The following is a 115,343-nucleotide window of genomic DNA, read 5'->3' on the forward strand; positions in this document are numbered from 1 at the left end:
TCTGCGACTCAAATTCGCAAGGATCCTATCAAAAATTGGCACTTCATCCCGACAATTATCCGCCCCTATTTTACAAAGAAGGTTTTAATAGATCATTCATTGATACAAAAAAAATCAGTAGTTTCAGCACTCTGCCGACTCTTCGAAGTCGTAGAAGTGGAGAGTATTGCTAAAATCTCTTTTGAAATAATTGACTTTCAAATGTATGTACCTTCAAAACCAGAGTCAACGCGTATTAGTGCAATCATTGCTCCGCAAGATGCACTAGAGGCTTTCAATAAAAAGCAGGATATACTCAATATTCAAGAGCGATCGAGACAAGCAGAGATTGCAACATTTATCTATCATAAATGCTCCTCAAAAGATGACTCCGAATTGCTCAGTGAATTGGTCAATTTCATACATACTCTACTACAATAAGTAAACAGTTTCTTACTGAAAATTTCTTAAGAATTATCATGACAAATACTTGATAACTCATAGCACCTGAGGCATTCTGTTTATTTCAGTTATTTATCGTTACAACAATAAAAAGGTTAACCCCATATGAACGCGTTAATTCGGGAAATTTTATCTGCCCGCGTCTATGATGTCGCTAAAAATACACAACTCGACTATCTCTCGCTTCTCAGCCAGCAACTCAAGTGTAATGTTTGGTTAAAGAGGGAAGACTTACAACCGATTTTTTCATTTAAAATTCGTGGGGCTTTTAACAGAATTTTCCAATTAAGCAATATAGAAAAAGAAAAAGGCGTGATTTGCGCATCAGCGGGGAATCATGCGCAAGGCGTTGCTCTAAGTGGTCGTCATTTGGGAATCGATACCACCATTGTTATGCCGATTTCAGCACCAGAACTTAAAGTCAATGCCTGCAAAGCAATGGGTGCAAATGTCATTCTATTTGGTAATAACTTTGATGAAGCATCTGAGCATGCACGAGAACTTTGTGAACGAGAAGGAAAAACATTTATTCACCCTTTCGATGATCTTGCTGTTATCGCGGGGCAAGGGACTATTGGTAAAGAGCTACTTGATCAAAAACCTGATCTCGATGTTATTTTTATCCCTGTGGGCGGCGGTGGCCTTATCGCCGGTATTGCCGCCTACGTTAAATTTATCGCACCTAATTGTAAAATCATTGGAGTTGAGCCCGAAGAATCAGCTTCGATGTTAGCATCAATGCAAGCACATGAGCGGGTAAAACTCTCACAAGTTGGGACTTTTGCGGATGGTACGGCGGTAAAACTTGTTGGTAAGCGTACATTTGAAATATGCGAACAATATGTCGATGATATTGTTACTGTATCCACCGATGAACTCTGTGCTGCAATGAAAGATATCTTCAATAATACTCGAGCACTTAGTGAGCCATCGGGAGCCTTAAGTGTTGCCGGGATAAAAAAATATATCCATGCTCATCCCGATCATGACTTTAAAAATATTGCCGGCATTTTAAGTGGCGCAAATATCAATTTTGATCGACTTCGGCATGTTGCTGAACGCGCTGAACTTGGTGAACGAAATGAAGCGCTTATTGCGGTAAAAATTCCCGAAACACCTGGAAGTTTCCATCACTTTATTACCATCATCGGTAAGCGGAGTATTACGGAATTTAACTACCGTTATTCCAATCCGAAAGAGGCCGTCATCTTTGTTGGACTCCAATTATCTCAGGGTGATCAAGAAAAAGAAGAGATTCTCAACAAACTTCGACAACACCAACTCGAGGTTATTGACCTTAGCGAAAATGAGATGGCAAAATTACATATCCGCCATATGGTCGGCGGCAAAGGAGATGTCAAAGATGAACGTCTATTCCGCTTTGAATTTCCAGAAAGGCCAGGTGCTCTCATGCAGTTCTTAGCAACCCTAGCAGGCCGTTGGAATATTAGCCTCTTCCATTATCGCAATCATGGTTCTGATTATGGTCGAGTATTGATCGGAATGCAGGTTCCTGAGAGAGATCTTCAAGATGGTTCTTTTCAATCATTTTTAGATGATATTGGTTATGAGTTTGAAGATGAAAATGATAATCCTGCATTTTCACTTTTTCTATAAGATTTTAAATATGTTTGCAAAAAGGCACTTCTAATAAGTGCCTTTTCTTTATCCATTAAAATATCGTTAGCGTAAATTACTCATCACTCTGAGATTCTGATGGGCGTAATAATTTCGGTAATGGGAAAACAATGTCTTCTTCGCACCCTGGCATATCGCCTTCTAATTGAAATCCCTGATCTTGCAGATAAGCAATCACTTCACGAACAAGAATATCAGGCGCTGAAGCCCCGGCTGTTACACCGATATTGATATATCCCTCTAACCATTTTGGATCAATATTTGCAGCTCGATCAATAAGATAACTCTCAGCACCCTCCTTCTCCGCAAGTTCACGAAGACGATTAGAATTAGAGCTATTTTTTGAACCAACAACCAAAATTAAATCACACTGCTCTGCCAATGTTTTCACCGCATCTTGACGATTTTGAGTCGCATAACAGATATCACTTTTCTTAGGCCCTTGTATCTCCGGAAAGCGCGCCCGTAAACGATCAATGATTTGCGAAGTATCATCTAAGGACAATGTTGTCTGGGTTACATAGGCAACTTTAGCAGGGTCTTTCACCTCTAAATTATCAACGTCGTCAGTATTTTCAATAAGATGAATTTTACCACCAAACTTCTCATCAAATTGACCCATTGTTCCGATCACCTCAGGATGCCCTGCATGCCCTATTAGGATCGTATCCATTGCATCTTTTGCAAAACGGAAAACCTCTAAATGAACTTTGGTCACTAACGGACAAGTTGCATCAAAAACCTCAAGATTTCGCCGTTTCGCATCTTCTTGAACCTCTTTAGAAACACCATGTGCGGAGAAAATCACAATTTTCCCATCCGGCACTTCATTCAATTCATCTACAAAGATTGCGCCGCCATCTTTAAGTGTATCAACTACATATTTATTATGAACAACTTCATGCCGAACATAGATCGGAGCACCAAAAAGCTCAAGCGCTCGCTCGACAATAGTAATCGCCCGATCAACACCAGCACAAAAACCGCGAGGATTTGCTAAAAAGATTTTTTTCACAATAATTATTTCTCTTGAGAAATCTCCATACGAGATTCTTCTAATAAGTTAATATTCTCCACATAGCCGTTCACAACCGTATGTAACTTGCCCGTTGTTGGGTGAATCACTAACCCATGCACAACAACGCGTCCCGGCATGAGTGGATGATTACGAATTTTATCTACCGTATACCGAACACTGTCAGCAACGTTATCAAATCCACGCAACCAACCATCTAAATCAATACCGGCATTCCGAAGCGTTGTAATTGTTGCATCTGTGATTCCAAATTTACGTGCTTTGTCAAGAAGGTGCTCCGGATCAAATCCACGCATACCACAATCAGTATGCCCAACTACCATAATCTCTTTGACATTAAATTCTAATGCGGCAACTAGTAAACTACGCATAACCGCTCCCCAAGGATGTGTTATTAATGCTCCTGCGTTTTTAATCACTTTTGCATCACCATTACGGAGTCCCATTGCCTTTGGCAATAATTCAACGATCCGAGCATCCATACAGGTTAAAATTGCGAGCTCTTTGTTCGGGTACTTATCCGTACATAGATTGTCATATTCTTTAGAATCCACAAACTCACGATTGTGATCTAAAATTGTCTCAAGCATCGATTTCTCTTCTGCCATCGTATTTATCCTTTGATATATTTAATCAGACTGTCCATCATTCGTTAAAATGATTACTGATTGGTTATTTTCCGTTTTTTTTCAGTAAGTGAAGATAAGATAATAAATACAACCCCTGTGGTTACAAAGATATCTGCAACATTAAAAACCGGAAAATGATAATCACGATAATACACATGAATAAAGTCAATTACATGACCGAGCAATACTCGATCAATTAAATTTCCAATCGCACCGACAAGCACACAAGCCAATCCAAAGCGAAGCATCTTTTCCACAGTCGCTGTACGGCGAATCCAGAAAAAAAGAATAATGCCAATGACCAACGTGATACCAATAAAAAACCAGCGTTGCCAACCTGCCTCATCAGCGAGAAAACTAAAAGCCGCTCCCTCGTTGTAGGCAAGCGTCCAACTCAATCCTTTAAACACAGGAATACTCATCCAATCCCAACGCTGACAATATTCAAAGTAGCCTGCATTGGCAACATTGCGACAAAGGGTATTTGCCGCAATGTTTTTGGTGATTACATCAAGAATCACACCACAGATTACAAAAATAGACCAAAACATCATACTGATGGAGTGATTTGCTGAATAATCATTTCTATGCATAGTGACGCTCTTCACCTTCTGGAGTCAGATTTTCAATACATCGATTACATAACTCTGGATGGGCAGGATGTGTGCCAACTTCTTCACGATGGTGCCAACAACGAACACATTTTTTATAGTCGTCACCAAGAACCTCTACCGCAACGGCAAATTGCTCATCGCCTAAATCATGAACATCAAGATCAGCTGTTTTTTCAGATAGTAGTTTAAGATCTGCATATGAAGAGAGTAGAACAAAACGTAATTCATCATCTAAACGCTCAATCTCTTTGTGGAGATTAGTACTTGCAAAAACCGTAATACGTGTTTGCAATGATGAACCTACTTTTCCTTCTATACGTAACTGCTCAATTTGTTTAGATGCAGCACTACGGATCTCTAATAATTGATTCCAATAATTTGTATCAAAAGGACTATTAGCATCTAAAGGTACTAAACCATCATAGAACTCTGAAAGATAAATAGATTCTAAACGCTCATTACCGCGTTCTCTCATTGCTAACCAAACCTCTTCAGCGGTAAAGGTCAAAATTGGTGCCATCCAGCGAATAAGCGCTTCTAGCACATGATAGAGCGCTGTTTGCGCTGAACGCCGTGCCAACGATTCTTTTGCCGCCGTATATTGACGATCTTTAATAATATCAAGATAGAAGCTGCCTAAATCGATTGAACAGAAGTATTGAAGTTTTTGATAAACATTGTGGAATGAATATTCCAAATAGGCTTCTTTAATTTCTTCCTGAAGTTCTAACGCACGAGCAACAATCCAACGATCCAGTGGTAACATTTCATCAAATGAAACGCCATTTTTTTCAAGATCAAACTCATTTGTATTTGCTAACAAGAAGCGTACTGTGTTACGTATACGACGATACGTTTCAGATGTACGTTTTAAAATTTCATCCGATACAGGGATATCACCACGATAATCGGTTGATGAAACCCATAAACGAAGGACATCTGCTCCCATTTTATCAATAACATCAGCAGGCTCAATACCATTACCAAGTGATTTAGACATCTTACGACCATTAGCATCAACCGTAAAACCATGAGTCAATAATGCTTTATAAGGTGCAACACCATTAATTGCCACAGACGTGATAATTGAAGAGTTAAACCAACCACGATGTTGGTCAGATCCTTCAAGATAAAGATCCGCTGGATATGCTAATTCAGGACGACGAGCAAGGACGCTAAAATGAGTAGTACCTGAATCGAACCAAACATCCAACGTATCCGTATTTTTCTGATAATTGGCGGCTTCAGATGCTGGAAGATAATCTTCAACCGTAGCACCAAACCATGCTTCTAAACCATCTTTACGAATACGATTTGATACTTCCTCCATTAGTTTATCTGTCTCTGGATGAAGTTCTCCACTCTCCTTATGTAAGAAGAATGGAATTGGAACCCCCCAATAACGTTGTCGAGAAATACACCAATCACCTCGCCCCTCAATCATTCCATAGAGACGCTCTCTACCCCATGTTGGAATAAACTGCACTTTATCAATCTGATCTAGTACCTCTTTACGAAGTCCTTGTTTATCCATACTGATAAACCACTGCGGCGTTGCACGATAAATAGTTGGTGTTTTATGTCTCCAACAATGAGCGTAGCTGTGACTAATTTTACCACTATGAATTAAAATGCCTTTGTCCGATAAGAACTCAATCATCTCTGGCTCAATTCCACGAATATTTTTACCACCAAAGAATGGCACTGATTGAATATAGCTACCATCCCCTAAAACGGGATTCTCAAATTCAATACCATATTTAAGAGCCACAGCATAATCCTCTTCCCCATGTGCCGGTGCTGTATGTACAAATCCAGTACCCGCATCTAAAGTTACATGATCTCCGAGAATTAATGGAACATTTTTATCCTCAATAGGATGACGGAGTTGTACACCTTCTAGTGCGCTCCCTTCAAACTCAGCAATAAGCTTTAACTTGGTTCCCCAATTTTTATCGAGCTCCTCAATAAGATCTTTAGCCACTAAATATTGCTTATTATCTTTTTCTACAAGTGCATAAATAAAATCGGCATTCGCCGAAACAGCCGCATTACCTGGTAATGTCCAAGGAGTTGTTGTCCAAATAACAACAGCGGTATCCGCCGCGACCTCGTGATCTATGCGGTTAGCCAGATCAACACTATCAACGATAGGAAAAGCAACATCAATACTATAAGAAACTTTATCGGCATATTCCACTTCAGCTTCAGCAAGGGAAGAACCACAATCTAAGCACCAATGAACAGGTCTTGCCCCTTTCTCTAAATGCCCTTTAGCAACAATCTCTTTAAGCGCCAACACAATATCGGCTTCTGTATCTTGATTCATCGTTAAATAAGGTTTTTCTTCATATGAAAGAACCCCTAAACGTTTAAATCCCGCGGCCTGAATCGCCACTTGCGATCCTGCAAATTCACGACATTTTTCACGGAATTGAGCTGGTGAAAGTTTTTCACCTACTTTCCCAAACTTTTTCTCGACAACGAGCTCAATGGGAAGACCATGACAGTCCCAACCCGCCACATATGGCGAATCAAAACCTAACTGACTACGAGATTTGATAATAATATCTTTTAAAATCTTATTAACAGCATGTCCTAAATGGATAGCTCCGTTAGCGTATGGAGGACCATCATGGAGAATGAACTTTGGCTTCCCTTTAAAAATCTCACGCTGCTTCGCATAAAGATCGATATTATCCCAATATTGAATAAAATCAGGTTCTCTTTTGGGCAAGTTCCCGCGCATCGGGAAATCTGTTTCAGGTAAATTTAATGAATCACGATATACATGATCATTCTTATCTTCATTTTTATTCATTTTATTCACGTTTATATCCTACTTGAGAAGATTGAAATAATCTTTTGAAGCAATTGTATCTGATTGAATCTGTGCTTTAAGAGCATCAAGGCTATCAAAGCGTTTTTCATCCCTTAATTTCGATAAAAATTGTACATTGAAAAACTCGCCGTACAAATTCTGATCGACATCATGTAAGTGTACTTCTAAATTCGGCTTTATGCCATTCACTGTTGGTCGATAACCAATATTCGCGACACCACAAAAGCATTCACCGCTACTACAAAGACTAGCATATACATTATAAACACCTGTAAAAAGAGGCTTGGATCGTCTGAGAGGTAAATTAATCGTTGCGGTACCCAAAGTACGCGCTAACTGATTGCCATAAACGACACGACTTAACATCGTGTATGGGCGTCCAAGATAGAGTTCTGCTTGATTAAAATCAGAATCTGTAAGCGCCTCGCGAACTCTTGTTGAAGAGACCCGAACATCACCAATATAATAATAGTCCTCTTTATGAACTGAGAAATCATATTTCATTGCAGCCGTCTTGAGATCAACATAAGACCCCTTTGCTTTAGCGCCAAAACGAAAATCATCACCAACAACAATCGCTTGAATATCTAAAGTATCTACTAAAAATTCTTGTATAAAGCGCTCAGGCGTCAACTCACGTAGATGATGAGTAAAAGGCAGAATTATTACCTCATCGACCAAATTATGCTTTTTTAAAAAAGTAATTTTCTCTCGCAAAGACATTACTCTACCTGGTGCTGCAGTTCCTAAAAAAAATTCGTGTGGAAGAGGTTCAAAGGTAACTAGTGTACGAATCGCATCATTAAATTCATCACTTAATTCATTGACCTTTGCTAAAAGCTTTTGATGACCAAGGTGTATACCATCAAATGCACCAATCGTTACAATGCGTCGTTTTCGTGGAAGGACAACTGAATCGCGATAGAAATAGAATTGCATATATTCACCGTAAATAAAAAAGCCGGCTATAAAAATAACCGGCTAATTAATGAGTTATGGTTTAGCTGGCATCAGCTTCAGTTTGTTTAGCTGGTCGCTCTACAAACTCAATATATGCCATTGGAGCATTGTCCCCAGGACGGAAACCACATTTCATAATACGAAGATAACCACCTTTACGATCTTTAAATAATGGTCCATAAACTTCGAAAAGTTTTTGAACCATCTCACGAGATCTCAACTCTGCAAAAGCTTTACGACGATTCGCAACGGTATCAACTTTTGCAAGAGTAATTAATGGTTCAACCACACCGCGGAGCTCTTTTGCTTTTGGTAAGGTTGTTTTGATAATTTCATGTTCAAGAATAGATACTGACATATTTTTGAACATAGCTTTTCTATGTGCTGACGTGCGGCTAAATGCACGACCTGCTTTACGATGACGCATTTTAATACTTCCTATTCAATTAATTAAAATTATGCTGGTGGCTTAGTTGTATCTAGATTAGGTGGTGGCCAATTATCTAAGGTCATACCTAATGAAAGACCATATTGCGCCAACACATCTTTAATCTCTGTTAATGATTTTTTACCTAGATTAGGTGTTTTAAGCAATTCTGTTTCTGTTTTTTGAATCAGATCACCGATATAGTACACGCTTTCTGCTTTTAGACAGTTAGCTGAACGAACAGTCAATTCTAGATCATCAACAGGTCTTAACAGCGTAGGATCGATTTCAAATTCTGGTTCTTCCTCTACTGGCTCTTCTTCCGGCATAGCTTTAAGATCAACGAATACACTCAATTGCTCATGAAGAATCGTTGCCGCGTTCCGAATAGCTTGTTCAGGCTCTAATGTACCATTAGTTTCCAATGCAATAACAAGTTTATCTAAGTCAGTCCGTTGCTCAACACGTGCTGTTTCAACACGATAGCTAACACGATTAACTGGGCTAAACGTTGTATCTAATTTAAACAAGCCAAGTGCCATTGAAGAATTTTCTCCTGCTTCAATCTCACGATTTGCAGCAGTGCTATAACCTCTTCCGCTTTCAACTTTTAAACGCATTTTTAGCGAACCGCTTGAAGTAAGGTGTGCAATTACATGCTCAGGATTAACAATTTCAACATTGTGAGGTAACTCTAAATCCCCTGCTACAACTGGGCCTTTACTCTTCTTCTCAAGAGTAATGTAAGCCTCAGGTGCATCATGAAGAATAATCGCAATACCTTTTAAATTTTGAAGAAGATCAATAACATCTTCATGCATTCCTGGAATTGCTGAGTATTCTTTCGAAACCCCTTCAATTTCACATTCCGTAATCGCTGCACCTGGCATCGAAGATAGCAGAATACGACGTAAAGCATTTCCTAAAGTATGCGCAAAGCCCCTTTCAAGAGGCTCTAGCGAAATTTCAGAGAAGTGATTTTCGTCGGTTTTTATTTCCACAATACGTGGAGTTAACAACTCATATAAAGCCATATGTATTTACCCGATTGATCTAAAATAATAAGAAAGAACGAAATAAAACCAATATGCTTATTATTTTGAGTACAACTCTACAACTAATGACTCGTTAATATCTGCTGGTAAATCCGAACGTTCTGGAATTCGTTTAAACTCGCCTTCCATTTTAGTTTTATCAACTGAAACCCAGTCAACTAAACCATTGGCTTCTGCAAGCTCCATCGCGTATGCGATTCTTGCTTGTTTCTTAGAGCGTTCTCTAATAGAAACTGTATCAGCCACTTTTAACTGGTAAGAAGGAATATTCACTTTCTCACCATTTACTAAAATAGAGTTATGGCTTACTAATTGACGTGCTTCCGCACGAGTAGCTGCAAACCCCATACGATAAACGACATTATCCAAACGACATTCAAGGATTTCTAAAAGGTTTTCACCCGTAGAACCTTTGCGTCTATCTGCTTCTTTATAGTAAAGATGAAATTGTTTTTCTAACAATCCATAAATTCTTTTTAATTTTTGCTTTTCACGAAGCTGTAAACCATAATCAGATGTACGACCTGGTTTTGAACCATGCTGTCCAGGTGCTTTATCGTGTTTGCATTTTGATTCAAATGAACGAGCGCCAGATTTAAGTTGAAGATCAACACCTTCGCGTCTCGCTAATTTACATTTTGGGCCAATATAACGTGCCATGACTTTTGCTACTCCTTAAAAATTTAATTACACTCTACGCTTTTTAGGCGGACGACAACCATTGTGAGGAATGGGTGTAACATCAGAGATACTAGTGATTTTATAGCCAATAGCGTTTAAAGCTCTCACAGCAGAATCACGACCTGGACCTGGACCACTAACATTTACATCTAAATTTTTAAGTCCATATTCTTGTGCAACTGTACCCGCTCTTTCTGCTGCAACTTGTGCTGCAAAAGGAGTTGATTTTCTTGACCCACGAAAACCTGAACCACCTGCTGTGGCCCAAGATAAAACGTTGCCTTGACGATCTGAGATAGTCACAATAGTGTTATTGAAAGAGGCTTGAACATGAGCAATGCCATCAACAACACTTCTTCTAACACGCTTACGCGTTTTTACTGAAGGTTTTGCCATTTTTAAATTTCCTTAACCAGTGAATTATTTAACAAGTCTTCTCGGACCCTTACGAGTACGTGCATTTGTTTTTGTACGTTGCCCTCTTAAAGGCAAACTTCTACGATGACGAATTCCTCGATAGCAACCGAGATCCATCAAACGTTTAATGCTCAAAGAAACTTCACGGCGTAAATCACCTTCAACAACATATTCACCCACTTGTGCACGGAGTGCATCAATTTGAGCATCTGTTAATTCTTTAACTTTAGTTGTTGGCTCTACACCCGCCGCTTCACAAATTGCTTTAGCGCGAGTTGGACCAACACCATAAATAGATTGCAGTGAAATAATCACATGCTTTTGTACTGGTATATTAATACCTGCTATACGTGCCATATAAACCCTATCCTAAAAATCTATCAAGCAGAATATTCTACATGATAATTAAAATTTACACAAATAATTAGCCTTGACGTTGCTTGTGACGACCATCTTCACAGATAACTCTCACTACACCATTACGCTTAACAATTTTACATTTGCGACATATTTTTTTGACTGACGCTCTTACTTTCATAACTTACTCCAAAAAATTTTATCAAAAGTTCGGTGGGGTACCATTTAACGCAGAACTAATATTTGCTTTTTTCATTAAAGACTCATATTGCTGTGACATTAATAATGCTTGAATTTGGGTTACTAAATCCATCACAACAACCACCGCGATAAGAATTGAAGTACCACCAAAATACATCTGAACTGGGCTAATACCATTAAACAACTCAGGCAATAAACAGATAATTGTAATATACAACGAACCCCATAAAGTGATTCTTGTTAATACACGATCTAAATATTGCGAAGTATGAATACCAGGACGTATACCTGGAATAAAACCTCCATTTTTCTTTAAATTTTCAGCAGTCTCTTTAGAGTTAAACTGAAGTGCTGTATAGAAGAAACAGAAGAAGATAATCAACGCAGCAAATAGAATCATATATGCTGGTTGCCCAATCGAGAAGTATTTAACTCCGTAAAATCCGAGCTTATTAAGTGTCAAGGATACATAATAGCTAAAGCTCCCCCAAAGCCCTGTATCCGCATCAGTCAGTTCTGGCACATTGATTTTGCTTAAACCTGTACTAATTGTATAAACAAAAGATAGGAAGGCCGAACCGAATATTGCCGGTATAACTCCCGACATATTGAGTTTTAATGGCAAATGATTAGTCTGATTTCCTACAGACATCATTCTACCTTGCTGTCTTCTTGCGTACTGAATAGTAATACGACGTTGACCTCTTTCTATAAAGACAATCACAAATATTACCGCTAATACTAAAAGCAACAAAACAACAAGCAATAACCACATTGCACCACCTTGAGTGGTCGCTGTTTCAAATAGGAACGCAAGCGAAGAAGGAATCCCCATTAAGATACTCGCAAAAATGATCATCGAGATACCATTACCTATTCCACGCTCAGTAATCTGTTCGCCCAACCAAACCAAAAACATTGTGCCTGTGACTAAGGTTAAGGTTGACAGACTCACAAATAAAACAGGTGGTATAACAACAAGCTCAGCATTTACAAAACCGCCATTCATAATAGCGATCGAATACACAACACCTTGGACTACACCAAAAATAATGGTTAGATAACGTGTATACTGAGTCATTTTTCGGCGACCAGCTTCTCCCTCTTTTTTAAGCTGCTCGAGAGGAGCGTAGACAACCGAAAGCATCTGTATCACAATCGATGCTGTTATATAAGGCATCACACCCAACATAAATACAGACATCTTCTCAAAAGCACCACCAGAGAAAAGATTGATCATTGCAGAAATACCACCCTGTTGGCCTTGTTGTTCCATCACTTGAGATAATGTCACCGCATCAATGCCAGGAAGAGTGATATAAACACCGATTCTATAAACAACTAAAGCCAAGACTAAAAACCATAGTCTTGACAAAAGTCCTGAGAATCGACCTATATTTGTCGAACCTATTTGATTTTTTTGCATAATTACTCTTCTACAGAGCCACCAGCTGCCTCAATGGCCGCTTTAGCCCCCTTAGTCGCACGAATCCCTTTCAAGGTAATTGCTTTATCAATTGTACCCGAAAGCATAACTTTAGCACGATTATACTTGGCAGGAATTAAATTGCTGTCAATAAGTGACGCAAATGTAATTTCATTCCCTTCCACCTTATTAAGTGCCGATAAAGGAACTTCAACTGTAACAAGACCTATTCTTGAATTGAACCCTACTTTAGGCAGTCTTCTTTGTAATGGTTGTTGTCCACCTTCAAAACCTACTTTATGGTATCCACCAGATCTTGAATGTTGACCTTTATGACCACGACCAGCTGTCTTTCCTAAACCGGACCCACAACCGCGACCTACACGTCTTTTATTCGACTTACTACCGAATGCAGGTTTTAATGTATTTAATTTCATCATTATACCTTATTCCTACTGCTCAACTTTTAGTAAGTAAGCTACTTTGTTAATCATCCCCATATTTTCTGGGGTATTTAAGACTTCAACCGTGTGATGTAAACGTCTTAATCCAAGACCTTTAACGCAATCACGATGAGACTGTAAACGACTATTAGTACTTTTTACTAATGTAACTTTTAAAGTTTTCTGTGACATCACATTACCCTCTAATTTGTTCTAGAGATTTGCCTCGTTTAGCTGCAATCTCTTCAGGAGTTTGCATAGAAGCTAAGCCTTTGATTGTTGCCTGCACAACATTCACAGGATTACGAGAGTTTTGGCACTTAGCAAGTACATCCTTAACTCCAGCAACTTCGAAAACAGCACGCATTGCACCACCTGCAATTACGCCAGTACCTTCGGACGCTGGTTGCATATAAACACGAGCTGCGTTATGAGTACCTGTCACAGAGTACTGCAAAGTACCACCATTCAAAGATACACTTTTAATATTTCTTTTTGCTTGTTCAATTGATTTTTTAATTGCGGCAGGCACCTCTTTGGCCTTTGCATAACCGTAACCAATTTTACCATTACCATCGCCAACAACAGTCAACGCTGCAAATGCGAATTGTCTACCACCTTTTACAGTTTTAGAAACACGATTCACTGTCACTAACTTTTCTTGGTAACCATCATTCGCAGCAGCGACATTTTGATTTTCAACTTTTGTAGTCATCTCAATTCCTTCCTAATTAAAACTCTAATCCAGCTTCTCTAGCTGCATCGGCTAGAGCTTTAACACGGCCATGATATTTAAATCCAGAACGGTCAAAAGCAACATTTTTAATACCCGCCGCTTGAGCTTTAGCTGCGATATCTTTACCAACTGCTACCGCCGCATCGACATTACCTGTTCCTTTCAACTGCGACTTAACATCTGACAACAAGGTTGAGCTTACCGCTAATACTTTATTATCTGAACCACTAATAATTTGCGCATAGATATGTCTTGGAGTTCTATGAACGGTTAAACGATCCACTTTCAACTCTCTCATTTTGATACGAGCTTTTAAGCTTCTTCTGTATCTTGCATCTCTTTTTTTCATCGTTTTCACCTATTTCTTCTTAACTTCTTTCAATGAAATAACTTCATCTGAATAGCGAACACCCTTACCTTTATAAGGCTCTGGTGGTCTATATGCTCTAATTTTAGCAGCAACTTGACCAACAACTTGCTTATCAACACCTTTAATTACAACTTCTGTTTGCGTAGGTGTCTCACAAGTAACGCCTTCTGGCATTGCATGAACAATAGGATGAGAAAAACCAAGAGTAAGATTCAGTGATGAACCTTGAGCTTGTGCTCTATAACCAACACCATTGAGGATCAATTTTCTCTCAAAACCCTGAGAAACTCCCACAATAAGATTATTCAGCAATGAACGCATTGTCCCAGCAATAGCATAGCTACCTTTGCTTTGAACTAAATCAGGTACAATTTCTAGCTCACTACCATCTTGTTTCACGGCCACTGATGAATGTAACTGTAAGTTATGTTCACCTTTAGGACCTTTTGCTTTTACATTATTTCCAGAAATGGTAACTTCCACACCAGCAGGAATAGTAATAAGCTGTTTTGCTACACGTGACATACTAGCCCCCTTATTAAGCTACAACACAGACAACTTCACCACCAAGAGATAAAGATCTCGCTTTATGGTCAGTCATCATGCCTTGTGAAGTGGAAATAATTGCAATACCAAGACCACCGAGAATTTGAGGTAAGCTATGTTTATCTTTATAAACACGCAAACTTGGCTTACTTACGCGCTCAATGCGAGCGATTACAGGCTTACCTTGAAAATATTTCAAAGTCAAAATAAGTTTCTTATTTGAAACTTTGTCACCTGAAGTATCAATCCCTGCAATATAACCTTCTTCAAGAAGTACATCAGCAATAGATTTTTTTACATTTGAGAAAGGAATCTCAACGTTTACTTTTTCAGATACTTGCGCATTACGAATGCGTGTAAGCATATCTGAAATCGGATCATGCATACTCATTTATTATTCTCCTACCAACTAGATTTTCTTAGACCTGGAATATCACCACGCATAGTGATTTCTCTTAGCTTGTTACGACCAAGACCGAATTTACGATAAACTCCGTGAGGTCTACCTGTAATACTACAACGTCTACGACGTCTAGATGGAGAAGAATCTCTTGGAAGCTTCTGAAGAGCTACAACTGCAGCTTCTTTTTCTTCAGCAGATGCCTCTAAACTTACGATTACTTTTTTTAATTCTTCGCGTTTTGCAGCATACTTTTCAACTAATTTAGCACGCTTTTTTTCGCGATTAACCATTGATACTTTAGCCATAATTTCCTGCTTTATAATTAATTACGAAATGGGAAGTTGAAAGCACTTAAAAGAGCCTTAGCCTCTTTATCAGTTCTAGCGGTAGTGGCGATACTAATATCCATACCACGGACAGCATCAACTTTTTCATACTCGATTTCAGGGAAAACGATCTGTTCTTTAATACCAAAGTTATAGTTACCACGACCATCAAATGAACGCGCACTAACACCGCGAAAATCTCTTACACGCGGCAATGAGATATTAATTAAACGATCTAAAAACTCATACATCGTTGTACGACGAAGTGTGACACGACAACCTACTGGCCAGCCATCACGAATCTTGAAGCCCGCTACTGATTTACGTGATAGTGTAACTTGCGCTTTTTGACCTGAAACAGCAGTCATTTCGGCGACAGCGTTGTCCATCACTTTCTTATCCAATACAGCCTCACCAACTCCCATATTTAATGAAATTTTCGTGATTCTTGGAACTTCCATAGGATTCGTATACCCAAACTCTTCAATAAGTTTAGGTACTACGACTTCATCATAATACTGTTTTAATCTTGCTTTCATGATATTCCTCAATGCCAAACGGATATGTCTTTTATTGCGATACATCCTATTTGGCACAGTAATTATTTATAAAATGAGCTGGCTATAATAGCAGAACTACTAAAACTAGCCAACTTTTTTATTTGTGGATTTAAAGACTCTTTCTCTAACAACTTTCGTTTTGCCATCTTCGATGGTTTTTTCTGAAAGTTCGATTTTGATTTTGTCTTGCTTTCCGCTTTTTGGATTGTAAATCATCACATTCGAAAGATCGATAAAAGACTCTTGCTCAACCTTACCACCCTCAACACCTAATTGAGGATTAGGTTTGACATGCTTAGTAACTTTGTTTGCACCAGCAACCTTTACACGACCATCTTTAACTTCTAGAACGGTACCACGATGCCCTTTACTTGTTCCTGTGATAACTACAACTTCATCACCTTTACGGATTTTAGTCATTTTCATACCCTCTCTTTAGATAACTTCAGGTGCAAGCGAAATAATTCTCATAAATTTATCACCACGTAACTCACGAGTTACAGGGCCAAAGATACGAGTTCCGATTGGATCCAAGTTATTATTAAGAAGAACAGCAGCATTACCATCAAATTTGATTAAAGAACCATCTTGACGTCTTACACCCTTGCGAGTTCTGACTACTACTGCATTATACACATCACCTTTTTTAGCACGTCCACGTGGAATTGCTTCTTTTACAGAAACTTTTATTACATCTCCAACGGTTGCATATCGACGATGTGAGCCACCAAGAACTTTGATACACATAACCTTACGTGCACCAGAGTTATCAGCTACGTCTAAAACTGTTTGTGTCTGAATCATATTAACCTCTCGACTCTTCAACTACACGAACCAAATCCCAAGTTTTTTTCTTAGAAATTGGACGTACTTGTTTTATTTCAACGATATCACCGATGTTACATGTATTAGCTTCATCATGTGCATAGAATTTAGTAGAGCGCTTAACATATTTTTGATATTTAGGATGCTTTACTAATCTTTCTACATAAACAGTAATGGTTTTATCACTTTTATTAGAAAGTACTGTACCGATTACAGTACGAGCATGTTGTTGTTCACTAGCAGTAGTCATTATTTACCACCCTCTTCTTTTTCACCAAGTACTGTGTTAATTCTCGCAATCTGTTTACGAGACTCATTAAACTGGTGGGACTTAGCAAGTTGACCAGTTGCTTTCTGCATGCGCAAGTTAAATAAACCACGCTGCAATTGAAGCTTTTCTTCTTTTAACTCATTAACAGATTTGTCTCTTAATTGAGTTGCTTTAGATACTTTACTCATGAATACCTCACCCTATTAAAGAACTGTACGTTCAGCAAATGCTGTTTTAACAGATAGCTTTGCAGAAGCAAGCCTAAATGCTTCACGAGCAACAGTTTCCGTGACACCCTCGATTTCGAATAGTACACGACCTGGTTGAACTTTTGCTACCCAGTACTCTACATTACCTTTACCGCTACCCATACGAACTTCTAATGGTTTACCAGTAATTGGCACATCAGGAAACACACGAATGTAAACTTTACCACCACGACGAATGTAACGAGTAATCGCACGACGCGCCGCTTCGATTTCACGAGCATTGATGCGTCCATTTTCTGTTGATTTTAATCCAAACTCACCGAAATCAACCTTATTGCCTGCTGCCGCAACCCCACGGTTACGACCTTTACGCATTTTTCTAAATTTAGTACGTTTTGGTTGTAACATGATTACTCACCTTTCCTTCTTCTATTTCTCTTTTTAGGCGCAGCTTGGTCTTCTTCGACAGCTAAGTAATCAAATACTTCACCTTTATAGATCCAAACTTTAACACCTAAAATCCCATAAGTTGTTAATGCTTCTGCGATACCGTAGTCGATATCTGCACGGAATGTATGTAAAGGTACTCGACCTTCTCTATACCACTCTGCACGTGCAATTTCTGCACCATTTAAACGACCTGAAACATTGACTCGGATACCTTCTGCACCTAAACGCATAGTATTAGTTACAGCACGACGCATCGCTCTTCGGAACATCACGCGACGCTCTAATTGCTGCGCAATACCTTCAGCAACAAGATATGCATCTAATTCAGGCTTTCTGATTTCTTGAATAGAAACATGAACTGGGCAGCCCATGATTGCAGAAAGCTCTTTACGCAATACTTCGATATCTTCGCCTTTTTTCCCTATAACAACACCAGGACGAGCTGTATGAATAACAACTTGCGCTGACTTTGAAGGACGACTAATATGAATTTTAGAAACAGCAGCTCCTGCTAATTTCTTTCTTAAAAACTCTCGTACACGAAAGTCTGATTCAATGAACTCAGGGAAAGTCTTAGAATCCGCGTACCAACGTGAATTCCAGTCTTTAGAGATCCCCAAGCGTATACCGGTTGGATTTACTTTTTGACCCATTTTGACTTACTCCTATTATGCTTCAGCAACAATGACTGTGATATGGCTGGTCTTTTTAAGGATACGGTCTCCACGGCCTTTAGCTCGCGCACGCATTCTCTTTAAAATTGGACCTTCATCAACCATAATTGTTTTCACAAATAGGTTGTCGATATCTGCACCGAAATTATTCTCTGCATTTTCCATTGAAGAAACTAATACTTTAAGAATAAGATCCGCTGCTTTTTTGTCACTAAATTGCAATAAGGTAAGTGCCTTATCAACAGGTAATCCACGTACCTGATCTGCTACTAAGCGCGCTTTCTGAGGAGAAATTCGCGCATGGCGATGTACTGCTCTACTTTCCATGTTTTATCTCCTTATTAACGTGCTTTTTTATCTGCAGCATGACCGCGGTATGTACGAGTTAATGCAAACTCACCCAATTTGTGACCAATCATGTTTTCAGTGATTAAAATCGGCACATGAATTTTTCCGTTATGAACGGCAATTGTCAGTCCAATCATTTCTGGTAAGATCATCGAGCGACGTGACCAAGTCTTAATTGGACGACGATTATTATTCGCTACTGCTTCATCTACTTTCTTTTGTAGATGATGATCGATAAATGGACCTTTCTTTATAGAACGTGGCATATTTTACCCTTTATTCGATTTAATTATTTAGTACGGCGACGAACAATGTACTTGCTAGTACGCTTGTTAGTACGTGTTTTGTAACCCTTAGTAGGCTGACCCCAAGGTGTAACTGGATGTCTACCACCTGATGTACGGCCTTCACCACCACCATGTGGATGGTCAACCGGGTTCATCGCTGCACCACGAGTTTGCGGACGAATTCCTGCCCAACGTTTTGCACCAGCTTTACCGAGTACACGTAGGCTGTGTTCACCATTACTTACCGTTCCAATCGTTGCTTTACAATCCGAAAGAACTTTACGAATTTCTCCAGAACGTAAACGTAATGTAGAGTACTCACCCTCTTTAGCGATAAGTTGCACTGAAGCACCTGCAGAACGCGCTAATTGAGCACCTTTACCTGGCTTCATCTCTACACAGTGAACTGTTGTACCGATAGGAATATTACGAAGTGGAAGTGCGTTACCCGCTTTAATAGGCGCACTAGAGCCTGCAAATAATACATCACCAACCTCAATTTTTTGAGGAGCGATAATATAACGACGCTCACCATCTACATAGCAAAGAAGAGCAATATGCGCTGTACGATTTGGATCGTATTCAATACGCTCAACTTTAGCCGGGATATTCTCTTTATTACGTTTAAAGTCAATTAAACGATAGTGTTGTTTATGACCACCACCACGGTGACGAGATGTGATTCTCCCGTCGTTATTACGACCACCCGTTGAATGTTGTCCTTCAACTAAAGGTGCGTATGGCTTACCTTTATGAAGACCAGGAGTTACAACTTGAATTAATGAACGGCGACCTGGTGAAGTGGGTTTAGCTTTTTTTATACTCATTACATATCACCTAAAAAATCAATTTCATCTTCCCCGTCAGCAAGAGTTACATAAGCTTTTTTCCAATCTTGCTTAACACCCATATGACGCCCAAAAGACTTGCGCTTACCTTTCTGATTGAGCACAGTCACTTTTTCTACTTTACGACCGAATAAAAGCTCTACTGCATCTGCAATCTCTTTTTTATTCGCATCTCTTAAAACACGAAAAGTAACTTCTCTATTAAGCTCTTCTTGACGTGCAGTTTTTTCAGATGCATGAGGAGCAATAATTACTTTCATTAATCTTTCTTTTACACTTAGATTCATGCTAACCACTCCTTAACTGACATAAGCGCTTGTTTTGTCATAATCACTTTTTTGAAATGAACAAGGCTAACCGGATCAATTGCTTCAACATCAAGTAAAAGCACATTTGGTACGTTACGAGCACTTAAATATAATGGAAAATCAACTGCTTCAGTTACTAGCAATACACTTTCATTTTTAATATTTAAGTCCGCAAGCTTCGCAATAAAATCTTTAGTTTTAGGTTGAGCAATTGTGAACTCTTCTACAACCACTAATCTTTCACTTCTAATTAATTCTGAAAGAATGTTAAGCATTGCTGCTTTATACATTTTTTTATTTACTTTTTGTGACCAGTTTTGCGGCTTAGCTGCAAATGTCACACCACCACCACGCCAGATTGGATTACGTTTACTTCCAACACGAGCGCGACCAGTTCCTTTTTGTCTCCATGGCTTAGCTGTACTACCTGAAACTTCCGCACGAGTTTTTTGTGCGCGAGTTCCTGCACGACCACCTGCTTGGTATGCAGTAACAACTTGATGCACTAATGCTTGATTAAAATCACGTGCAAAAAGCTCCTCATTTAATTCAACTGGAGATCCGCCAATTACTTGAATTTCCATTACGCCTTACCTCTTTTCACTTTAATTGCAGGAGATACAACAACATCTGACCCCTTAGATCCTGGGACAGCTCCTTTAATAAGAAGTAAGTTGCGCTCTGTATCTACGCCAACAATCTCAAGGTTTTGTGCAGTTCTACGAACAGCCCCCATGTGCCCTGACATTTTCTTGCCTTTGAAAACACGACCTGGATCTTGACATTGACCAATTGACCCAGGAACACGATGTGATAACGAGTTACCATGTGTATTACGTTGACCAGCAAAGTTGTGACGTTTGATTGTTCCAGCAAAACCTTTACCTTGCGTAGTACCTGAAACATCGACTTTTTGTCCTGCTTCAAATAGTTCTACAGTTAACTTTTGTGCTACCTCAAACTCAGCAATTTGCGCTGAATCTACACGAAATTCCCACAATGCACGTGCTGAAGCAATTTCAGCTTTTGCAAAATGACCATCGAGTGATTTTTTCTTTTTACTTGAATATTGTGGACCATGAGCTACCTGAATAGCGCTATAACCATCAATATTATCTGTTTTGATTTGGGCAATTTCATTGTTTTCGATTTGCACAACAGTCACTGCTAATGAGCGACCATCTTCACCAAAAACTCTACTCATCCCGAGTTTCTTTCCGATTAATCCTACTGCCATTTTAATAACCTCAATTAATTAATATAAAAAACGAGAGGAAGGTTGGCGACCTTCATCGCGGACAAACTCATTAGTCTAAACGAATTTGTACATCCACACCAGCAGCTAAGTCTAATTTCATTAGAGCATCAACCGTTTTGTCGGTAGGGTTTACAATATCCATCAATCTTTTATGAGTTCTAAGCTCATACTGATCACGAGCATCTTTATTTACATGCGGTGAAGTAAGAACTGTAAAAATTTCACGTTTAATTGGTAAAGGAATTGGTCCTTTAACTTGCGCGCCAGTACGCTTTGCAGTTTCAACGATTTCTTTAGCTGACTGATCGATCAAACGATAGTCAAATGCTTTAAGGCGAATTCTGATTCTTTGATTATCCATACTACTCTCATTTAAAAATCCTAGACCCCATCAGGGCCTAGGAGAAAAAATTAATTATGCAATAACTTTTGCCACGACGCCCGCACCAACTGTACGACCACCTTCACGGATAGCAAAGCGTAAACCTTCATCCATCGCGATTGGGTTGATTAACTCAACAACCATTTTCACGTTATCACCAGGCATAACCATTTCTACACCCTCAGGAAGCTCACAAGCACCTGTTACGTCTGTAGTACGGAAATAGAACTGTGGACGATAGCCTTTAAAGAATGGAGTATGACGACCACCCTCTTCTTTTGAAAGTACGTATACTTCTGCTTCGAATTTTGTATGTGGCTTGATTGAACCTGGTTTTGCTAATACTTGACCACGTTCAACATCTTCACGTTTTGTACCACGAAGAAGAACACCAACGTTATCACCAGCTTGACCTTGATCGAGAAGTTTACGGAACATTTCTACACCAGTACAAGTTGTTTTTTGAGTTGGGCGGATACCAACGATTTCTAATTCTTCACCAGTTTTAACGATTCCCGACTCAACACGACCAGTTACTACTGTACCGCGACCTGAGATTGAGAATACATCTTCAATAGGCATCAAGAATGGTTTATCAATATCACGCTCTGGTAATGGAATCCAGCTATCAAGTGCTTCAAGAAGCTTTTTAATCGCAGGAACACCAATCTCAGACTCATCACCTTCGATCGCTTTAAGAGCTGAACCAACGATTACTGGGGTATCATCTCCTGGGAAATCGTAAGCATCAAGAAGTTCACGAACTTCCATTTCAACTAATTCGATTAATTCTGCATCATCAACCATATCTGCCTTGTTTAAGAAAACAAGGATATATGGAACACCTACTTGGCGTGAAAGCAGGATGTGTTCACGAGTTTGCGGCATAGGACCATCTGCTGCAGAACAAACTAAGATTGCTCCGTCCATTTGCGCAGCACCTGTGATCATGTTTTTAACATAGTCAGCATGCCCTGGACAGTCAACGTGTGCATAATGGCGAGTTGGTGATTCATACTCAACATGCGAAGTAGAAATGGTGATACCACGCTCTCTCTCTTCTGGCGCATTATCAATTTGATCGTATGCACGAACGTTTGCACCACTTGATTCATTACCAACTTTTGTCAATGCAGCTGTTAATGTTGTTTTACCATGGTCTACGTGACCAATTGTACCGACGTTTACGTGCGGTTTATTACGACTAAAAGTTTCCTTTGACATATTTTAATACCCCAATTTTTTAAAGAGCTAAAAACAAGCTCTACATTATAGAGCTTGTTCATTAGATTGCAAACTATTATTTCAATAACTAGTTAAACTTAATCTTTTTTACTCGCATTAATAATACTTTCTGCGACGTTGTTAGGAGTTTGTTGATATTTCAAGAACTCCATCGAATACGTTGCACGACCTTGTGTTGATGAACGTAACGCAGTTGCATATCCAAACATCTCAGACAATGGAACTTCCGCACGAATCAATTTTGAACCATAAGCGTCATCGATACCTTGAAGATTACCGCGACGACGGTTAAGGTCACCCATAACATCACCCATATACTCTTCAGGCGTTTCAACTTCAACCTTCATTACAGGCTCAAGTAAAACTGGGCCTGCTTTTTGGACACCATTCTTGAACCCCATTGAGCCAGCAATTTTAAACGCCATTTCACTTGAGTCAACATCATGATATGAACCGTCATAGAGCGTCACTTTAACGTCTTCAATTGGGTAACCAGCGATTACACCGTTAGCCATCTGCTCTTGGATACCTTTGTCTACCGCAGGGATATATTCACGAGGAACAACACCACCAACGATCTCATCCACAAACTCATAACCTTTTCCAAGCTCTTGCGGCTCAATACGTAACCACACATGACCGAACTGACCACGACCACCTGATTGGCGAACGAACTTACCTTCCGCTTCAACTGGTTTAGTAATAGTTTCACGATATGCCACCTGAGGCGCACCAACACCACACTCAACTTTAAATTCACGTTTCATACGGTCAACAATGATATCTAAGTGAAGCTCACCCATACCACCAATAATTGTTTGACCCGACTCTTCATCTGTTCTTACACGGAAAGATGGATCTTCTTGCGCCAAACGAGAAAGCGCCATACCCATTTTTTCTTGGTCAGCTTTAGTTTTTGGCTCAATTGCAACAAAGATTACAGGCTCTGGGAATTCCATACGCTCGAGTGTGATTTGATCTTTTTGATCACAAAGCGTATCACCTGTCGTTACATCCTTAAGACCAACCATCGCAATAATATCACCTGCTCTCGCCTCATCAATCTCTTCACGAGAGTTAGAATGCATTGCAAGTAGACGCCCAACACGCTCACGCTTACCTTTTACAGGATTATAAACATGATCGCCTGATTTAATCACACCAGAGTAAACACGAACAAATGTTAAGTTTCCAACAAACGGGTCATTCGCTAATTTAAATGCAAGTGCAGAGAAAGGCTCATCATCTGATGACACACGAACTCCTGGTTCACCATCAGGAAGAACACCCGCAATATCTTTTACTTCTGTTGGCGAAGGAAGATAGTAAACAACATCATCTAGAAGTGCTTGCACCCCTTTATTTTTAAATGCCGTACCACAGCAAACCGGTACCAACTCTGAAGCCAATGTACGAGCTCGAAGACCTTGACGAATCTCTTCTTCAGATAACTCACCATCTTCTAAATATTTATCCATTAACTCTTCACTTGATTCAGCAGCAGCCTCAACCATTTGTGAACGATAATTTTCTGCATCAGCCTGAAGTTCCGCAGGGATATCACGCTCTTCAAACGTCATCCCCATATCTTCTTCATTCCAATAGATAGCCTTCATTGTTACCAAATCGATAACACCTTCAAAATTATCTTCAGCGCCGATTGGAATTTGAATTGGAACAGCATTTGCACGTAAACGCTCTTTCATCTGACCAACTACACGGTAGAAATCCGCACCAGTACGGTCCATTTTATTTACAAAAGCAATACGTGGAACAGCGTATTTGTTTGCTTGACGCCATACAGTTTCTGACTGTGGCTGTACACCACCCACTGAACAGTAAACCATTACCGCCCCATCAAGAACACGCATAGAGCGTTCAACCTCAATCGTGAAGTCAACGTGCCCAGGAGTATCGATAAGGTTGATACGATGTTCAGGGAATTGTTGTTTCATTCCTTTCCAAGAACACGTTGTCGCAGCAGAAGTGATCGTAATACCACGCTCTTGTTCTTGCGCCATCCAGTCCATTGTTGCTGTACCATCATGCGTTTCACCAATACGGTGATTTTTACCTGTATAGAAGAGGATACGCTCAGAGGTAGTAGTTTTTCCTGCATCGATATGAGCACTGATCCCAATATTACGGTATCGGTCAATAGGCATAGTTCGAGCCATAATAAATCCTTTTTGTTAATTGAGTTTTTTCTTTAAACAACAAATGCGGTGTCTCATAAACAATGAGCACCGCGATTGCATGAACAAATTCTGTAAATTTCTTACCAGCGGAAATGTGAGAACGCTTTGTTCGCTTCTGCCATGCGGTGCATGTCTTCTCTTTTTCTTACTGCTGCACCACGATTCTCAAGCGCATCCAAAATTTCTGCACCCATACGACGAACCATAGATTTTTCAGAGCGTTTTCTAGCTGCATCAACCATCCAGCGCATTGCTAATGCATCACGTCGTGTCGCACGAACTTCAACAGGAACCTGATAAGTTGCACCACCAACACGTCTTGATTTTACCTCAACCTTTGGTCGAACATTCTCTAAAGCCTGTTCCAACGCTTCTACAGGATTTTCGTGGCCTTTTTCTTTAACGATATCTAATGCGCCATACATGATACGCTCAGCAATCGATTTCTTTCCAGAAACCATTACCATATTAATAAATTTCGCAAGCATTACATCGCCATACATCGCGTCTGGCAAAATCTCGCGTTTTGGGACTTCTCTTCTTCTAGACATGAGATACTCTCAACAAATACTAAATCCAACAATTACTAATTAGCTAAGCGACTAAGCTTTAGGCTTTTTAGCACCATATTTCGAACGACCTTTACGGCGTTTATCAACACCTTGTGAGTCCAATGCTCCACGAACAACGTGATAACGAACCCCTGGAAGGTCTTTTACTCTTCCACCACGAACTAAAACAACACTATGCTCTTGTAAGTTATGACCTTCACCACCAATGTAGCTAGATACCTCATATCCGTTAGTTAAACGAACACGGCATACTTTACGCATAGCAGAGTTAGGTTTTTTAGGCGTTGCTGTATAAACCCTTGTACACACTCCACGACGTTGAGGTGAACCCTCAAGTGCAGGAACGTCAGATTTATCAGCTTTTGTTCCGCGCGGACGGCGGATTAACTGATTAACTGTTACCATTAAATCTAAATCCTTGCTTAAAACATGAGTTATAAAAAATAACGTAATTCCCCCCTAGACTCTTTCTAGAGGATACGAAATAGTATAATCTCTACCCACAACTGTCAACCTTAATAAAGATTAATTTTGCCAGGCCTAGCAAATGCAACAAGTTGTAAATTCATTTTTTTTGCAAGATCAATAGCCATAGAGGTCGGCGCCGACATCGTTACTAAAAGCCCCACTCTCGCAGCAACTGCTTTTTGAACCATTTCAAAGCTCGCCCGAGATGTAGTCAATATAAATCCATCCCTAGGATTGATCTTCTTTCGAAGCATAACACCAATTAGTTTATCTAATGCCACATGCCTACCGACATCTTCCCTTACGACACTGATATCCCCTTTTAAACCCACCCAAAAAGCTGCATGAGCGCCACCTGTTCTTTGATTGACAAACTGCAACTCATTAGTCAAAGAAAGCGCATAACTTATGGCCTTATCATTAATTTGAAATATCCCACTAATCGCTTGCTGCTCTCTAACAACATCCGATAAAGAATCAAGCCCACAGATCCCACATCCTGTTCGGGCACTCATTTGGCGTTTTCGACCTTCAATACGCACCGCACACATTGGTTTAACTTCCACCCGAACCTCAATACCAAACTCTTTGTGAGTTACATCAATACTTCGAATATCATCTAAATGGTTTACTATTCCTTCCGTTAAAGAAAAACCATAAATAAAATCCTCAATATCTTGAGGCGAGCACATAACGACTACGTGAGGAATATCGTTATAAATAATAGAGACCGGCACTTCAACAACCACAAAATCAACATTTTCTTCCCAAACATCATCTCTATATCGACATACACTCACTTTTGTAAAAGCCTCTCTTGAAGAGCGATCTTCCATAATTAACCTCACGATAATTTTTTATCACATCATCTCGCAATTTAATTTATTTTAAGAATTATAAATCTCGCGACAGGATCCATACTTTGTTTGCTGCTTCACAACCTATTCGCCATCCAATATATGGTTCAAACACCTTTTCCCCCTCGCCACAACCGCCAACTAAATCTTTTTTACTCCAAACAACCTTATCCCCCCAAATAGGGAGCCCATCCCAAGTTGCTGTTACGAGTTTCGATTTTTCAAAGTCTTCATAATCGATCATCATCGCAATACCATCAAAATTTACATCAAGCAACTCATAGCGCCCAAAGATATTCTTTACAACCGTCTGCGTGTCAATTTTCAGCAATCGTAAAGCTTCTGTATCAATCTTATACCGATCAAGTTTCACAGACCCCTTATGTTCTGAAAAAATTGAAAGATCAAAATTATCTAAATACGATGCGATATACTTGTGAAAATCAACAGCCTGCCCCATTCGATACGGGGCAACGAATGGCGATAACATCCAAAAATATCCAGCAACCATGGCTAAATAACCAACGTTAGTAACCCGACCAACCAATAACGGCTCGCGATCTCCCCGACAAACACCTTCACAAGGCACATTAAACGTATACACATCTAGCCCATCAAAAATCTTAATTATCTGAAGAGAATCCATCAAGCTAGACTCAATTAGTAAATCATCTACGGTGTGTACTTTTCTCTTGAAAGAAAAACCATGCAGACTAATCATAAGCTCTTTACCTTGAATCTCTGCACTTTCATATACGTTTTCATAATTTCTACTGCCATAGGGCAACACCCATTCACTATTACTTTTCAAATTTTTATCGAAGCTGCCTTGCGAATTCAACACCCTCAGTGCATCCAATAGCTTTTCCTTCTCGTTAGCATACCGATTCACCGCTTCTTCTCGATAAGAAGATAAAAGAATCTGCTGCGTCATAGTCAGTTTGAAACCCAACACCAAAAAGCTCAGCACAAGCAATACAGACAAAACACCCAAAAGAGACATTCCTGATTCTCTCATCATAAACTATTCCACAATAGAAAAAGAAAATGAATCCGCATATAGAACATTTACTAACTCCCTTTGATATTCTCCAGCTTTGTAATTTACTTTTGGTTGTTGATATAAAGCAGGAATACCTACAACCAACAAAATATAGAATTTTTTATCCTGTCGCTGTTCCACTCGAAAATCATAAATATTGTTAATACGAACAAAAGCCTGACCATCTAAATAATCAATAACTAACACAGGTTTATTGCCATTTTTTTGTAAGTAGATTAGCTGTTCTCGAAATAGATAAATTTGCACTCCATTTTTAAAAATAGAAGCTATCTTTTGCCGATCACTATCTTCAATAATCACCCCTTCCTCTTTAAATTTCCCCTTTATAAAGAGACTACGTTTACAATCAGTTAAGTAAAATCCTAACTCCTTAAGACCTCTATATCTCTCTGGAATATGCACTGTTATTGAAGCACCATGAATTTTAGCTTCAAGCAACTGAAGTCCACGAACAAGCATTATGTGACTCCCCTCAATAAGACCTGAAAGATTTTTAACAGGCTTCGGCGAATAATGCATTATCCCTCTACCTTGAGGAGAAATAAAATTCAGAAGCGATTGCTGCTGTTCCAGAGATGGTTTAGAGATAATCACTTTATGAGCGAACTTTGCACGAATAGACTCATTCACACCTTCTCCTAACACCATAACGCGCTCACTTGGAAGCATTTCTGGACATATTGGCGTAAAAAAAAGCTCCGATAAATCGCGTTTAATAAGACTCTTTGCTTGAATAACTGAATTTAGAACTTCGATTTTTTTCTCCATACTATGAACTTTAAACGTTATATGCTTTAGAGCAGGCAATAAAATCACAAAAAGTAACGATAAGAGCGCTAATCCGGCTACAAGCTCTAAAAGAGAATGACCATGATCATTACTTAAAATCTTACAATCCTCTCCCCTATGCAAATATCTACAATCAAACACGCCCCTTAATCTCTCTTTTGTAAAATTTTTTCGCGTTCGATTAGTCGCTCAAGCAGAATATCACTATTTTTAATGAAGAACGTCATCGACCACAATACGATTGAAATTATTAATAACGCAACTAATAGCTCCACAAATGTCACACCTCTCTCCATCTCACCCCCTACTTAGCTTATATAAAGATAGTGCGATTAAATGTAAGCGGTTAAACAAAAACACTTCAGTTAACTATCAACAAGTTACACAAGCCCCCTGTAACACGACCGACAAGGCAGAACAGCCTATATCTTTCTTACAGGCCATTAACTCGCTTTTTTTCCAACATTCTACTAATGTCCTCTTGACTATTTTTTAGTTAGGCTTTAATATTACCCCTCTTAAACCCGACCGTTTTGTAGTCCCCTCTCAAATGGCTGGTTTGAACGAATATTTTATGTGAATTAATTTATGCGGAGCATTCAGCAATTATGTATGCAGTAATTAGAACGGGCGGTAAACAGTATCGCGTTGCGGAAGGTCAAATCCTCCGCATTGAAAAAATCGAAGGCGCAGAAGAAGGTTCAAACATCGAATTAAATGATGTTCTTCTTGTTAGTGCAAATGGTAATGTAACTGTAGGTACTCCTGTGGTGGCAGGTGCTAAAGTGACAGCGGAAGTTAAAAAACAAGGTCGTACTCGTAAGATCGACATTATTAAATTCCGTCGTCGTAAGCATTATCGTCATCATGCAGGACATCGCCAGCATTTTACAGAAATCAAAATCACTGGCATTAACGCTTAATTAACTAGATAGAGGTACTTAAACTATGGCACAGAAGAAAGGTGTTGGTTCGAGCCGTAACGGTCGTGACTCAGAAAGTAAACGTCTTGGAGTAAAGCGTTTTGGTGGTGAGCTTGTATCAGCTGGTTCAATCATTGTTCGTCAACGTGGAACACGTTTTCATGCAGGATTAAACGTAGGTATTGGTAAAGATCACACACTTTTTGCTAAAACTGATGGTCATGTAACATTCGAAACCAAAGGTTTAGGCAAACGTAAATATGTAAGCATCGATCCTGTTGCTTAATATTTCGTACTAAACAGTTATGAAAGCTCCATGATATTTGTGGAGCTTTTTTTATTTCCTCACATTTATTCTGAGGTAAGTATATGAAATTTATAGATGAAGCTAAAATTGTTGTTGTAGCAGGTAATGGTGGCAATGGCTGCGTAAGCTTCCGCAGAGAAAAATTTATTCCTTTTGGTGGGCCTGATGGCGGTGATGGCGGTGATGGCGGCAGCATCTTTCTGAGAGCAACTAAAAAACTCAATACACTGATGACCTATCGTTATACACGTACTTATCGCGCTGAACGCGGAGAAGATGGTGCTGGTGCAAATCGAACAGGGAAAGATGGTGACGATCTCTACCTTGACGTACCATTAGGTACACAGGTATTTGATGATGTCACCAATGAACTTATTGCCGACTTAACGGGAGAAGGTCAATCTGTCAAAGTTGCACAAGGTGGGTTTCATGGGCTAGGAAATACTCGCTACAAGACATCAACTAACCGAGCACCGCGTCAATCAAAGCCTGGCACAGAAGGCGATGAACGCGAATTGCGCTTAGAGCTAAAAGTAATGGCAGATGTTGGACTTTTAGGACTTCCTAATGCTGGAAAATCAACATTAATTCGCGCAATATCCGGCGCTCGCCCTAAAGTCGCAGATTATCCATTTACAACATTAGTTCCAAGTTTAGGCGTTGTTGATATTGATGAGTTACGCAGCTTTGTTGTTGCTGATATCCCGGGATTAATTGAAGGCGCTTCTGATGGCGTTGGTCTTGGTCACCAGTTTTTAAAACATCTGAGCCGTACATCTATTCTGCTTCATCTTGTCGATATATCACCCTCAAGTGATTCTCAAGATCCTGTTGAAGATTACTTCACGATTCTGGAAGAGCTTAAAAAGTATAGTACCGAGCTGCACGAAAAACCTCGCTGGTTAGTGATGAATAAAATTGATCTTATTCCTGAAGGTGATCGCCAAGAAAAGATTGAAGAATTTCTCACTGCTATAAAATGGGATCGTTCAATGCCCCATTTCGCAATTTCTGCAATTGCAAAAATGGAAACTCGTGAAATGTGTTATCAAATCATGGATGAAATCGACAAAGAACGTGCAGATGAAGTCAATGACTATGATGAAGCGGCACAAAAAGCAATCTTAAAAGAACGCGATAAACTTTTAAGTGAAGAAGAATATTACGCAATGATGAATTCAGATAAATAATCTTTATTCATTCTTCTTTTCAGATAAAAAATAAAAAAATCCCGCGGTATTTAGTAACCACGGGACTTTTTATTATTTAAAATAATTACTGAGCTATTTCTTACGAATAGGCGGAAGATCTGTACATGCTCCCATAATATTTTCAGCCGCCATTCCAACAGATTCGATTAGCGTTGGATGAGGATGAATAGTATGACCGATATCTAAATTATCTGCCCCCATCTCCACAGCAAGACAAATTTCTCCGATTAAGTCACCTGCATGAATACCGACTACTGCACCACCAAGAATAACTTTACTTTTTGGATCATATAAAAGCTTCGTAAAACCTTCATCACGACCATTCGCAATCGCTTTACCACTCGCTGCCCATGGAAAAATAGAAACCTCATACGGAATACCTTTCGCTTTCGCTTCTGTTTCTGTCAAGCCTGCCCAAGCTATTTCTGGATCGGTATAAGCAACAGATGGCACAAATTTTGCATCAAAGAAACGTTTTTCACCAACGCACACCTCTGCTGCAATATGACCTTCATGCACAGCTTTATGAGCAAGCATAGGCTGACCTACAATATCGCCAATAGCAAAAATATGCGGCACATTAGTGCGCATTTGTTTATCAACAGAGATAAATCCGCGCGCATCAACATTCACGCCAGCTTTCTCTGCATGTAGAGTTAATCCATTAGGGCGACGTCCAACAGCCACAAGCACCTTATCAAAGACTAATGGATCATCTGGTGCATTCTCACCGTCAAATGTCACCTCAATACCGGCTTTTGTTGCTTTTGCACCCGTAACACCTGTTTTAAGCATTACTTGATGGAAACGCTCTTTATTATATTTTTCAAAAACTTTTACTAAATCACGATCAGCACCTGGGACAAGCCCATCTGCAAATTCTGCAATTGTGATTTCACTACCCAATGTAGAGTAAACAGTCGCCATCTCAAGACCAATGATACCGCCACCAATCACAAGTAACTTTTTAGGAATATCTTGTAATTCAAGCGCACCGGTAGAGTCGATAATACGAGGATCTTCTGGCAAAAATGGTAATTTAACTGCTGAGGAACCTGCTGCAATAATTGCCTTATTAAAGCTGATTTCTCGCTCACCACCAGCAGCTAGCTCAACAGTTAAGTGATGATCGTTTTTAAATGTTGCAAAACCTTGAACAACCTCCACTTTCCGCATTTTAGCCATACTTTCTAAGCCACTGGTCAGACGACTAACGACCGATTCTTTAAAACCACGTAGTTTATCTAAATCGACTTTCGGCTTGCTAAACGTTACACCGATATCAGCAAATGATTTTGCAGCTTCCATTACATCCACAACATGGAGTAATGCCTTTGATGGAATACATCCCACATTCAAACAAACGCCACCAATTGTCGAATAACGCTCCACTAAAATTACTTTTAAACCAAGATCAGCTGCTCTAAAAGCGGCTGAATAACCGCCAGGTCCACCACCAATCACCACAAGATCACAATCAGCATCAACAATAGAAGTTGTAGCGGAGTCAGTGGCTTTGGCATAATTTTCCGCAATCTTCGGAGTTGGTTGATTAGCTGTTTCTTTTTTAGACATATCAGCTTTTGGGGAGATATCCTGCTTAGCCAAGGATTCCGAAGCATCTGCGACTTCTAGCTTTGCAAAAAGCGTTCCTTCGCTAACAGCATCACCCACTTTGACTAAAATCTCTGTGATTTTACCCGCTTTTTCAGCCGGCACATCCATTGAAGCCTTATCCGACTCTAACGTTAAGAGCGTATCATCTAGCGCCACGATATCGCCCTCTTTTACATGCATTTCGATGACGTCAACACTATCAAAATTTCCAATATCTGGAAGTTTCAAATCAATAATCATTGTGACCTCCTAAATAACCATACGGCGCATATCTGTTAACAACTCATTGAGATATACGATAAAACGAGCACCCAGCGCACCATCAATAACACGGTGATCGTATGAGAGTGATAACGGAATCATTAAACGAGGTTCAAATTCTTGCCCATTCCATACAGGTTTAATTTGATTTTTCGCCACACCAAGAATCGCAACTTCCGGTGCATTAATAATTGGAATAAAGTTAGTACCACCAATTCCACCAAGTGAGGAAATTGTAAAACAACCTCCTGTCATTTGATCAGGTTTCAATTTACCTTCACGGGCAAGGCCTGCAAGCTCCCGCATCTCTGCGGCGATCTCTAAAACACCCTTCTTATCACAATCACGAATAACTGGTACAACTAGACCATTTGGTGTATCTGCCGCAAAACCAATGTGGTAGTATTTTTTAAGAATTAATTTATCGCCTTCAAGAGAGCTATTGAACTCAGGGAATTTTTGAAGTGCTTTCACCACTGCTTTAAAAAGGAACGCTAAAATAGTTACACGCGCACCTTGCTTTTCATACTCTTTATTAAGCTGCTTTCGAAGCGCTTCGAGATCAGTAATATCAGCTTCATCAAATTGTGCAACATGTGGAATCATTGCCCAATTTCGCGCGAGATTTGCACCAGAAATTTTCTGAATACGACTCAACGGCTTCTCTTCGACTTCCCCAAATTTAGTAAAATCAACTTTTGGCCAAGGAAGTAGATCTAACCCACCACCATTGACATTAGCAACTCGACCAACGGAAGATGATGTCGCCCCAGAAAGAATACCTTTTACATAACTTAGAACATCTTCTCTTAAAATACGATTATTACGACCAGATCCCGTAACTTCATTGAGGTTTGCACCCAACTCACGAGCAAAAGCGCGTACAGAAGGTGATGCATGGACTCCACTGAAATCCAACGATGCTTGATTAGAAGTCGGAGCTACGGGAATCTGATTAGCATCATGAGGTGCCTTTAAAGTAGATTCTTCGCTTTCATTTCTCACAACTATTTCAGTCGTTTTAGCTGCCACAGGAACTGATTTTTCTGATTTAGAGGGTTGCACACTTACTGAAGCACTAGAGGTCGTTGCAATCGTAACAACTAAATCCCCTTCCTTAACTTTATCACCGACTGCTATCGCAATTTTTGTGATTTTGCCCGCTTTATCAGCCGGCACATCCATCGATGCTTTATCTGACTCTAGCGTTGCAATAGTATCATCAATATTAACCAGATCTCCAACTTTGACAGGAATATCGATCACATCCAGCTCATCATTATTCCCCACTGCTGGGATACGTATTTCAGCACTTCCATCTGTTGTTGCTACTTGCGGTACGGCTGATTCTGTTTTAGCTGCTTGTAGCTTATCATCAACAGTTTTTATCATGTCTACTTTTACATCTTCTGTTTCAGTAGTTTCCGATACAGCAGAGTCATCTGCGGCTTCAATGCGCGCAATAATATCGCCTGTTTTAACTTGATCGCCTACTTTTACCAAAATCTCTACAATTTTTCCCGCTTTTTCTGCTGGAACATCCATTGATGCTTTGTCAGATTCTAATGTCATCAACGTATCATCGATAGAAACAACATCACCGACTTTTACGTTTATTTCAATCACATCAACTGCGTCGAAATTCCCAATATCTGGCACTCGTAATTCTATATTTGCCATAAGTTTTATCCTTTATATATCTGTTAAATCACCAGCTCAGGTAGAAGAAAATGCCCCTTACCTAGGAAAGGAGCATTTCATTTCAATTTAAACCCAAAGTGGATTTGGTTTCTTAACATCAATGTTGTATTTCTTAATTGCATCTGCAACAACTGATTTTTCAATTGTTCCAGCATCTGCAAGCTCTTTCAATGCAGCAACTGTAACGTAGTAACGATTAACCTCAAAGAACTTACGAAGCTGGGCGCGTGTATCTGAACGCCCAAAACCATCTGTACCCAGTACACGATATGGGGCTTTAATTGCTGAACGAATTTGCTCCGCATACATACGAACATAATCTGTTGAAACGATAATAGGCGAATCTTCACCATTAAGCTTCTTAGATACAAACGACTCTGGTGCCGTTTTATCTGGATGGAACAATGCTTGGCGCTCACATTCATGAACATCACGTGCCAGTTCTGTAAAACTCGGGCAGCTGTAAATATCACTCTCTACGTTCCACTCATTTTTTAGAAGTTCTGCCGCATGCATCACCTCTTGTAAAATCGTACCAGCACCTAAAAGTCGAACTTTTGGATGTTTATTTTTCGTGGCAGCTTTTAAAAGATACATTCCTTTAAGAATATCCTTTTCAACTCCTTTTGGCATTTCTGGATGAGCGTAATTCTCATTCATAATCGTGATGTAATAGAAAACATCCTCTTGATCCTCAACCATGCGACGTAGACCATCTTGCATAATAACTGCAAGCTCAAACTGTAAAGCTGGATCGTAAGATTTACAATTTGGAATTAAGCTTGCCAACACATGACTATGGCCATCTTCATGTTGTAGACCTTCCCCATTTAACGTCGTACGACCTGCTGTCCCCCCCATTAAGAACCCACGGGTGCGTTGATCAGCTGCTGCCCAAATAAGATCTAACGTACGTTGCATTTGGAACATTGAGTAACAAACAAAAAATGGAATCATCTCAACATTTGAGTTTGAGTATGCTGTACCAGCAGCGATCCACGAACTTACTCCACCCGCTTCATTAATTCCTTCTTGAAGAATTTGTCCGTCTTTTGTTTCTTTATAGAACATCAGTTGTCCAGCATCTTGCGGTGTATATTGTTGCCCTGCCTGTGACCAAATACCTAATTGACGAAACATTCCTTCCATACCGAAGGTGCGTGATTCATCCACTAAAATTGGTACAACGCGTTTGCCAATTTCTTTATCTTTCACAATAGTGTTAAGAATACGAACAAAGCTCATTGTTGTAGAAATTTCACGCCCCTCTGCCGTTGCTTCTAATTGTGCTTTAAAGGCATCTAGTTTCGGGACTGTAAGCTTTTCTTTTGCTTGAACCCGACGCGACGGTACATACCCACCTAATGCACGGCGACGTTCATGAAGATATTCAAGCTCAGGACTCCCTTCTGGAGGACGAATAAAGTTTACTTCTTCCAAATCCTCATCCGAAATTGGTACTTCGAAACGATCACGAAAACGACGAAGAGATTCTAGGCTAATAGATTTTTGTTGGTGAGCAACATTTTGTGCTTCACCATCTTGACCCATTCCGTAACCTTTAATTGTTTTCACTAAAATGACAGTTGGCTGTCCCTCTGTTTTCACTGCCGCATCATACGCTGCATAAACTTTATTTTCATCATGACCACCACGATTTAAACGCCATACGTCGTTATCTGACATATGAGCAACCATTGCTTTAAGCTCCGGTGTATTAAAGAAATGCTCGCGCACATATGCACCATCACGAGATTTATAAGTTTGGTAATCTCCATCAACACATTCCATCATGCGCTTACGCAGTAAACCATCATGATCTTGAGCTAAGAGCGAGTCCCAACCATTCCCCCAAATAAGTTTAATCACATTCCAGTTATTACCACGAAAACCTGACTCTAACTCTTGAATAATTTTACCGTTACCACGAACAGGCCCATCTAGACGCTGTAAGTTACAGTTGATCACAAAAATAAGGTTGTCGAGTTTTTCACGACCTGCAAGTGAGATTGCACCTAATGATTCTGGCTCATCCATCTCACCATCGCCACAGAAGCACCAAACCTTGCGCCCTTCTGTATTTGCAAGTCCTCTTGAGTGAAGATATTTCAAGAAGCGCGCTTGATAGATCGCTTGAATTGGACCTAATCCCATCGATACTGTTGGGAATTGCCAAAAATCTTTCATGAGCCAAGGATGTGGATAAGAGGAAAGCCCTTTGCCGTCTACTTCACGGCGGAAATTATCCATCTGCTCTTCCGTAATACGTCCTTCAATAAAAGCACGTGCGTAGATACCGGGGCTTGAATGACCTTGGAAGAAGATCAAATCACCATCTTGAGTGTCTGTATTTCCTTTCCAGAAATGATTAAATCCGACTTCCCACATGGTTGCTAACGATGCATAACTTGCAATATGACCACCAAGACTTGAATCTTCGGCATTTGTTCGAACAATCATCGCCATCGCGTTCCAACGAATATAAGAACGGATTTTATGCTCTAATTCAGAGTTACCAGGGTAGCGTGGTTGCTTATCTGCGGGGATTGTATTGATATACTCAGTAGTACCAATAAATGGAATTTGAACGCCATCACGATGTGCACGTTCAATCACTTTTTCAATTAAAAAGTGTGCACGTTCTTCACCTTCAACTTCAAGGACACTCTCAATTGAATTGACCCAATCTTGGGTCTCTAACGGATCAATGTCATTCAATAACTTTTGGTCTGCCATAAAATCATCCTCTTTACTTTTAATAAGCCTTGTTATTTTGTGACAGGCTTATTGATGGGAATAGGCTCGGTAACATTAGCCTATCTTTGCAACAACAATTGGCTCTTTAAAGTCCCTATATTGTTATTTTCACAATAATTATTAAACTCAAAGTGACATTATCTATCACTTTGCAACTACTTAAAATAATACAAATAAAATCTTTAACAGTATAACGGATATTCCATCAAATTTACGCTTATTTTTACAGCTCTAATCATAATATCCTCCCAATTTTTTTATTATGCTTACGCTCTTTGACAACAGTTTGTTCTTATCATTACTCTATTTTGAGATAAAAAAAAGAGTGGCCAATATAGCCACTCTTGCTATTCACAAAAAACTAAATATTCTTCACGATCATTATTTCATACCATCTAAATAACCGCTATACATGTCTATACGCATCTGCGCTTCTTTAATTTTATATTCAGCTTCATACTGATCTTCAATATCACCTTTTAACTTTGCCTTTTGAAGTTTGTATTCCGCTTTAGCTTTATCTTTTTCTGCATCTGCTACTTTCTCAAGAAGTTCTAAGCGTTGTTCTGCCTCATAATACGATTTTGCTTGAGGTGAATCGATAGAATAACCACCGCCACAGTATGTTTTTATATTAGAAATTGCTGTTTCTAATCCACGGATACGATATTTATTATCATATTTTTTTGCATAGTCTAACTGTTTTTCTAAAGCTTCAAGCTTTCGTTGACAACCATAATCAGCCATCGTTACCGTTGGAATCATAAGACCTGAGAGTACAAGCGCAATCACACTGAACTTTTTCATTTTCTAATATCTCCATTTTTAAGTACAAAAAAACGCTTATAAAACGTTGTTTATATAAGCGTCAAGAAATATGCTTCTAATCAGAACAATTTCTACCATTTTAGGAGAATAACAAATCATAAGTATAAAATTGTCAATAACTTTTCAACCATTATTATGGATCACTATTTAATCTTCTAGTAATTTATGACGAGATATGTCATTACAAGCGCTCTCCATTTTCAGAACTCCGATAATACAATATAAACAATTGAAAACTTTAAATAAACCATATAAATACTCAATCTAATACGCTATTTTGGTAGAATATAGAGTTTAAAACTTTCATTGTTAACAAAGAAAATAATCACATGATTAAAATTAAACAATTGCAAAAGTCTTACCCCACAGATAAGGGCGTAAAAAAAGTAGCCCTTCAAGGAATTAACCTCTCCATTGATAATGGCATGATATTTGGTGTAATAGGACATTCAGGCGCGGGGAAAAGCACATTAATTCGTTGTCTAAATTTACTAGAACGCCCAGATAGCGGGCAAATTATCATCGATGATGTTGATTTAACCGCCCTTTCAAATCGCGAGCTAATGTATGCTCGACGCAAAATAGGCATGATTTTTCAACACTTTAATTTGCTTTCAAGCCAAACAGTTTACGATAATATTGCTTTTCCACTTCGCCTAGAGAAAATGAGCGAATCCAATATTAAGAAACGTGTATTGGAATTACTGACATTAGTCGGTATCGAAGAGCATCAAGATAAGTATCCTGCCCAACTCTCAGGCGGACAAAAACAACGCGTTGGAATCGCCCGATCAATAGCTAATAATCCTAAAGTTCTTCTGTGTGATGAAGCAACTTCAGCACTTGATCCGCAAACGACACAATCCATCTTAGAATTATTGGTTGATATTAATAAAAAGCTTGGGCTGACTATCGTGCTTATCACACATGAAATGGAAGTTATTCGCTCCATTTGTCATCGTGTCGCGGTTATTCATGACAGTCAAATTATTGAAGAAGGCCCAGTAGAAGAGGTGTTTTTGTATCCTAAATCTGGTGTGACCCAAGAATTTATTCTTGATAAAGCTGAGCGCGATAAACTACAGAAATACCTCGAACATCATCCCACACAAGCCGATAATCTCTATCAAATTTCCTATGTAGGCTCAGAAACATTTGAGCCGCGCCTCAGTCAAATCATCAAAAAAAGCAATATTGATCTTTCAATCCTTTCGGGATCTATCAGTTATATTCGCGATATCCCTTTCGGGCAATTGATTGTCGCACTACAAGGTGCTACTTCCGAAAAGACAGAGGCACTCAAACTCTTCGAAAATAATGATATTGCCATCATGCCCCTAAATTCACAACAGACCTTAAAACAATTAAATATAAATGAGGGCTCACACCATGAATAGCATTATTGATGCACTCTCTAATACACAATATTGGACAATTATTTGGGATAACACATTATTTACACTACTCATGCTTGGATTTACGTGGTTATTTACAATTATTATTGGTTTACCTTGGGGGGTTGCACTCTTTTTAACATCACCATCGCAACTGCTCTCTGCACCTATTTTTTACCGTCTCTTCTCCTTTTTCACCAATATTTTACGGTCTATTCCCTTTTTAATCTTAATTGTGGTACTTCTTCCACTAACATTTAAATTAATGGGAACAAAAATGGGAGTTAAAGGCGCGATATTCCCACTCGTGATTGGCTCTGCACCATTTTTTGCGAGATTGGCTGAAACAGCTTTCCGAGAAATTGATCGTGGCGTTATAGAGGCAGCCCAAAGTATGGGAACTCCCCTTCGCACTATTATTTGGAAAATTTTATTACCGGAAGCAAGACCGAGCATTATTGCTGGTATTACAGTGACAGGGATTTTAATTCTCTCTTACACAGCGATGGCAGGTTCCGTTGGTGCAGGAGGGCTTGGAGATGTAGCAGTACGTTTTGGTTACCACCGAAATATGGCTGAATTGATGTATCTTATTGTCCTCGTACTAATCATAATCGTTCAAGTTATTCAATGGATTGGTGATGCATTAGTTCGCCATTACACACGAAAATAATTCTTTATCAATGACCCGATATCGAGGTATTTTATAACGTGGGTTTTACTTAACCTACCATTCTTAATTCACAACAGGAGATATATACCTATGAGCAAAATAAATGCTGCAATTATTGGCTACGGCAATATAGGCCGCTATGTACTTGATGCGTTAGAAGCTGCACCAGATTTTTCAATAGCTGGTATTGTGCGTCGTAAAGCGACCCCAATTCCAGGCGTTAAATATCCTGTTGTTGAAAATATTGATGAATTAAAAGATATCGATATTGCTATTTTATGCGTACCCAGCCGCGAAATTAAAAAATATGCTATCCAAATGCTTGAAAAAGGTATTAATACGGTCGATAGTTTCGATATCCATACGGATATCGTCGATCTTCGTAGAGCACTAGATAAGGTTGCAAAAGCTCATGGTAAAGTAGCACTACTATCTGCTGGCTGGGATCCCGGCTCTGATTCAATGATTCGTGCATTACTTCTTGCTGCGGCACCTAAAGGAATCACGTATACAAACTTTGGTCCTGGTATGAGTATGGGGCATTCCGTTGCAGTAAAAGCAATTAAAGGTGTCAAAGATGCTCTGTCAATGACTATTCCTATCGGCACAGGTCAGCATCGACGCATGGTCTATGTAGAGATCGAAGATGGTATTTCATTTGATGAAGTTAAAAATACGATCTTAAATGATGACTATTTCAAGAATGACGATACCGTTGTACAACAAGTGGAATCTATTGATCTTCTTAAAGACGCAGGCCATGGCGTTAATATGACTCGTAAAGGTGTTTCTGGAAAAACAGACAACCAAATTTTTGAGTTTGATATGCGCATAAACAACCCCGCCTTGACAGCTCAGATCCTAGTCTCTTCAGCAAGAGCAGCAATAAAACAAGTTCCTGGCGCTTATACGATGATCGAAATTCCATTAATTGATCTACTCCCTGGAGATCGTGAAGAACTTATCCATCAACTCGTTTAATATTCTTTAACAACAAAAAAAGCATCCCCTGGGTGCTTTTTTTTGATAAAAATTTCTAATAAAAAGCGGCCCCATTATTTTATCGTCAGTAGCAAATGGCTTGATTTTAACAAAATTTTTACATACGTTCATTTGATAACAAGCGTTATTGCTCGCTATGATATTCATTAATCTTCGCAGATTAATCAATTTATAGTAATTTAATTTCAAAACCCATCTAATTCATAGCAATCACGATAATCATTCAAATGCTTTTGCTGTAAAATAATAACTTAAGAAAAAATATCCCTCTTCCTCAAGTTACTTTTTATTCCAAATAATGATTGCTTTCATTAAAAAAGCTCGCTATAACTAATGATGTCGGGGCTCGATTCCCTGTTTTTAAATAAAAGGATATTCAATTATGCGTAAATTACTATTAGCAGCGACATTAACATCCCTGCCATTTATTTCACTTGCTGCTGAAAAACTCACTATTGCGGCAACACCTGTGCCACAGGCAGAAATTTTAGAGTTCATTAAACCCCAACTAGCAGAAAAAGATATTGATCTGAATATTGTTGTTGTCACAGATTATGTCCTCCCTAACCTAAGTTTAGATGAAAAAGAAGTCGATATTAACTATTTTCAACATATCCCTTACTTAGATGAATTCAATAAAAACCACAATCTCAACATATTGGCTTTAGAACCAGCGATTCACGTTGAACCTATTGCTGCATACTCACAAAAGTTCAAAACAAAAAGTGAAATTGCCAATGATATAAAAGTCAGTATTCCAAACGATCCTGCAAATGGTGGACGAGCCCTTATACTGCTTCACAACGAAGGATTAATTACCTTAAAAGATCCATCAAATATTCTTTCAACTGTATTTGATATTAAAGAAAATCCTCACAATATTAGTTTTGTTGAACTTGAAGCACCAATGCTTGCACGCACACTTGATGAAGTGGATCTTGCATTAATTAATACTAATTTTGCGTTAGATGCAGGCCTGAATCCTATTAAAGACTCCCTCTTTATTGAAGGGAAAGAGTCACCATATGCAAATGTGATTGCTGTACTTCCAGAAAATAAGGATGATGCTCGCATTCAAACCTTTATGGAAGTAATTACCTCTGATGATGTTCGTCAATTTATTGATGAGAAATATCAAGGAAGTATCGTTCCTGTCTTTTAAATCAATCGTTGAAGTTGTAAAACTTTCCGTGGAATTACATTGACAAAAGACTGAAAAAAGTTAATCATATGTGATTATTACAAATTTAATTGCGCCGATCTCGGCGCAATACTGTGTTATAAATTCTAACATTTCAAACTGGAGTAAAACCTTGGCAAATACAGCACAAGCAAGAAAACGCGTTCGTCAAGCTGAGAAACACAATGCAGCTAACGCTTCTTACCGTTCTATGACTAGAACTTACGTTAAAAAAACTATCAATGCTATCAAAAGCAATAATCGCGATGAAGCAGTTAAAGCTTATGGCAAAGCGCAGAGCTATTTAGATCGCTCAGTTAAACGTGGTCTTATTCATAAGAACAAAGTTGCACGTCTTCTTAGCCGTTTAAACACACAAATTAAAGCAATCGCTTAATTTACAATAGCAAATTTCACAAGAAGTTCGTTATAAAAACAAAAAACCTCGCATAGCGAGGTTTTTTATTATCTTTCTAAAATTTACCAATATCGATTTATATCGCGTTCGACACACAACGCGATAATATCTCAACTTTAAGGACGAACAATAGTCTTCGATTGTAAATCCATAATTCGCGTTGGGCTCGATAAACCACCCACGTTTCCTTCCATTACTCCAGCTATTTGATCATTAAATACATCTATAATGGCTTCAGGAGACATTAATGGTTCTGACTGATGAAGGTTTGCACTTGTTGACACCACTCCTACCGGCAATAACTCACATAGCGAAAATGCGTCAGGATGATTCGTTACTCGTATAGCAAGCGTTGTGAATCTACCTCGTAAATATTCAGGACAACTAGCTCTTGCAGGTACTATCCATGTATATCGAAACCCCCCACGAAGACTTCCCAAAACTATTTGGGCATCTTCTGTTGATAGTGGTTCGATCAATGACTCTTCTAATTGATTTAATGAAGCACTCATCACAATAAAGCCTTTCGATGAGGAACGCTGTTTCATTGATAATAATTTTGCAACAGCCAAAGGGTTCATAGCATCTGCCGCAAAACCATAAACCCCTTCTGTTGGATATGCAATAATTTCTCCATTTTTTAAAGCTGAAGCCGCTTCTTCATATGAAAGTAATGTCATTTTTAATTCACAAAGAGATAAGTCCCAGCAACATACAATCCAAAAGCAAGTGCCGTAGAAACAGGTAGCGTTAAGATCCACGCAATAACAATATTCTTCACTGTCGATTTCTGTAACCCAGATTTATTCGCAATCATAGTACCCGCAACAGAACTCGATAGAATATGTGTGGTAGAAACCGGAAATCCTAAATGGCTTGCTGAAGCAATAGCAATTCCCGAAACAATCTGTGCACTCATACCCTGAGCATAAGTCATATCTTTTTTACCAATTTTTCCACCAACAGTATCAACAACGCGTTTCCAACCAATCATGGTTCCCATTCCTAATGCTAACGCGACCGCTACAATTACCCAAAACGGAGCATATTGTGTCGTCTTTGTTAAATCCTTGCCTATCGCTTTATACGATTTACGGTATCCTTCAGGAAGTGTCTCTACTGTTTCTAATGTTTTCGCAATATTCGCAAGACACATTACCTCATTGCGAACACCCCAACGTTGATCAGTAGTTAATTGATCATAGTTATCAACCCCATTTAAGAGTGAAATAAGCTTTTGTGAGTGCGCTTTCATCTCACTATATTCACAAGTAAATCCAACATCGTCCGGTACTTTTTCAACTTGCTTGACTGGATAAAGTTTATCAAGTACTTTCTGATTACTTTCATAGTAAGAAACCATCTGTTGCGCCGCAACCCTAGTCTGTTCAATCTCAAAAACACTTGAATTAAGATTCAATACAAATTGAGCAGGTACAACACTAAAAAGCACTAGCATCACCAAACCAATACCTTTTTGCCCATCATTTTGTCCATGCGCATAACTCATCCCCATCGCTGATGTGACAAGCCAAAAACGTGGCCAAAATGGCGGTTTTTTCTTTTTATCAAGAACATGTCGTTGATAAGGTGTTTTATGAATATAACTATTAGGCATAAAACGTAGTAATCCTAAAAGCAATAATCCTGCAAGCCCGGCGCCTATAAAAGGTGAAAAAAGCAGTGATTCAAAAACACCTACCGCTTTACCCCAGTTAACTCCATCCACCAAAGAGTGATCGTGCAGTAATGCATTTGCAAGGCCAACGCCCAAAATAGAGCCTATCAATGTATGTGAACTTGATGCAGGAATTCCAAAATACCAAGTACCTAGATTCCAAATAAGCGCTGCCACTAACAATGAAACTACCATAACCAATCCTTTTGTAGAATCAGCACTAGCCAGTAAGTCCATAGGTAGAAGATTGACAATGGCATATGCAACACCAAGTCCTCCTAGTAGCACTCCCAGAAAGTTAAAGATTCCTGACAAAAAAACGGCCAAACGAGGTTTTAGTGATTTAGTATAAATCACTGTTGCAACCGCATTTGCAGTATCATGAAACCCATTGACAAACTCAAATGCCAATACAAGACCGATGGATAAGACCAGCGTTAAAAAAACAACAAGATCAATACTATGAAAAAATTCTAACATTACGGTTTACTCTAAATTTATGCCTATATATCGGTTAACGCATGGTTACTAGTTCTTCCGCTGCCGTCGGATGAAGCGCAACAGTATCATCAAAATCTCTTTTACGCGCGCCCATTTTTACCGCAACAGCAAAGCCTTGCAGCATTTCATCAACCGTAGGCCCAATAAGATGAATGCCAACAATCTTTTCATCTTCACCCACACAGACCATTTTCATAGCAGTTTTGACAGGCTTCTCACTAAAATTTGAGTACATTGCCGTAAATGAAGCGGTATAACATTTAATTGCAGATTCCCCATATTGGTCTATGGCTTCTTTTTCAGTCAATCCGGTGGTACCAATAGGAGGGTGTGAGAAAACAACACTTGGAATATTATGATATTCAAGATGACGATCTTTCATACCATTATGAAGACGATCCGCTAAACGACGCCCTGCCGCAATCGCAACCGGTGTTAACTGAAATTTACCACCAATAATATCCCCAAGAACATATACGCCAGAAATATTTGTTTCTTGATACTTGTTAACCGTAATTGTGCCATCCGGATTTGGTTTGATATCGGTATTTTCAAGACCAATATTATGAGTATTATAGCCTCGACCAATTGCCCAAATTAAAAGATCTGTTTCAATAGATTCTTTTTCAATATTCACAGTGAGTGAACCATCATTATTTTTATTTACTTCCTGCACATTAGAAAGCGTATGAAGTGTTAAGTTCTCATCACCTTCTAATACTTCAGCTAAGTGCTTTGTAATATATCCATCAAAATGACGGAGAACCATCTCCCCACGACAAATCAGATCTACCTTACTACCTAGCGCAGAGAGAAGCTGTGCAAGCTCAACGGCAATATATCCTGCACCAACAACCACAACTCGCTTAGGCGCGACCTCAAGATCAAAAAACTCATCTGAGGTAATTCCGAATTCAGCGCCTTTAGTATTCGGTATTAATGGATAACCACCTGTTGATACCACAATACTATCAGCTGTAAAACGTTCACCATTTACTTCAATAGTATGATTGTCGATAAATTTAGCTTCACCATAAATCACATCAACACCAGCATCAGGCATATAACTAGTATCGTACCAATTTACGATATTCTTAATATATTGATCCCGCTTCTCTTTTAATGTTTTCCATGCAAATGTTGGCTCACTAAAGCTAAAACCATATCCCTTGGCATCATCAAACATATGGGCAATAGAAGCTGCATTCCACATAACTTTTTTCGGCACACATCCAACATTTACACATGTTCCACCGAGTTTATCTTTCTCGATCAACAAACATTTTACACCGTAACTTGCAGCTCTTTCTGCATAAGAAAGCCCACCAGAACCTCCACCAATCACAATTGCATCATATCTTGTACTCATTATTTATCCTTTTGTAACATTCTTTTTACCAATCTTTTTTATTGGCTGCGCGATAGAGCATTATTACTCAATAGACTTTAATTGATGTTATAAAACTGACGATTCACAATATCAAAAAATGGCACAACTTCTTCTACTCCTGAAACATGCCGCGCGATCTCAATCGCTTCTTGCGCCTCTGCTTGATTTACAATTCCCATCAAATAAACTTTTCGTTGACTTGTTTCTACCTTGACATTCCCGGCATTAAAACCTTTTATCTTAATGCCCGTTGTTAATGCTGCTTTAACTTTCGCTGTTATCATAGAATCAGCAGTGATACTTGCAAATGATGCTTCAGGAGCAATAATTAGCTCGTTATGTACTGTTTTCACATGCTCTGTTTTTCGAACTGCTTCTTCGATCTGTAAACCTAATTCACGAGTCGGCACCTCACCTAAAATAAGGACTGTCCCGTTATAACTCAAAATGCTTACATGTGCATTCGTACGCCCTTGTAGATCGCTAATTTTATTTTGAACTTTTACCGTGATCGCATTATCTTCCACAATTTGTCCTGCGGTGCGCCGATCATTTACGCCAGCAGCTGCTGCGCCTGCACCACCAATAATAAATGCTGGAACACATGCTGAAAGCATCAACATAAAACTTCCTAACAACATTACTCGTTTTAACATTCAATCTCTCCTACAAAGGCTTTTACTCTAACAAACGAATTAATAAATTCTTGATTAACGAAACGCTGAATCAATCATTGCACACCAGATATGAATAACTAAAATGTGAATTTCTTGAATACGCGCTGTTCTTTTATGTGGGACTTTTACCAAATGTAAATTAGCAGATTTCATTTCCGCCATTTTTCCACCTGTTTCGCCTGTTAATGCTAACACAATCATCCCTTTCTTCAGCGCTTCTTCAATGGCTCGATTAATACTTTTAGAATTACCACTCGTGCTAATTGCAACAAGCACATCTCCCTGCTGCCCTAAAGCCATCACTTGTTTAGAAAACACTTCTTCATAACTATAATCATTTGCGATAGAGGTCAGATTGGAACTATCTGTTGTCAAAGCAATCGCAGGCAATGGAGTGCGTTCTAATTCAAAACGATTAATAAGCTCAGCTGCAAAATGTTGTGCATCAGCGGCTGAACCACCATTTCCACAAGCGAGAACTTTATGTCCACTTTTAAGCGCCGCAACCATTAGCGCACCTGTTTCTTCAATGATCTCTGGCATAACTTGTAAAACTTTTTCTTTAAGTGCCAAACTTTCTTTAATATGAGTAATTGCTGTCATTTCAAGATTCTCCAATAATAGAAAAGACCCAGAAGATAACTTTCTGAGTCTTATGGTTATTTACGATATCAGACTGTTAGTAAATCCTTAATTTTACTCATTGCTTGATTTTCAATCTGTCTAATACGTTCTGCTGAAACAGAATATTTATCAGCCAATTCAGTCAATGTAGGTCGCTCCTCATCTTCATCACGCATCCAACGTTGCATAATAATATCCTTACTACGAGGATCAAGCTCTGCTAAGGCATTATTTAGTTTTTCATTACTTTGGGTAACATAATCTTCCCGCTCAAGCGCTTGTGATGGATCTAAAGCATTACTCGATAGCCAATCGGATGGACTAAAATCACCATCTTCGGCACTACTATTGACAGGAAGATCAAACGCCAAGTCATTTGAAAAAAGGCGCATCTCCATCTGTTTTACTTCAGCCTTAGAAACATTAAGTTCTTTGGCAATATCTGCCGCTTCTTTGTCGGTTAACCACTCAAGCCCTTCCTTCGCAGAACGAAGATTAAAAAATAATTTCCGTTGAGCTTTTGTAGTAGCAACTTTGACAATGCGCCAATTACGAATCACAAACTCATGAATTTCAGATTTAATCCAATAAACTGCAAATGATATCAAACGAACATTATAAGATGGATCAAATCGCTTTACTGCTTTCATCAACCCCACATTGCCTTCTTGAATAAGATCAACTAAAGGTAATCCGTAGCCGGTATAATTTTTAGCAATATGCACAACAAACTTTAGATGTGATAAAACCAAAGCTTGAGCGGCATTGAGATCTTGATGCTCTAATAATCGGTAGGCCAAGGCCTGCTCTTCTTCCGCGGTTAGTGTAGGTATATCGCCAATAGCGCTAATATAAGCATCTAATCCCTCAGCGACAGAGGGGAATGTGTTGGCACGAAGCACTATCTGTTTATCTTTATCGAGCATTCAATGAACCTCCAAACTTAATTAAAAACAGACGTCATATCACTAAAATTAGTGCATAAAACGCATCCGCTTTTATATTTTTATAGCTTTTTATTATACCAAATATGCCTCGATTAATCCGCATAAAATGCTTATTTAATATTCTTATAAAAGCGATAGAGTCCCGAACATTTTACAGTGAATAAAGATCATTTTTCTTGTAAAATCAAAGTAATTATCACAATTGTGATGTTCTGAGTCTTTGTTATAATCGTAGAGCTAGATTCACAACAAAAACCTTGTTAGTATCTAATATTTACTCCAAATTCAGTATAAAGGATAGATCTCAAATGGATTCTCCAAATAATAAAACTGAAGATCTTCGAATTGAAGCGCTTCGCTATCACGCTCAACCAAAACCCGGTAAAATTTCGGTAGAAGCAACTAAACCGCTTGTTAACTCAAAAGACCTTTCTCTCGCTTACTCCCCAGGCGTTGCATATGCTTGCGAAGAAATTCAAAAAGATCCCTTAACCGCTCTTGATTACACATCGAAAGGTAATCTTGTTGCCGTCATTAGCAATGGAACCGCTGTATTAGGCCTAGGCAATATCGGACCTCTCGCAGGGAAACCCGTCATGGAAGGTAAAGGGGTTCTTTTCAAAAAATTCTCAGATATTGATGTTTTCGATATTGAAGTTGATGAGTTAGATCCTGATAAATTCATTAATATTGTTGCAAGCCTAGAACCAACTTTTGGAGGCATTAATCTTGAAGATATTAAAGCTCCCGAATGTTTCTACATCGAAAAAGAACTCAAAAAACGGATGAACATACCTGTTTTCCATGATGATCAGCATGGTACCGCAATTATCACTGCAGCAGGTGTTCTCAACGCACTAAAACTTACCGACAAGAAAATTGAAAATATTAAACTTGTGTGTAGCGGCGCCGGCGCTGCTGCAATCTCATGCCTAAATCTTTTAATGCAATTTGGTCTTAAGAAAGAAAATATTACCGTTGCAGATCGTGAAGGGGTTGTAAATCATCATCGCAAGCAAGACTCTCTTGATCAATATAAATCCTTCTTTTTACAACAGACCGATAAAATGACATTAGGCGAAATTATTGAAGGCGCCGATGTCTTTTTAGGTCTCTCTGCACCAGGTGTTTTAACCGCAGAAATGGTTACTAAAATGGCACCAAATCCATTAATTTTTGCTCTTGCTAACCCAGAACCAGAAATCCGCCCTGAGCTCGCTCACTCCGTGAGAGAAGACGCAATTTTAGCAACAGGCCGTTCAGATTATCCAAACCAAATCAATAATGTACTCTGCTTCCCATATCTTTTCCGTGGCGCACTCGATTGTGGCGCAACGGAAATCAATGAAGCAATGAAAATGGCATGTGTTAAAGCGATTGCTGATTTAACTCACAAAGAGCCTACTGATGAAGTATTACACGCTTATCCTGGAGAAAGCTTACGATTCTCACGTAATTATATTATTCCCAAACCATTCGATCCACGTTTAATTGTGGAATTGCCTATCGCCGTAGCAAGAGCCGCGATGGATTCAGGCGTTGCGCAACGTCCTATCGTTGATTTTGAAGAATATCGGCAACGTTTAAGTGAGCATTTTAATAAAACCAATATGGCAATGCGCCCTATTTTCAATCAAGCAAAGGAAAATGCACGTACAATTGCCTATTGCGAAGGGGAAGATGAACGCGTTCTGCGAGCCGTCTACCTTGTAAAACAAGATCGCTTGGCCAACCCTATTTTGATTGGGCAACCCAAAGTTATAAAACAACGCATTGAAGAGTTAGGGATTAATCTCGAAACACGTGTATTACAACCGCACGAAGAGATTAGCCGCGATATTGATGCTGATTACGTTCAAATTATCGATTATCGCAATCCTCCAATGCTTGATCTTCTGGCAGACAAGTATTATAGCGTAATGAAACGGAAAGGTATTACTCCAGAACTTGCACGCCAACGCATGCAAACGCGAGGCAATCTTCTGGCCGCAATGCTCTTGGAATTAGGACTTATCGATGGGCAAATTAGTGGTATTTTAGGTCAATACCATCGTCATGTGCATCATATTGTTGACTCCATTGGCCTGCGCAAAGGCACATCACAACCTGCCGCCATTAGTTTATTACTATCACCCAAAGGCCCATTATTCTTCTGCGACACGCATGTTAACGAGAACCCAACAGCCGAAGAGCTTGCAGATATCACAAAAATGGCGGCAACCGTTGTTGAGCGTTTTGGAATGACCCCTAAGGTCGCTCTCCTATCCCACTCGAACTTTGGTTCACGTGATTCAAAATTTTCTAAAAAAATGCAAGAAACATTGCAGATCCTAAAAGAGAGCGCCCCTAACCTTGAAGTTGAAGGAGAAATGCAACCCGACCTCGCACTGTGGGAGCGTTATCGTAATGCATACTTCCCCAATTCTGAATTTGAAGGCATGGCAAATCTCTTTATCTTCTCTAATATCGACACTGCAAACGTGACCTACAATTTTGTAAGAACAATTAGCGACAGTATTGTTGTCGGCCCAATTTTAACTGGGATCTCAAAACCTGCTCACGTAGTCACTAATATCGCGACGGCTAGACGCATTATTAATATCACTGCGATCTGTGCTACCGATCCAATTGAGTAAGATTCAGAGATGAAATTAGAGTAAAATCATTGGTATATCCCTAGAAGGCGAAAAAGTGCTAAAATACTTCAGCTTTTTAGGGATTTTTTTAACGAACCAAGAAAGTAGCGATTATGAATTTTAAACGATTTGCATTTTTCTTAGCAGCAATCCTCCTCGTTCAAGCCTGTAGCTCGAATGGAAGTTATACCGTACGCAAAGGTGATACCTTAAGCCGTATTGCCCAGCAACACAAAATGTCAATGCGAGAGTTGCAACGTTTAAACAACATCTCTAACCCTAACCACATCAAAATAGGTCAAGTACTCATCGTAAAAGGCGCCGCATCAAGAGTACGAGATAATAACACCAAAGCCACAAATAGTTCAGCTAACAATGCAGGACAAATTAAACGTCGAAATAATACTGTCGTAACGCCCAAAGTCCCGGCAGCTCCAAAAGACAAGGTTTCTACAGGAATTTCAGGTTGGCTCAAACCAACTGATGGCACAATCGTTCGTAATTATAATCCGAATATCCCAGGACAAAAAGGGATACAGATTGCGGGCACGCTTAATCAGCCGATTAGAGCTGCACATGATGGCGAAGTAGTATTTGCCGGTTCAGGAAACTCAGGTTATGGCCAACTCATTATTATCCGCCATAATGCCAACACTTACTCAGCTTACGGCTATCTCTCTTCCATTAGCGTTCGCGAAGGAACAAAGGTGAAGAAAGGCCAACAAATTGCGACAATGGGCAAAAGCTCCGATGGTCGCACTGTTCTTTACTTTGAAATCCGTACCAAAGGGCAAACAGTTAATCCAATTAATTATATTTAAACATTTTCCAGACATAAAAAAATCACCTTTACAGTGATTTTTTATGAGGAATTTTGACTAATTAAAAGGAAAATTTTTATTGTTTATATTATTTAAGCTTCATCATTAGTAGTTTTTAGCTTACGACGTTTAGGTCGGCGACGACGCTTAGAAGAAGATTTTGTATCCGATTCAGACTTTATAGCAGAATTATGATTAGTAACAGCTTCTTGAATCACTTTTCTAGCATCCCGACGATTCGTTCTCTTCTCGATTCTTTCTATTTCGTGCTGTGTGTTTTCGAAATTTTTAAACTGCTCTTGCCAGTATGCCGCCTTCTCTAATACTTCGCTACTCTCATTCGCATCGGCACGCAATAAAAGAAAGTCATATGCTGCCTTAAAACGAGGATGATTCATCAATCGCTGAGGATTACGAATCACTTTAGCCTCTAGCTTAAACTGAAAAATCCAAAGATCTTCAATGAATTCGCGCACGTAACGCGGAATAACAGTAATCTGATGCTGGACTTTAAAGACTTCATCAATCGCTTGCCCCGACGCTTCACTATATTTCGAGCCTTTTGCAATATAACGATTAAAACTCTCCATAAAAGGCGCCCAAAGTAGCGAGCCGTAAACAAAATATGGGGAACTCGATAACCCCTGCTTCGCCCTACTATCTGAATTTCGTAATGATTGTCGAAGCAGATGTTCTTGAGGAAACCCCTGTCCCTCAAGCGCCCGATAGGTTAACGGAAAAAGTATTTCAAAAAGCTGATGTTTAATCAACTGCTCATAAGATGATTCGCCATGCCCAGTTAAAAATAGCTTCAACACTTCGTCATACATTCGCGCAGGAGATACATTTGATAATAAACCACGATGCTTTGCCATCGGTGTTATCAACTCAGGATCAATCGTAAATCCTAACTTTGCTTCAAACCGAATCGCTCGTAATATACGCACAGGATCTTCCAAGAAACGATCCTCGGGATCACCAATAAGTTTTAACTGTTTTTTCTGAAGATCACGATATCCATCACAATAATCAATAATGGTTTGATTTCGCACATCATAAAAAAGCGCATTGATCGTAAAATCACGACGAACGGCATCTTCATCAATAGAGCCATAGATATTATCGCGAGTCACAAAACCTTCTTGATTTGTCTGATAATGTTGAGATCGATCTTCCACCTCATTAGAACGAAAGGTCGCAACCTCGACAATTTCACGCCCAAATAAAACATGAACCAAGCGGAAACGCCGACCAATAATTCTGCTATTACGAAATAGACGACGAATCTCATTGGGATGCGCATCGGTAACAATATCAAAATCTTTTGGCGAGTATCCTAACAGCAGATCACGAACACCTCCTCCTACTAAATAGGCATTAAACCCCGCACTATTAAGGCGATTAATAACCGTTAGTGAGTTTTTAGAGATCTGGCGATTACGAATCGAATGATCTTTGGAATAATAGATAATTGGATCCATAGATCGATCCTTCCAAAAAGAAAAGCCTTTCGAAAGAAAGGCTTTGATATTTTTTATCATACTCAAAATATCGATATAAATTAACGTTTTGAGAACTGAGTTGCACGACGCGCACCGCGAAGACCGATTTTCTTACGCTCAACGCTACGTGGGTCACGTGTAACAAATCCTGCTTTACGAAGCGGCGCACGATTTGCTTCATCATATTCGATAAGCGCACGAGTCAAACCATGGCGTATAGCGCCTGCTTGACCACTCATACCACCACCTTTAACAGTTACGATCACATCAAATTGACCTGTAACTTCTAAAAGTTCTAATGGTTGACGAACGATCATACGAGTAACTTCACGTGGGAAATACTCATCAATCACTTTATCGTTAACAATAATGCTGCCTGTACCTTTACGTAAGAACACTCTAGCTTGTGATCTTTTACGTCTTCCAGTACCGTAGTTTTGGTTAGCTGCCATAATAATTCTCTCTTCCTAATTAGATGTCTAAAACTTTTGGTTGCTGTGCTGCATGAGCATGCTCAGGACCTGCGTATACTTTAAGCTTGCGAAGCATATCTCTTCCTAAAGCATTTTTAGGGAGCATACCTTTAACAGCAAACTCAATGACATTCTCAGGTTTAGTTTGCAACATCTTCTCAAGAGTAGTTTCTCTTAAATGACCAACATAACCAGTATGCTTATAATAAATCTTTTGTTGAAGCTTGTTACCACTTACACGGATTTTTTCCGCATTGACGATAACGATATAATCACCTGTATCAACATGAGGTGTGAACTCAGGCTTATGCTTACCACGTAAGCGTCTTGCAACTTCGCTCGCTAAACGTCCGAGGGTTTTTCCTTCTGCATCAATTAAAAACCATTCACGGGTTACTTCAGCAGGCTTTGCACTAAATGTTTTCATCGAAAACTCCAAAATAAATAATCACTAACAAAAAAATTCAAACCCAATACTTTAAACTCCGGTAACGTGAATACCGGCGAGAGTTTATCTCAAATATTGGCTTCAAATCAACGTTAGGGGTCGCTGGTAAACGATCAGGGCATTTTACTGAATCTATGAACAAAGATCAAGCGAAATAGAATCTCTTTCATCCCCCTATACTTCAGCTCAAAATCTATTTTAGTTCTTTGGTATCCCATATTTTGTATTTTTTTCATAACGGCTCTCAAAAGTTTCAAAGCACACAATCTAAATGGTAATCTGTTGCATTTGAAAACAATACCCATAAAATAGGCAAGAAAGACTTACTATAACGCCCGAAAAAGGATTTTAGCTATGCAAGTACATCGAACAACTGTAAAGGTTATCAATAAGAAATTCATTACACCGAACTATTTACGGATTAACCTTTTATGCGAAGAGATAGAAGTTTTTAAAGATGTCCCTATTGGCGTCAACAATAAACTTTTTATTCCACCGCCAGGTCAAACCAATGTTGAAATGCCAATTTTTAATCCTGACACCAAAACATGGGTTGTTGATAATGAAGCCAAACGACCGACTATACGCACTTATACACACCGCGCTATCGATCTTGAGTCTAAAACATTAACTGTTGACTTCGCCATTCATGAAGGAGAATCGATCGCTTGTAATTGGGCATTAACTGCTGAACCACAGCACTCGATTGGTCTGGCAATGAAGCTTTCTCACCGCGATGTTCTCCCGGTTGTCAAAGAATATCTATTTATTACAGATATGACAGGAATCCCTGTTGTTGCCTCACTCATATCTTCACTTACTGAAGATACCAAAGTGACTATTTTAACTGAAGTAACGACTCAAGAAGATATTTTTCCAGCCCATTACCAAACGAATGCAGAACTAACATTGCATTGGTTGATCAATACAAATCCAGAAAATGGCAGTCATCTTGCACAGGCCGGGAAAAAACTTTGGGAGCAACTAAACCCCTCTAGCTTTTCACACATTACCGCAGAATATAGTACCGTGAAGCAGCTTCGAGATTTTCTCCGCTACGAAAAAAATCTTACCAAAAATAATTTCTTTGCTTGTGCTTATTGGCAAATTGCAAAACGTGAAGATGAGGAACGTGAAAAACGCCTCGATTAATTCTCAACGGTATCACTTTACATTATGCAGTCACTTTTACAGACTCAACAACCACTTTTTTCTTGAAGGTGCAAAGCAAGAATGTCGAAACCACCGTTCCCGTAACTATCGCGGTAATATAACCTAAAAGATGAGTAATTGCTCCAGGAATAAAGAGCACAAATATTCCACCATGTGGTGCCTTAAGTTCACAACCAAGCATCATGGAAATACCACCTGCAACAGCTGCACCCACAACAAACGATGGAATGACACGTAAAGGATCACGTGCTGCAAATGGAATGGCTCCTTCACTGATAAACGATAATCCTAAAACTGCTGTCGCAACACCTGATTGATACTCATCTTTCGTAAATTTACTTCGGTATATACGCGTTGCCAACGCAGCTGCAAGCGGTGGTACCATACCGGCTGCCATAACAGCTCCCATCGGACCATAAATACCCTGCCCAATTAATGCTACTGACGTTGCATAAGCAGCCTTATTCAAAGGACCGCCCATATCAAGAGCCATCATTCCACCAAGCAATGCCCCAACGAGTAAACCACTAGTACCTTGCATACCTTTGAGCCAACCTTCTAGTGCATGAAGAACATACGCAACAGGCTCCCCTACAATATAGACCATTACCAGCCCCACAAAAGTAGTTCCTAATAATGGTAAAATCAGTATTGGCTTGAGCCCCTCCAATGTTTTTGGAAGTTTGAGGTTTCGCACAAGAAAACGGACAAAATAACCGGCAAGGAATCCGGCAACAATCCCCCCTAAGAACCCTGAACCCGTCCAAGTTGCTAACATTCCACCAATCATCCCCGGCGCTAAGCCAGGTCTATCAGCAATTGAGAAGGCAATATAACCGGCCAAAATAGGAACCATTAACCCTAAACCGTATTGACTTCCAATCATGAAAAGGTAATAGCCTAACGTCCCTTCTGCATTACCGACATCAATTCCTCCAACAGCAAATGCAATTGCCATTAAAAGACCACCGGCAACAACAAATGGCAACATAAATGAAACACCGTTCATTAAATGTTTATAAACACCGGTAGATTTCACTTTTTCCCCTGTATCTTCCGTCACATCATCAGAAGCACTTCCCGATTGAACACGAGCTTCCTTAATCGCTTGTTCAATCAATTCAGGACCATTACTGATGGCTTTTTTAGTACCGGTCGCATAAACACGTTTCCCTGTAAAACGCGTACGATCAACTTCTCGATCCGCTGCAATGATCACTAAATCAGCATCTTGAATCTCTTGTGGCGTTAAAACATCTTGTGCTCCCACTGAACCTTGTGTCTCAATACGGACATTCAAACCGAGAGTTTTACCCGCATTGACTAAACCCTCTGCTGCCATAAAGGTATGAGCAATCCCTGTTGGGCAGGATGTGATCCCCACAATATTTTTCACTTCGCCACTTGGCTTAGGTTCCACTGACGCTGTTTGCGTAGATGCACAAGAGTTTGCTGCCCCTCCTAAAACCTTACTATTTGCTAAAACGGTGCTCGGTGATTCAAGGAGCGCATCAACAGATACATACTCAACATTACCGGCAATGTCAGGAAGATATTCTTCTTGAACCCCTACCAGTAATACCCCACTATCTGCTTTTGGATTTTTAGAGAATGTTGGGAGTTTCCCTTCCTCTATTATTTCGCCAACATCAAGAGCTATATTCTGTTCTTCAGCGGCGTTTTTTAGAGCTTCTAAGAGAATGATTCGTTTGACTTCTGATGGTTGCGGTCCAATAACAACCCATAATTTCCGATTCATAATAAACCCTCCACTTGTTCAATCTGAACACTTTTGGCAAAAGACTCCACAACGTCACTACTTGGCAGATGCGGTCCAATAAATGCTAATGTTGATACTGCAAAAGCAGTCGCTAACCGAGCGATACGCTCTAGATTTCCTTTTTCAGATATTGCTGCTGCAATCCCTGCAACCATCGCATCACCGGCACCCACTGTTGTTACTACTTTTGGCGCTTTTAATATTGCTCGAATAATACCTTCCTTAGAAAGGAAATATGCACCATCCGATCCCATTGAAATCACCACTAATTTAATACCTAATAACACCAATCGCTTTGCTTCCATTAAGATGTCATCAGTTGATATCAGTTTCCGGCCCGCCCATTGTGATAACTCTAACTCATTAGGCTTCACACAGATCGGTAATCGCTCCCCTTTTAATGCTTCAATTAACGCTTCACCAGAGGCGTCTAGAATTATATTTGTGGAAGAAGGGAGTTGACTAATAAGCTTACGATAGCCTGCTGAACTCATCCCAGTTGGTAAAGAACCTGACAAAATCGTTAATTCATGCTGTTCACCAATAATATTGGCAATATCCCCCAAGCTTTCATCACTCGAGACAATTCCCGGCAGATTAATATCGGTCGTCTCTTCAGCGTCCACAATCTTAATATTGGTGCGATTAGCCCCTTCCACCATTTTAAATTGATTCGTGATTGACTTATCCTTCAATGCTTGCTCAAAAATCATCGCATTTCCCTGACCGAGGATACCTGTCGCAAAAATTGGTGAACGTCCCCAATCTGCTAGACATGACGCCACCATAATGCCTTTACCTCCGGCGTTATAATGTACTGAATTTGCTCGTTGAACCTCCCCAATTTTCAGAGAGTCCACAGCGATGGTCTGATCAATCGCTGGGTTGAGTGTAACGGTTATGATGCTCATGCATTCTCTCCTCGCAATGCTTCAACATCGCTTGCATTATCAAAATTTAATGCTTTTTGTGCGATTGCTTCCATCTGAGTAAAGGCACGATTACGAAGTCTTGCTTTGACAGCTGGAATATCACGCGGTGTCATTGAAAGTTCATCAACACCCAAGCCCATTAAAATTTCTGCACCTAATGGATCGCCGGCAAGCCCTCCACAGACACCAACGCTGCGATTAAATTTCTTCGCACCTTCAACTGTTTTGGCAATCAAACGTAAAACAGCAGGATGTAAACTATTTGCTTCCGCCGCTAACGCTGGATTTTGACGGTCAATCGCCAAGGTATATTGCGTTAAGTCATTTGTCCCAATTGAGAAGAAATCAACATGTTCTGCTAATTTATCTGAAAGTGCCGCCGCCGCTGGTACTTCTATCATAATACCAATCGGTACTTTCGGTGCATTTAACGATTTACGTACCTCTTCACAATGATCTTTCAATGTTAAAATTTCCGATATGGATGTGATCATTGGGAACATGATATGAAGATTTTCCACCTCAATTGCCGCACGATAAAGTGCGCGTAATTGTGGCAATAACAGATCCAATCGTCTTAACAGAAGCCGTGACCCACGAACCCCTAAAAATGGATTCTCTTCATGAGGTAACTTAAGATGCGCTACCTGTTTATCACCACCGATATCAAGTGTACGGATAATGAGACCTCTTCCTTTTAATCGACGTCCCATCTCTTTATACGTTTTATACTGTTCATCTTCAGTCGGCGTATCACCACGTTCTAAGAAGAGAAATTCAGTACGCATCAAACCAACACCTTCGGCCCCTTCAGATAATGCCATCTCAACTTGATCAGGGCGATTGATATTCGCAGCGATCATCATTGTTTTGCCATCGGTTGAGGTTGCTGGCAATTGACGGTTTTTTTCTGCTTCCGCTCGTTCATCTGCAAGTTTTTGCATCCATGATTTAGCAGATGTTAGACTCGCTTCATTAGGATTGAGATAGACGCGCCCAGCATCACCATCAACAATTAAAAAATCCTCTTCTTTTAGATCTTTCAATCCATTACCAATTGCAACAACTGCTGGAATTCCTAATGTCCTCGCTAAAATTGCGGTATGCGAAGTGGGTCCACCAGAAAATGTGGCAATACCTTTTACTTTATTAGGATCTAAGCCTGCGGTATCTGAAGGTGTTAAGTCATCAGTGACAATGACAAATTCACCTTCAGGAAGATTCGTTAATGAATGACGACGCAAAGAGGGATCGATATTTGCCAATACTCGCTGACCAATATCACGCACATCAATCGCACGTGCTGCTATAAGAGGATTTCCATTTTTAGCAAGCGCTTCGGCTCGTTTTTCAACAGCCTCATGCCATGACCAAGCAACACCATGGCCGGCAACTATCTCCTGACAGGCTTTAGTAATTAATTCCTGATCTTCCAAAATAGCGGTTTGTGCTTTGAAAATTTCTGCATCTTTAGCGCCTAAACGACGCGTTGTATCATCGATAATCGATTTTAATTGCAGCAGTGTTTTTTCTATTGCGCGATCAAGGAGATCACTTCCCTCTTTCAATGAGACAGGCTTATCAGGTACTTCGACAGCCGTCTGCTCGAGATAATAGACGCGCCCCATCGAAAAACCTGGACTTGCCATAACACCAGCGATAGGCGTGATATCAGTATCTGGTTGCCAACCACCATGTTTTACTGTTAGAAGTGATTCAGCAGCTTTTTTAGCATCCGCAATCTCTTGCGCTGATAAATCTGTAATCACGGATTTAAATTCTTCCAATAACCTTTCCGCATTTTCACCTTCAGCAGAGATCACAACGGTATCTCCTTTACGCAACCCTAGTTGTAGAAGCGCCACCATATTGCTTAAATCTGCCACTTCATTTTGATGACGAACTTGCATTGGAATACCCGCTTTTTTTGCCGCATCCGCCCAGGTTGTTGAGGGCCGCGCATGTAAGCCTGATGGATAATCCACAGTCCACTCAAAACTCACCGCGAGATCATTAACCTCTGTTAGAGGTATTGGCGATGAATTTACACCATTATCATCCGAGAGTAGTGCATCTAAAATATCTTGTTTATCGGTTGTTTTTTGGAGTTTTTCCAACAAAGATTTATCTTGCATTAATCTTGTTAAACGACGAAGAACCGTAATATGAGTATCACCTTTAGCAGCGATTCCCACAATCAAACGAGCTTTTTCGCCATCATTCCACTCAACACCATCCGGAACCTGAAGAACTGCTATGGCATCTTCTTTAATGAGCATTTTGTCCTCAACCATCCCATGAGGAATTGCAATACCAGAGCCCAAGTAAGTGTTCGATACAGCTTCGCGTTTAAGCATACTTTTGATAAAATCGGGTGAGACTGCTTTTGTTGCAATAAGAATATTACCAACCTCGCGGATTGCCTCTTCTTTCGTTCTTGGTACTGCATCGAGCTTAATAGATGAATCGGATAGAACAAGCTTCGTAATTGATGCCATAACAACCTCCAATTTAAGTAAAATCCGGTAACTACTACTTTTAGCCACATTGCTCGATAAGTCAATTATAAAAGAAATTATCTTGCTGATAAATCCTGTATATTTATAGTAAAATATTTAACTGGCTAAATAACTCACTGACAATTACTAAGAATTAAGACTTCTAAAGTTATATCAATATTATCGCTAAAATTTCTTTGAATTTTTCTACTTATTTTCATTTTTTATCAAAAAAATTGATATAAGACTATTTTTTCACTTTCATATACACTTTGATAAAGGCCATTAGTCATGAAAAAAACAGGATTGAAGTACTTCCTACCCACGCTTATCGCATCGTATATTGCGTCCCCGTTATTTGCCGCTCCTGAAATCCCATCAAGCGCACCACTTATTTCTATTTATCAAGGCAATGTCGCGCTTATTCAAGAAACTCGCAACCTCATACTTAACCAGGCTGAGCCTCAACTCTTTTTATCAAATATTTCACCGTCTGCTCGAATATCAACGCTTTTCCTCTCTTTTAACAGTAATGCAACAGAAGCACCGATTCCAGAAATTACCACAAAAAAGCTCAATCGTAATATCCTCTCCCCAAATGCACTTATCGAAAGTTATCTTGGAAAAGAAGTTCAAATCTTATCCGTTGTTGATGGAAAAGAGCAACGAGAAAATGCAAAAATCATCTCATATAACAATGGATTAATGTTGCAATATAAAGATCGAATCGAACTCAATCTCCCACAAGATGCTCGTCTTGCTTTCCCTGCTATCCCTGAAGGACTCACAAATACGCCGGTTTTATCAATAGAGATGAGTAATCTTCCTGAACAAGATCAGAACTATACTGCGAATCTTCACTATCTGACCGATGGTATCTCTTGGTCTACTGATTACATCGCACAAATCGATGATAAAAATCGAAAACTACATTTAACCGCATGGGCAAATATCAACAATCAAAGTGGTATCGATTACGACAATGCACAGATTCACCTAGTTGCCGGCGAACCAAATATTATTCAGAGCTATTCACCAAACCGTCAAAATTACGCCTTAGCTAGTATGGCAATGGCGATGGATAGCCCGATGGAACGTTCTACCAAGATTATTCCGCAAGCATTAGGGGATTTTTACCTCTATAAAATTCCAACTACTTCGACCTTAAAAAATAACGAAGAGACACAACTTGTCCTTTTTGAAAGTACAGATATTCCATTTATTAAAACTTACCATTTTGATAATAACATTGGACATGATCGAGTTTTTGAAAAGAGTAGTAATTTCCAAAATGCACAGATCTCTTTACAATTCACCAATGATGAAGCAGCGCATTTAGGTTTCCCGCTGCCTTTTGGAATCATCCGCCTCTATCAAGAAAATGATAACGTTAACACGTTTATAGGTGAGTCAATACTTCAAGCAACACCAAATAAACAGACTGTAACGCTTACGACCGGCAATGCTTTTGATATCACACTTAAACGTTCACAGAGCGAGTGTAAAGTGATTAATAAAGATGAATGTGAACTAACAATCAAATTAATCATTGCAAATGCTAAAAAAGAAGCCGCAGATATTATTGTTTCCGAAACACCTTCTATGGAACAGAATCTCAACTGGGAGATTATTCAAGAGAGTCAAAAACATGAATTAGATGGTGATAAAGTTCAGTGGGCATTTACACTTCCAAAAGAGAGTGAAACAACCATTACTTACACTATTCGTTACACACAATTTGAATAAATGGCATACTAACCATTCCTCTTTACTAAGAATTAGTTGCTTATGTTTCAACACAATATAGATTTAAAAGACTTTATCAGTGAGGCCAATGATGCAGTTTCAAACGCATCATCGCCCCAAGATTTACTGAATGTGATTGAGAAAGCAAAGCAGTTTAATGGGAACTTAAAGTTTGATAACCGCGATTATTTAGCATATGCCGGCGGAGTGGTTTTGCTCTTTTTAATCGGCATTTATCTCGGACCACTCGTTGGTTCAGGCTTCGCAATATTTCTAATCGCGTTATCAATCTTTATTGCCATTATTCTTTTTGTACGTTTCAATACTCGGCGAAAATTACTTAAAGATCTTTCCTCCCGAATCTTCTATCGAGATTTTCTATTTGATAATAATTTAGAATTTTCGAATTCCGAAGCATTCACCTTATCGGCATTGCAAAATCGTTTTTCCGACTTTAACCATGGAAATTATTCGCAGGAGATCTATCAGATGATTCGTGGGCATTTTAATGATCCTGACGCGGTAGACAGTAACGAAACAGTTGAATTTCATTGTTATCAATTTCACTATATTAATGAACGAACTGTTGAAGAGCGGGATTCTAATGGTCGAACAACTACTAAAAAAGTCTATGATCACTACGATCGGTATGGCATTATTATCTCTTTTCCAACAAAGAGTAAACTCTCAATTCGTCGTCAAAAACGGATATTTGGCCTTAATGAGGGGGATTATGCACCAGCATCACTGAATTTCCGTAAACAATTTATCGTCCATACACAGGATGAGCATTTTGCAGCAAAATTTTTAAAACCGCGTGTTGTTGAACTGCTTGAGACATTACCTGATGAGTATTCAGGACTCCTTATTCAAACCAACAACCAAGGAGAATTACTCATGTCATTCAACAATAATGATCTACTCAATTATCAACGTAAATATTCTCTTGCTGAAACTGATGCATTCTTAGAAGAAGTTAAAGGCATTACCAAAGCGCCCAAGCTAGAACGTACTTTAAAAATTTTATGTCATCTTATTCATGAGAATGATAATAACTTTGCTTAACGAACTATTTCTAAAAAAACACTACTAATATAAGGAGCTTACAATGTCTTTTTTCATTTTTATTATTGCTATTGCGGCGATTATTGCCCTCTATATTCTCTCTGTTCATAACAGCATTATCGGTTTTTATAATGCAAGTCAACGTGCATGGGCAGATGTAATTGCCCAAGAACTTCAAAAAACACGCCTTCTCCCAAGACTCGAAGAAATGGTACAAGACTATAAAGTCCATGAGTCTGATGTTTTGCAAAATGTGACTGAGCTACGCACGGCACTACAATCAATCTCACCTAATCAAACAGATGTTGACGCTTTAAAACGCGTTAATGATCAATCAAAAGCCTTACTCTCAAATATCAACATAGTAGCAGAGAACTATCCTGATCTTAAAGCATCGGAAATTTATAAAAACTTTATGCGCGAATTATCAGAACTTGAAGGAAATATTGCCGCAAGTATTCGTATCTACAACGCAAATGTTGAAAAATTTAATACCAAAATTGAAGTATTTCCAAATGTATTAGTAAATAAACATATCACGCACAAAGAACGTTTAAATGTCTTTACGGATACTACCGCTGCGGGCAATTTTGAATACAAACCAAACTTTTAAAAATCACCGTAAACATCATCATGATCACGCTTCAACAACTAAAAAAGTATACCGATTCTTTTGCTTCAACAGGACGCATGCCAATCCTCTTTTTAGGACATGGCTCGCCAATGAATGCAATTGAAAAGAATCGGTTTACTCAAAATTGGCAACAACTTGGGAAGCATATACCAAAACCTTCGGCAATTCTCTCGATATCTGCCCATTGGGAAAGCCAAAGCAGCCTTATTACTGCGATGGAGATGCCTAAAACGATTCATGATTTTTACAACTTCCCAACGGCACTCTATGAGATGCACTACCCCGCCCCCGGCGATCCACTATTAGCAAAGAGAATACATACGCTCAATCAACATATCGCGCTTGATCATGAGTGGGGATTAGATCATGGAACATGGGCTGTTATTTGCCATATATTCCCTAATGCGGACATTCCCGTATTGCAACTTAGCCTTAATCAACAGCTCTCTCCAAAAGCTCATTTTGAGCTTGCGAAAGAACTAGCAATTCTTCGCGAACAAGGCGTTTTAATCATCGGAAGTGGCAATATTGTTCACAACCTTCGACGCATTGACTTTTATAAACCAGATAGTGGCTTTGACTGGGCAGAAACTGCAAGGGAATCAATCGTAAATCTTGTTGAAAGTCGTGACTACGATCCACTTATTCGATTCCGTGAACAAGGTCATGATTTTAAATTAGCAATCCCAACCCCAGAGCATTTCTTACCGCTTCTTTATATTTTAGGATTACAACAGCCCCAAGATGAAACTCTCACCTTTAACGATCAATCCGTCATGGGCTCGTTGGCAATGACTAGTTTTTTAATGGGTTAAATTTTTCAAATAATCCTGATCATCGATAAATAGATAAAATTGCGTCCGTTGCTTTGGATTAAAGTTATTATCCGAAACAAAGAGCAAAGTTTTATGCCCATTAATCTCCGGACCAAAGGTTAATGCTTCAAGGTTATCCGGATTATCAACAAGTTTAGAAAAATCGATAATCTGCTCTTTTTGTGCGGGTTGTAATGTTTGAATTTTTTCAAACTGATTGAGACTCTCGATCCCTTTAATATTACTACTCTGTGCTAAATCTACCCGATAAACACGAATATTAAAGCTCCAGGTTTTATTATCTTCTGAAATACTTCTGCCTGAACGTTCAATTAATAGCAGATGATGATCATTCAACGCTAATATGTCTGAAATGCCATTATCACTCAGCCCATATTTTGAGACGATAGGAATAGGATCAACATTGTAGAGATATTCGCCCACTAATGTTGGAACGCCTTCCTTATTAAGCCTAAACTTTAAAATTCGCGCTGGAGATGTATTGATTGAACTACTTTTTGGGCCATCTTGTTTTAACCCACCTTCGATCGCCATAAAGAGATATCGTTTATCTGGCGTTATCGATAGGGCTTCAAAGGAATTATTATTTCGTGTACCAATAACCTCATCACGCGTTGAATAGTAAGCGGGAATTTTTGCCGCATAATCGGCGATAAAATTTCCCGAAAAATCTGCTGCACGTAGACCAGAACCTAACTCGGATGACCAGAATATACCGTCTCCATTGGGAAGAAGCGCGATTCCTTCCCCATCCACATCACCATTGGCAATCGATTTTCCTTGAGAATTTAGCAAGTAATTGACTTCCTCAATCATCACGTGATGAATACCTTTTTCATCAAGCGCTATTATTAAAGAATAGAATCGTGCAGGTCCTTCTGATTCAGTATTACGCGCATCCGATATCCCGTAGTATCGCTGCTGTATTGGATCATAGACAATCCCCGAAATCCCTCCAAATGGCCGATTATCTATTGTTGTAGCAGTTGGAATTACATATTCCCCAATTAAGCTAAATTGCTCTGCCTGACTAAATAAAGATACCAAAGACAACAACACTATCAGTAGCATTATACGAATAAATCGAGACATTAGAAAAGCTCCTAAAATGGCAAAGATAAATCCATTTTAAAAGTGTTATATGTCACGAAGATGACCAACAAAAATAAAAAATCCCTTTAACTATAATCGCTCTCTTAGCAAGAAAAAATTCAACCTTTTTATTCTAAAACAATCTATCAAAAGACGAATTATCACTCGATACAATCTAAAAAAGAGTAGCAACAACCCTAAAAATAGTTTGCTTATTTTTTACACAAAAAATAAATTTATAACAATTCATCAGCGGCTAAAAGCTACTATTTTTGCCACAAAATTTCGCCTATCTACCCCATGAGATTTCAGTATAACTTTTTCTTATAAAACATATTATTTGACAAGAAATATTTTATTGTGAAAAATACACAAATAAGAATTGATATCATTCGCATTAAATAATCAAAATTATTTGTTAAACAACAACATATAGAAAGAGTGTACATCCATGTATAAACGTTCCCTCCTATCGATCTGCGTGTCATCAATATTTTTGACGTCATTTTCACACGCTCAAACACCCGAGTGGGTAACTGAGAATACCGAAAATGCTGAAGGAATTGTCACACTTTCCTCACAAGAAAACAGCTTGACTCCGACAGTACAATTAAGCAAAGTTATCGTTACAGGCGCGCTAAAAGAGGAACTTGCCATTGCCGAAAGTGCAGCGACAATCGCCCACTTTGGCGTGCAAGAAGTAGACCGATTAAATGCCACAAATCTTGCGAATCTTCTGACTTATGAGCCAGGTGTCACGGTTGATCTCAATAACTCCGGAAGTTTAAGTGATATTCGTATTCGCGGTATTGGCAGTGATCGCGTGTTAATCTCAGTAGATGGAGCTCCTGTTCCGATGACTTATAGCTTTGGAAGTTATCTCTCGACAGGCAGAAACTACTTTGATATTGATGCGATGAAGAGTGTTGATATTATCAAGGGTCCAATGTCTACGCTCTATGGTGGCAGTGCCCTTGCCGGCGGTATCTTTATGCAAACAAAAGATCCCAGTGACTTTATTCGTGGGGATAACCGCTTTGGAGGCGAAGTCAAAGCAGGTTACAGAACCGCGACCCGTGAAACGCTTCTTTCAGGAACGGTTGCTGGTCGCTTAACAGACACACTCTCAGCTTTTGCCCGCCTTACCTATACTAATCCGCATGAACGGGAGAATTATCAGGGAAAAGCTTCTTCAGAAGCACTACTAGGCCCGGATAGAACCCATCCCAATAAGTCAGAATCTGATAGCTATAATTTCTTAACTAAATGGGTGTTTGAACCGAATGCAGACCATCGTTTTAGCTTAACCTATGAAAACTTCAAGGATACTGTCGATGTTGATCCGCTTTCTCAATTTAACTATACATCAAAATATAATATTAAATATCTGACGCTACACACGAAAGATGTGAATAAGCGCCAACAGGTAACGTTACGCCACGATTTCAATCAAGAAACTGCGCTTTTTGATCGCGGATTCTGGAATATCTACTATCAAGATAATAAGGCAACACAAGATCATAATGAAACACGTATGACACCTTTGAGACCGCCAGCAACAGGCTCTAAAACGACTTATCGCACCCGTTATAGTGATTTTAAAAATAAAACCTATGGCTTTGGTGCAGAGTTTACCAAAGGTATTGCCCAAAATGATGTTATTTTCCATAACCTTACTTATGGTCTAAACTACCGCCATAGTAAAATCACCACTGAACGAAATGGATCAACTATCATTCTACCGACAGGGGCTTGGGATGAGACGGAAATTTTCCCAAATAAAAGTTTTCCAGATTCAAAAGTAAAAGAATTAGGCATTTTCTTACAAGATCGTATTAGTTTCTATGATGGGCAATTTGAGGTCATTGCTGGGGTTCGTTACGATCACTATAAACTCTCACCCAAGGCTGGTGGCCCTTATCAAACAGCAAACCCAGGTGTTGAAGCACCTGTTTCGGTAAGTAAAAGCCAATTTTCAAAACGACTTGCTCTTTTATGGCATCCTACTGAAGAAAACACTCTTTTCTTTAACTATTCTGAAGGCTTTAGAGCTCCCACATTTAGTGCGGTTAATGTAGGATTTGGGAATCCTGCGCATGGTTATATAAGTAAATCTAGCCCTAATCTTAAACCTGAATCAAGTAAGTCCTATGAACTTGGGTGGAATTATTTAGATGATACCAAATCATTCTCTGTCACTGGTTTCTATGTAGATTATAAGAACTTTATTGAAGAACGGCAGGAAGTAGCACCAGATCCATTAACAGGATATCGCATATTCCAAGCGATCAATCTTGATAAAAGTAAAATTTATGGTTTAGAGCTCAAAGGGCACATGGATCTCTTTACGATTCAAAATGGCAACGGTACGATAGGAATCAATGGAAGTCTTGCCTATGCCAAAGGTAAAGAGAAAGGTACTAATAATCCAATTAACAGTGTTGAACCACTTACTGCTGTATTAGGTGTGGATTATACCTATCTCGATCAACTCTACTTGAGCGCCCGTATTACTGCGGTACAAGCGAAAAAAGCCAAAAATATTAATATCAATGAACCTAGTCTCGATGGCTTACCAATGGAGCCCCCTAAACCCGGCCCTGGATATGCAACTGTCGATCTAATCGCTGAATATAAGCCTACACGTGACATTACCATCAACGCAGGGCTCTATAACATCCTCAATAAGGAATACACAACATGGAGTAATCGGTTATTAAATCGAGATAGCACGGACTTAAGACGCGCTTCTAATCCCGGATTCAATGCCGCACTCTCTGTGAAGTATGAATTCTAAGAAAGAGTTCCTAGCAAACTGTTTAATACCTTCCTCAAAAGCATTAATGATATCTCTTCTTCAATCAATATCATGGTGCTTTTGAGGGAATTCCTCAGTTCTTCAATTAAGTAAAAAATATAAAAAACATTAAATACAACAACTTGACTCAGCAGAAAAGGTTTAATATGTTCCACAAATTATTGATCACCATGCTCTTTACCGCTTTTAGTGCGTATGCTGTGGCAGCAGATGATATTTCATCGCGCATCGTCTCAGCATCCAATCCTTTGACACAGATTGTGACGGCGCTTGGCGCAGAATCCACTCTTGTCGGCATTGATAAAACCAGTCATACATCGCCAACTCTCAATAAGCTACCGGATATTGGTTATCGGATATCGCTATCATCAGAAGGAATTCTCTCTCTAAAACCCGATCTTGTACTTCTTGCTTCTGATTCGGGTCCTCAAACCGTTCTTGAACAGATCAAAAATTCGGGGGTAGAAATGATTCAATTTCCAAACCTTATCACTGTCGATGATATTCAGAACACCATCACAACTATTGCTTCCAAAGTAGGACGAGTTGATGAAGGTAATAAACTGAAAGAGTCGGTCGAAGATCAAGCTAAAACATTAGCGGCTTTAAGTAAAAATAATGCTGATCTAAAAGGTTTTTTTATCCTTCAGGAAGCTCAACTTGGCTCACCACAAATTGCTGGTAATCAAACATCTGCGGATAAACTCCTTGATCTCCTCAATATCAAAAATCTCTTTGCTAATGACTTCACCAACTATCGCGCTGTTGCATTAGAGAATCAGATTCAAAAACGTCCCGATATTGTTTTAGTGGGGCACCGTGGTAGTTTCGATCCATCAAAGGAAGCCAAAGAAACGCCTATTCCCCCGTATCAACAACGCACTTCCGGTTTGGAAGGGTGGCCTGAAGCTCTTCAACCAAAATGTGTATTTGATGTCAATATCAGTAACTACCTCGTGTACGGCATTCATATTTTTGATGATAGTACCCAATTACTGACTGCTATCCACGAATGTATTCAGGAGTAAATCGTCGTGAATACCTCTTTCTTTGAGCAATACCAACGTCCCATTATTGCTGGAATTTTGATTCTTCTAGTCGCAATACTGATGATCGCCGCGGGGCAAGGTGCCATGGAGATAGATTGGGCAAATCTCTTCCAATCAAACTCCATTGAATATTATGTTATTTGGAATATTCGCGTGCCGCGCATTATAGCGGCGTTACTTATTGGCGGTGGTTTAGCAGTTTCTGGGGCGATTATGCAAGGTCTATTCCGTAATCCACTTGTAGAGCCTGGTATTATTGGGGTTTCAAGCGGTGCTGCACTTTTCGCAGCTTTAGCTATTGTCTTGGGAACACATCTACTACCAACTATTTTTGAATTTTTAGGCGATTATGCACTCCCGATTGCGGCATGTATTGGTGGTTGGTTGATCACTTCTCTGCTCTACTTTTTCTCACGCAATACCCGTGGTATTAGTATTAGCTCGATGCTCCTTATCGGGATCGCAATCAATGCATTTACAGGGGCTTTAATTGGTCTTTTAACCTTCATTGCTGATGAAACAGAACTTCGCTCTTTAACCTTTTGGACAATGGGGAGCTTGAGTAGCTTTAATTACGAAAAGATCCTCATCATCCTTGTCGTACAGATTCTGATTCTTCCACTCTTATGGCGAAAAGCAAAAGCAATGAATGCAATGCTTCTTGGTGAGCGAGAGGCCAAGCATCTAGGTATTCATGTGGAAAAACTTAAGCGCCAGCAAATTTGGGGTGTTGCAATCATCACTGGTACTGCCGTGGCCTTTTCCGGCGGGATTGGTTTTGTCGGTTTGTTAATTCCTCATCTCATTCGGATGGTATTCGGTGCCGACAATCGTTTTGTATTACCACTCTCTTATCTCTTTGGCGGGATTCTTCTTATTATTGCCGATAGTTTTTCCCGAACAATCGCGAGCACCAGCGAAGTACCAATTGGTATTTTAACGGCCTTTATCGGTGCACCCTTTTTAGCTTATCTCGTCTATCGACAAGGGAGACGCTAATGTTTACACTCGAAAATATTACCTTAAAATTCCAACAACGAACGCTGATTGATATCCCAAAATTAAGTTTTAAAACGGGGACATTCACCGCCCTTATTGGTCCTAACGGCGCCGGTAAAACAACGCTCTTAAATCTTATCGCCGGCGATATTGCCCCAACAACGGGTGAAATAACGCTTATCGGTAAAAATTTAGCGGAATATAGCATCGATGAACTTGCAATTAAGCGCACGGTTTTACCACAAACGGAGCATATCCCTTTTGCACTCAAAGCAAGCGCTATTTTACTCATGGGGATCATGCCATACAACGTTACATCAAATCATCCAAAAGTGATTGAACTACTCAATGAACTCAGTAAAACATTAGAACTCGATGAGATTATTGATCAGCCTTATCAACAGCTCTCTGGCGGAGAACAGCACCGCATTCAGATCGCTCGCGTATTGATGCAGACGCTCTTCTCCGAGGATGGTTCACCCCATTTATCAGAAAAAGTGATGCTGCTTGATGAGCCATTTAATCATTTGGATCTCTACCATCAACAGCAGTTACTTCGTTACTTCAAACAGCTGACAAAACAAGGTCTCACAATTATTTGTGTAATGCACGATTTAAATCATGCATTACAGATCGCCGATGAACTCGTTTTGCTTAAACGCGGAAAATTAAAAGGTCAACATACGCCAAAAGAATTGTGGCAATCTCAAACACTCCAAGAGGTATTCAAGGTTAACTTCATTACCTTAACCCATCCCGAAAACCCAAATTTTTCAACACTTGCTTTTAAGGTTTTCTAAAAAGTAAGCCCTTTTTATAACAGAAATTAATACTCTATTGATTAAGACATTTAAGGAGATTTCGAATGTCAAACCTAGAAACTAAAAATAATTTAAAACAGACATATAGCAAACTCGATGCAGCTAGAGATTCTCGTAAGCAATTACTTGAAAACTTTAATGGTGTATTAGCAACAATTATGCGTGATACGCTTGAAATTGGCGGGTATCCTCTAGGATCTGTTGTGCCATTTTGTCTTAATGAACGTAATGAAATCGTACTTTTAATTGCCGATATCGCGCAACATACGAAAAATGTGAAAGATAACCCTAAAGCTTCTCTGACACTTCACAATGATGACCAAGATAATATTCAAAAAGGCTGGCGTTTAACAATTCTTGGTGATGTGAAATTGGCAAATCAAGATGAAACATCAGCTCTTGCTCGTCGTTATGAACGCTTCTATCCTGAAAGCAATCACTATTATAACGTTCATAATTTTGATTTTTATCTCTTAAAACCCAAAAAGGCACGTTATATCAATGGATTTGGTGAAATTCATTGGGTTGATTACGATACTATTTTAGAACCCACCATTTTTGATGATAAGGCTGAATCAGAGATGATCGATCATATGAATGCTGATCATCATGATGCATTAATTCTGTATCTCAATACCAAAACAACCGTCACTAAACCTGAAAAAGTTCGCATGGTACAAGTCGATCAATACGGTTTTACTGTGGCGCATGATGAAGCATTTTTTCGCTTCACATTTGAACAAGAGGCAACTTCCGCAATGGATGTTCGTAAATTCTTAGTGGCAATGGTTCAAAAAATCAGTGAAGCTGCATAATTAGGTTTACGTCTATACAATAAAAAGCGGAAGCGTTGTTTGAAACAGACGTTCTTCCGCTTTCTTATAGTTTGACTCGTAAATCATAAAACTCCCACAGTCTCTCTACAAATTGTGGGAATCACTCATAACTAAATAAGGTCAACAATCGTCACTCCGACAATAATGGAAACAAGCGCCATTAGTGTGCTCAATAATACTGTTCCCGCTGAGGTATCTTGGTAGGCTTGATTCCCGACCGCAAGAGCCGGTACAGCTGTCGCCGTTGGTAAAACACCAATTAAAAATGCAGATTTAAGTAACTCTCCCTGCAATCCTAGTAGTAGTCCAGTACCTAAAATCAACGCGCCCTGTACAAAATTCTTCACAAAAACGTTAAAGATAATCTCCACATTCGCACGCAGTTTAATTCCAGAGATCAGCAATCCTAAAAAGAATAGTGCCACACCCCCAGCAGTTTTGCCAAGCTCGTTTACTGAATCTTGGGCTATTTCTGGCAACTTTACACCAAAAATGGCTAAAATCGCACCTAAAATTGGTAAAAAAACTAGAGGTTGAGAAACAGCATGCCAAATACTCTTGAATAATCCGCCTTTCGAATTGGCGCTAATCATAAAGAGCGTAAAAGGAATAATAAAAACTGTATAAATTAAATTTCCCATGACCATTGCTATCAATCCAGAAGAACCAACCGTTGCAAGAAGTACCGGTGGCCCACAGTAGGCCATATCAGGGAATGAAACGCAAAGTGCCTGCATTGCCGCATCTTTTTTATTATGTTTAAAAAAGAGTTTCCCTGCAACAAACCCCACAACATAGGTAACGACTAATCCAACGGCTAAAGCCAACATATAATCAACATCCAATAAAACTTTCGGAGATGATTGAATCGCTGCTAAAAAAAGCGCTAGAGGTAGTGCTATTTTCACAACGAAATCTGCAAAGGCTTGTGTATATTCGCGTTTAACAAATCCTGTTTTACCAGAGCCCCAACCCACAAGTAGACCCAATACAATCGGACCGAGAGCTGCCAATATGGTATGTAAAATCATTATATTAACTCCTTCTCCGATTTAGCTAGATAAACTCAAGGTTTAGAATTTTTGCCGTTCTTTGGCGGGTTTCTCGGCAAGCATCCGCATCGACTTTAAGGTCAATACCAAACGTTGGAATGATCGCTTCCAGTTGATGTTGCCAACCATCACGGAGTTCTTTATTAAAACATTTCTTAAGAACATTGATGGCGATGAAAGCTGCGGTAGAGGCTCCCGGGGATGCACCTAGAAGTGCCACAAAACTTTGATCTTCACTAACCACCAATTCTGTACCAAATTGCAATATTCCCTCTTTTTCTGGTTTGTCGGGCTTAATAATTTGTACGCGTTGCCCTGCGACCACTTCTACCCAATCATGCGGTTTAGCATGGGGGTAGAATGCTTGAAGCTCCGCAAACTGATGATGTGATGTTTGTAAAACCTGACCGACAAGATACTCCACAAGCCCCATATTATCTTTCGCTACATCGAGCATAGGAAGAATATTCCCTGGACGAATTGACTTAAAGAGATCCGCATAGGAGCCATGTTTAAGGAATTTTGTCGAAAAACCGGCATAAGGACCGAATAACAACGACTTTTTCCCGCCAATCATACGGGTATCAAGATGCGGAACAGACATCGGAGGAGAACCTTTCGCAGCTTTACTGTAAACTTTTGCATGATGCTGACTGACGACATCATCCACATCACAGCGGAGCCAAATTCCCCCCACAGGAAAACCACCGTAGCCTTTCCCTTCTGGAATTTCTGATTTCTGGAGTAAATCAATTGCACGACCACCGGCACCGACAAAGACGAATTTCGCTGAAATGACCTTTTTCTCGTGCGTAGTAAGATCTTTAACAGTGATTAACCATTCTCCATTACTGTCACGTTTTACATCTTTCACTTCATGTTGATAATGAAGGGTAAAATTAGACTGTTTCTCTAATTCTGAGACAAGAATATGCGTTAATGCGCCATAATCCACATCTGCACCGGTTATCATTCGAGTCATGGCAATTGGCTGTGTCTTATCACGACCTTCTGTAATAAGCGGCGTCCATTGCGCGATTTGATCAAAGTCTTCGGAATATTCCATGCCATGATAGCAATGATGTGTAGACATCTCTTGATAGCGCTTTTTCAGGTATTTTACACTTTCAGCATCTTGCACAAAACTCATATGTGGACAAGAATGAATAAATTCCCCTGGATCTTTAATTTTTCCTTGAGTAATAAGATAACTCCAAAATTGACGTGAAATATCAAATTCTGTATTCACTTCTAACGCTTCACTAATATCCACAGTTCCATCAGATCGTTGCGGTGTATAGTTCATCTCACAGTTCGCTGCGTGCCCTGTTCCAGCATTATTCCAAGAAAATGAGCTCTCTTTCGCACAATCATCTAGGCGCTCAAACATCGTAATATGAAGATTAGGATCAAGCTCTTTTAAAAAAGTTCCTAAAGTCGCACTCATAATACCTGCACCAATAAGGACAATATCCGTTTTTTCACTAATCGTTTTATTCATCAATCTGCTCCAATGGCGTTCATTAAAATTATTCGGTAATTGCTTTAAACGTTAAATCACTATTTTCATCGTACACAACATACGCTCGACGCCAAGGTTGATCATTGACTAAGCGCCATTTATGACCTGTTCCCGTATTATCTTGTGCTAACAGAATATCACCAGGTGAAATACGAAATGTTTTTCCCGATGCCATCTCAAACTCAAGTTCACCCGACAAAGTAATCACAAAACGCGGCACAGGATCCTTATGCCAATCGAATGCTCCCCCTGAAGTTGTTTCCCTGAAAGAGAGCTCATTCACAGCAATTGGTAAACCGATAAAATCTCCTCGCTCTCCTTCTCCCATTACGAGAGTCCCTTCTTCAAAGTGTGAATTTCCATCGTCTCCCGTCCACATCCGAACACAACGAATCATATCTGTCTCCTTCATCAATTGATAGGCGAATATAATTACTTTATTATATTAATATTTATAATAATTTACATAAATAATAATATTTAAAACTTTAAGCTATTGAATATTTTGTAGATATTTATATACAACCATGCGAATAACATCAAAAAACTGGGGATTTTTGAGGTTTTTATTATTGTTTTACTAATCAAAAGCAGATAAATAGCTCATTAGAGACATTAAATATAGAGAAAATCAAATGACCGTTAGCATCTGTTTGCTCACTCTTGATTTCCTTACATTGTTGATATGTATTACCCTCTTTTCTATCCAATATGAAATTAACCCAATCATGTGTCGAGATAATTATTCGCCAGCGCATTGGTTGCAACGCTATCGTCAATTACTGCATCAATTGTACTATCTCCGGTTAGAGCTCCTGCACCAGTCCTAAGGATACCGATAATGACACTTAGGGTATTTTTCTCATCTGCCGTAAGGTCTTTTGCTTTCTTGCCGTAGAGGAATTCTGCAATGATCGGCGCTAGAGCTTCTGCACCTCCTGCTGTTAATGCCCCTGATAACAGATCCCCACCATTGGCCGCGGCCATTGCCGCGCCGGCGATTCCATGGGCGAGGAGATGACCTAAGCCACCTTTCTCAAATGTGCCGTCAGTTAATCCTTTAATCGTCTGTGCTACTAATGGATTCGCTGCGGCAGCAACAATGCCTAAACCCTCGCCGGGGCTTGATAAACCGCCAGCCAGCATATCGAGCACCAAGCTCGGCATTTTGCCAATCTTTGGCTTTGTCTGGATCTGAATCTTTATACTGATCAATCTTTTGATTGACGATCTACTTCATCTCTTGACGGGTTCGATCAAACTGCTGACGGACTTTGACTTGTAGATCAATCTCCGCTTGGACTTTCTCTTTATCAAAAATATTCTCGATCGCACCGCTATTGTCGGCGACAGTTTCGGTGGTGAGATTGCTCTCAATCCCTTTCGCCGCTTCCTCGGCAGTTTGGCCTGTGAGTTCTTTTTGCTTCTCGGTATCCGTCACTTTAATGTTACCGGTACCAATGCCCGATTGCGTGACGCTCGATTTAGAATCTTTATCCTTACCGTAACCCACATTTTTATTCACGCTAGGTGAGCCATCCGGAAGATTGACGGTTTCTGTTTGCGTTGGATTCGTGCCTTTCGGATTATTCGGGCCATCATTTTGATAACCATAACCGCCGCTAATCCCAAAACCTTCACCCTCATATTCTGATTGATTCACAAGATCGTTTGAAGTGATGGTGCCGGTTTCAAAGCTATTAAGACCTTCTAACTCCGCCTTTTCATTGGCAACCACAACGCCACCTGAAAGATGGGTATTGCCCTCCACTTTCACTTGGAAACCATCATCGCCGGCAAAAATGCCGCTCTGATCTGTGACCGATTGATGATTGGCGTCGATTTTGGATTGATTAAAACTGCCTGAGACAGATCCGCCTGTTCCAAACATCCAAGTGCCTTGAATCGACAGATCCTTCTGATCACTATGATAATCGGAGCGATCTTGGACACTGGCAATCGTGAGATCTCCGCCGACATCGAGCTCGACGCCTTTTCCATTGACTTCACCGCCAATAATATTGGTATTGCCGCCACTAACAATGGTCGTTTTTCCGGTATCTGTACCTACAACGCTATTAGTATAGTAGGTCTCGTTCCCTTCACTTTTCCCTTTGCCTTTATTGGCGCCGGCTGTGACACCAAAACCTGTCTCTTTCCCGATCGAAGCCACAACGCCGGCATTCCAGCCTGAGCTGCTGTTTTTACTAGCTTCACTAGAAGTACTCTCTGCAGCGATAATATTAATATCATTATCAGCCGTCAGATTTGTTGATTTTCCGCCACCAACATAAGAGCCTTCGATCGTGATATTGGAATCTTCCCCACCGCCGGTTGCCGTAATATTGACATTACCACCGGCTTGAATCGCGCTGCCTGAGGCAACTTTATCTTCTCTCCACGTTTCACTTTGTGATTGACTTGAGCCGATGGTTGCCGTTATTTTTGCAACCGTTTGATCACTCGCCATTCCATTGGACAATAGATCTTGTGCTGCCCCCATAGAATCGCCTAAACGTTTAAGATCCATTGCCGCATTAACCGCCGCCATTGCATTGACGCGATCATTTTTACTCTTGCCCACATCTTTAATGGATTCTTAAACGCTCTGAATTTGATTCACCGCGTCTACGATACTGCCACCAAGAGAGACTGTTAAACCTGATTGCTTAAATTTCTCACGGTGATAGCTGCTATAAGCATCTTCCGCTGCTTTGATATCAACATTATTGAGAATTAAACTCTACTATCAAAGTTGATTTAATAACTCTTTTTTAGCCTTATCCAAAGCCTCCATCAATTGATCAAGATTTATATCGTTAAGATCATTAGCAAATGATATACGAACATCATTTTCACCATTATCTTGATGTAAAAATGCAATATATTGATCTCCAAAACATATTTCAACTATCAACTGCTCATATTCAACATCGCTAGCTAATTTAATTACTAAATTATTATTTATCATTTCTTAGGCGGCTCCAAAAATCCTTTAAAATTACCATTTAAGTCAAATCTTGCTCCCCTACCATCAGGTGAAATAATATCATAACCGTTAAAACGATTACCTGACTTAATAGTAATATTGGGGGAAGTAATAATATCTTCTAAGATCTCTCTACCCAATTTGTTCATATCAGCTGGGCTTCCTTTGGGTTTAGGATAAACACTATCATCCCTACTCCCATGTTTATGCAACGCTCTACCCGCAACAGTAAAGTCTCCTTTTTTAGCTGCTGGATCTATTAACTCACCTGATTTTAATAGTAAGTCATAATCAATAGTATTGGGTGTAATTACGGGTGGCGGTTCTTCAGAACCACCACCTTTATTAATATTAGATTTATTATCAGAAGTCTGTTCAGGTTTTCCATATCCACTATTACTTTGATTTGAATTTCCACTAGAAGAAGACAAGGATGATGAACTGCTAGAGGATTGTTTATCTTTAGCTAACTTTTGTAAAAGCTGGCCTAATTTTCCACTACTACTAATCGCAGCTCCGCCACCCATTGTTAGCATTGTTAAGCCCGCATTAAACTCTACATTTCCTGCGACTATTCCAAGCATTTCTCCTGCTGCTTTAGGATCATTCTCCATCGCATATGCTAATAATTCTTCCCAATCATTATAAGAGATAACAACCTGATCATAAGTACCTTTAGGGTCAGTTGCAACTTCCCAAATTCCTACAGCTGAATCTACTAGCGTATCTATGGGATGTAGAAGGCTATCTACTAAATCAGCCCCTGATTCTTTCCTTCCAGTAAGCTCGCCCTCCCTGCGCCCTTCTAGATATAAATCAGCTTTCTCTTCATCTCCATCAAATATAGCAACTGCAGCATCTCGCTCTTGTGCCTGTAACCATTGGTCGTTTTTTGAAATTAATAAATTATAATTATTCTCCACAGCATTGGTCGCAACGCTATCTCCAATTACCGCATCAATAGCTGAGTCTCCCGTTAAGGCTCCTGCACCGGTTCCTAGAATTCCGATAATGGCGCTTAGGGTATTTTTCTCATCGGCGGTTAAATCTTCTGGAGTTTTTCCTTTGCCATAGAGGAATTCTGCGATGATGGGGGCTAAGGCTTCTGCGCCGCCGGCAGTTAGGGCACCTGATAGCAGATCTCCGCCATTCGCCGCTGCCATTGCTGCGCCGGCGATTCCATGCGCGAGAATATGACTTAAACCTCCTTCTTCAAACGTCCCATCATTGACCATTCCTTTGATCATTTGCGCTACTGCAGGATTTGCTGCGCCAGCAACAATGCCTAAACCCTCGCCGGGACTTGATAGACCACCAGCAAGCATATCGAGCACCAAGCCGGCATTTTGCCAATCTTTCGCTTTGTCTGGATCTGAATCTTTATACTGATCAATCTTTTGATTGACGATCTGCTTCATATCCTGACGCGTTCGGTCAAACTGCTGACGGACTTTGACTTGTAGATCAATCTCCGCTTGGACTTTATCTTTATCAAAGATATTCTCTAAAGCACCGCTATTGTCAGCCACGGTTTCTGTGGTGAGATTGCTCTCAATCCCTTTCGCCGCTTCCTCGGCAGTTTGGCCTGTGAGTTCTTTTTGCTTCTCGGTATCCGTCACTTTAATGTTACCGGTACCAATGCCCGATTGCGTGACGCTCGATTTAGAATCTTTATCCTTACCGTAACCCACATTTTTATTCACGCTAGGTGAGCCATCCGGAAGATTGACGGTTTCTGTTTGCGTTGGATTCGTGCCTTTCGGATTATTCGGGCCATCATTTTGATAACCATAGCCACCGCTAATCCCAAAACCTTCACCCTCATATTCTGATTGATTCACAAGATCATTTGAGGTGATAGTGCCGGTTTCAAAGCTATTAAGACCTTCTAACTCCGCATTTTCATTGGCAACCACAGCGCCACCTGAAAGATGGGTATTCCCATCCACTTTCACTTGGAAACCATCATCGCCGGCAAAAATGCCGCTCTGATCTGTGACCGATTGATGATTGGCATCGATTTTGGATTGATTAAAACTGCCTGAGACAGATCCTCCAGAACCATAAATCATAACGGTTCCCTGAATTGAAGCATCTTTTTGCTCACTATGATAATCGGAGCGATCTTGGACGCTGGCAATCGTGAGATCGCCGCCGACATCGAGCTCGACGCCTTTGAGATTGATAATTAGAACATTTTTATTAGTCCCTGTTTTACTTCATCATCAAGTTAAACATATACTTAATGCTGATATCATTGATATCGAATCCAAGCTCATTACAAATATTTATTGCGACCTCATATTCATATTTTGTTATTACTATTTCATATTCACTAATATGATCGCATAATATTTCAAATGCTAACCCTCTTTCACCAATCTTTACATAATGTATAATATTATTTAATAAATCATCTGCTAGACGACACCTAAACAATTCCACAAAACAAAGGATTTTTTATCTAATTCGAGCATTAATTACATCCTTATTTTACTGGTTTGTAGCTTGGAGGAATAGGAGCATCATCTGGGAATGATGGTTACTATTTTACCTGTTGCAGGTTGATAAACAACCCTAATTCTAACTCCATCAAGTGTTTCATACGATACCCAGATTGATGGCTTACCTTTTCCTGTATAAATACCTCCTGATCCAATTTGAGCATACCACTTAGTCTCAGGAGAAGTAGTTATATCACCTATTGCATGTCAATTTTATCTGCAGATCATTCCTCTGAAAATACTATTTTTTACATTTTTCAACAACCAAAGGCTCTTCACACGAGATAATTTCAATAACTTCATGATCTGTAATAACTCTGTAGTGTGTAGGATTTAAATATTGATCATACGTCATTTCCTTAAACCAATTTAAGTATCTTGAATTATTTACAATATAAATATTTTTCCCTTTATAAGAGTCGTCAAAAATAAAATAATCATTCAATAAAATACCATCAAAGCCATTTCTATAATCCATCGGATATTTAAATGATATTTCAATTTCTTGATTTAAGAAGTCGCTTAAAACTATTTTTAAACCATTACCGTCATATGTCATACATAACAGATTCATCCCCTTGGTATCATAATATTTAATTAGAACTTCTTTTTGTGCCATTATTTGCTTCCTTTTTCCCCATATCTTATTTTGACCGGAGGCTTTGTTTGAATTTCTAAAGTTGGGCGACCGTCAGAGCTTCTTGGCCTTACGTTTATATTAGTCCCATCAGCTAAATTACCTGTAATTGTACCATTAGGTCTAGTAACTACATTGGTTGGATTTAAAGAGTAAAAATCTTTTTCAGCATCTTTATAATTACCTTTTAAATTATCTCTTTGTCGTAAATTTGTAGTTGTTTCTTGTCCACTAGTAAAATTAGAATTATTTAAAAAATCATTAATTTTATTATTAGTATCCACAGAGGAGCTTGGACTTTTATTTCCAGATTTATCTTGATTAGCTTTGTTTTCTAAAGCTTGCCCAGACTTTCCAGTCTCTTCTTTTCCTTTATCTTTGTTACTAGTCCCTGCAGAGGTCTTACCATCAGTGACTTTATTTGTACTTGGCTTTTTACCACCCTTTCCACCACCTACAAGCATTGAGGCTAAGGTCGTTAAGAACTCTTCTTTTCCAACTTTGGCTGCCGCTTCCTCCGGTGAATAACCTTCATCCACGAGCTCTTTAATACGATATTCATTATCTAAAAAAGAGTAAAGCTCCTGACCATTAGTCCAAGAGTTTAATAACTCATGTTGCCATAATTTTCCACCACCAATTTCCCCAGAGTTCCCTTGAAGTTGCGCTAATATCTCGGAACCAACCATCGATTCTATAAAGGCGATATCTTCTCGACTTAATTCTCCCTGTATTCCCATCTCTTTAATCGTTGCCAGAGTTGCATCACTAATCGCCTTATGATGTTCCTGCAAAATTTTTACAGCACATGATTCTGATTCACAATTAGAGAGCAAACTATTTAAGTCATCTAAACTTGGTAATTCAGGATTATAGTCAAAGATCTGATTAACCAAATCACCTGCTCGACCACATTCTTTACTAGATAGATTTTTACAGTTCTCAATCTTATTTAAGACATAATTATTCTCCACCGCATTGGTCGCAACGCTATCGCCAATTACTGCATCAATTGCGCTATCGCCCGTTAATGCACCGGCGCCTGTCCCGAGGATACCAATAATGGCGCTTAGGGTATTTTTTTCATCTGCGGTTAAATCTTCTGGTTTTTTGCCTTTGCCGTAGAGGAACTCTGTGATGATCGGCGCTAACGCTTCTGCGCCGCCGGCAGTTAGGGCACCTGATAGCAGATCTCCGCCATTCGCCGCTGCCATTGCTGCGCCGGCGATTCCATGCGCGAGAATATGACTTAAACCTCCTTCTTCAAACGTCCCATCATTGACCATTCCTTTGATCATTTGCGCTACTGCAGGATTTGCTGCGCCAGCAACAATGCCTAAACCCTCGCCGGGACTTGATAGACCACCAGCAAGCATATCGAGCACCAAGCCGGCATTTTGCCAATCTTTCGCTTTGTCTGGATCTGAATCTTTATACTGATCAATCTTTTGATTGACGATCTGCTTCATCTCCTGACGCGTTCGGTCAAACTGCTGACTGACTTTGACTTGTAGATCAATCTCCGCTTGGACTTTATCTTTATCAAAGATATTCTCTAAAGCACCGCTATTATCAGCCACGGTTTCTGTGGTGAGATTGCTCTCAATCCCTTTCGCCGCTTCCTCAGCAGTTTGGCCTGTGAGTTCTTTTTGCTTCTCGGTATCCGTCACTTTAATGTTACCGGTACCAATGCCCGATTGCGTGACGCTCGATTTAGAATCTTTATCCTTACCGTAACCCACATTTTTATTCACGCTAGGTGAGCCATCCGGAAGATTGACGGTTTCTGTTTGCGTTGGATTCGTGCCTTTCGGATTATTCGGGCCATCATTTTGATAACCATAACCGCCACTAATGCCAAAACCTTCGCCGTCATATTCTGATTTATTAACAAGGTCATTGGAGGTAATAGTACCGGTTTCAAAGCTATTTAAACCTTCCTTTTCTGCCTTATCATTCGCAACCACAACGCCACCAGAAAGGTGGGTATTACCATCAACTTTGACTTTTATGAATATTCATAACAGTATTTTTTCCGAATACTGTAAACAACGCTAGTAAATCCTACTAGCTTAATACTATTCATACTCCTTGCGCAAAAAAACCCAACCAAGGTTTCCTTTCTTTTCAAAGATATCTTTTGTGACAGGGACTACCGTTAACTTTAAACGTATGTCACCGTCATATATATCAGGCCAAATATCAGCTAATACTTCTGTATGAGCATATTCCATTTCTTCTTCTTCTTCTTCTGTGAGCTCTTGATCAAAAAGAAACTCAATTATAAATACCGAGTCTTGATAATTGAAACTAATTCCTCTCATTTTTTTACTAGCTCTACCAATCAGGCTATAAAAAATACTTTTTTTGAGCTCATTTGCAATAATTATAAGCTTATTTTTCTTCTTAAGGTCTTGCTGGGACAATGTGAACTCCTTTTTTTGAGTAATGAATTATAAAATTTTTTGTGGGTACAAATTTTTGTAAGTCAGCATCATAATAATTCCCTATGACTCTATCACTAGAAATTCTTTCTTTTGAACCAGGCTCTCCAAATTTTTTCCCTCCTGGAATCTCTCTGCCTGTTCCTGCATATTGGTCTACAGTTTTTTGAACATCCAAATCTTTACTTAAAGTAGATCTTGGTGTTGAGCTACTAGAATTTGCTGTTTTATTTTCATTTGTCCCGACTATATGCTTATTTTGCTGATTCATATTAACACTTGTATTAGTTCCTATGAGTTTTTCATTACGGGCATGCTCTTTAAATTTACTAGACTCATTCCCCTTTTGGCTTTCTGCTATATTCTCTTTTACCTTATCCTTATCAACAGAATTTGGCTCTTGCTTTCCAGATTCTTCTTTTCCTTTATCTTTGTTACTAGTCCCTGCAGAGGTCTTACCATCAGTGACTTTATTTGTACTTGGCTTTTTACCACCTTTTCCACCACCTCCAAGCATTGAGGCTAAGATCGTTAAGAACTCTTCTTTTCCAACTTTGGCTGCCGCTTCCTCCGGTGAATAACCTTCATCCACGAGCTCTTTAATACGATATTCATTATCTAAAAAAGAGTAAAGCTCCTGACCATTAGTCCAAGAGTTTAATAACTCATGTTGCCATAATTTTCCACCACCAATTTCCCCAGAGTTCCCTTGAAGTTGCGCTAATATCTCGGAACCAACCATCGATTCTATAAAGGCGATATCTTCTCGACTTAATTCTCCCTGTATCCCCATCTCTTTAATCGTTGCTAGAGTTGCATCACTAATCTCTTTATGATGTTCCTGTAAAACTTTAACTGCACACGATTCTGTTTCACAATGAGAGAGTAAACTATTTAAGTCGTCTAAACTTGGTAATTCGGGATTATATTCAAAGATCTGATTAACCAAATCACCTGCTCGACCACATTCTTTACTCGATAGGTTTTTACAATTATCAATCTTATTTAAAACATAATTATTCTCCACCGCATTGGTTGCAACGCTGTCACCGATCACAGCATCAATTGCGCTGTCTCCCGTTAATGCACCGGCACCGGTTCCGAGAATGCCGATAATGGCGCTTAGGGTGTTTTTCTCCTCTGCGGTTAAATCTTCGGGAGTTTTTCCTTTGCCATAAAGAAATTCAGCAATGATAGGCGCTAAGGCTTCTGCTCCGCCGGCAGTTAGGGCACCTGATAATAGATCGCCACCATTGGCCACCGCCATTGCCGCGCCGGCGATTCCATGGGCGAGGATATGACTTAAGCCACCTTCTTCAAGCGTCCTATCATTGACCATCTCTTTGATCATTTGCGCTACTGCAGGATTTGCTGCGCCAGCAACAATGCCTAAACCCTCGCCGGGACTCGATAGACCACCGGCAAGCATATCGAGCACCAAGCCGGCATTTTGCCAATCTTTGGCTTTGTCTGGATCTGAATCTTTATACTGATCAATCTTTTGATTGACGATCTACTTCATCTCTTGACACGTTCGGTCAAACTGCTGACGGACTTTGACTTGTAGATCGATCTCCGCTTGGACTTTATCTTTATCAAAGATATTCGCTAAAGCACCGCTATTGTCAGCCACGGTTTCTGTGGTGAGATTGCTCTCAATCCCTTTTGTTGCTTCTTCGGCAGTTTGTCCTGTGAGTTCTTTTTGCTTCTCGTTATCCGTCACTTTAATGTTACCGGTACCAATGCCCGATTGCGTGACGCTCGATTTAGAATCTTTATCCTTACCGTAACCCACATTTTTATTGACACTATGCGAGCCATCGGGAAGATTGACAGTTTCTGTCTGTGTTGGATTCGTGCTTTTTGGATTATTCGGGCCATCATTTTGATAGCCATAGCCACCGCTAATCCCAAAACCTTCACCCTCATATTCTGGACTGTTAACTTAGTAAATTATTAATCCCCTTTATAAACTCACACATACATAAAACTCTTTAGTTTCTCCTCCCACAACAACATGCTGTACTTCTTCTTTCCAATAGGATGTAAAACCACTCAAAAAAGATAAAAATTTATTTTTAAATACGACATCTTCTTTTAAAAAATCGTCAATTTTTTTAATTAAAACAATATATCCTGCTTTATTTCCGAGCCAACTTAAATCCCCTAGCCAATCATTTAAAGAATTTAAATTATAAATATTATAATCAGGAGTCTGAAATATCTGATGCATTGCAAATAATACAGAATCTTTATCGTGCAATACTCCCCCATTGAGCTCAGCAATAAAAAATTTTTTTTCTTTGGCTTTATCTAATAAAAAGCTATCTCCTTCTTTTAAAAAAAATATGGGGTCTTTAAATAAGCAATCCATAGTTACCTCTTATTATTTAACTTTTATAAATGATTCATAATGGTCTTTTGTATAATATACTGAACCATCGCTTCCACGGGCAAATCGTTCAGCATCTCTTTTTTCTTGTGGCAATTTATTATTCACGTCATATTCTTTGTAACTAATTGCATTTCCAGATTTATCTGTAGTTGGTAATGAAGGAGGATCATTGTTATATCTTCCACCCGTTTTGGTTCCTGGACTTTGTCCAGATACACCGCCTTTCCAATCTGACTGAGAATACTTAATATACATATCTTGCACATTTTTAGGTTCTATTTTCTAGGCTCACTTTAGATACCTCGATCTAGGTAGATATAAAAACTATTTATTATTCTGCTGCTAAATCCAAAGACATTATCAACTGATGAAATTTCGATTTTTTCATAAAAAACTCATTTACTGTAGGATTATTATGTTTTTTCCATTCTTTAGTACCATCAATGTTTGTTGTTAAATAACTGGTTTCAGCAACTACAATACGAACCTGATCTTTATATCCTACGATACAAATAAAGCACGAACTTTCAACGAAACTGTCAATCATAAGGACATAGCTGTAATCCTCAATAGATATATCTTCCGCAAAGCCACCATTACAGTCAGAATAAATTTCTCGAGGAAAAGACATTGATATTGCTTTTTTAAAGAAATCCTGTTTGCTAGCAAAAAAATACTCTTTATTATCCCTCGGTTTTTGTAATATCTCACTTTTAAAATCACGTATATCTATATTTAATGTTGATATTCTATAATTTTTAGAACTAGGAAAAATCTCCCCGTTAAGAAATATAAAGAGCAAGCCATTAGTAAAAGTATCATCACTCCACTCAATAATTGGCTCAACTAAGATTGCCATTTCATTTGGGTTGCCATATATCATTATTTCCATCCTTTTCTCGGTAGATTCAATTCTTTTATAACAGATGATGGAATAGTGTTTTTATTTAAAGGATTTCCTTTATCTCCTGTACTACCGGCCCAATGCCAAGTCCCATCTCCTGCGTCAGTAAACTGATGTACATTACCATCTTTATCTTTTGCATAACGTTTTTTTCCGCCAACAACAGAATTCTCAAATAAATCTAATGAGTTTTTTGGCTCAACTCCAGCATGGGGTCCACTTCCAAACTGTCCTAAAGTATGCTTAGGATTTGATTTATAAGATAATCCATTAGACGATACTACAGGATCTTTATATGGAATTGCACTTCCTTTCCCACTAGGAGAAACGGCTTTTCCTACAATTGCCCCCGCTACTAACTTCGCAATATCGCCTGTGTCTAACGCTTTTTGAATATCTACGTAATCAATTGTAGATAAAGCTCCTGACAACAATCCATTTCGTTGAATAGCATCTTTAATTTTTTGAGGAGAATCTCCCTGGGTTATCATTTCATCAATTAATATCGCCTCATGAATCGCATTTAGAGCTGAATTAGATATCGTATTAGCCCATTCAAGCGTTGATAAGGTTGATGGGTTAGTTTCCCATCTTTCCTCTCCCTCATTTGCTCCTTTCATCATTGCGTCACGATAATGAGAAACTAAATCCCTAAATTCTTCTTTTGATAACTCTCCTAACTCATAAAGCTCAAGAATCTTCTGATCACCTAACTCTGAAGCCTTATAATATTCTTCGCGAACCTCTTTTTTACATTCATTAGTTGTACATTGATCAAATTTTTCCTGAAATTCATCCATACTTGGAAGATATTCAGCAATCTTTGCATCTAGATCTTTCAAGCGTTCAGGAAGCTTATTCGAACCAACTTTATTATGAGTAAGATTATTCTCCACCGCATTGGTAGCAACGCTATCGCCGATTACCGCATCAATTGCTGAATCTCCTGTTAGGGCTCCTGCCCCGGTTCCGAGGATCCCGATAATCGCGCTTAAGGTGCTTTTCTCACCGGCGGTTAACTCTTCAGGATTTTTACCTTTGCCATAGAGGAAATCTGCGATAATAGGTGCTAAGGCTTCTGCTCCGCCTGCCGTTAATGCGCCTGATAATAGATCGCCACCATTTGCCGCTGCCATTGCCGCACCGGCGATGCCATGGACGAGAATATGACTTAAACCTCCTTCTTCAAACGTCCCATCATTGACCATTCCTTTGATCATTTGCGCTACTGCAGGATTTGCTGCGCCAGCAACAATGCCTAAACCCTCGCCGGGACTTGATAGACCACCAGCAAGCATATCGAGCACCAAGCCGGCATTTTGCCAATCTTTCGCTTTGTCTGGATCTGAATCTTTATACTGATCAATCTTTTGATTGACGATCTACTTCATCTCCTGACGCGTTCGGTCAAACTGCTGACGGACTTTGACTTGTAGATCAATCTCCGCTTGGACTTTATCTTTATCAAAGATATTCTCTAAAGCACCGCTATTGTCAGCCACGGTTTCTGTGGTGAGATTGCTCTCAATCCCTTTCGCCGCTTCCTCGGCAGTTTGGCCTGTGAGTTCTTTTTGCTTCTCGGTATCCGTCACTTTAATGTTACCGGTACCAATGCCCGATTGCGTGACGCTCGATTTAGAATCTTTATCCTTACCGTAACCCACATTTTTATTCACGCTAGGTGAGCCATCCGGAAGATTGACGGTTTCTGTTTGCGTTGGATTCGTGCCTTTCGGATTATTCGGGCCATCATTTTGATAACCATAACCGCCGCTAATCCCAAAACCTTCACCCTCATATTCTGATTGATTCACAAGATCGTTTGAAGTGATGGTGCCGGTTTCAAAGCTATTAAGACCTTCTAACTCCGCCTTTTCATTGGCAACCACAACGCCACCTGAAAGATGGGTATTGCCCTCCACTTTCACTTGGAAACCATCATCGCCGGCAAAAATGCCGCTCTGATCTGTGACCGATTGATGATTGGCGTCGATTTTGGATTGATTAAAACTGCCTGAGACAGATCCGCCTGTTCCAAACATCCAAGTGCCTTGAATCGAAGCATCTTTCTGATCACTATGATAATCGGAGCGATCTTGGACGCTGGCAATCGTGAGATCTCCGCCGACATCAAGCTCGACGCCTTTTCCATAGACTTCACCGCCAATAATATTGGTATTACCGCCACTGACAATCGTCGTTTTTCCGGTATCTGTACCTACAACGCTATTCGTGTAGTAGGTCTCGTTCCCTTCACTTTTTCCCTTGCCTTTATTGGCGCCGGCTGTGACACCAAAACCTGTCTCTTTCCCGATCGAAGCCACAACGCCGGCATTCCAGCCTGAGCTGCTGTTTCTACTATCTTCTGTAGATTTATTTTCACCAGCAAGAATATTAATATCATTGTCAGCAGTGAGATTTGTTGATTGCCCGCCGCCGACATAAGAGCCTTCGATCGTGATATTGGAATCTTCTCCACCGCCGGTTGCCGTAATATTGACATTACCACCGGCTTGAATAGCGCTGCCTGAGGCAACTTTATCTTCTCTCCACGTTTCACTTTGTGATTGACTTGAGCCGATGGTTGCCGTTATTTTTGCAACTGTTTGATCACTCGCCATTCCATTGAACAATAGATCTTGTGCTGCTCCCATAGAATCGCCTAAACGTTTAAGATCCATTGCCGCATTCGCAGCCGCCATTGCATTAACACGATCATTTTTACTCTTACCGACATCTTTAATGGATTCTTGAACGCTCTGAATTTGATTCACCGCGTCTACGATACTGCCACCAAGAGAGACTGTTAAACCTGATTGCTTAAAATAATTATTCCATGGTTATCAAATCCTCTGATTTGGTAGCATTTATGATAAAATCTAAAATTTTATCCGTCAAAAAATCCCATTTATCCTTACCTAAATAATCTTTTTTTATATCTTCAATTAACCATTCTAAGTTGTATGTGTATTGCAAATGATATTCAAGAAAATAAATTATTGCATTGAAAAGATCGTCTTTAGAAAAAAACTCTAAATTATTCATTTTATCTCGAATTACATCTTTCCATTCAGAATACACACCTTGATCCCATGATAAATAACCTAATTCTAAATTAGGCATCCAACCACCTAATAAACTGCATAAATCATCATGTAAAGGTTCTTCGCATCTGGCATATGATTCTACGTAGTAGAACATAGCTAAATATGCATTTTTTCTTGAAATTTTAAATTCCATATTTTATACCTGCTATTTATTACTAGTGGGGGATCTGTCGGCTTTAAAACCTGTTTTATTATTATATTCTTTAGGGATTAAATTAAGCCCCGCATTTCTGATAGTTTTCCCTCTTACTTCAACCCAAACTTGAGTGCCATTTGGCAATAAAACACCATAAACATCATTCCCATACTGATCTTTCCCCTTATAATTTTCTTTATTATTAACGGCATCCAATATCATTTTTCTATTTTCAGGAGTGTCTACAACATGACCTTCTCTATCACCAAAAATATGCCCTGTTATTGCAGGATTATCAGGAAAACTTATATTACTAATAATATTCCCGCCAAAATCACTCGGATCTAAAGGTTTCGTACCTCCACCCACAATCACACCAGTGTCTACTTTCCCTGATCCGCTCATATCCCCAGTATGATTGGGAATATTAACTTCAGGTCTTATATATCCTTCTTGGGGATTATCCACTTTAGGCGGAATTGTCACTAAAGTATTTCCAAAATCTTCAGAGGTTGCAGGATTAAATACTAATTTACGCCCTTTTTTCAGACCTGTTATATAGCGACTCTTCGTCCCGTTTATATCGAGAGAAGATAAAAAATATCCATCCTCTGTATAAACATCCCACGTTTGACCATCATCTGATAAGACAACCTTATCACCTCGGTTAATCCAATCGCCAGCGCCCTTACTATTTGCTGAATATACAGGATTCCCTCGATCATCCACACCGACTATTTCTAAAGTTTGGCCGAGTAGTTGGCCAAATTCATTATTTGTAAAATATGAATTATCAATCTGGTCTCTTTTTCCAAGAGCATATGCATGAGCTTCTCTCGTTTGAGCTTTAACCTCTTCTAAAGCCCTTGAATCTAAAGCACCTAGATCAATATCGCCATCTTCATTTGCATAGTCATCTAGGTCACCATAACCTAAACTATTAAGGATAGATTCTAATAGTTCAGCAGCAGCCTGTCCCAACTCTTCTTTATCAATAAGAGTTGATGAGCCTCCCGCTAAAACAGTTCCTTCAATTGAACTACTCCCGAGAACTAACCAACCATAATAATTATTCTCCACCGCATTGGTTGCAACGCTATCGCCGATTACGGCATCAATTGTGCTGTCTCCCGTTAATGCACCTGTACCGGTTCCGAGGATTCCGATAATGGCGCTTAGGGTATTTTTCTCATCGGCGGTTAAATCTTCGGGAGTTTTGCCTTTTCCGTAAACAAATTCTATATTTTTTTAAAAAGAATCTAATATAAATCAAATCTTAAAACTTCTAATTCTATAAAATCATTATCTTGTATATCTCCAGGAACATCATTATCAGAAATATCAATTTTAAAACCTCCTAAACTAATTATTTTTTTATCTTTAAGGATAAAATTTATTTTTCCACTTATACAATAAGTTAATTCATTACCTTTTTTTTCAATGAAGAAATTATTATTTTTTGCTTTTTTTATATTAAAAATATCTAAACAATAAATAGGTTTGTCGTATATTTCACCCATTTTTTTATTAAAGGGATGGGAAAAACATAAAATATCAAAAGTTTTATCAGATAACTTGACAATAGCTTCATTTATATCTTTATTCACCCAAGTAATATCTTTAATATAAATCATAATTTTCCTCTATTTATTAATTCCCAAACTAGGAGCTGTTTTACTTAATTCTGAAACGGTTTTAAAATGAAAAGTTGTAATATCTCCTGTTTTTCTGTCTACCCCAACAAAAGCATATTTTGCTCTACCTTCTCCTCCAACCAGCTTTACATAGCCATTTAATTCAGGCACGTACGTTCCTTCTTTTTTCACAAAATCAGCATCATTCAAGTAATCTTGTTTAGTATAATTTTTTTTATTAAAAACTACTTTCATTTCATTTGCATGTTTATCATAGTGCGAGTCGAGTAGCTCTGGGCTTTTAAACTTACTCTCATTTTGATTATTACCTTCCTTGCCGCTATTAGCCTTATTATTAGCAGTTTGCCCTTGCTTTCCAGATTCTTCTTTTCCTTTATCTTTGTTACTAGTCCCTGCAGAGGTCTTACCATCAGTGACTTTATTTGTACTTGGCTTTTTACCACCCTTTCCACCACCTCCAAGCATTGAGGCTAAGGTCGTTAAGAACTCTTCTTTTCCAACTTTGGCTGCCGCTTCCTCCGGTGAATAACCTTCATCCACAAGCTCTTTAATACGATATTCATTATCTAAAAAAGAGTAAAGCTCCTGACCATTAGTCCAAGAGTTTAATAACTCATGTTGCCATAATTTTCCACCACCAATTTCCCCAGAGTTCCCTTGAAGTTGCGCTAATATCTCGGAACCAACCATCGATTCTATAAAGGCGATATCTTCTCGACTTAATTCTCCCTGTATCCCCATCTCTTTAATCGTTGCTAGAGTTGCATCACTAATCTCTTTATGATGTTCCTGTAAAACTTTAACTGCACACGATTCTGTTTCACAATGAGAGAGTAAACTATTTAAGTCGTCTAAACTTGGTAATTCGGGATTATATTCAAAGATCTGATTAACCAAATCACCTGCTCGACCACATTCTTTACTCGATAGGTTTTTACAATTATCAATCTTATTTAAAACATAATTATTCTCCACCGCATTGGTTGCAACGCTGTCACCGATCACAGCATCAATTGCGCTGTCTCCCGTTAATGCACCGGCACCGGTTCCGAGAATGCCGATAATGGCGCTTAGGGTGTTTTTCTCCTCTGCGGTTAAATCTTCGGGAGTTTTTCCTTTGCCATAAAGAAATTCAGCAATGATAGGCGCTAAGGCTTCTGCTCCGCCGGCAGTTAGGGCACCTGATAATAGATCGCCACCATTGGCCACCGCCATTGCCGCGCCGGCGATTCCATGGGCAAGAATATGACTTAAGCCACCTTCTTCAAGCATCCCATCATTGACCATTCCTTTGATCATTTGCGCTACTGCAGGATTTGCCGCTCCGGCAAGTGAACCTAGGAAGCCATCTCCGGGACTTGATAAACCACCGGCAAGCATATCGAGTAGTAAGCCAGCATTTTGCCAATCTTTCGCTTTTTCAGGGTCAGAATCTTTATACTGATCAATCTTTTGATTGACGATCTGCTTCATCTCCTGACGCGTTCGGTCAAACTGCTGACTGACTTTGACTTGTAGATCAATCTCCGCCTGAACTTTCTCTTTATCGAAGATATTCTCTATTGCACCACTAGCCGCATCTGCGGTTTCTGTGGTGAGATTGCTCTCAATCCCTTTCGCTGCTTCCTCGGCGGTTTGTCCTGTGAGTTCTTTTTGCTTCTCGTTATCCGTCACTTTAATATTGCCGGTACCAATGCCCGATTGCGTGACGCTCGATTTAGAATCTTTATCTTTACCGTAACCCACATTTTTATTGACACTATGCGAGCCATCGGGAAGATTGACAGTTTCTGTCTGTGTTGGATTCGTGCCTTTCGGATTATTCGGACCATCATTTTGATAGCCATAGCCGCCACTAATCCCAAAACCTTCACCCTCATATTCTGATTGATTCACAAGATCGTTTGAGGTGATGGTGCCGGTTTCAAAGCTATTAAGACCTTCTAACTCTGCTTTTTTATTAGCATATTCCTTAAGTGATTATCTTGTAAAATTAACAATAGTTACCTCTTAAGTAAGTATTAAGTTAGAAATTAGATTTCACCCTTCTTACTTATTTTGCCTGATCAACTTAAAGCAAAAACAACTCTTCATCATCTGAAAATAAAAAAGACACCCTTATAGAGCCTTGATCAAGGCTTACATCTTTTATTATATTTTCAAATAAAAGATTTTTAATGATTTTATTTGAGGAAATACAATAAATAAAAATCTCAAGTTCACACACTATACATATGTGCTTATTTTTTGTTATAGAAAACATAAAGTTTGTTAATGAAGTCCAACGATCAAGTATTTTCTCATCAAAAAATAATACTATCCATTGATTTATTCCTAATAAGTATATATGACTAGTAATCTTCTTTATTTCCGGAGAAAACATATTATAAGTTGAGAACTTATACTTCTTTATACCATCCCAATAAAGTAAGTAGAAACTTTGACGATACTTATCATCGAAAATTGACTCTAGATCTTCCTTTCTATAATAATTTTCATCTATTTTTTGTATTTTATAGACCATTTATTTTCCTGTATTTATTTTTGGAATTAAAGTTGTAATTTTAGGTGTTTTACTTCCTTTTTCATAAAAGAAAGCTACTTCTATAGCACCCAAATTTTTCCCCCCTTTATTAATTTGTACACTTTTCACTACAGTTGTTCCATATTGATTGCTTTTTGAGGAAATTTCTCTGCCTGTTTTAGACGCTTGATTTAGATAGGGTACTAATTCTTTTTCACTAAAAATTCCCAAAGTATTTAAATCTTTTAGATTTTGTTGTGAACGCAAAATATTATGAGGTTTTCCTTCAGTCACTTTTCCAAAGAAATAATCAAGCTTTTTGGAATCCATTACAAAATCCCCATCTATACCTTCGATCAACTTCTTACCATCTGCTATATTCTCTTTTACCTTATCCTTATCAACAGAATTTGGTTCCTGCTTTCCTGATCCCCCACCATTTTTATCAGGAGTACTACCCTGCGTTTTATTACCACTTTGTGATACGGTTTTCTGAGCTTGAGCTTCCTTTTGTGCTCTTTGAGTCAATTCTTCAGCTTTTTTATAATCACCAGCTTTTAACGCTACTTTAGCTTCTTTTAATAGTTTTTCTACCGCATTACCAGGAATGAGTAATCCAGCCGCAGCAATAGCGACATCAATAGCATCCTCGGCTTCAGCCAAACCTTTAGCATCACCTAATAAAGGCGTAAAGTCGATAATTAGTTCTTCTGTTGCTAATAAAAAATCCCCTAATTCCTTGTAAGGCTCGATGATCGCCTCAATATTTTCTAAAGTATTTTCAATAATAACCACATTCTTTTGATCATCAGGCAAAGAAGAGCAAGAAAAATCATCATAACAATTCTTCTCTGCTATCTGTTCTGATACATCGTAATAACTATCAAAAATATCTTTGAATAGATTATTCTCCACCGCATTGGTTGCAACGCTGTCACCAATTACCGCATCAATTGCGCTGTCGCCCGTTAAGGCACCGGCGCCGGTTCCGAGAATACCAATAATGGCGCTTAAGGTGTTTTTCTCCTCTGCGGTTAACTCTTCTGGATAATCGCCTTTGCCATAGAGGAATTCTGCAATGATCGGCGCTAGAGCTTCTGCACCGCTTGCCGTTAGGGCACCTGATAATAGATCGCCACCATTGGCTGCTGCCATTGCTGCGCCGGCGATTCCGTGCGCGAGGAGATGACTTAAACCACCTTCTTCAAGCGTCCCATCATTGACCATTCCTTTGATCATTTGCGCTACTGCAGGATTTGCTGCGCCAGCAACAATGCCTAAACCTTCGCCGGGACTTGATAGACCACCAGCAAGCATATCGAGCACCAAGCCGGCATTTTGCCAATCTTTGGCTTTGTCTGGATCTGAATCTTTATACTGATCAATCTTTTGATTGACGATCTGCTTCATATCCTGACGCGTTCGGTCAAACTGCTGACGGACTTTGACTTGTAGATCGATCTCCGCTTGGACTTTATCTTTATCAAAGATATTCTCTAAAGCACCGCTATTATCAGCCACGGTTTCTGTGGTGAGATTGCTCTCAATCCCTTTTGCTGCTTCTTCGGCAGTTTGTCCTGTGAGTTCTTTTTGCTTCTCGTTATCCGTCACTTTAATGTTACCGGTACCAATGCCCGATTGCGTGACGCTCGATTTAGAATCTTTATCCTTACCGTAACCCACATTTTTATTGACACTATGCGAGCCATCGGGAAGATTGACAGTTTCTGTCTGTGTTGGATTCGTGCCTTTCGGATTATTCGGACCATCATTTTGATAGCCATAGCCGCCACTAATCCCAAAACCTTCACCCTCATATTCTGATTGATTCACAAGATCGTTTGAGGTGATGGTGCCGGTTTCAAAGCTATTAAGACCTTCTAACTCCGCCTTTTCATTGGCAACCACAACGCCGCCTGAAAGATGGGTATTCCCCTCCACTTTCACTTGGAAACCATCATCGCCGGCAAAAATGCCGCTCTGATCTGCAACCGATTGATGATTGGCATCGATTTTAGATTGATTAAAACTGCCTGAGACAGATCCTCCAGAACCATAAATCATAACGGTTCCCTGAATTGAAGCATCTTTTTGCTCACTATGATAATCGGAGCGACCTTGAACACTAGCAATTGTGAGATCTCCGCCGACATCAAGCTCGACGCCTTTTCCATAGACTTCACCGCCAATAATATTGGTATTGCCGCCACTGACAATCGTCGTTTTTCCGGTATCTGTACCTACAACGCTATTCGTGTAGTAGGTCTCGTTCCCTTCACTTTTTCCCTTGCCTTTATTGGCGCCGGCTGTGACACCAAAACCTGTCTCTTTCCCGATCGAAGCCACAACGCCGGCATTCCAGCCTGAGCTGCTGTTTCTACTATCTTCTGTAGATTTATTTTCACCAGCAAGAATATTAATATCATTGTCAGCAGTGAGATTTGTTGATTGCCCGCCGCCGACATAAGAGCCTTCGATCGTGATGTTGGAATCTTCTCCACCGCCGGTTGCCGTAATATTGACATTACCACCGGCTTGAATAGCGCTGCCTGAGGCAACTTTATCTTCTCTCCACGTTTCACTTTGTGATTGACTTGAACCGATGGTTGCCGTTATTTTTGCAACCGTTTGATCACTCGCCATTCCATTGGACAATAGATCTTGTGCTGCTCCCATAGAATCGCCTAAACGTTTAAGATCCATTGCCGCATTAACCGCCGCCATTGCATTGACGCGATCATTTTTACTCTTGCCCACATCTTTAATGGATTCTTGAACGCTCTGAATTTGATTCACCGCGTCTACGATACTGCCACCAAGAGAGACTGTTAAACCTGATTGCTTAAATTTCTCACGGTGATAGCTGCTATAAGCATCTTCCGCTGCTTTGATATCGACAGATTCTGCTGTGATATTCACATCACCGATCGCAGCACTAACGTGACTGCCTTCTTGCGTATAGTTTTCACCAGCTTTGATATTGACGTTACCGCCAAGGCTTCCTACCATGCTGCCGTTATGAACGAGAGAACTATTTTCATCATAGGTTTCCTGCGCTTTTTTACCCACAGAGAAACCAAAACCACCGCCGCCCATTAAGCCTGATTTCTTAATAATCTCTTCTTCATCATGGTAATAGTGGTCTTCACTTGCCGTAATATTGATATTTTTATCGGCAACGAACGTGACATTTTCGTCAGCAACGACATTGCTCCCTTGAATATTGAGATCATCTTTGGTAAGGATTACGACATTCTGCCCAGTAACATTACTACTAATCGAAGTATCATTTTTGTCTGTGAAGTTTATTTCACGTGATTGTGAGCTAAATGAGCCGGAGCTCTTCTCATATCGGCTACCTGAAGAATCTAAAGTCTCACGACCTTCTGAAATATTGACGCCTTTATCACCTGAAATGGCAACCGTTCCTGAATCACTATAAAGATCTGATCCGATAATATTCACCTGATCATCAGCTTTGATTAATAGATCGCCTTTTGCACTAATCGTAGAACCGATATCTTTCGTTCTTGCGGTATGATCATAATTTTTCGCATCTGCCACAAATGTTGCACTTTCACGCTCGGTGATTGTGCCGACATTAATATTGCCACCGGCCAACAATTGTGTTTTACCGTTTTCTCCAGCATTTTCAATATTAGCAGCTTTTAACGTAATATCGTTTCCTGCTTGGATGGAGAGCGTTCCATCAGGGTTTTTCACATAAAGCGCTGCTTCACGTTGAATGCCTCTGCGGGAATTATTACTAGAATTCGTCTCATAAGTGGTACTTTCAATTGTGACATCTTGACCGGCATTGAGCGCCAACTGAGAATCTGCTAGTACAGAGCCACCAGCAATTGCGATATTTTCCTTTGCAGTTAATCCAACACGATTGCCACTAATCGTCCCCCCAATATTCTCAATATTATTGGCTTTCAGACTGGTAATATCTCGTCCAGCAATCGTGCCTTGGTTCACAAGGTCACCCCTCATATTGAGATTAATGGAATCACCAGCAATCAAGGTTCCTGATTGATTAATACTATTTTGATCAATCATTAGATACACTTTTGGCACTAATACATCCACACGAGAACCATCTGCTAATGTGACCGTTTCAGTCTCTAACCAGACAATGTCACTCGTTAAGCGAGCAACTTGATCGGCGGATAACTTCACACCTGGCGCAATCCCTATACCTATGGCAAACGTTGCACCATTTTCCATAAGCGCTTTAAATTGAGCCTCATCATTCGCATAACCTTCTAAGAAACGACGACCGGTTAACGCTGCAATCTGATCATTCACTAAACGTTGTTCATAAAAACCATCACCGAGTCGTTTTAAGGTCAAGTCACCGTTCATTCCCATGCGATTGAGTAAATAATCACTCCCTAACCAATTTTTATAATTCGTAAATTTGGAATCTGTCTCAATCAAATAATCTTGGGAGTTAGGATTAATACTATAAATACTACTGCTCGGTAGATCAGTATTCACATCCACATTTGCAATGACGAGATTCTGGTCATTATGATACTGCTCATTTTGATTGTTAGTATCTGCTAGATCGTGATCTGTAAATCCACTATTGCCGGCATTTGTCACAAAAATGTTAGAGACATTACCGACACTTCCTGCATTCTCACTCTGCACTAAAGTATTTGTTTCAACGGTATAAGCTTTAAGATCGATCTCTTCAATTTTCTCATCAAAATACTCACCAGCATATAGATAGTTTCGTCTATGACGATTTCTAAATCTGACTTTCTTTTTATAAGTTGTAGAGAGGAAAACACTCCCTGTTTCTTGAGTCACATAGTGACCTTTTTGATCAATGTTTTTTAGGCGATCGATATCGCCAAAAATATCTCCTCCCACAAGAATAATACTTTTATCATTAATAAACTCACCACCATTAAGCATTAAATTGCCGCCGGCAATAATCTTCCCACCATCACTCTCGACAATCTGATCTTCAAAATAAGTCTCTTTAAGATTATATTGCGTAAAATCTCGAACTTCGCCCCAATTTTTTCCCGCGATTTTCTGATTATATTCATAGATAGCATCATCTAACTGTGCATATAGGTCTTCGGATTGTTCATACCAAGTCACCATAGATGTGACGAATAAGTTATATTCCTCTTGATAAGTCGCAAATAACTCTTCATGTTCAGTTAAAATTTCATTATAAAGCGCTAGATCTTTTTCATAGATTTCCAAATCTTTTTTATAAAAATCACATGCAATGGGGTTTTCATCACACTCTTGTTCCGGTGCTTCTGGCTTTATTGGAGGCAATATCGCTAATTCTTCTGGCAGGCCAAAATCTTCGAATGTTGGCTTTAAAGAGGGAGGCGTTAATTTAAAATAAGCCCATGCTGGGTTATCCGCTAAATAATCAGAACCTTCGATCGGTGAACAGGTCTCTGGATCTGCCATATCTACACAATAGAGACCCCCGACCTCAACTAAAACTGTTTTTCCAGGAATTCCCGCTTCTGTCACTGGCTTACTTGTTGCCCAACGGTAACGACCGGCTTCTTCCCAGGCTTCCCATCTAAAATGACCCACATCATATCGCTCGCTTTCACCAAAAGGTTTGATATAGACAAGCCCTGTTTTTTCACCGACTTTTACTTTCTCAAATCTAAAATGCTCATTACTATTAACGAGTTTATCAGCACCTAGATACATATCACCAAGACTTTCGATGGTGGCACTTTTGTTCTCTACAAGCCCAGCATTGCCTACAACATTAAGATTGTCATCAAGCTCACCACCAATCACCAGCTTATTACCACTAAATAAAAGAGCGCCTTCCTCGTTTAGAAGATAATCCACACCAATATTGAGCTGCTCTCTCGCGGCAATGCTTCCTGAGACTTTCTTTCCATCAATCGCTTCATAGGTGTTATAAAGCTCTTTGGCATTAATCGCAATAAGATCGCCATAGATCTTTCCTGTCGCGATATTATAGATTGCACCTTGAACATCTAAATGCGTTAAACCATTACTATTAATGAGACCTCGGTTTTCGAGGTTATTTTGAGATGTTAATACAACCTTTTGATTCGCCTCAATACTCCCCTGTTCGATATTAACGATATCATTGGCATGAATCATTGCACCGCCTAATGAGGTTATTTCCCCACTATTGGTGAGATTCCCATTGGTATCAATTAAGAGATCTCGACCTGCCTGAATCGTAGAGCTTGTGATTAAATCATCCGTTAATAGTAACGTTAAATCTTGTCCGGCGGCAAGCGTGCCTTTTCCTATTAATCCTTGTCCATTAATGAGAAGATCATTACCTGCAAGGAGCTCGCTCCCATCAATATTGATTTTAAGCTCAGATGGGGTGTTTACTTGATGATTAGAAGCGATAATCGTTAAGTCTTTAGCACTTGTGATCTCCCCATTTTGTGTATTGAGGGTTTTATCTAAGGTTAAAACAACCTGATCATTACCATGGATATTCCCACTAGCATTATCTAAATGGTTCCCGGTGATAGAGAGATTATGACCTTCAATCAATCCTTGTTGATTATGAAGATCCTTAATATTGAGTTGGTTATCTTTACCTGCAAGAATCTTACCTGATCGGTTTTGAGTGCTATCATTATAAATCGTGAGATTTTGATTACTCGCAATCAGTCCATCGCGGTTATCAAGCATTTTTCCGGTTAAAACAAGCGCTTTTTCGGCACTCATTTCACCCTGTTGATTATTGATATTTTCAATTGTTAGATTGATATCATCAGCGCTCATAACGCCGGTTTCATTATTAAGTTGAATGCCAACTATTTGAAGCGCTTTACTCGCTAAAAGCGCACCTTTTTGACGATTATCTATATTTTCTATCTTCAGATCAGCAGATTCAGCGAGAACTTTTCCTTGATTGTTATCCAAACTATTTGCTGTAATGACTAACTTTTCATGTGCACCAATTTCGCCTTGTTGATTCTGAAGATGAGCCACTTGAATGGCTGCATTACCAACATTGAAAATCCCTTTTTGATTATCTAAAGTCGTTGCCGTTAATTGAAGGTTCTCACCAGTCGCAATAATGCCGACACTATTATCAAGCCCATCTTGAATAGAGAGCATAATATCCTGATTCGCTTGGATTTTTCCTTGACGGTTATCAAGGTTATTTGCCTCAATGGAAAGCATTTCTAGTGAGGTGAGTGTTCCTGAGTTGTTATCGACTTCTTTGGACTTAATCTCAAGACCTTTGGCAAAAATCTCACTATCATAATTTTTGAGTGCTTCAGTGCGCAAAATAATAGCACCATCACTGGCAAGAGTGCTATTGCCCTCATTGACAACATTTTTTGCAGCAATTGAGATCTGATCACCGGCAACAATCGTTCCTTTATTGATATTTTCCAGTTCTTCAATATTAAAATCGATTGTTTTTTGAACTTGTAACTTCCCGGCATCATTGACAAAGCGATCAACATCCGCAGAGAGAGAAACAACATTTAACACCCCATTTTTATTGGTAAAATCACTCCCTTCAAGACGAAGATTCCCAATATGCATGGCACTGCCATCATTCACTAATGACTCTTTAGCCGTAAGGTGAATATCACCATTGCCTGTTAAAACACCATTATCATTGACGATCTTTTTAACGTTAATTGCACCATCAGCGAGTGTTAATGGCGGTAACGGAGGCGCCATTGCAACACTCCCCTGCTTCCCATCGCCACCAGGAATAGGATCTGTGTCAGTTGGGTCAGGTCTCTCACTACCAGAGTTTGTAGGATCTTCCCCATTACCTGTACCTAATTCTAAAGGTATAGATCCCACTAATGCATTATTAATATTCGTAAAGCTATCACTATTAATCTCTAATGTTTGAGAACCTGTCTGAACAATCTTGCCCGCTTTATTGGTCAGCTTATCTGCCGTAATATCGATTCTACCGGCATTCATCGCACCTTGATTTACCGTTAAATATTTTGCTTTAACAGATAATTCACCTCGGGCAGCCATCAACCCACTATTGATAATCTCTTTTGCATTAATTTTCTGATGATGTTGAGAAGAGATCGTACCACTATTGTCTACTTTTTTAGCATTAAGAGTGATATTTGCTGTTTCTTGATTACTATTAATGACACCGCTATTACTAATCGTGCCATCTGCATTAATAACAACCCCACCTGCATTTGCAAAAACCTCTCCCTCAATATTAATGTGACGATCACGGTCTGTGCTCACTAACGTAATTTGACCTGCGTACATACCACCAAGATTTTTAGTATCGATTGCATAAACAGGGATATCCTCTGAATGTTGATACGCTTGCCCCTTAATACTGCTCCCTTCGTAATCTGACTCAAAATGCCCCGTCACAATCTTTAAATCTTGCCCCCAAATGCCGGCATTAATATTGGCAGCAGAGGTCAGAATCTGAGTAAAATTGGTATCTCTCGCATCAAGGCCTTTTCCCGAAATATTAATTTCACCTTGCTGAACAGAAAATCCATTAAGTCTACCTCCTTCAAACAGAAGATCACCGGTTGTTAAAACTGCACGATTGGCATTAATAAACCCCGCACCATCGATATTTAAACCCGAGGGATTGGCAATAATCAGATCTGCTCGTTTACCTGCAATCTCGATATACCCATTAAGATGACTCGGATTGGCACTATTGACCTGATTCACAATAAGATTAGCTTCACCCGTTGCCAGCCAAGGATTGCCTTGGACATATCCACCTAGCTGAGTCTGGGTATCTTTGCGAGAATTATTAAGAATCACCCCTCGTCCATCAACATCAAATTGAGAGTAATGATTCATCGAAATCCCATTATGATTGGGGGTCTGAATGTTGACCTGTGGCGTGCCGTTTACACTCTCATGGATAATAGGTCGGCGTGATTGGTTCGGATCAGCAACAATTTGCGCAATCACCATCGGCGGAAGTAAAGTGTTAAGAAGAAAAACTCCCAAAATTAATCGTGTCATTTTCACGAGAGATGATGGTTTTTTTTGATTAAAAACAAGAGATTGATTCATCACAACTTCCTTCATATAAAACTCGCTAATTCCATATAAAATAGACTGCATTCACCCACTAAAATGAATAAGTAAAGCTTGCATTAACATTCGTAGAGGCAGTTCTAAAGTTTTTCGGCTTTCGCACAGGCGTACCAACAAACAGATCATAGTTTAAACGACCATACCCTGAAAATTGCCCACGAATACCCACTCCGGCCCCTACCAATGTATGCCCGACTTGATACTTCGCAGAAGGCCCCGATATTTTTCCTACATCAAGCGCTAAATAGAGTTGGTGCGCGGGTTTATAATGAAAAGCAATCGTATTTTGATAGAAAAATCCCCGCTCAGCCATTAAGCTCATTTCACCATCAAACCCGCGGACACTATAACGACTACCAATCGAAAACATATCTTGTGTAATCAGTGGTGTGCGATTCCACTGCGCACGCCCATAACCGCTATAACTCCATTGAAAATCACCTAAGCGAAAAGGAATATTGATCCCTAAAGAAGCTGTAATAATTTTTGGGCGAGAAGTCCCTTCATTAAAAGACTCTTCCGGTGCTCGAATGCTATTATTTGCACCTGTACCACGTTTATATTCAATGAAAAGATCTAAAACAGTATTGCCAATATATTCACGATGAGATAGCCCAATCTTCCATCCACCCATTTTTCGACGCTGCACATCAACTTCCATATCATCAATAAAATTACGTGAAGAGCGTGCCCAATATCCCCAATTAAGCTCAGTTTTACGACGAGCGTCACGATAAAGCATATAATGGATCAAACCTTCAAAATTATTGCTATCTCCGCTATAAAGATAATCGCTATTAATTCCTGCAATTGTTTGGTGATATTGGTGACGATTTTTATTGACAGAAAAGCGCCAATTACCCCAAGGTATTGAGTAATGTAATGCGTACCCATTCGTTCCATTTGCGCCACGCCGATTATTGGCAGCTGAAGAATATCCACCTCCGCCTAAATCATGATTATAATTCGCATAAAACAGATCATTCAGACCCAGCGGATTATCTGCCGAAAAAGTTATCGATCCTTGATATTTACCAGTTCCTTTACTTCCTGAATCATCAACACTAATACTAAAACGATAAGGGATTAGAGCTTGACTCCAGTCAACGATAATGTCACTCTCATCGACTTTATCTGTTGGGACGATTTCCATAGTTGCCTCAACAGACGGTACTCGTTTTAAATTTTCAAGTCCTTGTTCAATATCATGCAAATTTAAAGGTGCTTGTTTCTTTATAGGAAAGGCATTACTTAATACGCGAGCATAAGGCTCTCCTGCTTTGGTCATTTTTATATGCCGCACTCGCCCAACTAATACTTTCAACTGCAATGTCCCCGAAGTTAAATCTTGAGCCGGCGCTAAGATTCGTGTAGTGGTATAACCTTGACCAATAATCATATTTTGCAGTTCTGTCATGATCTGATTAATACCAGCGCCACCAATACAGCTTCCGGATTCAAATCCCACTCTTTTTAAAATATGAAAAAGATATCGCTGAAAGGAGATAGCCCGCTCTTCATCTTCCAATAAATCAATGCGTTCAATTGGAAAGCAAGCCTGCTCCTTTGGTAAAGACTCGTATTTTAGAGTTTTAGTAGGTTCTATTAGCATCACATCTCCATCCGGCACCATCGCTCTTTGCAATTGTTGATATCGTTCTTCTGCCCTTACCTCTTCTTGTACAGCTAGTGTCTGAGCATTGATTCCCCATGAAAATGGCGCGACTAAAAAAATAAACAGGATTAAACGTAATAAATTTTTCATATCATTCTGCTAATAGATCGTTCAGCATCACTGTTTGATACTCTTAATATAAAATTTAAATATATGTAATTTAAAATACAAAAACTGAATTATACATAATTAAAAAACTTTTAAAAGCAGATATGTATATAAAAACCTGCTGTATCATCGAAAGGACACAGCAGGTTTCAAAATGACTAAGCAGCCTAATAGTTTACAAGAGATAATATTAAAATTTAGGGATCAGCATAAATAATACTAATCGACATTTTCATCATTACTAAGATAGCGTGCAAGCATCGTCATCTCATCAGTTGGACCAATATCTGCCCATACGACATAGGCAGAGCCTTTTGCAGAATCGATTACTTCGCCCTTCTCTGTCTTCATTTCACCGAGGATAATATCGCGATTACCATGTTGATGAATCACCTCTAGGCGATCCCCTGTTGAGAATCGATTTTTCGCCTGAAGCTTCGATAATCCGGTTTCAGGATCATATTCGAGCACCTCAGCAACATATTGCTGACGTGAATGAATCGAATTCCCCGTTAAGTAGTTTTGATATGCATGAGGAGCATGACGCTGCAAGAAACCTTCGGTATAGCCACGGTTTGCTAACCCATCTAATTTTCCATAGAGCTCTGGATTAAACTCTCTACCTGCTAATGCATCATCAATCGCTTGACGATAGAGCTGCGTAGTTCGCGCAACATAGTATGGTGATTTTGTGCGTCCTTCAATTTTTAAGGAGTCAACACCGATCTCAATCAATTTTTGTACATGTTGAATCGCACGAAGATCACGAGAGTTCATGATATAAGTCCCATGCTCATCTTCACTGATCTCCATCCACTCCCCCTTACGCTGACCATTCTCTTGAATAAGATAAGGTTTTACTGCTTCAGGATGAGGGGTATATGCCTTTCCTGTTGAAAGATCGGTATAAGCTACCTCATTCATCGCATCTTGAATAAAGGTGACCGGATTAACACCAATATTAGGATGCATACTCTCTTCACGATAGATTTTTTGCATATCAGAACCAACAGGAACTAATTCCCCTTCTGGTGTTTCAACACCATCGGTTAAACCATAATTCCAGCGGCAAGCATTAGTACAAGTTCCTTGGTTCGCATCACGATGATTAAAATAACCAGAAAGTAAGCAACGGCCAGAGTAAGCAATACAGAGCGCACCGTGGACAAAGACTTCAAGTTCCATATCTGGGCATTCTTGACGAATCTCTTCAATCTCAGTTAAAGAGAGCTCTCTTGAGAGAATTACTCGGGTTAACCCCTGTTTTTGCCAAAATTGTACTGTCGCGCTATTGACTGCATTCGATTGCACCGAAAGATGAATGTCTTGATCCGGAAAGCGCTCACGCACCATCATAATTAAACCAGGATCAGACATAATGAGCGCATCAGGTTTTAATTCTAAGACCGGCGCCATATCATCCACAAATGTCTTCAACTTACCGCCATGGGGCATTGTATTGACGGCAAGAAAGAATTTTTTATTACGCTCGTGGGCGTAATCAATTCCCATTTTCACCCGTTCGGTATTTCGGAAATCATTATTACGAACACGTAAACTATAACGTGGTAATCCCGCATAAACAGCATCAGCACCATATGCGTACGCATATTGTAAATTCTTAAACGTTCCAGCAGGCGCTAGAAGTTCAACAGATCGTTTTTTCATTAGATAAAGTTCCTTACAGGGGAAAACAGACAAGGTCTGCTAGTGATCAATCACTATCTTTTATAAAGATGGCTCTAAAGCCGTTAAATTCAACAATAAAATTTATATAAGCTTTTATTGCAAGAGACAGATTATACCCTGTGATGAAAAATAGAGCGGAAAAACTTTTTCAACATACTATAAAAATGATGCATAAAAACCACCATTATATTTATAATATTTTATTTAAAAAAATTTTAACAATAAATAAATTAAGGGTAATTTAATTTATAATTATAAATTATTTCTATCACTACTAACCTAAACAAGGATTCTGATTTGAAGCTACTTGGACAAATTATTAAACATGATCACACACCACTCCACATTTTACTACTTGCGGCAGTTATTGGTGTATTAGCAGGACTTGTGGGTGTACTCTTTCAGCTAGGTGTCGATTTTATTACGAGTTTTAGGGTATCCGCTCTAAAGGAGAATATTCATAATCCTCATCTTTTCGTCATTGCAATATTCTTCGCGTCAGCACTTCTAAGTATGTTTTCATATTATATTGTTAAGCGATTTGCTCCTGAAGCTAGTGGTTCAGGGATTCCCGAGGTGGAAGGTGCGTTAGAAGATCTTCGACCTGTGCGTTGGTGGCGAGTACTACCGGTAAAATTCTTTGGCGGCTTAGGTACACTTGGCTCTGGAATGGTTTTAGGACGAGAAGGACCAACCGTACAGATGGGCGCAAATATCGCCGGGATGATCGCAGATCTATTTCGCCTAAAAGATAACGATAATCGTCATATCCTATTGGCATCCGGCGCAGCAGCTGGATTATCTGCCGCTTTTAATGCCCCTCTTGCGGGCATTATCTTCGTAATTGAAGAGATGCGAACCGAGTTTAAATATGGCTTAATCTCTTTTAAGGCCGTATTAATAGGGGCTGTAATGGCAACAATAGTTTTTCGATTGATTAATGGCAGCCATATTCTCTTAAATGTAGGCGCCTTTGATTATGTGCAAATCCAATCACTCTGGCTTTTTCTAATTCTTGGATTGATGATCGGTGTAATCGGTATTGCCTTTAATCGATCCCTACTCTTTCTGCAAAATCGTTTTCAGGCATTCTATAAAGGTAAGATTCTGCGATTCACCTTAATGGGAGGTATCATTGGTGGGAGCTGCGGTGTGATTGCGCTCTACTTACCGGATATTGTTGGCGAAGGGTTTAATGTGATTCATGATTGGACGAATGGAACATTTACACTCAAAATAATTCTACTTATTTTTGTACTCCGCTTCTTTACCTCTATTGTCTCATTTAGCTCTGGCGCAACCGGCGGTATATTTTCACCCTTATTAGCTTTAGGAACACTTTCAGGCGCTCTTTTTGGCAACTATGCCATCGATTATTTCCCGCAATATGAGCTTCATCCCGGTATATTTGCAATTGCCGGAATGGGCGCATTATTTGCTGCAACCGTTAGAGCACCGCTAACCGGTGCAATTTTAGTATTGGAATTAACAAGTAATTTCTCCCTTATTTTACCAATGCTTATCACCTGTTTAGGTGCAACCATTTCGGCACAATTCCTCGACGGTAGACCTCTCTACACAGTACTTTTGGAAAAGACACTGATCAAAAATCATCAACCATTAAAAAATCCCTTAGAGGTAGACGTACCACAAACATCTAAAGGATCATGAATATATATTGCTAATAATTTCAATCTTAAACACTCATCAAATTAAGTGTAAAAAATGCCTTCCTCAACAAGAGAGAGAAGGCGTTTTTATATCTTTTTTATATTGTAAACAAAAACCCCTGCAATCTCTTGCAGGGGTTGTCTATTGTATGGTGGGTGCTGAGGGGTTCGAACCCCCGACCCTCGCCTTGTAAGGGCGATGCTCTACCAACTGAGCTAAGCACCCAATAGAAGAATAATTATATTCTTATCTAGTGGCATTGTCAACACACTTGAGAAACTTATTTTGATTAGCGATTGAATCTTCGTAAATTTCAGTGTTTTGCTACAACGAGGACAAGTATACGGTATTTTTTTTAGGAGTCAAAACTTTTTATGCTCGTTTTTTTATCATTGATAACATATCGAACAATTTAGATACTAAATAATAACCTCTACCAAATCTCTTAACTATCTGTAAATAAAAATTTTTATTTACAAAATATGCTTCACATAAACCTTTCTTAGGGTGACACTAATTTATAAAAAAATTCACAACATCATCTCTTTTAGCCATTTCATTCTATATAGTAAGCCCACAACAACACTGGCTTTTGTTTATATTTTAGCAACTGATCAACCTTCACCATCGTGCCATTATCGATCACAGGACATCCTTGACTAAATCCCATCGGTAGATAAGCAGGATATTGCTCCTCATCAGGAATCATCTCAAAAGAGTGCAGGACAATATGACGTTCAAAAGCCTTATCATTTGTCGGCTCTAATCCATGTAATTTATAGTGAATATTGATGCCCCACTTACTAGGCGCTCGCGCACCTATTCGATACTTCCCAAGCGAAGAGGCGTAACTATTGGGCGTATTGCTAAAGACAATTTCTTGATTACTACTTTCAAATCCACGATTACCATAACCATGGGCGACAAGACTCTCAATCTCAATACGATTTTCTATAAAATTCCAAACAAAGAAACGATTCTTTCCAGAATGCCGGCCATAATCGATCAAAATCGCATGTTCTAAATCAAAATCATGCGCTTTTGCATATTGATACGCCTCTAATGCTCGCGTTTCCAAATCTACTGGGGAAAATTGTGGATCTCTCTCTTTTTCTATCTCCACCGGCGATTTCTCGCCTAACTCAAAATATTTTGGTATTAACCATAAGCGATCATGAAAATAGAGCGCCGTTCCTAACAGAGAGATGAGAAGAAGCAGAAGTAGCGCTCCTCCCACTATTTTAAGGGGACGATAAGCGGCACCCTTTGAATGCTTTTTGTCGATATGTTTCACATAAAACCTTATTGCTCGATCATGAGCTTATCGGATGACTAAACACCTAGGTGATGGAATCTATTATTCTATTGCATTATGACTCTATTGGATGATCGTTTTCTTGAATTATTGCCTCTTGGCTCATTAAGGCTGATTCTATGAAGCTTCAGAGAGAACCAATCGATTTCTCAACAGCCGCACCTCGTCGATAATTTCATGAGCCGTTAAGCCAATGGGCCCAATTCCCTTAGCGACAAGAAGATCGGCCGCTTTACCATGGAGCCAGACACCGCCGCGAATCGCTTCCATCATCGGAATATTTTGCGCTAATAGACTCCCAATAATCCCTGAGAGCAGATCGCCACTTCCTGCGGTAGCTAAACCACTATTGCCGGTCTCATTGCGCCAAATCTCTTGAGTAGGTGAGGCGATGAGTGTATGGTGCCCTTTTAAGATCACCCAGCAACCAAACTTCTCCACTAATCGCTTCGCGGCTCCCTCTCTATCAGATTGAATCTCAGCAACGGAAATATCTAATAATCTTGCCGCCTCTTTAGGATGAGGTGTTAAAACCGATTGCACACCTAATCCTATCTCCCCACAATTGATCTTCCCATCAATATTCCACATCTCCGATAAGAGATTGAGTCCATCGGCATCAATCAACAGTGGTTGATAAGCTGAAATCTCCCTTAAAAGAGATGTCATCAAAGCTTGTGCTGAATGATCAATGCCTAAGCCACAACCAAAGACCCAAGCGCTTGCGCTCTTCTCATTCATGAGATCTTTCGCCTCGCGCAACATCAATTCAGGAGCCGTTGCCACCAAAGAGAGCGTTAAAGGCGATTGATTAAGCCCCAAAATCACCTTACCGCAGCCACTCTTTAATGCTGCCATCCCAGCAAGAACCGCCGCTCCTGTCATACCGACTCCGCCCCCAATAATATGGAGCGTGCCAAAGGTCCCTTTGTGACTCTCGTCAGGACGCGGTTGGACTAACGCCGGGAACTGTGCTCTAAACCATGCTTTTTCATTGTGGGTTAATCTCATAGGCTCTCTACTTCAGCTCTGATCCTAATAATGCTTGTTTGGCAATATGGGGTTTCATTTTCCCCATCACATGCATTTCACAAGGACGGCAATTAAACTTGAGTGTATACTCTTCACCTTTATGGGAGAGGATTAATGGTGTAGGTTTGATCTGCCCTTGAACACCGGTTACGCCGATGGTCTGTTTCGGGCAGAGATTGTAAGAGAAACGAAGACAATGTTTCGTGATCATCACCGGCACTTCGCCAAGCTCTTCATGCGCCTCATAGGCGGGTTCAATCATCTTCACACCATGTTTAAAGTAGAATTCTCGCGCCTTCTCATTATAGACATTTGCTAAGAAGCTGAGCTCCTCAAAGGGGAAAGTCGCCGGCGGTTCGACTGCGGGTTGACGTGTACCTCTAACGTAATTTTGTTCTATCGCAAACTCAAGCTTTTCAATGGTTTCGCGGCGTAGCTGATTGATCATACTTGCCGGAATAAAGGGAATCTCATCTAGCTGAATCATCACATCAAGCAATTCAAATCTGGTACCACCAAAACGCTTAAGGTTCTTCTCTAATGCCGCTAATCCCTTTTCAGGGTTATTAGCTAGCTCAAAATCTCCCGTTAAGATCGATTTTGCATAGTGCCCCTCTTTTGTGAAGAGCTCTAATTGATACCCTTCTGCCGCTCTACTAAAAATGAGTGATACCTCTAAAAGACGCTCTGCTGACTCTTTCGTTAATAACTGACTCCAAACCTGATCATGGTTACGATTCAGAGGATGCTTTTTCTGAATATTGGCGCGTTCAGTGACAAATTCTACCGGCATCTCATTGGGATAGACAAGATAGTGATTCTCCCCAATCTTCTCCGCACGATTGACGGCAAATCCCACCACTTCTCGCTTAATCTGAATATTGAGCCCATCACCATTTGCCAGAGGTTCTGTGGTTTTTACCTCGATAAAGTTCTTCTTAATATCGAGAATATGACCAATCGGTAAACCCACAAACTTAGGAGAATCAAATGCACCGATATCCCCTTTGCGCTCATTGACAAAGTAATCGGTACTTCCCCGATTAAAGGTTTTATCAGGATTGGGCTCAAAATGGTGAACGACTTTGCCATAAGAAGCGCGAGTAAATTCAGGATTTTGCTCAATATAACGATCAATCAGACGACGATAATGGGCCGTAATATTCTTAACATACGCCATATCTTTATAGCGCCCTTCAATTTTAAATGAGCGAATCCCCGCTTCAATCAGCGCATCGATATTATTCGATTGATTATTATCCTTCATCGATAATAGATGCTTATCAAAAGCGATCACGCGCCCCTCACTATCTTTCAGTGTATAGGGTAAACGGCAAGCTTGTGAGCAATCTCCCCGATTCGCTGAGCGCCCCGTCTCGGCATGAGAGATATAACATTGCCCTGAGAATGCGACACAGAGCGCACCATGGACGAAGAATTCTAATGCCGTATCAGGACGTGCCTCATGAATCGCCCGAATCTCTTTAAGACTCAATTCACGCGCCAGCACTAATTGAGAAAAACCCACATCCGCCATAAATTTCGCTTTTTCAAGCGTTCGAATATCGGTCTGTGTCGAAGCGTGTAGCTCAATCGGGGGAAGATCGAGCTCTAATAATCCCATATCTTGAATAATTAAAGAATCAACACCGGCATCATAGAGCTCATAAATAAGCTTACGGGCGGATTCTAACTCGTTATCATGCAAAATCGTATTGAGCGCAATAAAGACCTTTGCATTAAATCGATGGGCAAAAGCGGTGAGCTTGGCAATTTCAACAACATCATTCTCAGCGGCATGCCGAGCACCAAATTCAGGACCGCCTAGGTAGACTGCATCGGCGCCATGAATAATCGCTTCACGGGCAATCTCAACATTTCGGGCAGGACTTAATAACTCTAATTCGTGGGATAATAGGCTCATCTTTCTCGCTAAGGCTCAAATAATATTATAAATAGAAAAGCGATCGCTTAATTAGAAAGATCCCACACATAGCGGGATCTTTTGCTGATACTTTAGTCGTTATAGCATACTAAGAATCGATATTTTTTGCAGATTTTTAACACTCAACCTGATCGATCTAGCGCATATCGAAATACTCACAATGAAGATATTTTATCGGCGCTAAATGTTTACTTTTTAAGATTGATCGAATATCTTTTGCAATCCCTGTCGGTCCGCAGAACCAGACCGACGTCTCCGCATCAAAGGGGAGCTTTTTGAAATCAAGATACCCTTTCTCATCACTATAATGAATAGATAGTGTAACTCCTGCTTTCTCAGCAAGCGCTACCAAATAATCGATCATTAACGCTTCATCTCGATTTCTTACAAGATAATAGAGTGTAATATCATACTTTGTCTCTTGACCTTGCAAAGATTCTAACCAAGCTATAAAAGGGGTAATTCCAACACCGCCGGCAATCCAGATCTGTTTCGGTAAAAGTGAGCTCTCATATGAGAATCGACCATAAGGCCCTTCGATATTGAGTCTATCACCCACTTTCCAACGTTTAGGGATCTTACGCGTATAATGCCCTAACTCCTTAATCGCAAAGCGGATTGTTTGATCATCATGCACACTTGAAGCAATCGTAAATGGATGCCGTTCTTTATACACTGGATGTTGCACAAAAGCATATTGCCCTGAAGTATGCGTCCAATTCGCCGGCATTTCACAATCCACAATGGTGCTATTTGCGGAGAAGTCGAGTGATTTAATTGTCGCCTGATAACGTTTGCCGCGACCGATTTGTCCAAAGAGCGAGATGATCGCCGCGTAAAAGCCAATAACCATCACAATGATAAAAGCAATTCCTACCGGCTCCGTCCAATAACGCGCTGGCGCTAAAACGATCGTATGGAAAATAACAGCGAGGAAGAAAAGCCCCATTAATTTATGGATTTTTCGCCAAAAACGATAAGGAATTTTTTTCAATAAGGTGACAACAAGCATAATCGCAAAGAGATAGAAGAGAATCTCTCCAATATCTTTTGCTAATGGACGATAATCATCAAGCCATGCGATTGTTTCTGCTTTAATCTTTGGGCCACGCTCAAAAAAAGGTCTTAAAAAACTCTTACTAAGTTTAATGCCATAATGCAAAAGCGCTGCAACAATTGCCCAAATGCCCACCCATTTATGGATGTAGTAAATTTTATCCATACCATTAAAAAATGGTTCTAAAAATTTTGGTCGTAATGATAGCAGCATAATCAATCCCATAGGAATCAGTGCTAAAACACCCGTTAAATTAATCAACTCTTTTCGCCATAGCCAAACACTCCAATCTGTAGAGGAGTAACGAATACCAACATCCAATCCCCATAAGAAAAATGAGAGGAGAAAAACTCCCAATACTACAGCTTTTTCGCGACGCATAAGATTATCCTTTATCTTTTTATTATTTAATAGAATGCTTGCATTTAATCTCTGCAAAAATTTGATATAAAAAATAATATATTTTTTATCTTAAGAATATCTTAAATTTAAGTTATTGATATAAAAG

At 39.5% G+C, this 115,343-nt stretch carries 111 protein-coding genes and 1 tRNA gene (1 of these 112 running past the window's edge); 23 read left to right on the plus strand and 89 right to left on the minus strand.

The genetic code is table 11. The annotated features are described in order from the left end of the window. Positions 1–420, plus strand: partial view of an adenylyltransferase/cytidyltransferase family protein gene (locus ACPF7B_RS06185; protein WP_490504959.1) — the 3' end only. 432 nt of this gene lie to the left of the window's left edge; 420 of the gene's 852 nt are visible here — the last part of the coding sequence; its start codon lies beyond the left edge, outside the window; it ends in the stop codon at positions 418–420. Positions 421–546: 126 nt separating this feature from the next. Continuing rightward, complete coding sequence (gene ilvA / locus ACPF7B_RS06190; RefSeq protein WP_490504960.1) at positions 547–2,058, plus strand: threonine ammonia-lyase, biosynthetic; 1,512 nt, start codon at positions 547–549, stop codon at positions 2,056–2,058. A 76-nt stretch (positions 2,059–2,134) separates the two neighbouring features. Here the strand turns inward: ilvA and ispH are convergent, their stop codons facing one another. The 41 genes from ispH to ACPF7B_RS06395 all read right to left on the minus strand — a co-directional run bounded on the left by ispH (position 2,135) and on the right by ACPF7B_RS06395 (position 29,456). Beyond that, positions 2,135–3,097 carry a 4-hydroxy-3-methylbut-2-enyl diphosphate reductase gene (ispH, locus tag ACPF7B_RS06195; protein ID WP_490506506.1) on the minus strand — a complete coding sequence of 321 codons (963 nt, stop codon included), beginning with the start codon at positions 3,095–3,097 and terminating at the stop codon, positions 2,135–2,137. 2 nt (positions 3,098–3,099) lie between these two features. Continuing rightward, positions 3,100–3,723: a beta-class carbonic anhydrase gene (locus ACPF7B_RS06200; protein ID WP_490504961.1), complete on the minus strand. Its 624-nt coding sequence runs from the start codon at positions 3,721–3,723 to the stop codon at positions 3,100–3,102. A gap of 53 nt (positions 3,724–3,776) precedes the next feature. Beyond that, positions 3,777–4,337 (minus strand): signal peptidase II, encoded by a 561-nt coding sequence (lspA, locus tag ACPF7B_RS06205; RefSeq protein ID WP_490504962.1) that lies wholly within the window; start codon positions 4,335–4,337, stop codon positions 3,777–3,779. Further along, positions 4,330–7,179, minus strand: coding sequence for an isoleucine--tRNA ligase (gene ileS / locus ACPF7B_RS06210; RefSeq protein ID WP_490506507.1), 2,850 nt, complete (start codon positions 7,177–7,179; stop codon positions 4,330–4,332). Before ileS ends, lspA begins: the two co-directional genes overlap by 8 nt. Positions 7,180–7,197: 18 nt before the next feature. Continuing rightward, entirely contained in the window at positions 7,198–8,139 is a 942-nt protein-coding gene (ribF, locus tag ACPF7B_RS06215) for a bifunctional riboflavin kinase/FAD synthetase (protein WP_490504963.1), read from the minus strand. A 61-nt stretch (positions 8,140–8,200) separates the two neighbouring features. Further along, complete coding sequence (gene rplQ, locus ACPF7B_RS06220) at positions 8,201–8,587, minus strand: 50S ribosomal protein L17 (RefSeq protein WP_490504964.1); 387 nt, start codon at positions 8,585–8,587, stop codon at positions 8,201–8,203. Positions 8,588–8,616: 29 nt separating this feature from the next. After that, a complete protein-coding gene (locus ACPF7B_RS06225) occupies positions 8,617–9,627 on the minus strand; it encodes a DNA-directed RNA polymerase subunit alpha (protein WP_490506508.1) in 1,011 nt (336 codons plus the stop codon). A gap of 54 nt (positions 9,628–9,681) precedes the next feature. Then, a complete protein-coding gene (rpsD, locus tag ACPF7B_RS06230) occupies positions 9,682–10,302 on the minus strand; it encodes a 30S ribosomal protein S4 (protein WP_490504965.1) in 621 nt (206 codons plus the stop codon). A 27-nt stretch (positions 10,303–10,329) separates the two neighbouring features. Further along, positions 10,330–10,719, minus strand: coding sequence for a 30S ribosomal protein S11 (rpsK, locus tag ACPF7B_RS06235; RefSeq protein WP_490504966.1), 390 nt, complete (start codon positions 10,717–10,719; stop codon positions 10,330–10,332). A 24-nt stretch (positions 10,720–10,743) separates the two neighbouring features. After that, entirely contained in the window at positions 10,744–11,097 is a 354-nt protein-coding gene (gene rpsM / locus ACPF7B_RS06240) for a 30S ribosomal protein S13 (RefSeq protein ID WP_490504967.1), read from the minus strand. 67 nt (positions 11,098–11,164) lie between these two features. Next, positions 11,165–11,278: a 50S ribosomal protein L36 gene (gene rpmJ / locus ACPF7B_RS06245; protein WP_490504968.1), complete on the minus strand. Its 114-nt coding sequence runs from the start codon at positions 11,276–11,278 to the stop codon at positions 11,165–11,167. A gap of 21 nt (positions 11,279–11,299) precedes the next feature. Further along, positions 11,300–12,724 carry a preprotein translocase subunit SecY gene (gene secY, locus ACPF7B_RS06250; RefSeq protein ID WP_490504969.1) on the minus strand — a complete coding sequence of 475 codons (1,425 nt, stop codon included), beginning with the start codon at positions 12,722–12,724 and terminating at the stop codon, positions 11,300–11,302. A 2-nt stretch (positions 12,725–12,726) separates the two neighbouring features. After that, positions 12,727–13,161, minus strand: coding sequence for a 50S ribosomal protein L15 (gene rplO / locus ACPF7B_RS06255; RefSeq protein ID WP_490506509.1), 435 nt, complete (start codon positions 13,159–13,161; stop codon positions 12,727–12,729). A gap of 15 nt (positions 13,162–13,176) precedes the next feature. Next, entirely contained in the window at positions 13,177–13,359 is a 183-nt protein-coding gene (rpmD, locus tag ACPF7B_RS06260) for a 50S ribosomal protein L30 (protein ID WP_490504970.1), read from the minus strand. 4 nt (positions 13,360–13,363) lie between these two features. Next, entirely contained in the window at positions 13,364–13,882 is a 519-nt protein-coding gene (gene rpsE, locus ACPF7B_RS06265; protein ID WP_490504971.1) for a 30S ribosomal protein S5, read from the minus strand. A 16-nt stretch (positions 13,883–13,898) separates the two neighbouring features. Further along, positions 13,899–14,252, minus strand: coding sequence for a 50S ribosomal protein L18 (rplR, locus tag ACPF7B_RS06270; protein ID WP_490504972.1), 354 nt, complete (start codon positions 14,250–14,252; stop codon positions 13,899–13,901). Positions 14,253–14,261: 9 nt separating this feature from the next. After that, the gene (rplF, locus tag ACPF7B_RS06275) at positions 14,262–14,798 is read right to left on the minus strand and encodes a 50S ribosomal protein L6 (RefSeq protein ID WP_490504973.1); all 537 of its coding nucleotides are present in this window, start codon (positions 14,796–14,798) and stop codon (positions 14,262–14,264) included. 13 nt (positions 14,799–14,811) lie between these two features. Then, positions 14,812–15,210, minus strand: a complete 399-nt coding sequence (gene rpsH / locus ACPF7B_RS06280; RefSeq protein WP_490504974.1) for a 30S ribosomal protein S8 — start codon at positions 15,208–15,210, stop codon at positions 14,812–14,814. Positions 15,211–15,221: 11 nt separating this feature from the next. After that, positions 15,222–15,527 carry a 30S ribosomal protein S14 gene (rpsN, locus tag ACPF7B_RS06285; RefSeq protein WP_490504975.1) on the minus strand — a complete coding sequence of 102 codons (306 nt, stop codon included), beginning with the start codon at positions 15,525–15,527 and terminating at the stop codon, positions 15,222–15,224. Between the two features lie 17 nt (positions 15,528–15,544). Further along, positions 15,545–16,087: a 50S ribosomal protein L5 gene (gene rplE, locus ACPF7B_RS06290; protein WP_490504976.1), complete on the minus strand. Its 543-nt coding sequence runs from the start codon at positions 16,085–16,087 to the stop codon at positions 15,545–15,547. Positions 16,088–16,192: 105 nt separating this feature from the next. Next, positions 16,193–16,528, minus strand: a complete 336-nt coding sequence (gene rplX / locus ACPF7B_RS06295) for a 50S ribosomal protein L24 (RefSeq protein ID WP_490504977.1) — start codon at positions 16,526–16,528, stop codon at positions 16,193–16,195. 15 nt (positions 16,529–16,543) lie between these two features. Continuing rightward, positions 16,544–16,912: a 50S ribosomal protein L14 gene (rplN, locus tag ACPF7B_RS06300; protein WP_242147402.1), complete on the minus strand. Its 369-nt coding sequence runs from the start codon at positions 16,910–16,912 to the stop codon at positions 16,544–16,546. A 1-nt stretch (position 16,913) separates the two neighbouring features. After that, the gene (gene rpsQ, locus ACPF7B_RS06305) at positions 16,914–17,183 is read right to left on the minus strand and encodes a 30S ribosomal protein S17 (RefSeq protein WP_490504978.1); all 270 of its coding nucleotides are present in this window, start codon (positions 17,181–17,183) and stop codon (positions 16,914–16,916) included. Further along, positions 17,183–17,392 (minus strand): 50S ribosomal protein L29, encoded by a 210-nt coding sequence (gene rpmC, locus ACPF7B_RS06310; protein ID WP_490504979.1) that lies wholly within the window; start codon positions 17,390–17,392, stop codon positions 17,183–17,185. The genes rpsQ and rpmC overlap by 1 nt, the downstream gene beginning before the upstream one ends. A 15-nt stretch (positions 17,393–17,407) precedes the next feature. After that, positions 17,408–17,821, minus strand: coding sequence for a 50S ribosomal protein L16 (gene rplP / locus ACPF7B_RS06315; protein ID WP_026878337.1), 414 nt, complete (start codon positions 17,819–17,821; stop codon positions 17,408–17,410). 2 nt (positions 17,822–17,823) lie between these two features. Beyond that, on the minus strand, positions 17,824–18,516 hold the full coding sequence (gene rpsC / locus ACPF7B_RS06320; protein WP_490504980.1) for a 30S ribosomal protein S3: 693 nt from the start codon (positions 18,514–18,516) through the stop codon (positions 17,824–17,826). Positions 18,517–18,531: 15 nt separating this feature from the next. After that, positions 18,532–18,864: a 50S ribosomal protein L22 gene (gene rplV / locus ACPF7B_RS06325; RefSeq protein WP_490504981.1), complete on the minus strand. Its 333-nt coding sequence runs from the start codon at positions 18,862–18,864 to the stop codon at positions 18,532–18,534. A 14-nt stretch (positions 18,865–18,878) separates the two neighbouring features. Beyond that, positions 18,879–19,151 (minus strand): 30S ribosomal protein S19, encoded by a 273-nt coding sequence (rpsS, locus tag ACPF7B_RS06330; protein WP_490504982.1) that lies wholly within the window; start codon positions 19,149–19,151, stop codon positions 18,879–18,881. A 23-nt stretch (positions 19,152–19,174) separates the two neighbouring features. Then, positions 19,175–19,999 carry a 50S ribosomal protein L2 gene (rplB, locus tag ACPF7B_RS06335; RefSeq protein ID WP_490504983.1) on the minus strand — a complete coding sequence of 275 codons (825 nt, stop codon included), beginning with the start codon at positions 19,997–19,999 and terminating at the stop codon, positions 19,175–19,177. Beyond that, a complete protein-coding gene (gene rplW / locus ACPF7B_RS06340) occupies positions 19,999–20,307 on the minus strand; it encodes a 50S ribosomal protein L23 (RefSeq protein ID WP_490504984.1) in 309 nt (102 codons plus the stop codon). The genes rplB and rplW overlap by 1 nt, the downstream gene beginning before the upstream one ends. Then, complete coding sequence (gene rplD / locus ACPF7B_RS06345) at positions 20,304–20,912, minus strand: 50S ribosomal protein L4 (protein WP_490504985.1); 609 nt, start codon at positions 20,910–20,912, stop codon at positions 20,304–20,306. Before rplD ends, rplW begins: the two co-directional genes overlap by 4 nt. After that, complete coding sequence (gene rplC, locus ACPF7B_RS06350; protein ID WP_490504986.1) at positions 20,912–21,565, minus strand: 50S ribosomal protein L3; 654 nt, start codon at positions 21,563–21,565, stop codon at positions 20,912–20,914. The genes rplD and rplC overlap by 1 nt, the downstream gene beginning before the upstream one ends. Before the next feature lie 70 nt (positions 21,566–21,635). Beyond that, the gene (gene rpsJ, locus ACPF7B_RS06355) at positions 21,636–21,947 is read right to left on the minus strand and encodes a 30S ribosomal protein S10 (RefSeq protein WP_490504987.1); all 312 of its coding nucleotides are present in this window, start codon (positions 21,945–21,947) and stop codon (positions 21,636–21,638) included. 54 nt (positions 21,948–22,001) lie between these two features. Beyond that, positions 22,002–23,192, minus strand: coding sequence for an elongation factor Tu (gene tuf / locus ACPF7B_RS06360; RefSeq protein ID WP_490504988.1), 1,191 nt, complete (start codon positions 23,190–23,192; stop codon positions 22,002–22,004). Between the two features lie 98 nt (positions 23,193–23,290). Next, positions 23,291–25,390: an elongation factor G gene (fusA, locus tag ACPF7B_RS06365; protein ID WP_490504989.1), complete on the minus strand. Its 2,100-nt coding sequence runs from the start codon at positions 25,388–25,390 to the stop codon at positions 23,291–23,293. Positions 25,391–25,491: 101 nt separating this feature from the next. Then, positions 25,492–25,962, minus strand: a complete 471-nt coding sequence (gene rpsG, locus ACPF7B_RS06370) for a 30S ribosomal protein S7 (protein ID WP_026879365.1) — start codon at positions 25,960–25,962, stop codon at positions 25,492–25,494. A gap of 51 nt (positions 25,963–26,013) precedes the next feature. Beyond that, entirely contained in the window at positions 26,014–26,388 is a 375-nt protein-coding gene (gene rpsL, locus ACPF7B_RS06375) for a 30S ribosomal protein S12 (RefSeq protein ID WP_026879366.1), read from the minus strand. Positions 26,389–26,498: 110 nt separating this feature from the next. Continuing rightward, entirely contained in the window at positions 26,499–27,287 is a 789-nt protein-coding gene (gene fdhD / locus ACPF7B_RS06380) for a formate dehydrogenase accessory sulfurtransferase FdhD (RefSeq protein ID WP_490504990.1), read from the minus strand. Positions 27,288–27,345: 58 nt separating this feature from the next. Beyond that, on the minus strand, positions 27,346–28,329 hold the full coding sequence (locus tag ACPF7B_RS06385) for a hypothetical protein (RefSeq protein WP_490504991.1): 984 nt from the start codon (positions 28,327–28,329) through the stop codon (positions 27,346–27,348). 3 nt (positions 28,330–28,332) lie between these two features. Continuing rightward, positions 28,333–29,301, minus strand: coding sequence for a hypothetical protein (locus ACPF7B_RS06390; protein WP_490504992.1), 969 nt, complete (start codon positions 29,299–29,301; stop codon positions 28,333–28,335). A gap of 5 nt (positions 29,302–29,306) precedes the next feature. Further along, positions 29,307–29,456, minus strand: coding sequence for a type II secretion system protein (locus tag ACPF7B_RS06395; protein ID WP_490504993.1), 150 nt, complete (start codon positions 29,454–29,456; stop codon positions 29,307–29,309). A 312-nt stretch (positions 29,457–29,768) separates the two neighbouring features. Between ACPF7B_RS06395 and rplU the strand changes: the two genes are divergently transcribed. The 3 genes from rplU to cgtA all read left to right on the plus strand — a co-directional run bounded on the left by rplU (position 29,769) and on the right by cgtA (position 31,580). Next, positions 29,769–30,083, plus strand: coding sequence for a 50S ribosomal protein L21 (gene rplU, locus ACPF7B_RS06400; RefSeq protein ID WP_490504994.1), 315 nt, complete (start codon positions 29,769–29,771; stop codon positions 30,081–30,083). 25 nt (positions 30,084–30,108) lie between these two features. Continuing rightward, complete coding sequence (gene rpmA / locus ACPF7B_RS06405) at positions 30,109–30,369, plus strand: 50S ribosomal protein L27 (RefSeq protein WP_490504995.1); 261 nt, start codon at positions 30,109–30,111, stop codon at positions 30,367–30,369. An 83-nt stretch (positions 30,370–30,452) separates the two neighbouring features. Beyond that, positions 30,453–31,580: an Obg family GTPase CgtA gene (gene cgtA, locus ACPF7B_RS06410; protein ID WP_490504996.1), complete on the plus strand. Its 1,128-nt coding sequence runs from the start codon at positions 30,453–30,455 to the stop codon at positions 31,578–31,580. Positions 31,581–31,673: 93 nt separating this feature from the next. Here the strand turns inward: cgtA and lpdA are convergent, their stop codons facing one another. From lpdA to ACPF7B_RS06430, 4 genes are all read right to left on the minus strand, one after another. Continuing rightward, positions 31,674–33,458, minus strand: a complete 1,785-nt coding sequence (gene lpdA, locus ACPF7B_RS06415) for a dihydrolipoyl dehydrogenase (RefSeq protein ID WP_490504997.1) — start codon at positions 33,456–33,458, stop codon at positions 31,674–31,676. A 9-nt stretch (positions 33,459–33,467) separates the two neighbouring features. Further along, on the minus strand, positions 33,468–35,159 hold the full coding sequence (gene aceF / locus ACPF7B_RS06420) for a dihydrolipoyllysine-residue acetyltransferase (protein ID WP_490504998.1): 1,692 nt from the start codon (positions 35,157–35,159) through the stop codon (positions 33,468–33,470). 87 nt (positions 35,160–35,246) lie between these two features. Continuing rightward, complete coding sequence (aceE, locus tag ACPF7B_RS06425) at positions 35,247–37,916, minus strand: pyruvate dehydrogenase (acetyl-transferring), homodimeric type (RefSeq protein WP_490504999.1); 2,670 nt, start codon at positions 37,914–37,916, stop codon at positions 35,247–35,249. A 402-nt stretch (positions 37,917–38,318) separates the two neighbouring features. Next, the gene (locus tag ACPF7B_RS06430) at positions 38,319–38,744 is read right to left on the minus strand and encodes a DUF1090 domain-containing protein (protein ID WP_490505000.1); all 426 of its coding nucleotides are present in this window, start codon (positions 38,742–38,744) and stop codon (positions 38,319–38,321) included. Between the two features lie 350 nt (positions 38,745–39,094). Here ACPF7B_RS06430 and ACPF7B_RS06435 point away from each other — a divergent pair, with 350 nt between their 5' ends. The 5 genes from ACPF7B_RS06435 (at position 39,095) to rpsT (ending at position 43,411) form a co-directional block, all read left to right on the plus strand. After that, positions 39,095–40,162 carry a methionine ABC transporter ATP-binding protein gene (locus ACPF7B_RS06435; protein WP_490505001.1) on the plus strand — a complete coding sequence of 356 codons (1,068 nt, stop codon included), beginning with the start codon at positions 39,095–39,097 and terminating at the stop codon, positions 40,160–40,162. Beyond that, on the plus strand, positions 40,155–40,832 hold the full coding sequence (locus ACPF7B_RS06440) for a methionine ABC transporter permease (RefSeq protein WP_490505002.1): 678 nt from the start codon (positions 40,155–40,157) through the stop codon (positions 40,830–40,832). Before ACPF7B_RS06435 ends, ACPF7B_RS06440 begins: the two co-directional genes overlap by 8 nt. Positions 40,833–40,922: 90 nt before the next feature. After that, positions 40,923–41,813: a diaminopimelate dehydrogenase gene (locus ACPF7B_RS06445; RefSeq protein WP_490505003.1), complete on the plus strand. Its 891-nt coding sequence runs from the start codon at positions 40,923–40,925 to the stop codon at positions 41,811–41,813. A gap of 403 nt (positions 41,814–42,216) precedes the next feature. Beyond that, on the plus strand, positions 42,217–42,996 hold the full coding sequence (locus ACPF7B_RS06450; protein WP_490505004.1) for a MetQ/NlpA family ABC transporter substrate-binding protein: 780 nt from the start codon (positions 42,217–42,219) through the stop codon (positions 42,994–42,996). 151 nt (positions 42,997–43,147) lie between these two features. Continuing rightward, a complete protein-coding gene (gene rpsT, locus ACPF7B_RS06455) occupies positions 43,148–43,411 on the plus strand; it encodes a 30S ribosomal protein S20 (RefSeq protein WP_490506510.1) in 264 nt (87 codons plus the stop codon). A gap of 137 nt (positions 43,412–43,548) precedes the next feature. On the opposite strand, the gene ACPF7B_RS06460 is transcribed toward rpsT, so the two are convergent. The 6 genes from ACPF7B_RS06460 to rpoH all read right to left on the minus strand — a co-directional run bounded on the left by ACPF7B_RS06460 (position 43,549) and on the right by rpoH (position 49,228). Beyond that, positions 43,549–44,112 (minus strand): L-threonylcarbamoyladenylate synthase, encoded by a 564-nt coding sequence (locus tag ACPF7B_RS06460; protein WP_490505005.1) that lies wholly within the window; start codon positions 44,110–44,112, stop codon positions 43,549–43,551. A 2-nt stretch (positions 44,113–44,114) separates the two neighbouring features. Continuing rightward, the gene (locus ACPF7B_RS06465; protein ID WP_490505006.1) at positions 44,115–45,590 is read right to left on the minus strand and encodes an inorganic phosphate transporter; all 1,476 of its coding nucleotides are present in this window, start codon (positions 45,588–45,590) and stop codon (positions 44,115–44,117) included. Between the two features lie 34 nt (positions 45,591–45,624). Then, positions 45,625–46,980, minus strand: coding sequence for a glutathione-disulfide reductase (gene gorA / locus ACPF7B_RS06470; protein WP_490505007.1), 1,356 nt, complete (start codon positions 46,978–46,980; stop codon positions 45,625–45,627). 77 nt (positions 46,981–47,057) lie between these two features. Next, positions 47,058–47,657, minus strand: coding sequence for a BON domain-containing protein (locus ACPF7B_RS06475; RefSeq protein WP_490505008.1), 600 nt, complete (start codon positions 47,655–47,657; stop codon positions 47,058–47,060). A 54-nt stretch (positions 47,658–47,711) separates the two neighbouring features. Next, positions 47,712–48,281, minus strand: coding sequence for a D-sedoheptulose-7-phosphate isomerase (locus tag ACPF7B_RS06480; RefSeq protein ID WP_490505009.1), 570 nt, complete (start codon positions 48,279–48,281; stop codon positions 47,712–47,714). Positions 48,282–48,349: 68 nt separating this feature from the next. Further along, positions 48,350–49,228, minus strand: coding sequence for an RNA polymerase sigma factor RpoH (rpoH, locus tag ACPF7B_RS06485; protein ID WP_490505010.1), 879 nt, complete (start codon positions 49,226–49,228; stop codon positions 48,350–48,352). Positions 49,229–49,557: 329 nt separating this feature from the next. Here rpoH and ACPF7B_RS06490 point away from each other — a divergent pair, with 329 nt between their 5' ends. After that, complete coding sequence (locus ACPF7B_RS06490) at positions 49,558–51,885, plus strand: NADP-dependent malic enzyme (RefSeq protein ID WP_490505011.1); 2,328 nt, start codon at positions 49,558–49,560, stop codon at positions 51,883–51,885. A 113-nt stretch (positions 51,886–51,998) separates the two neighbouring features. Beyond that, positions 51,999–52,706, plus strand: a complete 708-nt coding sequence (locus ACPF7B_RS06495) for a peptidoglycan DD-metalloendopeptidase family protein (RefSeq protein WP_490505012.1) — start codon at positions 51,999–52,001, stop codon at positions 52,704–52,706. Positions 52,707–52,798: 92 nt separating this feature from the next. Here the strand turns inward: ACPF7B_RS06495 and pcnB are convergent, their stop codons facing one another. The 3 genes from pcnB to rplM all read right to left on the minus strand — a co-directional run bounded on the left by pcnB (position 52,799) and on the right by rplM (position 55,108). Further along, on the minus strand, positions 52,799–54,187 hold the full coding sequence (gene pcnB / locus ACPF7B_RS06500; protein ID WP_490505013.1) for a polynucleotide adenylyltransferase PcnB: 1,389 nt from the start codon (positions 54,185–54,187) through the stop codon (positions 52,799–52,801). Positions 54,188–54,267: 80 nt separating this feature from the next. Continuing rightward, positions 54,268–54,660, minus strand: coding sequence for a 30S ribosomal protein S9 (gene rpsI, locus ACPF7B_RS06505; protein ID WP_490505014.1), 393 nt, complete (start codon positions 54,658–54,660; stop codon positions 54,268–54,270). Between the two features lie 19 nt (positions 54,661–54,679). Further along, entirely contained in the window at positions 54,680–55,108 is a 429-nt protein-coding gene (gene rplM, locus ACPF7B_RS06510) for a 50S ribosomal protein L13 (RefSeq protein WP_490505015.1), read from the minus strand. A gap of 375 nt (positions 55,109–55,483) precedes the next feature. Between rplM and ACPF7B_RS06515 the strand changes: the two genes are divergently transcribed. Further along, positions 55,484–56,281 carry a siderophore-interacting protein gene (locus ACPF7B_RS06515; RefSeq protein ID WP_490505016.1) on the plus strand — a complete coding sequence of 266 codons (798 nt, stop codon included), beginning with the start codon at positions 55,484–55,486 and terminating at the stop codon, positions 56,279–56,281. Positions 56,282–56,303: 22 nt separating this feature from the next. Here the strand turns inward: ACPF7B_RS06515 and ACPF7B_RS06520 are convergent, their stop codons facing one another. Genes ACPF7B_RS06520 through ptsP form a run of 3 tightly spaced genes read right to left on the minus strand, consistent with a single transcriptional unit; the run spans position 56,304 to position 61,512 of the window. Then, complete coding sequence (locus ACPF7B_RS06520) at positions 56,304–58,061, minus strand: PTS fructose transporter subunit IIC (RefSeq protein WP_490505017.1); 1,758 nt, start codon at positions 58,059–58,061, stop codon at positions 56,304–56,306. Continuing rightward, positions 58,058–58,993, minus strand: coding sequence for a 1-phosphofructokinase family hexose kinase (locus tag ACPF7B_RS06525; RefSeq protein WP_490505018.1), 936 nt, complete (start codon positions 58,991–58,993; stop codon positions 58,058–58,060). The genes ACPF7B_RS06520 and ACPF7B_RS06525 overlap by 4 nt, the downstream gene beginning before the upstream one ends. Next, the gene (gene ptsP / locus ACPF7B_RS06530; protein WP_490505019.1) at positions 58,990–61,512 is read right to left on the minus strand and encodes a phosphoenolpyruvate--protein phosphotransferase; all 2,523 of its coding nucleotides are present in this window, start codon (positions 61,510–61,512) and stop codon (positions 58,990–58,992) included. Before ptsP ends, ACPF7B_RS06525 begins: the two co-directional genes overlap by 4 nt. Before the next feature lie 291 nt (positions 61,513–61,803). On the opposite strand from ptsP, the gene ACPF7B_RS06535 reads away from it, so the two are divergent. The 4 genes from ACPF7B_RS06535 to ygiD are packed head-to-tail and all read left to right on the plus strand — an operon-like array spanning position 61,804 to position 65,772. Next, complete coding sequence (locus ACPF7B_RS06535; protein ID WP_490505020.1) at positions 61,804–63,258, plus strand: DUF4139 domain-containing protein; 1,455 nt, start codon at positions 61,804–61,806, stop codon at positions 63,256–63,258. A 42-nt stretch (positions 63,259–63,300) separates the two neighbouring features. Further along, positions 63,301–64,323: a hypothetical protein gene (locus tag ACPF7B_RS06540; RefSeq protein WP_490505021.1), complete on the plus strand. Its 1,023-nt coding sequence runs from the start codon at positions 63,301–63,303 to the stop codon at positions 64,321–64,323. A gap of 43 nt (positions 64,324–64,366) precedes the next feature. Further along, positions 64,367–64,936 carry a LemA family protein gene (locus ACPF7B_RS06545; RefSeq protein WP_490505022.1) on the plus strand — a complete coding sequence of 190 codons (570 nt, stop codon included), beginning with the start codon at positions 64,367–64,369 and terminating at the stop codon, positions 64,934–64,936. A gap of 20 nt (positions 64,937–64,956) precedes the next feature. Further along, the gene (ygiD, locus tag ACPF7B_RS06550) at positions 64,957–65,772 is read left to right on the plus strand and encodes a 4,5-DOPA-extradiol-dioxygenase (protein ID WP_490505023.1); all 816 of its coding nucleotides are present in this window, start codon (positions 64,957–64,959) and stop codon (positions 65,770–65,772) included. On the opposite strand, the gene ACPF7B_RS06555 is transcribed toward ygiD, so the two are convergent. Further along, positions 65,761–66,885, minus strand: coding sequence for an esterase-like activity of phytase family protein (locus ACPF7B_RS06555; RefSeq protein ID WP_490505024.1), 1,125 nt, complete (start codon positions 66,883–66,885; stop codon positions 65,761–65,763). The genes ygiD and ACPF7B_RS06555 overlap by 12 nt on opposite strands. Before the next feature lie 451 nt (positions 66,886–67,336). On the opposite strand from ACPF7B_RS06555, the gene ACPF7B_RS06560 reads away from it, so the two are divergent. The 5 genes from ACPF7B_RS06560 to ACPF7B_RS06580 all read left to right on the plus strand — a co-directional run bounded on the left by ACPF7B_RS06560 (position 67,337) and on the right by ACPF7B_RS06580 (position 73,387). Then, positions 67,337–69,682, plus strand: a complete 2,346-nt coding sequence (locus tag ACPF7B_RS06560) for a TonB-dependent hemoglobin/transferrin/lactoferrin family receptor (RefSeq protein WP_490505025.1) — start codon at positions 67,337–67,339, stop codon at positions 69,680–69,682. Positions 69,683–69,849: 167 nt separating this feature from the next. Further along, a complete protein-coding gene (locus ACPF7B_RS06565; protein WP_490505026.1) occupies positions 69,850–70,731 on the plus strand; it encodes a heme/hemin ABC transporter substrate-binding protein in 882 nt (293 codons plus the stop codon). Between the two features lie 6 nt (positions 70,732–70,737). Continuing rightward, on the plus strand, positions 70,738–71,751 hold the full coding sequence (locus ACPF7B_RS06570) for a FecCD family ABC transporter permease (protein WP_490505027.1): 1,014 nt from the start codon (positions 70,738–70,740) through the stop codon (positions 71,749–71,751). Further along, positions 71,751–72,551, plus strand: a complete 801-nt coding sequence (locus tag ACPF7B_RS06575; RefSeq protein WP_490505028.1) for an ATP-binding cassette domain-containing protein — start codon at positions 71,751–71,753, stop codon at positions 72,549–72,551. Before ACPF7B_RS06570 ends, ACPF7B_RS06575 begins: the two co-directional genes overlap by 1 nt. Positions 72,552–72,616: 65 nt before the next feature. After that, positions 72,617–73,387: a HugZ family pyridoxamine 5'-phosphate oxidase gene (locus ACPF7B_RS06580; RefSeq protein WP_490505029.1), complete on the plus strand. Its 771-nt coding sequence runs from the start codon at positions 72,617–72,619 to the stop codon at positions 73,385–73,387. Positions 73,388–73,518: 131 nt separating this feature from the next. On the opposite strand, the gene ACPF7B_RS06585 is transcribed toward ACPF7B_RS06580, so the two are convergent. From ACPF7B_RS06585 to trhP, 26 genes are all read right to left on the minus strand, one after another. After that, complete coding sequence (locus ACPF7B_RS06585) at positions 73,519–74,439, minus strand: AEC family transporter (RefSeq protein WP_490505030.1); 921 nt, start codon at positions 74,437–74,439, stop codon at positions 73,519–73,521. 25 nt (positions 74,440–74,464) lie between these two features. After that, on the minus strand, positions 74,465–75,961 hold the full coding sequence (gene mqo / locus ACPF7B_RS06590) for a malate dehydrogenase (quinone) (RefSeq protein ID WP_490505031.1): 1,497 nt from the start codon (positions 75,959–75,961) through the stop codon (positions 74,465–74,467). A gap of 28 nt (positions 75,962–75,989) precedes the next feature. After that, entirely contained in the window at positions 75,990–76,379 is a 390-nt protein-coding gene (locus tag ACPF7B_RS06595; protein ID WP_490505032.1) for a cupin domain-containing protein, read from the minus strand. 329 nt (positions 76,380–76,708) lie between these two features. Beyond that, a complete protein-coding gene (locus ACPF7B_RS06600; protein WP_490505033.1) occupies positions 76,709–77,149 on the minus strand; it encodes a VENN motif pre-toxin domain-containing protein in 441 nt (146 codons plus the stop codon). Between the two features lie 64 nt (positions 77,150–77,213). Next, positions 77,214–78,566 carry a hemagglutinin repeat-containing protein gene (locus ACPF7B_RS06605; RefSeq protein WP_490505034.1) on the minus strand — a complete coding sequence of 451 codons (1,353 nt, stop codon included), beginning with the start codon at positions 78,564–78,566 and terminating at the stop codon, positions 77,214–77,216. A gap of 165 nt (positions 78,567–78,731) precedes the next feature. Next, entirely contained in the window at positions 78,732–78,953 is a 222-nt protein-coding gene (locus ACPF7B_RS06610) for a hypothetical protein (RefSeq protein ID WP_490505035.1), read from the minus strand. Next, positions 78,950–81,043, minus strand: coding sequence for a VENN motif pre-toxin domain-containing protein (locus ACPF7B_RS06615; protein WP_490505036.1), 2,094 nt, complete (start codon positions 81,041–81,043; stop codon positions 78,950–78,952). The genes ACPF7B_RS06610 and ACPF7B_RS06615 overlap by 4 nt, the downstream gene beginning before the upstream one ends. Before the next feature lie 142 nt (positions 81,044–81,185). Then, positions 81,186–81,416 carry a MafI family immunity protein gene (locus ACPF7B_RS06620; RefSeq protein WP_490505037.1) on the minus strand — a complete coding sequence of 77 codons (231 nt, stop codon included), beginning with the start codon at positions 81,414–81,416 and terminating at the stop codon, positions 81,186–81,188. Between the two features lie 300 nt (positions 81,417–81,716). Then, positions 81,717–82,094, minus strand: coding sequence for a hypothetical protein (locus ACPF7B_RS06625; protein WP_490505038.1), 378 nt, complete (start codon positions 82,092–82,094; stop codon positions 81,717–81,719). After that, positions 82,094–84,079: a VENN motif pre-toxin domain-containing protein gene (locus tag ACPF7B_RS06630; RefSeq protein WP_490505039.1), complete on the minus strand. Its 1,986-nt coding sequence runs from the start codon at positions 84,077–84,079 to the stop codon at positions 82,094–82,096. The genes ACPF7B_RS06625 and ACPF7B_RS06630 overlap by 1 nt, the downstream gene beginning before the upstream one ends. 111 nt (positions 84,080–84,190) lie before the next feature. Further along, positions 84,191–84,538, minus strand: a complete 348-nt coding sequence (locus tag ACPF7B_RS06635) for a MafI2 family immunity protein (protein ID WP_490505040.1) — start codon at positions 84,536–84,538, stop codon at positions 84,191–84,193. After that, a complete protein-coding gene (locus tag ACPF7B_RS06640) occupies positions 84,519–85,985 on the minus strand; it encodes a polymorphic toxin type 50 domain-containing protein (RefSeq protein WP_490506511.1) in 1,467 nt (488 codons plus the stop codon). Before ACPF7B_RS06640 ends, ACPF7B_RS06635 begins: the two co-directional genes overlap by 20 nt. Before the next feature lie 84 nt (positions 85,986–86,069). Then, positions 86,070–86,351: a hypothetical protein gene (locus ACPF7B_RS06645; protein WP_490505041.1), complete on the minus strand. Its 282-nt coding sequence runs from the start codon at positions 86,349–86,351 to the stop codon at positions 86,070–86,072. 171 nt (positions 86,352–86,522) lie between these two features. Beyond that, entirely contained in the window at positions 86,523–86,930 is a 408-nt protein-coding gene (locus ACPF7B_RS06650) for a barstar family protein (protein WP_490505042.1), read from the minus strand. 12 nt (positions 86,931–86,942) lie between these two features. After that, on the minus strand, positions 86,943–87,206 hold the full coding sequence (locus tag ACPF7B_RS06655) for a ribonuclease domain-containing protein (protein WP_490506513.1): 264 nt from the start codon (positions 87,204–87,206) through the stop codon (positions 86,943–86,945). A gap of 76 nt (positions 87,207–87,282) precedes the next feature. Continuing rightward, the gene (locus tag ACPF7B_RS06660) at positions 87,283–87,843 is read right to left on the minus strand and encodes an Imm42 family immunity protein (RefSeq protein WP_490505043.1); all 561 of its coding nucleotides are present in this window, start codon (positions 87,841–87,843) and stop codon (positions 87,283–87,285) included. After that, complete coding sequence (locus ACPF7B_RS06665; protein WP_490505044.1) at positions 87,834–89,153, minus strand: VENN motif pre-toxin domain-containing protein; 1,320 nt, start codon at positions 89,151–89,153, stop codon at positions 87,834–87,836. Before ACPF7B_RS06665 ends, ACPF7B_RS06660 begins: the two co-directional genes overlap by 10 nt. A gap of 84 nt (positions 89,154–89,237) precedes the next feature. Beyond that, positions 89,238–90,629: a hemagglutinin repeat-containing protein gene (locus tag ACPF7B_RS06670; protein ID WP_490505045.1), complete on the minus strand. Its 1,392-nt coding sequence runs from the start codon at positions 90,627–90,629 to the stop codon at positions 89,238–89,240. Positions 90,630–90,684: 55 nt separating this feature from the next. Beyond that, positions 90,685–91,095: a hypothetical protein gene (locus ACPF7B_RS06675; RefSeq protein WP_490505046.1), complete on the minus strand. Its 411-nt coding sequence runs from the start codon at positions 91,093–91,095 to the stop codon at positions 90,685–90,687. A gap of 12 nt (positions 91,096–91,107) precedes the next feature. Next, positions 91,108–92,340, minus strand: coding sequence for a VENN motif pre-toxin domain-containing protein (locus ACPF7B_RS06680; RefSeq protein ID WP_490506514.1), 1,233 nt, complete (start codon positions 92,338–92,340; stop codon positions 91,108–91,110). A gap of 17 nt (positions 92,341–92,357) precedes the next feature. Continuing rightward, positions 92,358–92,732, minus strand: coding sequence for a hypothetical protein (locus ACPF7B_RS06685; RefSeq protein WP_286482214.1), 375 nt, complete (start codon positions 92,730–92,732; stop codon positions 92,358–92,360). A 9-nt stretch (positions 92,733–92,741) separates the two neighbouring features. Beyond that, a complete protein-coding gene (locus ACPF7B_RS06690) occupies positions 92,742–94,649 on the minus strand; it encodes a VENN motif pre-toxin domain-containing protein (protein ID WP_490505047.1) in 1,908 nt (635 codons plus the stop codon). Positions 94,650–94,824: 175 nt separating this feature from the next. Further along, positions 94,825–95,277 (minus strand): hypothetical protein, encoded by a 453-nt coding sequence (locus ACPF7B_RS06695; protein WP_490505048.1) that lies wholly within the window; start codon positions 95,275–95,277, stop codon positions 94,825–94,827. Further along, a complete protein-coding gene (locus ACPF7B_RS06700; protein ID WP_490505049.1) occupies positions 95,278–104,319 on the minus strand; it encodes a hemagglutinin repeat-containing protein in 9,042 nt (3,013 codons plus the stop codon). It abuts the gene before it with no gap. A gap of 58 nt (positions 104,320–104,377) precedes the next feature. Next, positions 104,378–106,108 carry a ShlB/FhaC/HecB family hemolysin secretion/activation protein gene (locus tag ACPF7B_RS06705; protein WP_490505050.1) on the minus strand — a complete coding sequence of 577 codons (1,731 nt, stop codon included), beginning with the start codon at positions 106,106–106,108 and terminating at the stop codon, positions 104,378–104,380. A gap of 237 nt (positions 106,109–106,345) precedes the next feature. Beyond that, positions 106,346–107,794 carry a prephenate-dependent tRNA uridine(34) hydroxylase TrhP gene (gene trhP, locus ACPF7B_RS06710; RefSeq protein WP_490505051.1) on the minus strand — a complete coding sequence of 483 codons (1,449 nt, stop codon included), beginning with the start codon at positions 107,792–107,794 and terminating at the stop codon, positions 106,346–106,348. 318 nt (positions 107,795–108,112) lie between these two features. Between trhP and clcA the strand changes: the two genes are divergently transcribed. Beyond that, positions 108,113–109,486: a H(+)/Cl(-) exchange transporter ClcA gene (gene clcA / locus ACPF7B_RS06715; protein WP_490505052.1), complete on the plus strand. Its 1,374-nt coding sequence runs from the start codon at positions 108,113–108,115 to the stop codon at positions 109,484–109,486. A gap of 149 nt (positions 109,487–109,635) precedes the next feature. On the opposite strand, the gene ACPF7B_RS06720 is transcribed toward clcA, so the two are convergent. The 5 genes from ACPF7B_RS06720 to ACPF7B_RS06740 all read right to left on the minus strand — a co-directional run bounded on the left by ACPF7B_RS06720 (position 109,636) and on the right by ACPF7B_RS06740 (position 115,216). After that, positions 109,636–109,711: transfer RNA gene (locus tag ACPF7B_RS06720), tRNA-Val, on the minus strand. Positions 109,712–110,042: 331 nt separating this feature from the next. Further along, positions 110,043–110,780, minus strand: coding sequence for a murein L,D-transpeptidase catalytic domain-containing protein (locus ACPF7B_RS06725; protein WP_490505053.1), 738 nt, complete (start codon positions 110,778–110,780; stop codon positions 110,043–110,045). Positions 110,781–110,918: 138 nt separating this feature from the next. Next, entirely contained in the window at positions 110,919–111,812 is an 894-nt protein-coding gene (locus tag ACPF7B_RS06730; protein ID WP_490505054.1) for an NAD(P)H-hydrate dehydratase, read from the minus strand. 7 nt (positions 111,813–111,819) lie between these two features. Beyond that, positions 111,820–113,757 (minus strand): peptidase U32 family protein, encoded by a 1,938-nt coding sequence (locus ACPF7B_RS06735; RefSeq protein WP_490505055.1) that lies wholly within the window; start codon positions 113,755–113,757, stop codon positions 111,820–111,822. A gap of 157 nt (positions 113,758–113,914) precedes the next feature. Further along, a complete protein-coding gene (locus ACPF7B_RS06740; protein ID WP_490505056.1) occupies positions 113,915–115,216 on the minus strand; it encodes a ferredoxin reductase family protein in 1,302 nt (433 codons plus the stop codon). Positions 115,217–115,343: the final 127 nt, after the last annotated feature.

Source organism: Ignatzschineria sp. 22MB058224, from assembly GCF_058188435.1.

Bases quoted from the DNA above. Each gene is read 5' to 3' on its own strand.
- ilvA (WP_490504960.1), top strand. From the start codon at position 547: ATGAACGCGTTAATTCGGGAAATTTTATCTGCCCGCGTCTATGATGTC.
- ACPF7B_RS06200 (WP_490504961.1), bottom strand. From the start codon at position 3,723: ATGGCAGAAGAGAAATCGATGCTTGAGACAATTTTAGATCACAATCGT.
- lspA (WP_490504962.1), bottom strand. From the start codon at position 4,337: ATGCATAGAAATGATTATTCAGCAAATCACTCCATCAGTATGATGTTT.
- ileS (WP_490506507.1), bottom strand. From the start codon at position 7,179: ATGAATAAAAATGAAGATAAGAATGATCATGTATATCGTGATTCATTA.
- ribF (WP_490504963.1), bottom strand. From the start codon at position 8,139: ATGCAATTCTATTTCTATCGCGATTCAGTTGTCCTTCCACGAAAACGA.
- rplQ (WP_490504964.1), bottom strand. From the start codon at position 8,587: ATGCGTCATCGTAAAGCAGGTCGTGCATTTAGCCGCACGTCAGCACAT.
- rpsD (WP_490504965.1), bottom strand. From the start codon at position 10,302: ATGGCACGTTATATTGGCCCAAAATGTAAATTAGCGAGACGCGAAGGT.
- rpsK (WP_490504966.1), bottom strand. From the start codon at position 10,719: ATGGCAAAACCTTCAGTAAAAACGCGTAAGCGTGTTAGAAGAAGTGTT.
- rpsM (WP_490504967.1), bottom strand. From the start codon at position 11,097: ATGGCACGTATAGCAGGTATTAATATACCAGTACAAAAGCATGTGATT.
- rpmJ (WP_490504968.1), bottom strand. From the start codon at position 11,278: ATGAAAGTAAGAGCGTCAGTCAAAAAAATATGTCGCAAATGTAAAATT.
- secY (WP_490504969.1), bottom strand. From the start codon at position 12,724: ATGCAAAAAAATCAAATAGGTTCGACAAATATAGGTCGATTCTCAGGA.
- rplO (WP_490506509.1), bottom strand. From the start codon at position 13,161: ATGAAATTAAATACATTAAAACCTGCATTCGGTAGTAAGTCGAATAAA.
- rpmD (WP_490504970.1), bottom strand. From the start codon at position 13,359: ATGTCACAGAAAACTTTAAAAGTTACATTAGTAAAAAGTACTAATAGT.
- rpsE (WP_490504971.1), bottom strand. From the start codon at position 13,882: ATGACTACAAAAGTTGAAAATCAAAATGTCGCTGCTGCGAATGATGGT.
- rplR (WP_490504972.1), bottom strand. From the start codon at position 14,252: ATGAAAAAAAGAGATGCAAGATACAGAAGAAGCTTAAAAGCTCGTATC.
- rplF (WP_490504973.1), bottom strand. From the start codon at position 14,798: ATGTCACGTGTAGCAAAACAGCTTATTACTATTCCTGCTGGTGTGGAA.
- rpsH (WP_490504974.1), bottom strand. From the start codon at position 15,210: ATGAGTATGCATGATCCGATTTCAGATATGCTTACACGCATTCGTAAT.
- rpsN (WP_490504975.1), bottom strand. From the start codon at position 15,527: ATGGCTAAAGTATCAATGGTTAATCGCGAAAAAAAGCGTGCTAAATTA.
- rplE (WP_490504976.1), bottom strand. From the start codon at position 16,087: ATGAAAGCAAGATTAAAACAGTATTATGATGAAGTCGTAGTACCTAAA.
- rplX (WP_490504977.1), bottom strand. From the start codon at position 16,528: ATGACTAAAATCCGTAAAGGTGATGAAGTTGTAGTTATCACAGGAACA.
- rplN (WP_242147402.1), bottom strand. From the start codon at position 16,912: ATGATTCAGACACAAACAGTTTTAGACGTAGCTGATAACTCTGGTGCA.
- rpsQ (WP_490504978.1), bottom strand. From the start codon at position 17,183: ATGACTACTGCTAGTGAACAACAACATGCTCGTACTGTAATCGGTACA.
- rpmC (WP_490504979.1), bottom strand. From the start codon at position 17,392: ATGAGTAAAGTATCTAAAGCAACTCAATTAAGAGACAAATCTGTTAAT.
- rplP (WP_026878337.1), bottom strand. From the start codon at position 17,821: ATGTTACAACCAAAACGTACTAAATTTAGAAAAATGCGTAAAGGTCGT.
- rpsC (WP_490504980.1), bottom strand. From the start codon at position 18,516: ATGGGTCAAAAAGTAAATCCAACCGGTATACGCTTGGGGATCTCTAAA.
- rplV (WP_490504981.1), bottom strand. From the start codon at position 18,864: ATGGAAAGTAGAGCAGTACATCGCCATGCGCGAATTTCTCCTCAGAAA.
- rpsS (WP_490504982.1), bottom strand. From the start codon at position 19,151: ATGCCACGTTCTATAAAGAAAGGTCCATTTATCGATCATCATCTACAA.
- rplB (WP_490504983.1), bottom strand. From the start codon at position 19,999: ATGAGTATAAAAAAAGCTAAACCCACTTCACCAGGTCGCCGTTCATTA.
- rplW (WP_490504984.1), bottom strand. From the start codon at position 20,307: ATGAATCTAAGTGTAAAAGAAAGATTAATGAAAGTAATTATTGCTCCT.
- rplD (WP_490504985.1), bottom strand. From the start codon at position 20,912: ATGGAAATTCAAGTAATTGGCGGATCTCCAGTTGAATTAAATGAGGAG.
- rplC (WP_490504986.1), bottom strand. From the start codon at position 21,565: ATGGCAGTAGGATTAATCGGAAAGAAACTCGGGATGAGTAGAGTTTTT.
- rpsJ (WP_490504987.1), bottom strand. From the start codon at position 21,947: ATGGATAATCAAAGAATCAGAATTCGCCTTAAAGCATTTGACTATCGT.
- tuf (WP_490504988.1), bottom strand. From the start codon at position 23,192: ATGTCAAAGGAAACTTTTAGTCGTAATAAACCGCACGTAAACGTCGGT.
- fusA (WP_490504989.1), bottom strand. From the start codon at position 25,390: ATGGCTCGAACTATGCCTATTGACCGATACCGTAATATTGGGATCAGT.
- rpsG (WP_026879365.1), bottom strand. From the start codon at position 25,962: ATGTCTAGAAGAAGAGAAGTCCCAAAACGCGAGATTTTGCCAGACGCG.
- rpsL (WP_026879366.1), bottom strand. From the start codon at position 26,388: ATGGTAACAGTTAATCAGTTAATCCGCCGTCCGCGCGGAACAAAAGCT.
- fdhD (WP_490504990.1), bottom strand. From the start codon at position 27,287: ATGGAAGATCGCTCTTCAAGAGAGGCTTTTACAAAAGTGAGTGTATGT.
- ACPF7B_RS06385 (WP_490504991.1), bottom strand. From the start codon at position 28,329: ATGATGAGAGAATCAGGAATGTCTCTTTTGGGTGTTTTGTCTGTATTG.
- ACPF7B_RS06395 (WP_490504993.1), bottom strand. From the start codon at position 29,456: ATGGAGAGAGGTGTGACATTTGTGGAGCTATTAGTTGCGTTATTAATA.
- rplU (WP_490504994.1), top strand. From the start codon at position 29,769: ATGTATGCAGTAATTAGAACGGGCGGTAAACAGTATCGCGTTGCGGAA.
- rpmA (WP_490504995.1), top strand. From the start codon at position 30,109: ATGGCACAGAAGAAAGGTGTTGGTTCGAGCCGTAACGGTCGTGACTCA.
- cgtA (WP_490504996.1), top strand. From the start codon at position 30,453: ATGAAATTTATAGATGAAGCTAAAATTGTTGTTGTAGCAGGTAATGGT.
- lpdA (WP_490504997.1), bottom strand. From the start codon at position 33,458: ATGATTATTGATTTGAAACTTCCAGATATTGGAAATTTTGATAGTGTT.
- aceF (WP_490504998.1), bottom strand. From the start codon at position 35,159: ATGGCAAATATAGAATTACGAGTGCCAGATATTGGGAATTTCGACGCA.
- aceE (WP_490504999.1), bottom strand. From the start codon at position 37,916: ATGGCAGACCAAAAGTTATTGAATGACATTGATCCGTTAGAGACCCAA.
- ACPF7B_RS06430 (WP_490505000.1), bottom strand. From the start codon at position 38,744: ATGAAAAAGTTCAGTGTGATTGCGCTTGTACTCTCAGGTCTTATGATT.
- ACPF7B_RS06435 (WP_490505001.1), top strand. From the start codon at position 39,095: ATGATTAAAATTAAACAATTGCAAAAGTCTTACCCCACAGATAAGGGC.
- ACPF7B_RS06440 (WP_490505002.1), top strand. From the start codon at position 40,155: ATGAATAGCATTATTGATGCACTCTCTAATACACAATATTGGACAATT.
- ACPF7B_RS06445 (WP_490505003.1), top strand. From the start codon at position 40,923: ATGAGCAAAATAAATGCTGCAATTATTGGCTACGGCAATATAGGCCGC.
- ACPF7B_RS06450 (WP_490505004.1), top strand. From the start codon at position 42,217: ATGCGTAAATTACTATTAGCAGCGACATTAACATCCCTGCCATTTATT.
- ACPF7B_RS06460 (WP_490505005.1), bottom strand. From the start codon at position 44,112: ATGACATTACTTTCATATGAAGAAGCGGCTTCAGCTTTAAAAAATGGA.
- ACPF7B_RS06465 (WP_490505006.1), bottom strand. From the start codon at position 45,590: ATGTTAGAATTTTTTCATAGTATTGATCTTGTTGTTTTTTTAACGCTG.
- gorA (WP_490505007.1), bottom strand. From the start codon at position 46,980: ATGAGTACAAGATATGATGCAATTGTGATTGGTGGAGGTTCTGGTGGG.
- ACPF7B_RS06475 (WP_490505008.1), bottom strand. From the start codon at position 47,657: ATGTTAAAACGAGTAATGTTGTTAGGAAGTTTTATGTTGATGCTTTCA.
- ACPF7B_RS06480 (WP_490505009.1), bottom strand. From the start codon at position 48,281: ATGACAGCAATTACTCATATTAAAGAAAGTTTGGCACTTAAAGAAAAA.
- rpoH (WP_490505010.1), bottom strand. From the start codon at position 49,228: ATGCTCGATAAAGATAAACAGATAGTGCTTCGTGCCAACACATTCCCC.
- ACPF7B_RS06490 (WP_490505011.1), top strand. From the start codon at position 49,558: ATGGATTCTCCAAATAATAAAACTGAAGATCTTCGAATTGAAGCGCTT.
- ACPF7B_RS06495 (WP_490505012.1), top strand. From the start codon at position 51,999: ATGAATTTTAAACGATTTGCATTTTTCTTAGCAGCAATCCTCCTCGTT.
- pcnB (WP_490505013.1), bottom strand. From the start codon at position 54,187: ATGGATCCAATTATCTATTATTCCAAAGATCATTCGATTCGTAATCGC.
- rpsI (WP_490505014.1), bottom strand. From the start codon at position 54,660: ATGGCAGCTAACCAAAACTACGGTACTGGAAGACGTAAAAGATCACAA.
- rplM (WP_490505015.1), bottom strand. From the start codon at position 55,108: ATGAAAACATTTAGTGCAAAGCCTGCTGAAGTAACCCGTGAATGGTTT.
- ACPF7B_RS06515 (WP_490505016.1), top strand. From the start codon at position 55,484: ATGCAAGTACATCGAACAACTGTAAAGGTTATCAATAAGAAATTCATT.
- ACPF7B_RS06520 (WP_490505017.1), bottom strand. From the start codon at position 58,061: ATGAATCGGAAATTATGGGTTGTTATTGGACCGCAACCATCAGAAGTC.
- ACPF7B_RS06525 (WP_490505018.1), bottom strand. From the start codon at position 58,993: ATGAGCATCATAACCGTTACACTCAACCCAGCGATTGATCAGACCATC.
- ptsP (WP_490505019.1), bottom strand. From the start codon at position 61,512: ATGGCATCAATTACGAAGCTTGTTCTATCCGATTCATCTATTAAGCTC.
- ACPF7B_RS06535 (WP_490505020.1), top strand. From the start codon at position 61,804: ATGAAAAAAACAGGATTGAAGTACTTCCTACCCACGCTTATCGCATCG.
- ACPF7B_RS06540 (WP_490505021.1), top strand. From the start codon at position 63,301: ATGTTTCAACACAATATAGATTTAAAAGACTTTATCAGTGAGGCCAAT.
- ACPF7B_RS06545 (WP_490505022.1), top strand. From the start codon at position 64,367: ATGTCTTTTTTCATTTTTATTATTGCTATTGCGGCGATTATTGCCCTC.
- ygiD (WP_490505023.1), top strand. From the start codon at position 64,957: ATGATCACGCTTCAACAACTAAAAAAGTATACCGATTCTTTTGCTTCA.
- ACPF7B_RS06555 (WP_490505024.1), bottom strand. From the start codon at position 66,885: ATGTCTCGATTTATTCGTATAATGCTACTGATAGTGTTGTTGTCTTTG.
- ACPF7B_RS06560 (WP_490505025.1), top strand. From the start codon at position 67,337: ATGTATAAACGTTCCCTCCTATCGATCTGCGTGTCATCAATATTTTTG.
- ACPF7B_RS06565 (WP_490505026.1), top strand. From the start codon at position 69,850: ATGTTCCACAAATTATTGATCACCATGCTCTTTACCGCTTTTAGTGCG.
- ACPF7B_RS06575 (WP_490505028.1), top strand. From the start codon at position 71,751: ATGTTTACACTCGAAAATATTACCTTAAAATTCCAACAACGAACGCTG.
- ACPF7B_RS06580 (WP_490505029.1), top strand. From the start codon at position 72,617: ATGTCAAACCTAGAAACTAAAAATAATTTAAAACAGACATATAGCAAA.
- ACPF7B_RS06585 (WP_490505030.1), bottom strand. From the start codon at position 74,439: ATGATTTTACATACCATATTGGCAGCTCTCGGTCCGATTGTATTGGGT.
- mqo (WP_490505031.1), bottom strand. From the start codon at position 75,961: ATGAATAAAACGATTAGTGAAAAAACGGATATTGTCCTTATTGGTGCA.
- ACPF7B_RS06595 (WP_490505032.1), bottom strand. From the start codon at position 76,379: ATGATTCGTTGTGTTCGGATGTGGACGGGAGACGATGGAAATTCACAC.
- ACPF7B_RS06600 (WP_490505033.1), bottom strand. From the start codon at position 77,149: ATGCCGAGCTTGGTGCTCGATATGCTGGCTGGCGGTTTATCAAGCCCC.
- ACPF7B_RS06610 (WP_490505035.1), bottom strand. From the start codon at position 78,953: ATGATAAATAATAATTTAGTAATTAAATTAGCTAGCGATGTTGAATAT.
- ACPF7B_RS06615 (WP_490505036.1), bottom strand. From the start codon at position 81,043: ATGATTTATGGTTCTGGAGGATCTGTCTCAGGCAGTTTTAATCAATCC.
- ACPF7B_RS06625 (WP_490505038.1), bottom strand. From the start codon at position 82,094: ATGGCACAAAAAGAAGTTCTAATTAAATATTATGATACCAAGGGGATG.
- ACPF7B_RS06640 (WP_490506511.1), bottom strand. From the start codon at position 85,985: ATGCTTGCCGGTGGTCTATCGAGTCCCGGCGAGGGTTTAGGCATTGTT.
- ACPF7B_RS06650 (WP_490505042.1), bottom strand. From the start codon at position 86,930: ATGGATTGCTTATTTAAAGACCCCATATTTTTTTTAAAAGAAGGAGAT.
- ACPF7B_RS06655 (WP_490506513.1), bottom strand. From the start codon at position 87,206: ATGTATATTAAGTATTCTCAGTCAGATTGGAAAGGCGGTGTATCTGGA.
- ACPF7B_RS06660 (WP_490505043.1), bottom strand. From the start codon at position 87,843: ATGGAAATAATGATATATGGCAACCCAAATGAAATGGCAATCTTAGTT.
- ACPF7B_RS06665 (WP_490505044.1), bottom strand. From the start codon at position 89,153: ATGCTTGCTGGTGGTCTATCAAGTCCCGGCGAGGGTTTAGGCATTGTT.
- ACPF7B_RS06675 (WP_490505046.1), bottom strand. From the start codon at position 91,095: ATGGAATTTAAAATTTCAAGAAAAAATGCATATTTAGCTATGTTCTAC.
- ACPF7B_RS06685 (WP_286482214.1), bottom strand. From the start codon at position 92,732: ATGATTTATATTAAAGATATTACTTGGGTGAATAAAGATATAAATGAA.
- ACPF7B_RS06695 (WP_490505048.1), bottom strand. From the start codon at position 95,277: ATGGTCTATAAAATACAAAAAATAGATGAAAATTATTATAGAAAGGAA.
- ACPF7B_RS06700 (WP_490505049.1), bottom strand. From the start codon at position 104,319: ATGAATCAATCTCTTGTTTTTAATCAAAAAAAACCATCATCTCTCGTG.
- ACPF7B_RS06705 (WP_490505050.1), bottom strand. From the start codon at position 106,108: ATGAAAAATTTATTACGTTTAATCCTGTTTATTTTTTTAGTCGCGCCA.
- trhP (WP_490505051.1), bottom strand. From the start codon at position 107,794: ATGAAAAAACGATCTGTTGAACTTCTAGCGCCTGCTGGAACGTTTAAG.
- ACPF7B_RS06730 (WP_490505054.1), bottom strand. From the start codon at position 111,812: ATGAGATTAACCCACAATGAAAAAGCATGGTTTAGAGCACAGTTCCCG.
- ACPF7B_RS06735 (WP_490505055.1), bottom strand. From the start codon at position 113,757: ATGAGCCTATTATCCCACGAATTAGAGTTATTAAGTCCTGCCCGAAAT.
- ACPF7B_RS06740 (WP_490505056.1), bottom strand. From the start codon at position 115,216: ATGCGTCGCGAAAAAGCTGTAGTATTGGGAGTTTTTCTCCTCTCATTT.